The sequence below is a fragment of the Kitasatospora sp. NPDC001309 genome (assembly GCF_042896295.1).
In the GTDB taxonomy this organism is placed as follows: Bacteria; Actinomycetota; Actinomycetes; order Streptomycetales; family Streptomycetaceae; genus Kitasatospora.
The window spans coordinates 1-108,408 of the sequence record NZ_JBIAXC010000034.1 but is presented as its reverse complement, the minus strand read 5'-3'; the positions used below and the strand labels follow the sequence as shown (position 1 = coordinate 108,408).

The 108,408-nt window shown below is 73.5% G+C and carries 86 protein-coding genes, 1 tRNA gene, 2 pseudogenes and 3 riboswitches; of the genes and pseudogenes, 35 read left to right on the top strand and 54 right to left on the bottom strand.

The features are described 5' to 3' along the window. Together ACFY2K_RS29540 and ACFY2K_RS29535 are read left to right on the top strand one after the other, a co-directional pair. Window positions 1–100, top strand: a pseudogene (locus ACFY2K_RS29540) (IS481 family transposase); the annotation flags it as partial. Window positions 101–497: 397 nt separating this feature from the next. Next, window positions 498–1,067, top strand: a complete 570-nt coding sequence (locus ACFY2K_RS29535) for an ATP-binding protein (RefSeq protein WP_375895936.1) — start codon at window positions 498–500, stop codon at window positions 1,065–1,067. Between the two features lie 277 nt (window positions 1,068–1,344). On the opposite strand, the gene ACFY2K_RS29530 is transcribed toward ACFY2K_RS29535, so the two are convergent. Beyond that, entirely contained in the window at window positions 1,345–1,608 is a 264-nt protein-coding gene (locus tag ACFY2K_RS29530) for a DUF397 domain-containing protein (protein WP_375895934.1), read from the bottom strand. A gap of 558 nt (window positions 1,609–2,166) precedes the next feature. Here ACFY2K_RS29530 and ACFY2K_RS29525 point away from each other — a divergent pair. Beyond that, the gene (locus ACFY2K_RS29525; protein WP_380522640.1) at window positions 2,167–3,117 is read left to right on the top strand and encodes a hypothetical protein; all 951 of its coding nucleotides are present in this window, start codon (window positions 2,167–2,169) and stop codon (window positions 3,115–3,117) included. A gap of 477 nt (window positions 3,118–3,594) precedes the next feature. Further along, window positions 3,595–3,765: riboswitch (cyclic di-AMP (ydaO/yuaA leader) on the top strand. A gap of 7 nt (window positions 3,766–3,772) precedes the next feature. After that, the gene (locus tag ACFY2K_RS29520; protein ID WP_380522639.1) at window positions 3,773–5,065 is read left to right on the top strand and encodes a transglycosylase family protein; all 1,293 of its coding nucleotides are present in this window, start codon (window positions 3,773–3,775) and stop codon (window positions 5,063–5,065) included. Window positions 5,066–5,306: 241 nt separating this feature from the next. Here the strand turns inward: ACFY2K_RS29520 and ACFY2K_RS29515 are convergent, their stop codons facing one another. The 5 genes from ACFY2K_RS29515 to ACFY2K_RS29495 form a co-directional block, all read right to left on the bottom strand. Next, window positions 5,307–6,326 carry a LacI family DNA-binding transcriptional regulator gene (locus tag ACFY2K_RS29515; RefSeq protein WP_375895926.1) on the bottom strand — a complete coding sequence of 340 codons (1,020 nt, stop codon included), beginning with the start codon at window positions 6,324–6,326 and terminating at the stop codon, window positions 5,307–5,309. Between the two features lie 25 nt (window positions 6,327–6,351). Further along, entirely contained in the window at window positions 6,352–8,067 is a 1,716-nt protein-coding gene (locus ACFY2K_RS29510) for a glycoside hydrolase family 13 protein (RefSeq protein WP_387715468.1), read from the bottom strand. 55 nt (window positions 8,068–8,122) lie between these two features. Further along, on the bottom strand, window positions 8,123–9,028 hold the full coding sequence (locus ACFY2K_RS29505) for a sugar ABC transporter permease (protein WP_380644161.1): 906 nt from the start codon (window positions 9,026–9,028) through the stop codon (window positions 8,123–8,125). 55 nt (window positions 9,029–9,083) lie between these two features. Further along, window positions 9,084–10,085: a carbohydrate ABC transporter permease gene (locus ACFY2K_RS29500; RefSeq protein ID WP_375895918.1), complete on the bottom strand. Its 1,002-nt coding sequence runs from the start codon at window positions 10,083–10,085 to the stop codon at window positions 9,084–9,086. Window positions 10,086–10,195: 110 nt separating this feature from the next. Then, a complete protein-coding gene (locus tag ACFY2K_RS29495) occupies window positions 10,196–11,476 on the bottom strand; it encodes an extracellular solute-binding protein (protein ID WP_387715463.1) in 1,281 nt (426 codons plus the stop codon). A gap of 308 nt (window positions 11,477–11,784) precedes the next feature. Between ACFY2K_RS29495 and ACFY2K_RS29490 the strand changes: the two genes are divergently transcribed. Next, window positions 11,785–12,333 (top strand): GNAT family N-acetyltransferase, encoded by a 549-nt coding sequence (locus tag ACFY2K_RS29490; protein WP_380522636.1) that lies wholly within the window; start codon window positions 11,785–11,787, stop codon window positions 12,331–12,333. Here the strand turns inward: ACFY2K_RS29490 and ACFY2K_RS29485 are convergent. Together ACFY2K_RS29485 and ACFY2K_RS29480 are read right to left on the bottom strand one after the other, a co-directional pair. Next, the gene (locus ACFY2K_RS29485) at window positions 12,330–13,406 is read right to left on the bottom strand and encodes an aldose epimerase family protein (protein WP_380400420.1); all 1,077 of its coding nucleotides are present in this window, start codon (window positions 13,404–13,406) and stop codon (window positions 12,330–12,332) included. The two genes, ACFY2K_RS29490 and ACFY2K_RS29485, sit on opposite strands and share 4 nt — an antisense overlap. A 223-nt stretch (window positions 13,407–13,629) precedes the next feature. Beyond that, window positions 13,630–16,647 carry an ATP-binding protein gene (locus tag ACFY2K_RS29480; RefSeq protein WP_387715459.1) on the bottom strand — a complete coding sequence of 1,006 codons (3,018 nt, stop codon included), beginning with the start codon at window positions 16,645–16,647 and terminating at the stop codon, window positions 13,630–13,632. Window positions 16,648–16,977: 330 nt separating this feature from the next. Between ACFY2K_RS29480 and ACFY2K_RS29475 the strand changes: the two genes are divergently transcribed. The 3 genes from ACFY2K_RS29475 to ACFY2K_RS29465 all read left to right on the top strand — a co-directional run bounded on the left by ACFY2K_RS29475 (window position 16,978) and on the right by ACFY2K_RS29465 (window position 20,295). Further along, window positions 16,978–17,925, top strand: coding sequence for a terpene cyclase (locus ACFY2K_RS29475; protein WP_375895905.1), 948 nt, complete (start codon window positions 16,978–16,980; stop codon window positions 17,923–17,925). A 319-nt stretch (window positions 17,926–18,244) separates the two neighbouring features. Then, entirely contained in the window at window positions 18,245–19,768 is a 1,524-nt protein-coding gene (locus tag ACFY2K_RS29470; RefSeq protein ID WP_380522633.1) for an aldehyde dehydrogenase family protein, read from the top strand. A 203-nt stretch (window positions 19,769–19,971) separates the two neighbouring features. Then, entirely contained in the window at window positions 19,972–20,295 is a 324-nt protein-coding gene (locus ACFY2K_RS29465) for a nuclear transport factor 2 family protein (protein WP_375897323.1), read from the top strand. Window positions 20,296–20,308: 13 nt separating this feature from the next. On the opposite strand, the gene ACFY2K_RS29460 is transcribed toward ACFY2K_RS29465, so the two are convergent. Next, entirely contained in the window at window positions 20,309–21,529 is a 1,221-nt protein-coding gene (locus ACFY2K_RS29460; RefSeq protein ID WP_380522632.1) for a serine hydrolase domain-containing protein, read from the bottom strand. A gap of 86 nt (window positions 21,530–21,615) precedes the next feature. On the opposite strand from ACFY2K_RS29460, the gene ACFY2K_RS29455 reads away from it, so the two are divergent. The 3 genes from ACFY2K_RS29455 (at window position 21,616) to ACFY2K_RS29445 (ending at window position 25,093) form a co-directional block, all read left to right on the top strand. Beyond that, window positions 21,616–22,134: an NUDIX hydrolase gene (locus ACFY2K_RS29455; RefSeq protein WP_387715454.1), complete on the top strand. Its 519-nt coding sequence runs from the start codon at window positions 21,616–21,618 to the stop codon at window positions 22,132–22,134. 72 nt (window positions 22,135–22,206) lie between these two features. Beyond that, window positions 22,207–23,115, top strand: coding sequence for a TetR/AcrR family transcriptional regulator (locus tag ACFY2K_RS29450; protein WP_375897317.1), 909 nt, complete (start codon window positions 22,207–22,209; stop codon window positions 23,113–23,115). A gap of 139 nt (window positions 23,116–23,254) precedes the next feature. After that, window positions 23,255–25,093, top strand: coding sequence for a hypothetical protein (locus ACFY2K_RS29445; protein WP_387715451.1), 1,839 nt, complete (start codon window positions 23,255–23,257; stop codon window positions 25,091–25,093). Between the two features lie 58 nt (window positions 25,094–25,151). Here ACFY2K_RS29445 and ACFY2K_RS29440 read toward each other — a convergent pair whose 3' ends face one another. The 12 genes from ACFY2K_RS29440 to ACFY2K_RS29385 all read right to left on the bottom strand — a co-directional run bounded on the left by ACFY2K_RS29440 (window position 25,152) and on the right by ACFY2K_RS29385 (window position 37,209). Continuing rightward, window positions 25,152–26,171: a TetR/AcrR family transcriptional regulator C-terminal domain-containing protein gene (locus ACFY2K_RS29440; RefSeq protein WP_387715448.1), complete on the bottom strand. Its 1,020-nt coding sequence runs from the start codon at window positions 26,169–26,171 to the stop codon at window positions 25,152–25,154. A gap of 107 nt (window positions 26,172–26,278) precedes the next feature. Beyond that, window positions 26,279–26,989, bottom strand: a complete 711-nt coding sequence (locus tag ACFY2K_RS29435; protein WP_375885298.1) for a spermidine synthase — start codon at window positions 26,987–26,989, stop codon at window positions 26,279–26,281. 175 nt (window positions 26,990–27,164) lie between these two features. Then, on the bottom strand, window positions 27,165–28,247 hold the full coding sequence (locus ACFY2K_RS29430) for a YeiH family protein (RefSeq protein WP_387715445.1): 1,083 nt from the start codon (window positions 28,245–28,247) through the stop codon (window positions 27,165–27,167). Between the two features lie 8 nt (window positions 28,248–28,255). After that, a complete protein-coding gene (locus tag ACFY2K_RS29425; RefSeq protein WP_380522627.1) occupies window positions 28,256–28,837 on the bottom strand; it encodes a cysteine dioxygenase in 582 nt (193 codons plus the stop codon). Window positions 28,838–28,956: 119 nt separating this feature from the next. Continuing rightward, window positions 28,957–29,862, bottom strand: a complete 906-nt coding sequence (locus ACFY2K_RS29420; RefSeq protein ID WP_360238866.1) for a LysR family transcriptional regulator — start codon at window positions 29,860–29,862, stop codon at window positions 28,957–28,959. A 142-nt stretch (window positions 29,863–30,004) separates the two neighbouring features. Then, window positions 30,005–30,871, bottom strand: coding sequence for an amino acid ABC transporter permease (locus ACFY2K_RS29415; protein ID WP_375885290.1), 867 nt, complete (start codon window positions 30,869–30,871; stop codon window positions 30,005–30,007). Next, window positions 30,868–31,512: an amino acid ABC transporter permease gene (locus ACFY2K_RS29410; protein ID WP_375885288.1), complete on the bottom strand. Its 645-nt coding sequence runs from the start codon at window positions 31,510–31,512 to the stop codon at window positions 30,868–30,870. The genes ACFY2K_RS29415 and ACFY2K_RS29410 overlap by 4 nt, the downstream gene beginning before the upstream one ends. 12 nt (window positions 31,513–31,524) lie before the next feature. Continuing rightward, a complete protein-coding gene (locus ACFY2K_RS29405; protein ID WP_387715475.1) occupies window positions 31,525–32,418 on the bottom strand; it encodes a glutamate ABC transporter substrate-binding protein in 894 nt (297 codons plus the stop codon). A 40-nt stretch (window positions 32,419–32,458) separates the two neighbouring features. After that, entirely contained in the window at window positions 32,459–33,187 is a 729-nt protein-coding gene (locus ACFY2K_RS29400; RefSeq protein ID WP_375885320.1) for an amino acid ABC transporter ATP-binding protein, read from the bottom strand. A gap of 47 nt (window positions 33,188–33,234) precedes the next feature. After that, entirely contained in the window at window positions 33,235–33,480 is a 246-nt protein-coding gene (locus ACFY2K_RS29395) for a LapA family protein (RefSeq protein WP_375885285.1), read from the bottom strand. Between the two features lie 128 nt (window positions 33,481–33,608). Then, window positions 33,609–35,387, bottom strand: coding sequence for an ABC transporter ATP-binding protein (locus tag ACFY2K_RS29390; RefSeq protein WP_387715439.1), 1,779 nt, complete (start codon window positions 35,385–35,387; stop codon window positions 33,609–33,611). A gap of 43 nt (window positions 35,388–35,430) precedes the next feature. After that, the gene (locus ACFY2K_RS29385; protein WP_375885280.1) at window positions 35,431–37,209 is read right to left on the bottom strand and encodes an ABC transporter transmembrane domain-containing protein; all 1,779 of its coding nucleotides are present in this window, start codon (window positions 37,207–37,209) and stop codon (window positions 35,431–35,433) included. Between the two features lie 452 nt (window positions 37,210–37,661). Between ACFY2K_RS29385 and ACFY2K_RS29380 the strand changes: the two genes are divergently transcribed. Further along, complete coding sequence (locus ACFY2K_RS29380) at window positions 37,662–38,525, top strand: aldo/keto reductase (protein WP_380522624.1); 864 nt, start codon at window positions 37,662–37,664, stop codon at window positions 38,523–38,525. A 220-nt stretch (window positions 38,526–38,745) separates the two neighbouring features. On the opposite strand, the gene ACFY2K_RS29375 is transcribed toward ACFY2K_RS29380, so the two are convergent. Continuing rightward, window positions 38,746–39,612 (bottom strand): MarR family winged helix-turn-helix transcriptional regulator, encoded by an 867-nt coding sequence (locus ACFY2K_RS29375; RefSeq protein WP_375885276.1) that lies wholly within the window; start codon window positions 39,610–39,612, stop codon window positions 38,746–38,748. A gap of 402 nt (window positions 39,613–40,014) precedes the next feature. On the opposite strand from ACFY2K_RS29375, the gene fabG reads away from it, so the two are divergent. Together fabG and ACFY2K_RS29365 are read left to right on the top strand one after the other, a co-directional pair. Then, a complete protein-coding gene (gene fabG / locus ACFY2K_RS29370; RefSeq protein ID WP_380522623.1) occupies window positions 40,015–40,782 on the top strand; it encodes a 3-oxoacyl-ACP reductase FabG in 768 nt (255 codons plus the stop codon). Between the two features lie 231 nt (window positions 40,783–41,013). After that, window positions 41,014–41,772 (top strand): phosphatase PAP2 family protein, encoded by a 759-nt coding sequence (locus tag ACFY2K_RS29365; RefSeq protein ID WP_375885269.1) that lies wholly within the window; start codon window positions 41,014–41,016, stop codon window positions 41,770–41,772. Between the two features lie 49 nt (window positions 41,773–41,821). Here ACFY2K_RS29365 and ACFY2K_RS29360 read toward each other — a convergent pair whose 3' ends face one another. Next, on the bottom strand, window positions 41,822–42,040 hold the full coding sequence (locus tag ACFY2K_RS29360) for an I78 family peptidase inhibitor (RefSeq protein WP_375885266.1): 219 nt from the start codon (window positions 42,038–42,040) through the stop codon (window positions 41,822–41,824). Between the two features lie 77 nt (window positions 42,041–42,117). Between ACFY2K_RS29360 and ACFY2K_RS29355 the strand changes: the two genes are divergently transcribed. After that, a complete protein-coding gene (locus ACFY2K_RS29355; protein ID WP_380589595.1) occupies window positions 42,118–42,390 on the top strand; it encodes a DUF6343 family protein in 273 nt (90 codons plus the stop codon). Between the two features lie 80 nt (window positions 42,391–42,470). Here ACFY2K_RS29355 and ACFY2K_RS29350 read toward each other — a convergent pair whose 3' ends face one another. The 15 genes from ACFY2K_RS29350 to ACFY2K_RS29280 form a co-directional block, all read right to left on the bottom strand. Further along, a complete protein-coding gene (locus tag ACFY2K_RS29350) occupies window positions 42,471–43,871 on the bottom strand; it encodes an aspartate aminotransferase family protein (RefSeq protein WP_380522621.1) in 1,401 nt (466 codons plus the stop codon). Beyond that, entirely contained in the window at window positions 43,861–45,771 is a 1,911-nt protein-coding gene (gene dxs / locus ACFY2K_RS29345) for a 1-deoxy-D-xylulose-5-phosphate synthase (protein ID WP_380522620.1), read from the bottom strand. The genes ACFY2K_RS29350 and dxs overlap by 11 nt, the downstream gene beginning before the upstream one ends. A 136-nt stretch (window positions 45,772–45,907) precedes the next feature. Then, window positions 45,908–46,936 (bottom strand): adenosyl-hopene transferase HpnH, encoded by a 1,029-nt coding sequence (hpnH, locus tag ACFY2K_RS29340; protein ID WP_360238793.1) that lies wholly within the window; start codon window positions 46,934–46,936, stop codon window positions 45,908–45,910. A gap of 2 nt (window positions 46,937–46,938) precedes the next feature. Beyond that, on the bottom strand, window positions 46,939–47,619 hold the full coding sequence (locus ACFY2K_RS29335) for a 1-hydroxy-2-methyl-2-butenyl 4-diphosphate reductase (RefSeq protein WP_380400457.1): 681 nt from the start codon (window positions 47,617–47,619) through the stop codon (window positions 46,939–46,941). Beyond that, the gene (shc, locus tag ACFY2K_RS29330; protein ID WP_387715430.1) at window positions 47,616–49,697 is read right to left on the bottom strand and encodes a squalene--hopene cyclase; all 2,082 of its coding nucleotides are present in this window, start codon (window positions 49,695–49,697) and stop codon (window positions 47,616–47,618) included. Before shc ends, ACFY2K_RS29335 begins: the two co-directional genes overlap by 4 nt. 7 nt (window positions 49,698–49,704) lie before the next feature. Next, the gene (locus tag ACFY2K_RS29325; RefSeq protein ID WP_375885251.1) at window positions 49,705–50,793 is read right to left on the bottom strand and encodes a polyprenyl synthetase family protein; all 1,089 of its coding nucleotides are present in this window, start codon (window positions 50,791–50,793) and stop codon (window positions 49,705–49,707) included. 182 nt (window positions 50,794–50,975) lie between these two features. Next, window positions 50,976–52,418: a hydroxysqualene dehydroxylase HpnE gene (gene hpnE, locus ACFY2K_RS29320; RefSeq protein ID WP_380589586.1), complete on the bottom strand. Its 1,443-nt coding sequence runs from the start codon at window positions 52,416–52,418 to the stop codon at window positions 50,976–50,978. A 139-nt stretch (window positions 52,419–52,557) separates the two neighbouring features. Further along, window positions 52,558–53,415, bottom strand: a complete 858-nt coding sequence (gene hpnD, locus ACFY2K_RS29315) for a presqualene diphosphate synthase HpnD (RefSeq protein WP_375885318.1) — start codon at window positions 53,413–53,415, stop codon at window positions 52,558–52,560. A 41-nt stretch (window positions 53,416–53,456) separates the two neighbouring features. Next, window positions 53,457–54,404 (bottom strand): squalene synthase HpnC, encoded by a 948-nt coding sequence (hpnC, locus tag ACFY2K_RS29310; protein ID WP_375885247.1) that lies wholly within the window; start codon window positions 54,402–54,404, stop codon window positions 53,457–53,459. A 316-nt stretch (window positions 54,405–54,720) separates the two neighbouring features. Then, window positions 54,721–55,530, bottom strand: coding sequence for an ABC transporter ATP-binding protein (locus ACFY2K_RS29305; RefSeq protein WP_375885244.1), 810 nt, complete (start codon window positions 55,528–55,530; stop codon window positions 54,721–54,723). Further along, window positions 55,523–56,464, bottom strand: coding sequence for an ABC transporter permease (locus ACFY2K_RS29300; protein ID WP_375885242.1), 942 nt, complete (start codon window positions 56,462–56,464; stop codon window positions 55,523–55,525). The genes ACFY2K_RS29305 and ACFY2K_RS29300 overlap by 8 nt, the downstream gene beginning before the upstream one ends. Before the next feature lie 141 nt (window positions 56,465–56,605). After that, complete coding sequence (locus ACFY2K_RS29295; RefSeq protein ID WP_375885241.1) at window positions 56,606–57,514, bottom strand: glycosyltransferase family 2 protein; 909 nt, start codon at window positions 57,512–57,514, stop codon at window positions 56,606–56,608. Continuing rightward, complete coding sequence (locus ACFY2K_RS29290) at window positions 57,511–58,248, bottom strand: CDP-alcohol phosphatidyltransferase family protein (protein WP_375885317.1); 738 nt, start codon at window positions 58,246–58,248, stop codon at window positions 57,511–57,513. The genes ACFY2K_RS29295 and ACFY2K_RS29290 overlap by 4 nt, the downstream gene beginning before the upstream one ends. Before the next feature lie 91 nt (window positions 58,249–58,339). Further along, window positions 58,340–59,401, bottom strand: coding sequence for an iron-containing alcohol dehydrogenase family protein (locus ACFY2K_RS29285; RefSeq protein WP_387715424.1), 1,062 nt, complete (start codon window positions 59,399–59,401; stop codon window positions 58,340–58,342). Then, window positions 59,389–60,144: a sugar phosphate nucleotidyltransferase gene (locus tag ACFY2K_RS29280; RefSeq protein WP_375885235.1), complete on the bottom strand. Its 756-nt coding sequence runs from the start codon at window positions 60,142–60,144 to the stop codon at window positions 59,389–59,391. Before ACFY2K_RS29280 ends, ACFY2K_RS29285 begins: the two co-directional genes overlap by 13 nt. 494 nt (window positions 60,145–60,638) lie before the next feature. Between ACFY2K_RS29280 and idi the strand changes: the two genes are divergently transcribed. Then, window positions 60,639–61,286 (top strand): isopentenyl-diphosphate Delta-isomerase, encoded by a 648-nt coding sequence (gene idi, locus ACFY2K_RS29275; RefSeq protein ID WP_380522615.1) that lies wholly within the window; start codon window positions 60,639–60,641, stop codon window positions 61,284–61,286. A gap of 89 nt (window positions 61,287–61,375) precedes the next feature. Here the strand turns inward: idi and ACFY2K_RS29270 are convergent, their stop codons facing one another. Continuing rightward, on the bottom strand, window positions 61,376–61,885 hold the full coding sequence (locus ACFY2K_RS29270) for an ATP-binding protein (protein WP_375885231.1): 510 nt from the start codon (window positions 61,883–61,885) through the stop codon (window positions 61,376–61,378). A gap of 432 nt (window positions 61,886–62,317) precedes the next feature. On the opposite strand from ACFY2K_RS29270, the gene ACFY2K_RS29265 reads away from it, so the two are divergent. Next, window positions 62,318–62,402, top strand: a tRNA-Leu gene (locus tag ACFY2K_RS29265). A 296-nt stretch (window positions 62,403–62,698) separates the two neighbouring features. After that, a complete protein-coding gene (locus tag ACFY2K_RS29260) occupies window positions 62,699–64,348 on the top strand; it encodes an APC family permease (protein ID WP_380589583.1) in 1,650 nt (549 codons plus the stop codon). A 96-nt stretch (window positions 64,349–64,444) separates the two neighbouring features. On the opposite strand, the gene ACFY2K_RS29255 is transcribed toward ACFY2K_RS29260, so the two are convergent. After that, window positions 64,445–65,416, bottom strand: coding sequence for a class I SAM-dependent methyltransferase (locus ACFY2K_RS29255; protein WP_380522612.1), 972 nt, complete (start codon window positions 65,414–65,416; stop codon window positions 64,445–64,447). Window positions 65,417–65,696: 280 nt separating this feature from the next. Between ACFY2K_RS29255 and ACFY2K_RS29250 the strand changes: the two genes are divergently transcribed. Further along, window positions 65,697–67,127: an aldehyde dehydrogenase family protein gene (locus tag ACFY2K_RS29250; RefSeq protein ID WP_380522611.1), complete on the top strand. Its 1,431-nt coding sequence runs from the start codon at window positions 65,697–65,699 to the stop codon at window positions 67,125–67,127. A 140-nt stretch (window positions 67,128–67,267) separates the two neighbouring features. On the opposite strand, the gene ACFY2K_RS29245 is transcribed toward ACFY2K_RS29250, so the two are convergent. Then, window positions 67,268–68,734 carry a glycine hydroxymethyltransferase gene (locus tag ACFY2K_RS29245; protein ID WP_387715418.1) on the bottom strand — a complete coding sequence of 489 codons (1,467 nt, stop codon included), beginning with the start codon at window positions 68,732–68,734 and terminating at the stop codon, window positions 67,268–67,270. 21 nt (window positions 68,735–68,755) lie between these two features. Further along, window positions 68,756–68,850, bottom strand: a riboswitch (ZMP/ZTP riboswitch). 305 nt (window positions 68,851–69,155) lie between these two features. Here ACFY2K_RS29245 and ACFY2K_RS29240 point away from each other — a divergent pair. The 6 genes and pseudogenes from ACFY2K_RS29240 to ACFY2K_RS29215 all read left to right on the top strand — a co-directional run bounded on the left by ACFY2K_RS29240 (window position 69,156) and on the right by ACFY2K_RS29215 (window position 75,751). After that, window positions 69,156–70,163 carry an ABC transporter permease gene (locus ACFY2K_RS29240; RefSeq protein ID WP_387715415.1) on the top strand — a complete coding sequence of 336 codons (1,008 nt, stop codon included), beginning with the start codon at window positions 69,156–69,158 and terminating at the stop codon, window positions 70,161–70,163. Window positions 70,164–70,274: 111 nt separating this feature from the next. Continuing rightward, window positions 70,275–72,029: an ABC transporter substrate-binding protein gene (locus ACFY2K_RS29235; protein ID WP_387715412.1), complete on the top strand. Its 1,755-nt coding sequence runs from the start codon at window positions 70,275–70,277 to the stop codon at window positions 72,027–72,029. Between the two features lie 104 nt (window positions 72,030–72,133). After that, a complete protein-coding gene (locus ACFY2K_RS29230) occupies window positions 72,134–73,126 on the top strand; it encodes an ABC transporter permease (protein WP_380522607.1) in 993 nt (330 codons plus the stop codon). A gap of 14 nt (window positions 73,127–73,140) precedes the next feature. Then, on the top strand, window positions 73,141–74,853 hold the full coding sequence (locus tag ACFY2K_RS29225; protein ID WP_387715409.1) for a dipeptide ABC transporter ATP-binding protein: 1,713 nt from the start codon (window positions 73,141–73,143) through the stop codon (window positions 74,851–74,853). A 23-nt stretch (window positions 74,854–74,876) separates the two neighbouring features. After that, a pseudogene (locus tag ACFY2K_RS29220) lies at window positions 74,877–75,050 on the top strand (cytidine deaminase); the annotation flags it as partial. 137 nt (window positions 75,051–75,187) lie between these two features. Further along, the gene (locus ACFY2K_RS29215) at window positions 75,188–75,751 is read left to right on the top strand and encodes an EF-hand domain-containing protein (RefSeq protein WP_380522605.1); all 564 of its coding nucleotides are present in this window, start codon (window positions 75,188–75,190) and stop codon (window positions 75,749–75,751) included. Window positions 75,752–75,847: 96 nt separating this feature from the next. On the opposite strand, the gene ACFY2K_RS29210 is transcribed toward ACFY2K_RS29215, so the two are convergent. Continuing rightward, entirely contained in the window at window positions 75,848–76,849 is a 1,002-nt protein-coding gene (locus ACFY2K_RS29210; RefSeq protein ID WP_387715407.1) for an EamA family transporter, read from the bottom strand. Window positions 76,850–76,982: 133 nt separating this feature from the next. On the opposite strand from ACFY2K_RS29210, the gene ACFY2K_RS29205 reads away from it, so the two are divergent. The 6 genes from ACFY2K_RS29205 (at window position 76,983) to ACFY2K_RS29180 (ending at window position 81,598) form a co-directional block, all read left to right on the top strand. Beyond that, window positions 76,983–77,426 carry a gamma-glutamylcyclotransferase family protein gene (locus ACFY2K_RS29205; RefSeq protein ID WP_387715404.1) on the top strand — a complete coding sequence of 148 codons (444 nt, stop codon included), beginning with the start codon at window positions 76,983–76,985 and terminating at the stop codon, window positions 77,424–77,426. A gap of 178 nt (window positions 77,427–77,604) precedes the next feature. Then, the gene (gene cbiE, locus ACFY2K_RS29200; RefSeq protein ID WP_387715401.1) at window positions 77,605–78,846 is read left to right on the top strand and encodes a precorrin-6y C5,15-methyltransferase (decarboxylating) subunit CbiE; all 1,242 of its coding nucleotides are present in this window, start codon (window positions 77,605–77,607) and stop codon (window positions 78,844–78,846) included. Next, window positions 78,843–79,604: a precorrin-4 C(11)-methyltransferase gene (gene cobM, locus ACFY2K_RS29195; RefSeq protein WP_360238836.1), complete on the top strand. Its 762-nt coding sequence runs from the start codon at window positions 78,843–78,845 to the stop codon at window positions 79,602–79,604. The genes cbiE and cobM overlap by 4 nt, the downstream gene beginning before the upstream one ends. Then, window positions 79,601–80,368, top strand: a complete 768-nt coding sequence (locus tag ACFY2K_RS29190; RefSeq protein WP_387715398.1) for a cobalt-precorrin-6A reductase — start codon at window positions 79,601–79,603, stop codon at window positions 80,366–80,368. Before cobM ends, ACFY2K_RS29190 begins: the two co-directional genes overlap by 4 nt. 141 nt (window positions 80,369–80,509) lie before the next feature. Next, window positions 80,510–81,013 (top strand): DinB family protein, encoded by a 504-nt coding sequence (locus ACFY2K_RS29185; RefSeq protein ID WP_380589560.1) that lies wholly within the window; start codon window positions 80,510–80,512, stop codon window positions 81,011–81,013. Between the two features lie 78 nt (window positions 81,014–81,091). Beyond that, window positions 81,092–81,598 carry a protein phosphatase gene (locus ACFY2K_RS29180; RefSeq protein ID WP_387715395.1) on the top strand — a complete coding sequence of 169 codons (507 nt, stop codon included), beginning with the start codon at window positions 81,092–81,094 and terminating at the stop codon, window positions 81,596–81,598. Between the two features lie 25 nt (window positions 81,599–81,623). On the opposite strand, the gene ACFY2K_RS29175 is transcribed toward ACFY2K_RS29180, so the two are convergent. Together ACFY2K_RS29175 and ACFY2K_RS29170 are read right to left on the bottom strand one after the other, a co-directional pair. Then, window positions 81,624–83,153: a UDP-N-acetylglucosamine 1-carboxyvinyltransferase gene (locus tag ACFY2K_RS29175; RefSeq protein WP_375885038.1), complete on the bottom strand. Its 1,530-nt coding sequence runs from the start codon at window positions 83,151–83,153 to the stop codon at window positions 81,624–81,626. A gap of 174 nt (window positions 83,154–83,327) precedes the next feature. After that, window positions 83,328–84,509: a cobalt-precorrin-5B (C(1))-methyltransferase gene (locus ACFY2K_RS29170; protein ID WP_387715392.1), complete on the bottom strand. Its 1,182-nt coding sequence runs from the start codon at window positions 84,507–84,509 to the stop codon at window positions 83,328–83,330. 301 nt (window positions 84,510–84,810) lie between these two features. Between ACFY2K_RS29170 and ACFY2K_RS29165 the strand changes: the two genes are divergently transcribed. Continuing rightward, a complete protein-coding gene (locus tag ACFY2K_RS29165; protein ID WP_380522598.1) occupies window positions 84,811–86,550 on the top strand; it encodes a TIGR03767 family metallophosphoesterase in 1,740 nt (579 codons plus the stop codon). A gap of 93 nt (window positions 86,551–86,643) precedes the next feature. Here ACFY2K_RS29165 and ACFY2K_RS29160 read toward each other — a convergent pair whose 3' ends face one another. From ACFY2K_RS29160 to ACFY2K_RS29150, 3 genes are read right to left on the bottom strand one after another with little or no spacing between them, the layout of a single operon-like run. After that, the gene (locus ACFY2K_RS29160; RefSeq protein WP_387715389.1) at window positions 86,644–88,182 is read right to left on the bottom strand and encodes a precorrin-2 C(20)-methyltransferase; all 1,539 of its coding nucleotides are present in this window, start codon (window positions 88,180–88,182) and stop codon (window positions 86,644–86,646) included. Then, the gene (locus ACFY2K_RS29155) at window positions 88,179–88,805 is read right to left on the bottom strand and encodes a precorrin-8X methylmutase (protein WP_375885028.1); all 627 of its coding nucleotides are present in this window, start codon (window positions 88,803–88,805) and stop codon (window positions 88,179–88,181) included. Before ACFY2K_RS29155 ends, ACFY2K_RS29160 begins: the two co-directional genes overlap by 4 nt. Continuing rightward, entirely contained in the window at window positions 88,802–90,082 is a 1,281-nt protein-coding gene (locus ACFY2K_RS29150) for a hypothetical protein (RefSeq protein WP_387715386.1), read from the bottom strand. Before ACFY2K_RS29150 ends, ACFY2K_RS29155 begins: the two co-directional genes overlap by 4 nt. 271 nt (window positions 90,083–90,353) lie before the next feature. Beyond that, window positions 90,354–90,439: riboswitch (cobalamin riboswitch) on the top strand. Window positions 90,440–90,596: 157 nt separating this feature from the next. On the opposite strand from ACFY2K_RS29150, the gene cobN reads away from it, so the two are divergent. Then, complete coding sequence (gene cobN, locus ACFY2K_RS29145) at window positions 90,597–94,235, top strand: cobaltochelatase subunit CobN (protein WP_387715383.1); 3,639 nt, start codon at window positions 90,597–90,599, stop codon at window positions 94,233–94,235. Between the two features lie 187 nt (window positions 94,236–94,422). Beyond that, on the top strand, window positions 94,423–96,048 hold the full coding sequence (gene lnt, locus ACFY2K_RS29140; protein ID WP_380594352.1) for an apolipoprotein N-acyltransferase: 1,626 nt from the start codon (window positions 94,423–94,425) through the stop codon (window positions 96,046–96,048). Here lnt and ACFY2K_RS29135 read toward each other — a convergent pair. From ACFY2K_RS29135 to gdhA, 4 genes are all read right to left on the bottom strand, one after another. Then, window positions 96,006–96,785 (bottom strand): VOC family protein, encoded by a 780-nt coding sequence (locus ACFY2K_RS29135; protein ID WP_387715379.1) that lies wholly within the window; start codon window positions 96,783–96,785, stop codon window positions 96,006–96,008. The two genes, lnt and ACFY2K_RS29135, sit on opposite strands and share 43 nt — an antisense overlap. 95 nt (window positions 96,786–96,880) lie before the next feature. Beyond that, a complete protein-coding gene (locus ACFY2K_RS29130; RefSeq protein ID WP_387715376.1) occupies window positions 96,881–97,789 on the bottom strand; it encodes an NADP-dependent oxidoreductase in 909 nt (302 codons plus the stop codon). A 232-nt stretch (window positions 97,790–98,021) separates the two neighbouring features. Then, on the bottom strand, window positions 98,022–98,897 hold the full coding sequence (locus ACFY2K_RS29125; RefSeq protein ID WP_387715373.1) for a GyrI-like domain-containing protein: 876 nt from the start codon (window positions 98,895–98,897) through the stop codon (window positions 98,022–98,024). Window positions 98,898–99,006: 109 nt separating this feature from the next. Continuing rightward, window positions 99,007–100,422 (bottom strand): NADP-specific glutamate dehydrogenase, encoded by a 1,416-nt coding sequence (gene gdhA, locus ACFY2K_RS29120; protein ID WP_380641934.1) that lies wholly within the window; start codon window positions 100,420–100,422, stop codon window positions 99,007–99,009. A 300-nt stretch (window positions 100,423–100,722) separates the two neighbouring features. On the opposite strand from gdhA, the gene ribA reads away from it, so the two are divergent. After that, window positions 100,723–101,352 carry a GTP cyclohydrolase II gene (gene ribA, locus ACFY2K_RS29115; protein WP_380522589.1) on the top strand — a complete coding sequence of 210 codons (630 nt, stop codon included), beginning with the start codon at window positions 100,723–100,725 and terminating at the stop codon, window positions 101,350–101,352. A gap of 117 nt (window positions 101,353–101,469) precedes the next feature. Here the strand turns inward: ribA and ACFY2K_RS29110 are convergent, their stop codons facing one another. The 3 genes from ACFY2K_RS29110 to ACFY2K_RS29100 form a co-directional block, all read right to left on the bottom strand. After that, entirely contained in the window at window positions 101,470–104,853 is a 3,384-nt protein-coding gene (locus tag ACFY2K_RS29110; protein WP_387715369.1) for a hypothetical protein, read from the bottom strand. A 236-nt stretch (window positions 104,854–105,089) separates the two neighbouring features. Further along, on the bottom strand, window positions 105,090–107,210 hold the full coding sequence (locus ACFY2K_RS29105) for a putative bifunctional diguanylate cyclase/phosphodiesterase (RefSeq protein ID WP_375885004.1): 2,121 nt from the start codon (window positions 107,208–107,210) through the stop codon (window positions 105,090–105,092). Window positions 107,211–107,361: 151 nt separating this feature from the next. Further along, window positions 107,362–108,168 (bottom strand): SAM-dependent methyltransferase, encoded by an 807-nt coding sequence (locus ACFY2K_RS29100; protein ID WP_375885001.1) that lies wholly within the window; start codon window positions 108,166–108,168, stop codon window positions 107,362–107,364. Window positions 108,169–108,408 lie beyond the last annotated feature (240 nt).

Sequence of the window (108,408 nt, the reverse complement as noted above, 5' to 3'; positions counted from 1 at the left end):
CGACTGGCTCCACACCTACAATCACCACCGCGGACACACCGCACTCGCAGGCAAGCCACCCGCCAGCCGCGTCCCCAACCTCACAGGACAGAACACCTAGGGCAAACAGCGCACAGTCTGCCATCAGTTGAGCGCTCACGGTGCCGATACTGACGGATGTTCCTATCAGTTCCGCACTCCGCACACCAGGATGCACGTGCATCCGGCGCTTGCATATGCCAATAGTGCGACTGCACGTGAATCGACTCTTGCATCTGCAGTGAGCGCACACCACCATGGTGCACGTGCACCTGCACATCCCTGGCAATCCCGCGGGCTCCGCGTCGACCCCACGCGCGACTCCGTGCACCGGCCCGACGGCGTCCCCCGCGCCATCGGGCGTTCGAGTGCGCGCGCGCCTGGTCGAGGGGGCGGCCGAGCGGCCGAGCGAGTCGGAGGTGACCGGCATGACCCCGGCGGGTCCAGCCGTGTCCGCCCCCTTATGGGAGGAGCTCTTCATGAGCACCGGTACGGCTTTGGCAGTTGACCCCCATGTGGTCACCTGTACGCTCGCTCCTCGCTTCGAAGCCGTGAGAACCGCACGCGACTTCGCCCGGGCCTCGCTCCAGCGCTGGGGCCTGATGGAGCTGTTCGACGACGTCGCCCTGGTGGCCTCGGAACTCGTGACCAACGCGCTCCGGCATGCGATCGGCGCACGGCCCGACCCCTCGGGCGGCGCCCTGGGCGAGTACGACTTTCCCATACAGCCGACCCCGGAAGGGCGGCTGCCGATCCGAATAAGCCTGGTGCACCGCGCCCCCCAGGTGGTCTGCGCGGTGAGCGACCCGAGCAGTGCCGGCCCGGTGGCCCGGGAGGCGGACTTCGTCGCCGAATCGGGCCGCGGACTGCACCTGGTGGAGTCGTTCAGCCGCTCCTGGGGCTGGCACCCGTTGGGCAGCGGCAAGGTGGTCTGGGCCGTGTTCGAGGCGGAGACCGGCTGCGGCAACGGACTGGACGCCACCCTGCTCGACGGCACCGCGCCGGCCGGCCGGGTCGAGATCGGTGGACGGCACCGGCGCTCGGCCTAGGGCCCGCCCCGTGGCCCAGGCCGGCCGAGGAACGACCCGGGAGGACCACACCCCGGGACCTCCGGCCCGCCCGCGCGCCGGGCCGGGACGTGATCAGTGCGCCGAAGGCGGCTGCCCGCTCCCACTCCGGGCGCTCCCACACCGGACACTCCCACTCCGGGCACTCCGGCTCCGGGCACTCCGGCTCCAGGCACTCCGGCTCCGGGCCCGGACAAAGACAAAGGCCGTCGTGGTGTCAGCACCCACGACGGCCCCCCGATGGTGGAGCAGCGGCCGGTCAGACCGCGAGGTGGTCGAACTCCCCGTCCTTGGCACCCAGCAGCAGGGCCGCGATCTCGGCCCGGGTGTAGATGAGCGCCGGGCCGTCCGGGAAGCGCGAGTTGCGCATCGCCACGTCGCCGCCCGGCAGGGCCGCGAACTCGACGCAGTTTCCCTGGGAGTTGCTGTGCCGGCTCTTCTGCCAGACCACCCCCGTGAGGTCGGCGGCGGCCATCCCGTTGTGGGCGTGGTCGGAACCGTGCGTGTCCTGCGAGTCGTGCATAGAAGTCTCCCGAAGAGCTCCGGAGTTGTCGTCCAGCGCGGCGCCCCGGCACCCGCCGAACGAACGGACCGGCCCCGTACCGGCCCGGCACAACGCCTCACTTGACGTGATGATAGCCGCAGTGCACGTGCATCAGCACGGGACATTGCAGGTGCACGAGGCTTTTCGACGGTCGCCGCGAACTCTTCACGGACCCTTCTCCTGACGGTACGTAAACGGACATAGGCGACTGAATCGACGGTTCGTCCATAACCGGCCGTGAGCGGTTCCCCGCTGAATGTTGATCTTCGAATGCCGGGAGTCGCCCTCCCGTGACCCTCCGTCAGGCCGCCCGGCGGCTGTGAGACATCTCACGCGACTCCGGTGCAACGCGCCACCCCGCGGGACACGTCAGGGCAACTGAGGGACTCCGTACGGGGCTTGGGCGAGGAATGTCCGGATTGTGGGCAATCGCCCCGGACCGGGGCGGCCGGGACACGACCTCCGCACCGCGACCGCCCGAAGCCCGTACGGCAGCCGACTGCAGGCCTGACGGGCAGATGTCCTACGATCTCCGGCATGAGCACCGCAGCCATCCCGGGCGCGCCACTGCCCGTCCGCACTCCAGGTTCCCGTGCGCGGGGGCGCCACCGCCGCCCCGAGCGCCCCGAGATCCGCACCGGCTCGCCGGCCCTGGTGCTCGCCGTACCCGCGACCGCGGGGCCCGAGTCCCGTTCGGTCGTCGAGGAACTCCTCTCGATCGTCCGCAGTGAGCACACCGGCGTCCAGGCCGCGGTCGGCTACCTCCCGGCCGCCGACGCCGCGGCCGCGGACCCGCAGGAGCGCACCGTCGCGGAGCTGCTGGAGGCGGCCGCCGAGGCCGGACTGCCGACGCCCGTGGTGGTGCCGCTGGTCCCGGGCCCGCACGACTTCCTGACCGGGCTTCACGCCCTCGCCGCCCAGTACGGCGCGACCGTCACCGACGCGCTGGGCCCGCACCCGCTGCTGGCCGAGGCCGTCCACGTCCGGCTGTCCGAGGCCGGGCTGGCGCGGGCCGACCGGGCCCGGCTGTTCGCCATCGCGACCGCCGCGGACGGCGTGGTCCTGACCACCGTCGGCGGCGAGGACGCGGCCGCCGCGGCCGGGATCACCGGCGTGCTGCTGGCCGCCCGACTGGCCGTGCCGGTCGTCGCCGCCGCGCTCGACGTGCCCGGCTCCGTCGCCGCCGCCGTCGGCCACCTCCGGGAGACCGGCTCCGAGCGCCCGGCCCTGGCCCCGCTCGTCATCGGCCCGGAGGCGGACCCGGAGCTGCTCGCCACGGCCGCCGAGGAGACCGGCTGCCCGTCGGCCGCGCCGCTGGGCGCCTACCCGACGGTCGGCCAGCTGATCGCCTCCACCTACCTGGCCGCCCTGCCGGTGCCGACGGCGGAGGAGCTCGCCGAGGCCGAGGCGGAGGCCGCGGCCGCCGTCGGGGCCGGGGAGGGCTCCCGACGCGCCCACGCGGCCGCCGAAGGGCCCGTGGAGGGCTAGCACGACCCACTGAACGCCCGTCGGCCACCGCCGGCGGACCCGCACTGCCGAAAGGGCCCGGAACGACCTCGTTCCGGGCCCTTTCGGCGTGTTCCGATTCACCCCGCTGGTGCGCTAAGCGGGCAATGCGGCGCAATGTCCGTTTCCAGCTCATTTGTCAATGGACACTCGGCGAATGACGGGCGCGTTCCCCAGCGCGCGATTCACTACCGCTCCCCCGCGCCTCGGGCGCGCGCCCCTTGTGCCCCAACGCTCCGTCACCTCTTTTCTGAGGCGGAGCCAGTTATGAGAATCCGCTGCGATATTGCCGGAAAACGATCATTTACGATCATGAATTACGGCCCATTTGACGTTTTCCACTAAACCGTGATGCGCATCACAGGTATTTGCAGTTTTAACTTAAGTCTGCTTAACGTGCTCCCCGTTCGTGACCACACGGACCCAGTTCATCCGCGACGCCGAGTCCTGCCGTCGGATGTCCTGGCAGCGCGAAATCGCATCACGGCAGGAGCGGGGGAACCACAGGTAAGTCGCCCCGGACCGTTTTCCGGAACGGTCCAGGGCTAGGGGTGAAGCCGCGCCCACAGCGCGGCCGGGCAACTCCAGCCCGAATCCGACAGCTCACCTCGCAGGCGTGGGAGAGGACCGCGTCTTCATGCTGCCTTCCAACGGCAACCGCCTGTCCAGCCGCACCCGTCGCGTGATCGCCGCCCTCGGCGTCGCCGGCGTCGGCCTCACCGTCCCCTGCCTCACCACCGGCACCGCGAACGCCGCCTCCGTCGCCACCTGGGACAAGGTCGCCCAGTGCGAGAGCAGCGGCAACTGGAGCATCAACACCGGCAACGGCTTCTACGGCGGCCTCCAGTTCACCTCCAGCACCTGGGCCGCCTTCGGCGGCACCAGCTACGCCCCGCAGGCCGACCAGGCCACCAAGGACCAGCAGATCTCCGTCGCCGAGAAGGTCCTTGCCTCGCAGGGCCCCGGCGCCTGGCCGGTCTGCTCCGTCCAGGCCGGTCTGACCAAGGGCGGCGCCGCGCCCACCGTCGACACCTCGGCCGGCTCCACCGCGGCCAAGCCCGCCGCCAAGCCGGCCGCCCCGAGCAAGCCGGCCGCGAAGCCCGCCGCCCCCGCGCAGGACCAGGCCCAGGCCTCCGACGACGCCGCGGCCGCCTCCGCCCCGTCCGCCGACAGCACCTGGGCCCAGAAGCGCCAGGCGCAGGCCCAGGCCGGCGGCTACACCGTCGTCGACGGCGACTGGCTGTCCTCGATCGCCGACAAGCACAACGTCCAGGGCGGCTGGCAGCGGCTGTACGACCTCAACCGCAGCACCCTGACCGAGGGCCCGGACACCATCTACCCGGGCCAGCAGCTGACCTTCGGTGACGGCACCTCGGCCCAGGCCGACGGCTCCGCCGCCAAGTCCGGCTCGGACTTCACCTGGTTCGACCGCTCGAAGAAGGCCGGCCAGGCCTCGAACGGCGGTGCCGTGAACGCCAAGCCGACCGCCCAGAGCAAGCCGTCCGCCACCAAGCCCGCGTCGAAGCCCGCCGCCCAGGCGCAGACCCCGGCCCCGGCCCCGGCCGCCTCCGGCAGCATGGCCGCCGCGGTCTCCTTCGCCCAGTCGAAGGTCGGCCAGGCGTACGTCTACGGCGGCACCGGCAACGGCGGCTGGGACTGCTCCGGCCTGACCCAGGCCGCGCTGCGCGCCGCGGGCATCAACATCCCGCGCGTCGCCGCCGACCAGGCCGCCGCCAGCACCCACGTCTCGCTGGACAGCCTGCAGCCGGGCGACCTGCTGTTCTGGTCCAACAACGGCCAGGACTCGGGCGTCTACCACGTCGCCATCTACATCGGCAACGGCCAGTACGTCGAGGCCGCCAACCCGAGCTCGGGCGTCCGTCTCCAGACCGTCGCCAACTGGGCCCCGGACTTCGCCGGCCGGGTCTGAGCGACCAGGGACCGCGCGGCCGCCGACGGCTGACGCCGGAGCCCCGGGAGGAGCCTCCGCTCCTCCCGGGGCTCCGGCGTGCCCGTACACCCAGCCGGTCCGACCGACCGCCGGCCGACCGGACCGGCCGATCTGACAGATCCGGACCGACCGCCCCCGGGCACAGCACGCCGACGGGCCCCGGAGAGCAACCGCCCTCCGGGGCCCGTCGGTCGGCCCGGTCCGCCCGGACCACCCGTTCTCAGCGCGCGCAGGCCCCGGTGGACCCGCGCATCACCAGCTCCGGCTGGAACATGAACTCCCCGCGCTGGGCGGAGTTCCCGCCGACCTCCTCCAGCAGCGCGTCCACCGCCGCCGTCGCCATCGCCTCGACCGGCTGGCGGATGGTGGTCAACGGCGGCTCGGTGAAGGCGATCAGCGGCGAGTCGTCGAAGCCGACCACCGAGACGTCCTGCGGCACCGACAGCCCGCGCTGGCGCACCGCCCGGATCGCGCCGAGCGCCATCATGTCGCTGCCGCAGACGATCGCCGTGCAGCCCTTGTCGAGCAGGGCGCCGGCCGCCGCGTGCCCGCCCTCCACGCTGAACAGCGTGTGGTGGACGAGGTCCTCGGCCTCCTCCCGGCTGCGCCCGAGCACCTCGCGCATCGCCGCCGTGAAGCCCTCGATCTTGCGCAGCACCGGCACGTACCGCCGCTGCCCGACCGCCAGGCCGATCCGCTCGTGCCCGAGCTCGGCCAGGTGCTGGACGGCCATCCACATCGCGGAGCGGTCGTCCGGCGAGATGAACGGCGCCTCGATCTTCTCGCTGTAGCCGTTGATCAGCACGAACGGCACCCCGCGCCCGGACAGCCGGGCGTAGCGGTCGTGGTCGGCCGTGGAGTCGGCGTGCAGCCCGGAGACGAAGACAATGCCCGCCACCCCCCGGTCGACCAGCATCTCGACCAGTTCGTCCTCGGTGGACCCGCCGGGCGTCTGGGTGCACAGCACCGGGGTGAACCCGTGCCGGCTCAGCACCTGCTCGATCACCTGGGCCAGCGCGGGGAAGATCGGGTTGCTCAACTCCGGTGTGATCAGCCCGATCAGGCCCGCACTGCGCTGGCGCAGCCGGGTCGGCCGCTCGTAGCCGAGCACGTCGAGCGCCGCCAGGACGGTCTGCCTGGTGGCCGCGGAGACGTTCGCCTTGCCGTTGAGCACGCGGGAGACGGTGGCTTCGCTGACCCCCGCCTGCGCCGCGATGTCTGAGAGTCGCGCCGTAGTCACGGGCCCAGAGCCTATTGCACCCACGTCAGACCGCCCACCAGCCGGTGCTGTCCGGTGCGAGCACGGTCTCGCCGCCGTCCACCCCGAGTTCGCTCGAGGAGAGCAGCAGCCGGCCGGGGGCGGGTATCCGCACCGGCTCGCCGGTGGTGTTCACCGTGCAGACGAAGGAGCCGCGCCGGAAGGCGAGGGTGCCCTCGGGGGCGTCCAGCCACTCGACCCCGGTGCCGGCGCCGAGGTCGGGCTGCGCCCTGCGCACGGCCAGCGCGCTGCGGTAGAGCTCCAGCGTGGAGGACGGGTCGCCGGTCTGCGCCTCGACGCTGAGCCCGGCCCACTCGGCGGGCTGCGGCAGCCAGGACGGCCCGCCGGCGGCCGGTCCGAAGCCGTACGGGGCCTCGGTGCCGGACCACGGGATCGGCACCCGGCAGCCGTCGCGGTAGCCGTCCTGGCCGGCCTGGCGGAAGAAGGACGGGTCCTGGCGGACCTCGTCGGGCAGGTCGGTGACGTCCGGCAGGCCGAGCTCCTCGCCCTGGTAGACGTACGCGGAGCCGGGCAGCGCGAGCATCAGCAGGGTGGCGGCACGGGCGCGGCGCAGGCCGAGCGCGCGGTCGCCGGGGGTGCGGATCTGGGTGCCGAGGCCGGGCTCGTTGGCGAACCGGGTGGCGTGCCGGGTGACGTCGTGGTTGGACAGCACCCAGGTGGTGGGGGCGTCGACCGGGCGCATCGAGTCGAGCGAGAGGTCGATCACCTCGCGCAGCGCGGTGGCGTCCCAGCCGGTGCCCAGGTACTGGAAGTTGAAGGCCTGGTGCAGCTCGTCGGGGCGGACGTAGTTGGCGGTGCGCTGGACGGTCGGGGTCCAGGCCTCGGCGACGCCGATCCGCTGCCCCGGGTACTCGTCGAGGATCCGGCGCCAGCTGCGGTAGATCTCGTGCACGCCGTCCTGGTCGAAGAACGGCATGACGTCGTTGCCGAGCAGCTTGAGCTGGTCGGAGCCGCCGAGGTCGGGCAGGCCGGGGGCCTTGACCAGGCCGTGGGCGACGTCGATCCGGAAGCCGTCCACGCCCATGTCCAGCCAGAACCGCAGGATCGAGCGGAACTCGTCGGCGACGGCCGGGTTCTCCCAGTTGAAGTCGGGCTGCTCGGGGGCGAACAGGTGCAGGTACCAGTCGCCGGGGGTGCCGTCCGGGTCCTCGGTGCGGGTCCAGGCCGGGCCGCCGAAGATGGACTCCCAGTCGTTGGGCGGCAGTTCGCCGTTCTCCCCCTTGCCGGGGCGGAAGTGGTAGCGGTCGCGCAGCGGGGAGCCGGGGCCCTCGCGCAGGGCGCGCTGGAACCACTCGTGCTGGTCCGAGGAGTGGTTGGGGACGAGGTCGACGATGATCCGCAGGCCGAGCAGGTGGGCGTCCCGGATCAGCGCGTCGGCGTCCAGCAGGGTGCCGAACATCGGGTCCACGGCGCGGTAGTCGGCGACGTCGTAGCCGGCGTCGGCCTGCGGCGAGGCGTAGAAGGGGGAGAGCCAGACGGCGTCCACACCGAGGTCCCGCAGGTACGGCAGGCGGCTGCGGATGCCGGGCAGGTCGCCCATGCCGTCCCCGTTGGAGTCGGCGAAGCTGCGCGGGTACACCTGGTAGATGACCGCGTCCCGCCACCAGTCTCTGGACGCGCCGCCACGCACAGGAGCCGGGGCGGCCGCCTCGTGAGCGGTGTCGGCGGCAGGCCGGGAGGTGTCGGCCAGGTTCTGGGTCATGGACGGTATCCCTTGGGGATCGGAGGAGCGCTGGGAAGCAAGGGGCCTGGGAGCGTTACGACTTGGAGGCACCGGCGGTCAGGCCGGTGACCAGGTGGCGCTGCACCAGGTAGAAGAAGGCCGCGGAGGGGATCGCGATCAGCACGGCGGTGGCGGCCATCAGGTTCCACTGGGCGTCGTGCTCGCTGACGAAGCTCTGCAGGCCGACGGCCAGCGTGTACTTGTCCGAGCTGAGCATGAAGGTGGAGGCGAACGGCACCTCGGCCCAGTAGGTGAGGAAGGAGTAGAACGCGGCCACCGCCAGGCCGGGGCGGGCGAGCGGCAGCACCAGCCGCCAGAAGGTGCCGAACGGGCTGAGCCCGTCGACCCGGCCGGCCTCGTCGATCTCCACCGGGATGGTGTCGAAGTAGCCCTTCATCAGCCAGGCGCAGTACGGCACGGTGGTGGTGGAGTAGACCAGGATCAGCCCGGCGTAGCTGTCCAGCAGGTCGAGCGCGGAGAGCATGGTGTACATCGGCACGATCAGCACCGCGATCGGGAACATCTGGGTGACCAGCAGCGACCACATCAGCGGCTTGTGCCCGGGGAACTTCATCCGGGACACGGCGTACCCGGCGGTGGCGGCGAGCAGCACGCCGAACACCGTGGTCACCCCGGCGACCAGCAGGGAGTTGCCGAACCAGGTGAAGAAGTCGGTGTCGCCCAGCACCTTCTGGTAGTTCGACAGCGTGATCTTGCCGAAGATGTCACCGGGGTGGAGGTAGTCGTTCTTGTCCGGCCCGAGCGAGACGAAGAGGATCCACGCGATCGGGAACAGCGCGATCAGGCTGGCGACGATCAGGACGCCGTGGGACAGCGCCTTGGACAGCGGGCTGCTCTCGCCGCGCGGCCGGAACTTCGCCGGGCGGGCGGCCGGGGCCGCGGCCGCCGCGGGGGCGGGGCGTTCGGTGGTGGTGCTCATCGGGTTACCTGCCTTCGTGGGTCAACTGGGTCCGGGGCCTGGGGGGGACGAGCCCCTAGCCGTTGGCCTGCTCGTTGCGGGCGAGCCAGCGCCGGTAGAAGGCGGTGAAGACGATCAGGATGGACAGCAGGATCACGCCGTACGCGGCGGACCCGGCGTAGTCCCGGGGGATCTGGCCGAAGCCCAGGCGGTAGGCCCAGGTGACCAGCAGCTGGGCGTCCGGGGCGCCGTTGCCGAACAGCAGGAAGATGACGTTGAACTGGTTGAACGTCCAGATCACGCCGAGCAGCACGACGGTCGAGGACACGGAGCGCAGCCCGGGCAGGGTGATGTGGCGGAACTGCTGCCATCGGGTGGCGCCGTCCATCTCGGCGGCCTCGTACAGCTCGGCCGGGATCGACTGGAGGCCGCCGAGCAGCGAGATCATCATGAACGGCACGCCGGCCCAGGTGTTGACCAGGATCGCGGCCGCCTTCTGCGCCCACGGGTCGGTGAGCCAGCCGGGCTCGGGCAGGTGCAGCGTGGAGAGCACGGTGTTGACGACGCCGCCGTCGGAGAGCATCAGCCGCCAGGAGAAGACGGTGACGAAGGTCGGCACGGCCCACGGGAGGATCAGCAGCATCCGGTAGGCCGCGCGTCCGCGCAGCTTCTTGTTGAGCAGCACGGCCAGCCCGAGGCCGAGGGTGTAGTGCAGGCTGACGCAGACGGCCGTCCAGGCGATGGTCCACACGAAGTGGGACCAGAAGCGGTCGTACGAGCCGGGGCCCCAGAGGATGTCGGCGTAGTTGTGGAAGCCGACGTACTGGTAGCTGGCCGGGATCTCGTTGACGCCGATCTTGCGGGCGACGTTGAGGCTGTTGGCGTCCGTGAGGGTGAGCCAGACGCCTTCGACGAGCGGGTAGAACACCAGCACCGCGAGCACCAGCACCACCGGTGCGATCATCGCGTAGGCGTACCAGTGCTTGGCGTAGGAGCGCTTGAGGCGCTCCAGCGGACCCGGACGCTGATCGCGCTCCCGGCTGCCCTTGCCGGTGGCGCCCTGCACGGCGACTGACATCGTTTGCACCTTCTCGGGGGTTCTCGGGGAGGCCGGCGGCTCGGGGGAACCGACGGCCTCGGGGAGCCGACGGCCCGGCCCGCCGGGGTCGGCGGGCCGGGCTGCGGGGACTACTTGGCGAAGCCCGGCAGGAGCTTGGCGTAGTCCGTGGCCACGGTGTTCAGTGCGTCCTGGGTGCCGGTGCCCTGGACGGCCTTGCCGAGGTTGGTGCCGAGCGAGTCGAACAGCGAGCTGTACTCGGGCAGTTCGGGGCGCGGCTTGGCGCTGCCGAGGATGGCCTGGAAGCCGGCGATGCCCGGGTCGGCCTTGACGTCGGCGGTGTAGGCGTCGGCGCGGGTCGGCAGGGTGGAGTTCTTCTGCGCGATGAAGGCCTGGCTCTCGGCCGAGGTCATGAAGGCGGCGAACTTCTCCGCGGCGGCCTTGTGGGCCTTGTCGGCACCGGCGTAGACGGCGATGTTGTGGCCGCCGGTGGGGGCGCCGGCCTTGCCGCTGGAGCCGGCCGGGACGGCGGCGATGCCGAGGTTCTTCTTGTCGGCGAACGCGGAGCCCTTGTAGATGTTGGTGATCTCCCAGGGGCCCTGGATGATCGCCGCGACCTTGCCGCTGTTGAAGGCGTCCATCATGTGGGCGTAGGCGTCGGTGGTGACGTCGGCCTTGGCGGTGCCGGGCGAGGTGAACATCGACTTGTAGGTCTCGATGCCCTTGACGGCCTCGGGCGAGGTGACGGTGATCTTCTTGGCGGCGGCGTCGACGGCGTCGGTGCCCTCGCCGAACAGGAACGGCATCGCGTAGTAGCCGTCCGCGGCCTTCATCCAGAAGCCGTCGACGCCCGCCTTGTCCTTGACGGCGGCAGCGTCGGTCTTGAGCTCGTCCCAGGTCTTGGGGGCTTCGGTGATGCCGGCCTTGGCGAAGAGGTCCTTGTTGTAGAGCAGGCCGAGGGTGTCGGTGACCAGCGGGACGCCGTACAGCTTGCCCCCGTAGCTGGCCTGCTGGATCAGGCTGGGCTGGAAGGCGGAGGTGTCGGCGGCGGCCGGGGTGCCGTCCAGCGGCTCCAGGAAGCCGGCCTTGGCGAAGGCGGCGGTCCAGCCGACCTCGGAGCGGAACACGTCGGGCGCGCCCTTGGCCCCCATGGCGGTCTGCAGCTTGTTCTGCGCCTGGTCGAACGGCACGTTGACGAAGTTGACCTTGATGTTCGGGTTGGCCGCCTCGAACTTCTTGGCCAGTTCCTGGTAGTTCGGAGCCTCGTTGGTGGCGTTCGACGTGTCCCAGTAGGTGAGGGTGACCGGGCCGTCGGCCTTCCCGTCGGAGCCGGAGCCGCCACTGCTGCCACAGGCAGCCATCGAGACCGCGAGGGCCACAACGAGGGCAGAGGCCGCGATGCCACGCCGCATGAGAACTCCTAGGAGGGTGGGGGTGCCCGAGATGTTCGGAGACAGGCGCATAATGGCTGCCTCGTGCCGACCGCACCGTTGCTGCCGTCGGGCTCGGGAAGGAAGTTAACAGCGGGGCAAGATCGACGGAAAGGTCTTGCAGCAAGTTTCTGCAAGAAGCCGCGATCGTTACATCCGCGTGTCCTGGACGTGGCCGCACGGTAGTGGACGGCGCGGCGCGATGTCCGCATCCGTCCGCTTCGTCCCAGCCCGGGTGACCGGTGCAGCCACCCTCCGTGGCCGGAAACCGCTTGCAGCAGACTGGACGCATGCGCATCAGAGCCGTCGAGAAGGACGAACTGCCCCTGCTGACCGAGCTGGAGCGGGCCGCCGGAGCCCCGTTCGCGGAGATCGGGATGCCGGAGATCGCCGCGGACGAGCCCCCCGCCCCGGAGGAACTGGCCGCCTACCTGGAACACGGCACCGCCCTGGCCGCCGAGGCCCCCGACGGGACGATCGTCGGCTACCTGCTGGCCGAACCGGTGGACGGCGCGCTGCACGTCGAACAGGTCTCGGTCCACCCCGGCCACGCCCGCCGGGGCATCGGACGGGCCCTGATCGAGCACCTCGCCGAGGACACCGACGCCCCCGCGCTCACCCTGACCACCTTCGCGGACGTCCCCTGGAACGCCCCGTACTACGCCCGCTGCGGCTTCCGCCCGCTCGGCGAGGACGAGCTCACCCCGGGCCTGCGCCGGATCCGCCGACTGGAGGCCGAGCACGGCCTCGACCGCTGGCCCCGGCTCTGCATGCGCCGGGACCTCGACGGGCCCCGGCCGACCCCGGCCGACCCCGGCCCCGCCCGGGCCGTCCGCTAGTTGACCCCGAGCCGCAGCACGGTGGTCGAGCGGAACTCCTCCCCCGGCCGCAGCACGGTGCTCGGGAACGCCGGGTGGTGCGGGGAGTCCGGGAAGTGCTGGGTCTCCAGCGCGATCCCGGCGAACGGCCCGTACGGCACCCCGCGCGCGCCGGTGACCGCGCCCTGGAACTTGTTCGCGGTGTAGACCTGGACGCCCGGCTCGGTGGTGAGCACCTCCAGGGTGCGGCCGCTGACCGGGTCCTCCAGCAGCGCCGCCCGCGCCGGGCCGCCGTCCGCCGGTCGGGCGCGCAGCACCCAGTTGTGGTCGTAGCCGCCCGGACCGGCCAGCTGCGGGTGCTCGTCGTGCACCGACTTGCCGATCGGGGTGGCCACAGTGAAGTCGAAGGGCGTCCCGGCCACCGGCTCGGTCCGCCCGTACGGGATCTGCCGCTCGTCGGCCGGGGTGTACTCGTCGGCGTCCAGGGTGAGCAGGTGGCCCAGGACGTCGCCGCCGCCCTCACCCGCAAGGTTGAAGTACGCGTGGTTGGTCAGGTTGACGACCGTCGGCCTGGTGGTGACGGCGCGGTAGTCGATCACCAGCTCGCCGCCCTCGCCCGGGGTGTGCGACAGGGTGTACGTGACGGTCACGTCCAGCGCGCCCGGGAAGCCCTGGTCGCCGTCCGGGCTGTGCAGCCGCAGCCGCACCCCGCCGTCGACCGGCTCGGCCGCCCACATCCGCTGGGCGAAGCCGTCCGGCCCGCCGTGGATGGTGACCCCGCCGCCGGTCGGGGCCAGCGGGTGGTCCTCGCCGTCGACGGTGACGACGGAGCCGTCGATCCGGTTGGCGTACCGGCCCACCACCGTGCCGTAGTGGCGGGCCGGGCCGAGGATCTGCGCCAGCTCGTCGGTGGAGAGCAGCAGTTGGGCCGGGCGGCCGGCCCGGTCCGGGGCGGTGAGGGTGTGCAGGGTGGCGCCGAGGTTGAGCACGCTCGCCTCGTACGGGCCGGAGGTCAGCGTCCAGCGCTGGATCGCCGCGCCCGCGCCCGAGCGGTCGAGGGGTTCGCGGCGCACACTGGTGGCCTCGCTCGCCATGGCCTGCTCCTCACTGGCGACGGCGCTGCCGCCTCCGCCCGGTGTCCCGATCCGTCCGGGGGGCGTCGCAGCGGCCCCCCGTGGTGCCCGTCAGCCTAGCGAGGGCGGCCCCGGCGGGGGCGCTCCCACGCCACCGCGCGCCGCCCGGACGCCACCGGCCGCCGGGCACCGTACGCCGGACGCGCGCCGCCCGGACGCCCCCTGCCCCCCGCTAGCCGCCCCGCTACTCCCCCGGCTCCTGACCCGGCTCCTGGCCCGGCTCCGGCCGCAGCCCGAGCGCCGAGGCCAGCCCGTCCGGCCCGGTGCCCGCCTTGCGGTAGACCGCCGCCAGCCGCCGGTTGACCAGGCTCAGGTGCACCCCGAGCCGCTCCGCGATCCGCTGCGGCGGCACGCCCTTGACGGCCAGGTCGGCGACGTCCCGCTCCGGCCCGCTGAGCGCCTCCAGCGTCTCCTGGAAGTCGTGCACCCCCAGCCGGTTGGGCCGCAGGCCGTAGTTGGCCAGCTCCCGCCGGGCCCGGTCGACCAGCCGCTCCGCCGAGCAGTGCTGGGCCAGTTCGATGCCCTGGTACAGGTACTCCTGGGCGTCCTCCAGCCGCCCGACCCGGCGCTGCGCCGCGCCGAGCTCGACCAGCGCGACGGCGTGCTCGTACCCGGCCGGGGACTGCCCGAGGTGCTCCACGGCCTGCTCCAGCAGCTCCACCGCCTGCTGGCCGTCCGCGATCCGGGCCTGCAACCGCAGCGCGCTGCCGATCGCCGAGGCGGTGCCGAACCTGCGGGCGTCGTCGACGGCCTTCTGGGCGTACTCGCGGGCACGCTCCGGCTCGTCGGCCGAGATCGCGATGGCCAGGTGCCCGGCCCAGGGCGCCCAGACGGTGTTGCGCCAGCCGCGCACCTCCAGCTGCGACCTGGCCTCGGTGAGCGCGGCGGCCGCACCGGCGTGCCGCTTCTTGGCGACCAGCAGCTTGCCGTACAGCGAGGCCGCGTCCGGCAGCACCATGGCCGTCGCGTGGTACGGCGGGTGGAAGCCGAACTCGTTGGCCAGCTCCCAGGCCTCGTCGACCCGGCCGCGGGCGATCAGGGTGTCCACCAGCACGCCGACGGCGTCCCAGGCCAGCGGCAGCTTGGCACCGATCCGCTCGGAGATCCGGTAGGCCCGGCGCAGGAAGTCCTCGGCCTCGGCGAGCAGTCCGCGGCGGAACCGGGCCAGCCCCATCAGGAAGTACGCGAAGCCCCGGTGGGCGCCGCTCCAACCGGCCAGCTCGAACTGGATGATGGCGTCCGCGGCCAGCCGCTCGGCCTGGGCGATCCGGTCGTTGTAGATGTACGTGAGGCAGAGCATCGAGGGCAGTTCGAAGCCCCAGGTGGTGTCCGTCCAGCCGAGGCCCTTGGGCAGCCGGCCGCCGTCCAGGACCTCGTCGGCGAGCGCGAGCGCGTCGGTGGAGGGTTCGCCGCGCAGGGTGAGGTCCCAGGCGCGCATCACCAGCACGGCCCGGTCGGCGGCCTCCCGGCCGGCCAGGTTGAGGTAGAGCTGCTCCAGCCGACGGGAGCGTTCGGGCCCGTTCTCCTCGGCCTTGCGGAAGGCGTGCCACATGAACGAGGCCGCCTGGAGCCGCTGGCGCCGGACCGGGTCGGTGGTCTGCTCCGCCTCCTCCTGGCAGACCAGGGCGGCCTGGCCCAGCTCACCGCTGTGGGCGAGCACCTCGGAGAGCCGGAAGGTGGCGTCCACCCGCAGTTCGGGGCGCAGCGGCCCCTCGTCGGGGTCGAGGGCGAGCCTGAGCTGGTTGACGGTGGCGCCGGGGTCGGTGAGCAGCGCGGAGCAGCCGAGTTCGTACAGCACCTCGGCCTTGATGTCGTCGGCGGGCGGCTCGTTGAGCGCCCGGTGCAGGCAGCGCTGGGCGGCTTCGGGGGCGCCGATCAGCTGGTGCTCGACGGCGGCGCGGCGCAGCTTCTTGACGATCCGGTCGTCGCCCTCGCCGGAGTGGGTCTCGACCAGGTGGCGGGAGGCGGCGAGCAGGCCGAGTCCGGCGTTCTCGATCTCGACGGCGGCGATGCCGTGCATGCCGAGGCGGGTGGCCTCCGGCATGGTGTTGTAGATCGAGCTGGCGATCAGCGGGTGGACGAACTCGAGGTTGCCGTTGGGGGCCTGGGTGAGCACGCGCTGCTTGCGCAGTTGCTTGATGGACTCGCGGGCGCCCTCGCCGCTCTGGGTGGAGATCCGGGTGACCAGGTCGATCCGGATGTCGGTGCCGAGCATGGCGCAGGCCCAGGCGAAGCGCAGGGTGGCGGGGCCTAGCCGGTCCAGCCAGCTCTTGAGGGTCATCCCGGTGGCGTCGACGGCGAGTTCGCGCAGTTGCCGGGAGTTCTCCTCGACGGGTTCGAGCTCTTGGTCGCGGACCTGGTCGAGCAGGGCGACGGCCTCGAAGGGGTTGCCGTTGACGACGTTCCAGAACTCGTAGCAGAAGGCGTCCTCGGCCCGGTCGCCGAGTTCGGCGCGGATCATGTCGGAGACGGAGTTCAGGGTGAGCCGGCTGAGTTCGTGCTTGCGGCTCGCCAGGCCCAGGACGCCGCGGCGCAGTTCGTGGGTCTCGCCGAACCAGTCGTTCTCGTCCTCGCGGAAGGCGAACACCAGCAGGACGGGCAGTTCGCCGGAGCGGACGGCGAACTTGGCGAGCCAGGAGAGGGATTCGGCGTCCGCCCAGTGCAGGTCGTCGACGATCATCACCATCGGTGCGCGGCGCGGTGCGAGCTGGGTGAGGACGTAGTCGAGGCCGTCGCGGACGCCCTGGGGGTCGAGGCGGCGGGCGCCGGCCTTGGGCTGCTTGAGGCCCATGGCCGGTCCGACGACCTCCTCCCAGGTGCCCATGACCTGGCTGAACTCGTCGGCCTCCAGCCGGGTCAGGACGGGCTGGAGGAGCTGGCGGAGCACGTGGTAGGGCTCCTTGAACTGCCGTTCGCCGCCGCGGGCGAAGAGCACGGTGGCGCCCTCGCGCAGGCTGGCGATCCGTCGGACCTCGTGCAGCAGGCTGGTCTTGCCGATGCCGGGGCGGCCGGAGAAGGCGAGGAGTTCGCCGATCTCGGTGCCGCCGGCGGCGAACTCCCGGCAGAGCCGGTCGACGGCCGCTTCCACGGAGCGCAGTTCGGTGTCGCGGTCGCGCAGCCTGACCCGGGGCGCGGGGCCGTCCTCGTCCCGTTCGGAACCGGTTCCCGTCCGAAGTTCGTTGCCCTGATCGGTCACCGTCACGCCTCCGCCTCACCCGCTCGCGGCTCCGCCCCGCCACGCGCGGGGAGCCGGCCCGTCACTACTGTTCGTGGAGCCGAGGTTAGCGCCGTGTAGGGCTCGCTGTGCGGCATTCGCGCAGGCTGGGGCGGACGGCGAGGGTTCGGACGGCTTGCCAAGGGCAATTGCCCTATATCCCTAACGTCCGATCATTACATCAGATACCCTACGGCCCGCGAGGCGCGGATGATCTTGCGCAACCACCCTCACCCCCCGCGCCCCGCCGCGTCAACTCCCCCCACACTCAGTGCTCGAACCACAAGCGCCCCCACCCACCGCTGCACCGGGAGTCCGATGTCTGACGACACCTCACTTCAGATCCCGTTCCCGCACCGCCGCAGTCCGCACGGCCCGTACGCCACCGCGGTGCACCGCGACTGGCTGGTCCGCCACCCGCTGCTCCCCGACGCCGACCACCCGGGCTACGCCCACTGGGAGGTGGTCGACCTCGCCGCGCTCGGCTACCCGGACGCCGGACCGGAGGAACTCGCCCTGGCGGCCGACCTGATGGGGTTCTACTTCCTCTTCGACGACCAGTTCGACGGCCCGCTCGGCCGCCGGCCGGCCGAGGTCGCCCCGATCTGCGAACGGCTGATCGCCGTCCTGCACGGCGCCCGCCCCGACCAGCGCTCCCCGGTCGAGACCGCCTTCGCCGACCTGTGGAGCCGCAGCGTGCGCGGCATGCCCGCCCGCTGGCAGGCCCGCGCCGCCTACAACTGGGAGTACTACTTCGCCAGTCACCCGGCCGAGGCGGCCGGCCGGATCTCCGCGCGCCCGCCCGACCGGGACGGCTACCTCGAACTCAGACGGGGAACCGCGGCGATGGAGACCATCTTCGACATGGTCGAACGACTCGGCCAGTTCGAGGTCCCCGCCTCCGTGCTGCACCACCCGGTCCTGCGTCAACTCCGCCAGCTGGCGGCCGACATACCGTCGCTCTCCAACGACGTGCGCTCGTTCCCGCTGGAGGCCCCGCGCGGCGACGTGAACAACCTGGTCATGATCGTCCAGCGCGAGCGCCACTGCTCGGCCGAGGAGGCCTGCGCCGCGGTGATGGCGGAGGCCCAGCTGATGGTCGAGCGCTGCGCCGAGCTGCACGGCCGACTGCCGGACGTGTACCGGGAGTTGGGCCTGTCCCGGATCGAGAGCGCGATCGCCCAGCGGTACGCCGACGGGCTGCTCACCTGGCTGGCCGGCTACCTGAGCTGGGAAGCCCGCACCGGCCGGTACCACGCGGTCTGACCCACCCCGGCCCGACGCCGTCCGGCTCCGCCCGGGCCCGTCCGAGGCGCGCCCGGGACCGCGCGCCGTCGGACGCGCCCCGCGCGCCCGGCCCGGAACGTCCGGAACCCCCACCGTCCGTACGAGCCGGTCGTACGGACCGTAGCCGCGCCGCGCGCCCGGCGGTTATCGTGCTCGTCGGCGGGCGCCCCGGCGGGGCGCCGGCCCGACTGCGTGTCCGCACCCTCCGCCGGACAGCCCCCGACCGGGCGGCGGTCCGGCGTGCCGTCCCCGGCCCGCTCGGCGCCGGGGCGCCCGACGTCGCGAGGAGACACAGAGCATGACGGTCTACCAGCCCCCCGGTGCGCCCGGCAGCATCGTCGCCTACCGCTCCCGGTACGACCACTGGATCGGCGGCGGTTGGACGCCCCCGGCGCGCGGCGAGTACTTCGACAACCCGACCCCGGTCACCGGCGAGGTCTTCACCGAGGTCGCCCGCGGCACCGCGGCGGACATCGAGGCCGCCCTGGACGCGGCCCACGCCGCCGCCCCGGCCTGGGGCCGCACCTCCCCGGCCGAGCGCGCCCGGGTGCTGCTGCGGATGGCCGACCGGATGGAGGCCAACCTGGAGCAGCTGGCGGTCGCGGAGAGCTGGGAGAACGGCAAGCCGGTCCGCGAGACGCTGGCCGCCGACCTCCCGCTCGCCGTCGACCACCTGCGCTACTTCGCCGGCGCGCTGCGGGCCCAGGAGGGCAGCCTCTCCCAGCTGGACGAGGACACCGTGGCGTACCACTTCCACGAGCCGCTCGGCGTGGTCGGCCAGATCATCCCGTGGAACTTCCCGATCCTGATGGCGGTCTGGAAGTTCGCCCCGGCGCTCGCGGCCGGCAACGCCGTGGTGCTCAAGCCGGCCGAGCAGACCCCGGCCTCGGTGCTGCTGCTCGCCGAGCTGACCGCCGACCTGGTGCCGCCGGGCGTGCTCAACATCGTCACCGGCTTCGGCGAGGAGGCCGGCGCCCCGCTGGCCGCCAGCCCCCGGGTCCGCAAGCTCGCCTTCACCGGCGAGACCAGCACCGGCCGGCTGATCGCCCGCGCCGCCGCGGACAACCTGATCCCGGCGACCCTGGAGCTCGGCGGCAAGAGCCCCAACCTGTTCTTCGCGGACGTCGCCGCCGACGACGACGCGTTCTACGACAAGGCCGTCGAGGGCTTCGCGATGTTCGCCCTCAACCAGGGCGAGGTCTGCACCTGCCCCAGCCGCGCGCTGATCGAGACCCCGGTCTACGAGCGGCTGCTCGGCGACGGCCTGGCCCGGGTGCGCGCCATGCGCCAGGGCAACCCGCTCGACACCGCGACCCAGGTCGGCGCGCAGGCCAGTACCGAGCAGTTGAAGAAGATCCTCTCCTACTTCGAGATCGGCCAGGCGGAGGGCGCCAAGGTCCTGGTCGGCGGCGAACGCGCCGAGCTCGGCGGCGCGCTGGCCGGCGGGTACTACGTGACGCCGACGGTCTTCGAGGGCGTCAACAGCATGCGGGTCTTCCAGGAGGAGATCTTCGGCCCGGTGGTCTCGGTCACCCGCTTCGACGGCTTCGACCAGGGGGTCTCGCTCGCCAACGACACCCAGTACGGGCTGGGCGCGGGCGTGTGGACCCGCAACATCAACACCGCCCACCGGGCCGGGCGCGCCATCCAGGCGGGCCGGGTCTGGACGAACTGCTACCACGCCTACCCGGCCCACGCGGCCTTCGGCGGCTACAAGAACTCCGGCATCGGGCGGGAGACCCACAAGGCACTGCTGGAGCACTACCAGCAGACCAAGAACCTGCTGGTCAGCTACTCCCCCGACGCGGTCGGCTTCTTCTAGACGAGAGTGGAGCGGGAGGCCCGACCGCCGGGCCTCCCGCTCCACCGCCACTCCCCGCGGCGGACTCACCGGGCAAATCGCCTGTTTCGGGATCTAAGCACATGAATCCAGTGATTTTGCCGACGCGCCGCCGACATGCCCGGACGGCCCGCGCGAACGCCCTAAACAAGGACTCCCGTTCCTCTTCCCTTCGGGAGTCCTCGATGACGATCGCCCCCAGCAAGCTCTCCGACCCCGCCGTCCGCGCCTTCGTGACCGCGGTCAACGCCGGCGACCGCGACGCCTTCCTGGCCACGCTCACCCCCGGCGCGACCATGTCCGACGACGGCTCCGACCGCGACCTGGCCGACTGGACCGAGCGCGAGATCTTCTCCTCGCGCGGCCGGATGGACGTCCAGACCGAGTCCGGCCACGGCCACGCCCTGGTCGCCAACTTCACCAACGACACCTGGGGCGAGATGCGCACCGCCTGGCGCTTCACCGTCGACGGCGGGAAGATCAGCCGCTTCGAGACCGGCCAGGCGTAGGGATCGGCAGGGCTCAGGACAGCCCCAGGCACCCCCGCACCGCGCGGATCAGGTTGCGCGAGCGCACGTCCCCGGTGACGCCCGGCTGCATCCCGTTGGTGACGTACCCGAAGCCGAGCCCGAGCTCAGGGTCGGCGAAGCCCAGCGAGCCGCCCCGGCCCGGGTGGCCGAAGCTCGCCGGGGAGGCCATCGGCGCGGTCGGGCCGTGCCGCCAGAAGCCCAGGCCGAAGGTCGAGTTGACGATCAGCACCCGGTCCGGGCCGTTCACCACCGGCCCGACCGCACGGGCCAGCACCTCCGGGCCGAACAGCGGGGGCAGCAGCGCGCCGGAGCCGTCCGGGCGGTCGGCCGCGCCGATCAGCGCCGCGTAGAACCGGGCCACCGAACGGGCCGTGCCGATGCCGTTCGCGCCGGGGATCTCGGCGGCCTGCACCACCGGGTCGTTCATGTCCACCCCGGGCAGCACCGAGGCGAAGGCCCGGGCGGTCAGCGAGGCCGGGTCCTGGTAGGCGTCCCGGACGGACTGCTTGGGCCGCAGCCGCAGCCCGCTCGGGCCGGTCCGGGCCGCCTCCGGGGCGGGCAGGTCGACCAGCTTGCCGACCCGGGGCGCGGCACCGGCCGGCAGCCCGATCCACAGGTCCAGCCCGAACGGCCGGGCGATCTCCTCGGCGAAGTACTGGCCGACGGTCCGGCCGCCCGCCCGCCGCACCACCTCGCCGACCAGCCAGCCGAAGGTGTACGGGTGGTAGCCGTGCGCCGTCCCGGGCTCCCAGGCGGGCTCCTGCGCGGCCACCGCGTCGACGGCGCGCTCCCAGGTCAGCACGTCGTCCAGGCTCAGCGGCACGTCCAGCGCCGGCACCCCGGCCCGGTGCGACAGCAGCCAGCGCACCGGCACCGCGCCCTTGCCGGCCGCCTTGAACTCCGGCCAGTACGAGGACACCGGCGCGTCCAGGTCGAGCAGGCCCCGCTCGGCCAGCAGCAGCGCGGTGGCCGCGGTCAGCCCCTTGGTCACCGAGCGCAGCACCTGGGCGGTGTCCGCCGTCCACGGCACCGCGGGCGCGGGCCGGCCGCCGACCTCGGGCCGGGCGTCGCCGCCCCACAGGTCGACCACCTTGCGGCCGCGCAGGTACAGCGCGAAGGCCGCGCCCAGTTCGCCGCACTCGGCGAAGTTCCGCGCGAAGGCCTCCCGTACCGGCTCGAACCCCTCGGCCGTCTCGCCCCAGATCTCCACCACCGCGCGCCGTCCTCAGCCCGTTCGTCGACGTTCGAATACCTCGGTCCCGCGTTCGAAGCGGGCCCGGAAACCCTAACCTGTCGTTCATGACCAACCCTGCCGAAGAGCTGCTGGACATCGTCGACGAGAACGACCGGGTGATCGGGACGGCGCTGCGGGGGGAGGTGTACCGCCAGGGGCTGACCCACCGCTGCGTCTTCATCATGGTCCGCGACCCGGCCGGGCGGATCTTCGTCCACCGGCGTACGGACACCAAGCTGTTCTCCCCCGGCGCGTACGACATGTGGGTCGGCGGCGTGGTCGGCTCCGGCGAGAGCTACGCCGACGCGGCCGTCCGGGAGGCCGAGGAGGAGCTCGGCGTCCGGGGCATCGCCCCGCGTCCGCTCTTCAAGTTCCTGTTCCGGGAGCCCGACGGCGGCAAGCTCTCCTGGTGGTGCGACATGTACGAGGCGGAGTGGGACGGCCCGGTCGCCCCGCAGGAGTCCGAGGTCGCCTGGCACGCCTGGCTCACCCCGGCCGAGCTCGCCGAACGCCTCGCCCGCGACACCTTCGTCGTCGACGGCCTGGAGGCCTACCGCCGCTACCTGGAGCTCAAGGTCGGGTAGCCGGCCGGCCGGGCCGGCGAGCGCGGGACAGGCCGCATGGGCCCGCGGACGGCCGCCGGATAGGCTGCGCGCATGGCCTCCCGTACGCCGTCGCCGACGGCCGACCGCGCAGCACGGACCGCCGCCGCCCCCGACCGGGGGGCCGCGGGCGAGCGGCCGCGCCGGCGGCTGAGCGTGGACGAGCGGCGGGAACAGCTGATCGCCGTGGCCCTGGAGCTGTTCAGCCGGCGCCCGCCGGAGGAGGTGTCGATCGACGACATCGCCGCCGCCGCGGGCGCCTCCCGGCCGCTGGTGTACCACTACTTCCCGGGCAAGCAGGCGCTGTACGAGGCCTCGCTGCGGCGCGCCGGGCGGGAGCTCTCGGCGCGTTTCGAGGAGCCGATGGAGGGGCCGCTGTCGGAGCGGCTGTTCCGGGTGATGGGCCGCTACCTGGACTTCGTGCAGAGCCACGGGCCCGGCTTCGCCGCGCTGCTGCGCGGCGGCTCGGTGGCGGCCAGCCCCGGCACCTCGGCGGTGATCGACGAGGTCCGCCGGGCGGCGCACGACCAGATCCTCGCCCACCTGGCCGTCCCGGCGCCGAGTCCCGGGCTGCGGCTGACCGTCCGGGCCTGGATCGCCAACGCGGAGATCACCTCGCTGGAGTGGCTGGCCGAGCGGTCCGTACCGCTGGAGGAGCTGCAGCTGCACCTGGTCCAGGAGTTCGTCGCCTCGCTCACCCTCACCGCCGCCCGGGAGCCCGCGCTGGCCGCCGAGCTGGCCTCCTTCTTCGCCGACGAGCGGCCCGAGGGGCCGTCCGGGCGGCTGGTCCAGGACCTCGTCGGGCTGTTCGCCGTCCCCGGCATCCTCGACGCGCTCACCGCGCTGGCCGCTCCGACGGCCGGTTCGGCACCTGTCCCGGCGCCCGCCCCGACGGCCGCGGCGCCCGTGGACGAACCGTCCGCGCAGGCCACGGAAGGGTCCGCCGACGCCTCCCCGGCGTGATCATCGGGTGATCCTGCGGTTCGGTGCCGACGGTGGGCTCTGATAGGAATGGGCGGGGACCTGACGACCCGCCGCCCAGGCGGTTCCGGTCCCACCCGAACCACCGATCGCAGACGGAGCAGAGCGGGGGGCTCACCAGTTGACCCAGGACGTCCAGTTCAGTGCGGAGGCCAACCCCTTCGCGGCAGCCGAGCAGGTCAGCGCGACCCTCGGCACGCTCACCGACGCCCTCTTCGACGAGCACACCTCGCGCCACCCGGCCGCCGCGCTCAGCACCCCGAAGCCGGCCGAACACCCCGCCGCCGAGGCCCTGTTCGGCCTGCCGCTGGCACCCAACGGCCCGGTGCACGAGGCCCTCGACCGGCTCGGCACGGTACTCACCGCCGGAACGGCCCGGCCCGGCAGCGGCGCCCGGGTCGCTGACCGGGTGACGACCGCACTGCACCACCGCTACGGCGGCGGCGCGGTGCGCGGCGCCATCGCCGACCGGGGCACCACCTCGGCCGCGCTGTTCCAGCTGCCGGTCACCGGCGAGTTCGCCGACGCCAAGCTGCGCCCGCCGTTCGCCCCGGCCCTGGCCGCGCTGGCGGCCGGTCAGCAGACCCGGCAGCCGGTCGAACTGGCCACCGGCGCGGGCGCCGAGGTCCGACTGGTCGTCCCGCCGGGCTTCCACCCGCTGACCTCCCCCGGCGGGCCCGCCGGGGTCACCGCCCGGGCCGTGCCCGCCGCCCCGGCGGACACCGCCGACGGCACCGACGGCACCGACGGCACCGACCGGGCCACCCTCGCGGCGGCCGCCGAACTCACCGGGCACCTGGCCGAGGTCGCCGAGGAGCTGTTCAGCGCCACCGGGCCGGAGCCGCGCCGCGACTTCGCGGTGATCACCGCGACCCTGACCGACCTGCTCCACGACGCGGGCGTCCGCTACGCGGGCGTGTGCGCGCTGGAGGTGGACGGGCGCGCCTCCGAGGCCACCCTGGTCGTCTCGCTCGCCCGGCACCCGCTGCCGATCACCGAGCTCGCCACCGAACTGGCCACCGTACGGCGGCACGCCGAGGTCTGGACGGTGCTGCTGCCCGCCGGGCCGGCCGCCGTCCTGGTCGAGGGCCGGACCGTGCCGGTGCCCGGGGCGCTGGCCGCCGACGGGCAGCGCCGCTGGGTGGTCACCTCGGCCGTCCAGGCCTTCGTACCGCTGCCGGACCGCGGGACGGTGCTGTGCGCCCAGCTGTCCACGGCCCGGCCGGAGGACTGGGAGCTGTACACCGAGGCGTTCGCGGAGCTGTTGAAGAGCATCCAGTTCGGCTGGGACGGCGAGTCGCTCCGGACCCCGGCCGCGCCCGCGCCGGAGGCCCCGCCCGTCGCTCCGCCCGTCCCGGTGCCCTCGCCCGCCGCCCCGGCGGCGGACCAGGAGGAGAAGCCGGTACACCTGCGCGGCACCCCGGTGCGCATCCCGCCCGCCGACTTCAACCCCTTCGCCCCGGTCGCGGAGGAGCCCGCGGCGACCGCCCCCGCGGCGGACGCGGCGGCTCCGGCCCCGCGCAAGGGCACCCCGGTGATGATCCCGCCGCCGGACTTCGACCCCTTCGGCATCTCCGGCACCACCCCCACCACGGAAGGACCGGCCGCGCCGCCCGCCGGGGGCGCCCAGGCACCGGACCCGTTCGGCACCACGATCGCCGCCGAGCCGAAGCCCGACCCGTTCGGCACCACCGTCGCCGCCCAGGGCCCCGCCGTCCCTCCGCCGCCCTCGACCCCGCCGCTGATCCCGGCCCGGCCCGCCCCGGCGGCGACACCGACGGCGGCCCCCGCGACGGACGCCGCGGCCGCTCCGGCCCCGCGCAAGGGCACCCCGGTGATGATCCCGCCGCCGGACTTCGACCCCTTCGGCATCTCCGGCACCACCCCCACCACGGACGGACCGGAGGCCGAAGCCGACACCGCGGACGACGCCGCGCCGGAGCACCGGCCGTTCGGCTGACCGACGACGGCCGGGGGCCTTTCCGGTGCGGTTCACCGCCTCAAAAAGCCGCCGGCCGTCAGCCGCTCCCCCGCACCGCGATCAGCGCCTCCACCCCGTCCAGCATCCGCGCCAGCCCGAACTCGAACAGCGCGTCCAGGCCCATGTCGATCTCCGGCCCCCGGTTCAGCGCGTCGAACATCGGGAACCGCTCCGGGTCCGTCATCAGCAGGTCGTGGTCCCGGTCGTCCAGCCGGTCCATCCACTCGTCCGCGGACATCCCGCTGTCCTGCTCGGCCTGCGCCTCCCGCTCGAAGTGGACCGCCAGCCCGCAGGTGAAGGCCGCCAGGCTGACCGAGGCCTGGGCCATCTCCGCCAGGCTCAGCCCCGTCCCCGCCAGCGCCGCCAGCGACCGCTCGGTGTGCAGCGCCGCGTCGGGCGCCAGCACCGGGCGGGTGAAGGACATGGTGGAGGCCAGCCACGGGTGGCGCCGGTAGATCCGCCACTGCAGGCGTGCGATCTCGTCCAGGCCCGTCCGCCAGTCCGGCGCCGGTGCCCCGGGCAGCGGCTGTTCGCCGAAGGCCTTGTCCAGCATCAGCCGCAACAGCTCGTCCTTGCCGGGCACATGGCGGTAGAGCGACATGGTCGCCACGCCCAGCTCGGTCGCGATCCGACGCATCGACAGCGCCGCGAGCCCCTCGGCGTCGGCCACCTGCACCGCCACCGCGACGATCCGCTCCCGGCCGAGCTCCCGCTCGCCGCCCTTCGCCCGCCGCCGCCCGCCCGTCGGCGCCGGGGTCGCGACCGGCGCCACGGCAGGAGCGGCGGCAGGACCCGCGGCCGGAGCCGGACTCCCGGCGGGCGCAGCCGGCGGAGCCGCCGGCCGGGCCGCCACCACCGTCCCCACCCCGGGGACGGCCCGCACCAGGCCCTCCTCGCGCAGGCGGTTCAGCACCTTGGTCGCGGTGGCCATCGCCACGCCCCACTCCTGCACGATCCGCCGCGTCGAGGGCACCCGGGCGCCCGGCCGCAACTCCCCCACCGCGATCCGACGTCGGAGCTCGGCCGTGATCCGCTCCGAGGGCGACCCGCTCTCCACCACACCACCACCCGCTCGACCCGACACGCCCTCGCGTCGCGGCCGCCCACGCTAGCAGCGCCGGCCGCCGACCGTACGGTCCCGACCGGCCTGCGCGGCGCCCGGGTTCAGCCGGCCCGGCGCGCCAGGTGCACCACGTCCGGCACGCCCCGGCTCACCGGGACCTCCTCGGTCACGACGTCCGAGAACCCGGCGGCCCGCAGCGCCTCCTCGAAGTCCGTCGAGGGCTGGGCGCTCCACACCGCCAGCACCCCGCCGGGCCGCAGCCGGTGCCACAGCACCGCGAGCCCGTCCGCCCCGTAGAGCCCGGCGTTGGAGTCGGTGACGGTCCAGTCCGGCCCGTTGTCGATGTCCAGGCACAGCGCGTCGTAGCGCTCGCCGTCGGCGGCGGCCAGGTACTCCAGCAGGTCGGTGTGGATCACCGAGACCCGCGCGTCGTCCAGCGCGCCGTCGGAGAAGCCGCCGAGCGGGCCGGAGCGGTGCCAGTCGATGATCGCGCTCTCCCGCTCGACGACGGCGATCCGCCCCCAGCGCGGTTCGGCGGCCGCGTACGCGAGGGAGAAGCCGACCCCGAGTCCGCCGATCAGCACCGACGGCGCGGCCGGACCGGCGCCGGTGCGGTCCAGTTCGTCCAAGGCCGCCTGGATCAGCAGCCGTTCGGAGCGCCCGTCCGCGGTGTCCATCAGGAAGCAGCCGTTGGCGATGATCTCGTAGTGCCGGCCGCGCTGCCGCAGCACCACCTCGCCGTACGGGCCCTCCCGCCGGTCGAGCGTGACGACGGCCTCGTGGGCGTCCCGTTCGGGCAGTGCGGTGGTCATGCTTTCTCCTCGGCGGACTCGGCGGCGTGCTTCGCCCCGTGGGGGGCGATCCCCGCCCGACGATAACCGAGTCCCGCCCACCGGACCGAGTGATCGAACCGGGCCGGTGGGCGGCGGGACACGCGTACGACTGCCGCGCCCGCACCGCCCAGGTCGCCCAGGTCGCTCAGGTCGCTCAGGTCGTGAGCAGCACCCCCGCGTACGACACCCCCGCGACCACCACCCAGGACCCGAGCCCGAGCAGCGCGATCCGCCCACCGGTCTTCGCCATGGTCGGCAGGTGCACCGCACTGCCGAGCCCGAACAGCGCGGCGGCCAGCAGCAGTTCCTGCGCGTCCCCGGCCAGGGTGAGGGCCCGCTCGGGCAGCACCCCGGTGGTCCGCAGCACGATCATCGCCAGGAAGCCCGCCACAAACAGCGGCACGATCGGCGGCCGACGGCCGGCCTTCGCCGCACCGTCCGCACCGTCCGAGCCGTCCGCGCCCGCCCGGCGCGCGGCGCGCGCGTTGCGCCGTACCGTCACGGCCACGCCCGCGACCAGCGGCGCCAGCAGCACCACCCGCATCAGCTTGACCAGCACGGCCTCGCGCAGCGCGCCGGGGCCACCGGTCTGCGCGGTGGCGACCACCTGCCCGACGTCGTGCACGCTCGCCCCGACCCAGCGCCCGAACTCGATCTCGCCGAGCCCCAACGGGTGCTGCAGCAAGGGCAGTACGGCGATCGCCAGGGTTCCGCACAGGGTGACCAGCGCGACCGAGGAGGCGACGTCCTCCTCCTCGCTGCCCGCGGCCTGGCTGACCGCGCCGATCGCCGAGGCCCCGCAGATCGAGTACCCGGTGGCGACCAGCAGCGGCTGGTCGCCGGGCAGCCCGAGCCGCAGGCCCAGCCAGAGCGTGCCGGCGAAGGTGGCGGCGACCACGGTGAGCACCATCGCGACGGTGGCCCAGCCGAGGCCGAGCACGTCGTCCAGGCTGAGCTTGAGTCCGAGCAGCACGATCCCGAGCCGCATCAGCCGCTTCCCGGCCGTCGACAGCCCGGACCGGGCGACCCCGCGGACCACCGGGCGCAGCCCGGGCAGGTGGGCCGCCGCCATGCCGAGCACGACGGCGGCGGTGAGCTTGGGCACGGCGGGAACGGCCGCGTGGACGGCGATCGCGGCGGCCACCCCTACCGCCGCGAGCAGCAGACCGGGGGCGTCCCCGCCGAGCGGGGGGAGCGAGCGGGTACGGGTGGCCCGCTCGCGGAGGGTGAGTGCCACGCCGCCGCTCACCGCTCCTGGTCGGCGGGGAGCTGGTACACCCGCCGGATGCTGGTGCCGAGCCGGGAGACGTCCGCGCCGTACACGTGGATGGAGATGGCGGTGGTGCCGCAGGCGTTGCGCACCAGGTGGATGTCGCCGGGCGGGGCGAAGGCGGCGACCGTCCCGGCCGGGCCGGCCACGTGCTCGGTCTCGACCAGGCGGGAGGTGCGCCCGTCGGAGATCAGCCGGTAGCGGGTCTCGCTCTCCTGGCCCCGGTGGACGCCGGCCACGCACCAGGAGACGTGGTCGTGGATCGGGGTCTGCTGGCCGGGCAGCCAGACCAGGGCGACGACGGAGAAGCTGCCGTCGGCCTCGGCGTGCACGACGTGCTGGCGGTAGCGCTGCGGGTCGCCCTCGCACTGGGCGGGGGTGAGCAGCGCGTCGGGGCCGTCGGGGGCGGCGAGCAGGTGGGGGGCGAGGCGTTCGCCGACCAGGTACGCGGTGAGTTCGGGGGGCAGTCCGCGGTCCACGACGGCGCGGATCTCGCCGACCAGTGCGGTCATCCGCTCGGTGAGCCGGTCGCTGCCGACCGTGGCTGGGGGTGTCATGCCAGCAGGTTCGGGCCACCCGACCTATCACGTCCAACGAGGTTTTCTAAGCATCACCCCTACTCATGCTTATGGATTACCCCTGGCCCGCCGGCGCCCGCGGCGCCCGCGGCGCCCGGTCAGCAGCCGACCCGGCTCGCCGCCGCCTGCCGCAGGTGGTCCAGCACCAGTCCGGTGGCCGGGATCCGCCGGTGCTCGCGCAGCACGTACGCGCTCACCTGCCGCCGCAGGTGCGGCTCGACAGCCCGCCCGGTGACCTTGCGGTGGCACATGAAGGAGAGCACCAGCGCGGGCATCAGCGCGATCCCCACCCCGGCGGCGACCAGGCTCTGCACCGCCAGGTTGTCGTCGGTGGAGAACACGATGTCGGGCGCGAAGCCCTCCTCCGCGCAGACGTGCAGCAGGTTGGCCCGGCAGCGCGGGCAGCCGGCGATCCAGCGCTCGCCGTCGAGGTCGGCCAGCCGGACGGCGTGCCGGCGGCCGAGCGGGTGCCCGACCGGCAGCAGCACCGTGAGCAGGTCCTCCATCAGCGGGATCTCGTCCAGTCCGTCCGGCAGCTCGGTGGCCTGGCCGGGGTAGCGGAAGGCCAGCGCGATGTCGCACTCCCCGCGCAGCAGCCGCTGGACGGAGTCCGGCGGCTCGGCCTCCAGCAGCTCGACCCGGACGCCGGGGTGCTCGGCGAGCAGCCGGGCCATCGCCTCGGGTATCAGGGTGGCGTTGGCGCTGGGGAACGCGCAGACCCGGACCCGCCCGGCGCGCAGCCGGGCGAGCGCGGCGAGTTGCTGCTGGGCCGCGGAGAGGCTGCCGAGGATCAGCTCGGCGTGCCGGGAGAGCGCCTCGCCGGCCTCGGTGAGCCGCAGGCCGCGCCCGGCGCGGGTGAACAGCGGGACGCCGACGGTGCGTTCGAGCGCCTTCATCTGCTGGGTGATCGCGGGCTGGGTGTAGCCGAGTTCCCGGGCCGCGGCCGAGTAGGAACCGGCCCGGACGACTTCGTGGAACGTCCTGATGTGCCGCGAGTCGAACACCGGCTCCATGGCCCCTCCGCCCGGTCGTCTGCCGCCTGCCTCCGCAATCATAAGAGGAATTTGGAGGTCCAGGCCTCGACCCCTTCGGCACCTATGGTTCAGTCCCGAACCGCCCGTCCCACCGGCGCGGCCGCCCGGGTCCTCACCGGGCCGACGGCGGCAGCCCCATCGCCACCCCCGCCTTGGCCACCGGTGCCCCGCCCCGCACGCTCGGACTGCGCCGGCTGCGCCGCTCGACCCAGCGGGCGAGCCAGGACAGCAGCAGGCACATCCCGATGTAGATCGGCGCGATCACCATCACCACCGGGATGAACGGCAGGTCGTAGTCCAGGTTGGTGGCGATCAGCTTCCCCGCGTGCAGGAACTCCTCGTAGGTGATCAGGAAGCCGAGCGAGGTGTCCTTGAGCGCGACCACCAGCTGGCTGATGATCGCCGGCAGCATCGCCCGGTTGGCCTGCGGCACCAGCACGTACGTCATCACCTGGGTCTTGCGCATCCCCAGCGCGTACGCGGCCTCCCGCTGGCCCTTGGGCACCGCGAGCACGCCGGCCCGGAACACCTCGGCCAGCACCGAGCCGTTGTAGAGCACCAGCCCGGCCACCAGCGCCCAGAGCGGCTGCACCTTGAGGGCGACGAACACGAAGAAGATCATCACCAGCAGCGGCATGGCCCGGAAGAACTCCACCACCAGCGTGGAGAACCAGCGCACCACCCGGTGGTCGGACAGCCGCCCGGCCGCGAACAGCGCGCCGAAGGGCAGCGCGAACAGCGCCGTCCAGCCGAAGGCCTGGAGGGTGTTGCCCAGCCCGCGCAGCAGCAGGTCCTGCACGCCCCGGTACTCGAAGGGCTCCCACTTGGCGTAGGTGAACTGGTGGGTGTGGAACAGCATGTAGACGATCCAGCCGATCAGCGCCGCGATCAGCAGCAGCGCGATCCCGCCGTACAGCCGGTGCCGGGCCAGCGCCTTCGGGCCGGGGATGTCGTACAGCGCCGAGGCTCCAACGGTCATCGGGACACCGCCACTCGTCGTTCCAGCAGGTTGAAGACGGCACTGACGGCCAGGGTGATGATCAGGTAGCCGACGGCGATCCAGACGAAGGTCCAGACGATGCTGTAGCCCAGCTCGTTGATGGTCCGGTAGGTGCCCAGCAGCTCGGTCACGCTGAACGAACCGGCGATCGCCGTGTTCTTCGCCAGCGCGATCATCACGCTGCCGATCGGCGCCACCACCGAGCGGTACGCCTGCGGCAGCACCACCAGGCCCATCGTCTGCCCGAAGCTCATCCCCAGGCTGCGGGCCGCCTCGCCCTGCCCGGGCGGCACGGTGTTGATGCCCGAGCGCATCGCCTCGCAGACGAAGGCCGAGGTGTAGCAGCCGAGCGCCAGCACGGCGAAGGTGTAGAAGGGCAGCGTGATGTCGAACCGGGGCAGGCCCAGCACCACGATGAAGAACAGCAGGGTCAGCGGCGTGTTGCGCAGCAGCGTCACCCACACCGTCCCGAACACCCGCAGCGGCCGGACGGGCGAGACCCGGAAGCCCGCGATCAGCACGCCCAGCAGCAGTGACAGCACGGCGCTCACCGCGAACAGCGAGAGCGTGCCGAGGAAGCCGTCCCAGTAGGTCGACCAGTTGTCGGTCAGCGTTTTCACGGCGCGGCCCTCTCAGTACCGGTCGATCGGCGGCGGGGTGGGCGCGGCTTCCCCGGACAGCCCGAGGGTCGCGTCGAAGGCCTTCTTCCAGTCGCCGTTCTGCTCGTGGTGCGCCAACGCGTCGTCCAGCGCCCCGCGCAGCACGGTGTCGTTCTTCGGCGTGCCGATCCCGTACGGCTCGGTGGAGAACAGCGGGCCCACCACCTTGAGCTCGTCCGGGACCTTGGCCGCGTAGCCCAGCAGGATCGCGTTGTCCGTGGTGACGGCGTCGACCTGGCCGGTGATCAGGTTGTCCACGCAGGCCGAGTAGGTGTCGTAGCCGATCAGGTGCGCCTTGGGGTACTGCGACTGGATGCGCTGGTACGGCGTCGAGCCGGCCGCCGAGCAGACCTTCTTGCCGTTCAGGTCCTGCGGACCGTGGGTGCTGTTGTCGTTCTTGCGCACCAGCAGCGACTGCCCCGCGATGAAGTACGGCCCGGCGAAGCCGACCAGCTTCTTCCGGTTGTCGTTGATGGTGTAGGTGCCGACGTAGTAGTCCACCTGGCCGTTCTGCAGCGCGGTCTCGCGGTTGGCCGAGGCGATGGTCTTGAACTGGATCCGCTCCGGCGGGAAGCCGAGCGAGGCGCCGACCATCTTGGCGATCTCGATGTCGAAGCCGGAGTACACGCCGGTGGCCGGGTTCTTCTGGCCCAGGTACGGCTGGTCCTCCTTGGCGCCGACCACCAGGTGGCCCCGGCCGCGGGCGGCGTCCAGGGTCGACGAGCCGGTGATCGAGGCGGCGTCCTGCACCTGGTAGCTGGGCAGCGCGCTGGGCTGGGGGCCCTTGGGGGGCGGGGTGCCGGCCTTGCCGCAGCCGGTCGCCAGCACGGCGAGCAGCAGGGCCGCGGCGGTCAGGCGTGCGCGCATCCGCGCGGCGGGCGTCGTCCTTCGGTTCACGGCGCCGCCCTCAGTGCTTCAGGATCTTGGACAGGAAGTCCCGGGCGCGCTCGCTCTCGGGGGCGTTGAAGAAGGCCTCCGGGGCGCGGTCCTCGACGATCCGGCCGTCCGCCATGAACACCACCCGGTTCGCCGACGCCCGGGCGAAGCCCATCTCGTGGGTGACCACGACCATCGTCATGCCCTCGCTGGCGAGCTGGCGCATCACGTCCAGCACCTCGTTGATCATCTCGGGGTCGAGGGCCGAGGTGGGTTCGTCGAACAGCAGCGCCTTGGGGTCCATCGCCAGCGCCCGGGCGATCGCCACCCGCTGCTGTTGTCCGCCGGAGAGCTGGGCCGGGTACTTGTCGGCCTGCGACGCCAGCCCGACCCGCTCCAGCAGCGCCCGGGACTTGGTCTCCGCCTCGGCCTTGGCCCGGCCGCGCACCTTGATCTGGGCGAGCGAGACGTTCTGCAGCACGGTCTTGTGCGCGAACAGGTTGAAGGACTGGAACACCATGCCGACCTCGGCGCGCAGCCGGGCCAGCCCCTTGCCCTCCGCGGGCAGGGGCTGCCCGTCGATCAGGATGGTGCCGCGTTCGATCGGCTCCAGCCGGTTGATCGCCCGGCAGAGCGTGGACTTCCCGGAGCCGGACGGTCCGATCACCACGACGACCTCGCCGCGACCGACCGTCAGCTCGATGTCCTGCAGCACGTGCAGCTCGCCGAAGTGCTTGTTGACCCCGCGCAGCTCGATCAGCGGGGTGAAGGCCGGGGAACCGGTCGGGGCCGGTTCGGGGGCGGTGCTCACCGGCCGCGCCGTCCCTTCAACAGCCAGCCAAGCACCCCGCCGGCGAGCAGCGTCGCCAGCAGCGCGATCCAGAGCGGCGCGGTCACGGTGAACACCCAGAACTGGATCTTGACCTTGTCGAGGTTGGCGAACAGGAACCACACCGCGAGGATCACGATGACGCCGATCCCGATGTACCGCGTGGGGATCCCGCCGATCTCGCTGCGCTGAGGCCGGGACGAGCCGTCTGAAGTCTTGGTCACCGGAGCAGTCTGCTGTCCGGGCTGACGATTTGCCCGGTTACGCGCCCTTACCGGCGAGGGAGTAACCCGCACGGGGCAATCCGGCCCCGTACGGGTTTCGAACCCGCGTCACTCTCCCCCGCCCGCGCCTACCGCTGGCGCTCGTCCCGCCAGGAGCGCCAGAGCGCCGCGTACGGGCCGCCGGCCGCGACCAGCTCCGGGTGGCTGCCGTACTCGCTGATCCGCCCGCCCTCGACCACCGCGATCACGTCCGCGTCGTGCGCGGTGTGCAGCCGGTGGGCGATCGCGATGACCGTACGGCCCTCCAGCACCCGGGACAGCGACCGCTCCAGGTGCCGGGCGGCCCGCGGGTCCAGCAGCGAGGTGGCCTCGTCCAGCACCAGGGTGTGCGGATCCGCCAGCACCAGCCGGGCCAGGGCGAGCTGCTGCGCCTGCGGCGCGGTCAGCGCGGTGCCGCCGGAGCCGACCTCGGTGTCCAGGCCGTCCGGGAGGGCGTCCACCCAGGCCCCGGCGTCCACCGCGTCCAGCGCGGCCCGCAGTCCGGTGTCGTCCGCCTCGGGCGCGGCGAGCCGCAGGTTGTCCCGCAGGGTGCCGACGAACACGTGGTGCTCCTGGTTGACCAGGGCGACCTCCGCCCGCACCCGCTCCGCGGGCATCCGGGACAGCGCCGCCCCGCCGAGGGTGACACTGCCGCGGCCGGGCGCGTAGATCCCGGCCAGCAGCCGCCCGAGGGTGGACTTGCCCGCCCCGGACGGGCCGACCAGCGCGACCCGGCTGCCCGGGGCGACGTCCAGGCTGATCTCGTGCAGCACGTCCGCGCCCTCGCGGTAGCCGAAGCGGACGTCCCGGGCCTCGACCCGGCGGCCCTCCGGGCGGGCCGACTCGTCGCCCTGGTGCTCCGGCACCTCGTGCACGCCGACCAGCCGGGCCAACGAGGCCTGCCCGATCTGCAGTTCGTCGTACCAGCGCAGGATCAGGTCGACCGGGCCGGTGAGCATCTGCGCGTACAGCACGCCGGTGGTCAACTGGCCGACGGTGAGCCAACCCCGGAGGGTGAGCAGCCCGCCGACCACCAGGGTGGCCAGCACCGCCGAGGTGTAGACGGCGTCGATGGTCGGGAACCAGACCGAGCGCAGCCACAGGGTGTAGCGCTCCCAGGCCAGCCACTCGCGCAGCTTGCGGTCCGTCAGCCGGACCCGCTGCTCGCCCAGGCGCAGTGTCTCGACCGTCCGCCCGGCGTCCACCGTCTCGGCCAGCACGTTGCTGACCGCCGCGTACCCGGCCGCCTCGTTGCGGTAGGACTGCGGGGCGCGCCGGAAGTACCAGCGAGAGCTGGCCAGCAGCAGCGGCAGCCCGACCAGCGAGGTCAGCGCGAGCAGCGGCGAGGTGACCAGCAGGGCGCCGAGCACCAGCAGCAGGGACACCACCGCGACGGCGAGTTCGGGCACCGCCTCGCGCACCGACTTGTCCAGCCGGTCGATGTCGGTGGTGCCGCGGGAGACCAGGTCCCCGGTGCCGGCGCGTTCCAGCACGCCGGTCGGCAGCGCGACGGAGCGGACCAGGAAGTCCTCGCGCAGGTCGGCCAGCACCCGCTCGCCGAGCACCGCACCGCGCAGCCGCGACCAGCCGGTGAACGCGGACTGCACGACCAGCGCCAGCAGGTACCAGCCGACCGCCACCGCGATGGTGGCCCCGGCGGTACCGGTGGCCAGCGACTCGACCAGGTTGCCGAGCACCCAGGGCCCGACCAGCCCGGCCAGGGTGGCCACCGAGTGCAGCGACACCACCGTGGCGAACCCGCCCCGGTGCCGCCGGGCCAGCACCCCCAGGTAGCCGCGCACGGCGGCCGGGGAGCCGACCGGCAGGGTGGTGACCGGCCCCTGCTCCTGGTGGACGGGGGGCTTCATGACGTACTCCTCGCGTACGGGATGGGACGGTTGACGGCGGTGCTCATACCTGCGCGGCCTCCTCGACCTGCGCGGCCTCCTCGTCCCGGGTGACCACGGCCCGGTAGGCCGGCTCGGTGCGCATCAGTTCGCGGTGCCGCCCGGCCGCCACCACCCGCCCCTCCCGCAGCAGCACCACCCGGTCGGCCCGGTCGAGCAGCAGCGGACTGGTGGCGAACACCACGGTGGTGCGCCCGGCCCGGGTGTCCCGCAGGCCGGCGGCGATCCGGGACTCGGTGTGGGCGTCCACCGCGCTGGTGGGCTCGTCCAGCACCAGGACGGGCGGGTCGGCCAGCAGCGCGCGGGCCAGGGCGAGCCGCTGGCGCTGCCCGCCGGAGAGCGAGCGCCCGCGTTCGGTGATCCGGGCCCGCATCGGGTCGCCCGCGCAGTCCGGCGAGCCGTCCACCAGCGCCTCCAGCACGTCCTCGGAGCGGGCCGCGGCGAGCGCGTCCGCGACCGGGACCCGGCCGGAGGAGGGCACGTCCAGCAGTTCGGCCAGCGTGCCGGAGAGCAGCACCGGCTCCTTGTCGTGGACCAGCACCGCCGCCCGGGCCTCGGCCAGCGGCACGGTGTCCAGCTCGGTGCCGCCGAGCCGCACCGAGGGCAGGGCCCGCTCGCCCTCGGCCAGCGGGACGTGGCCGCCGAGCCGCTCGGCGAGCGCCCCGGCGAAGTCCGGGTCCCCGCAGACCACCGCGGTCAGCTCGCCGGCCCGGACGGTCAGCCCGGTGGTCGGGTCGTGCAGGTCGGACCGGCCCGGACCGGTCAGCACGCCGTCGGCCCCGCCACTGGTCCGGCTGAGCGAGAGCACCCGCACGGCCCGCCCGGCGGAGACCCGGGCGACGCTCCAGGCGTGCGCCGCCTCGCCCAGGATCCGCAGCGGTGCGGCCAGGAAGGCGGTCGCGCCGTACACCCCGATCAGGGTGCCCACGCCGAGCTCGCCGGAGGCCGCCAGCCGGGCGCCGTACCACGTCACCCCGACCACGAACAGCCCGGGCAGCAGCACCTGTTGGGCCTGCATCAGCGACCACAGCCGGGCCGAGCGGACGGCCGCCGCCCGGACCTTCTGGGAGGCCGCCCGGTACCGCTCCAGGAAGAGGTCCTCGCCGCCGATGCCGCGCAGCACCCGCAGCCCGGCCACCGTGTCGGCGGCCAGCTCGGTCGCCTTGCCGCCGAGCTCGCGCTGCTCGGTGTAGCGCCGCTCGAACGGCCCGATCAGCGGCCACACCGAGGCCGCCAGCACCGGGACGCCGAGCAGCACCCCGATCCCGAGCACCGGTTCGACCACCAGCACCACCGCGCTGACGGCCAGCCAGACGATCACCGCGGCCCGGACCCGGGCGACCAGTTCGACGTACCAGCCGATCCGCTCGACGTCCCCGCTGCCGACCGCGACCACCTCGCCGGTGGCGATCCGCCGGGACAGCCCGGCACCCAGGTGCGAGGCCTGCCCGGCGACCAACTGCCGCACGTGGCAGGCGGCGTGGATCCAGTTCCAGACCGCCTGCCGGTGCAGCAGCACGGTGCCGACCGAGGCGGTGGCGGCCAGCAGCAGGGCCAGCGCGCCGGCCCGCCAGATCCCGCCGGCGTCACCGTCGACGGCGGCCTGGACGCCGCGCCCGAGCGGCACCGGCAGGGCGGCCTGGGCGCCCATCTCGATCAGCGCCCAGCAGGTGGCACGGACCTGCCCGCGCCGCTGGGCGCGCTGCAGCCAGCGCAGGAAGGCCAGGGGCGAGGAGAGGTCGGGACTGCCGGGGTCGGCCAGCGGCAGTGGGGTGAGCGGCATGACACTCCGATGCGAGGGGTGCGAGGGGTGCGGATGGTGCGAGGTGTGCAAGACGTGCGCGGGGCGCGGGAGTACGGGAGGTGCGGGAGGCACGGGCGGCCCGCGGTCGCGCGGGAACGGACACCCGGAGGCGCGGCGCGACGGCGCGGCGACATCGGCGCGTCCGGCGGCGGGCTGCCGGACGGGCAGCGCATGGGTACGAAGGACCCGGATCTCAGGAGGTCATGTCCGCGAGCCTGCCAAGCCCACTGTGATCCACGCAACAGGTTTTCCGCCGCCCCCGCCGCACGCCCGCCGCACGCCCTGGCGCGCACCCCCGTGGCACGGGCCCGGCGCACGCCACGCCGTCGTAAAGCTTCCCCAAAGATTCGCCCGAACGGCGGGAACAATCGTGCCGGGGCACCGGTTGCCCCCTCTGGAAACAACGGACGACCAGGAAGGCACCCCTTCCCGTGAGCAACATCCCCAGCGTCACCCTGAACGACGGCGCTCAGATCCCCCAGCTCGGCTTCGGCGTGTGGCAGGTCGAGGACGCCCGGGCGACCCCCGCCGTGCGCGAGGCGATCGCGGCGGGCTACCGCTCGATCGACACCGCGGCGATCTACGAGAACGAGGCCGGCACCGGCGCGGCCGTCACCGAGGCACTGGCGGGCGGCCTGGCCCGCGAGGACCTCTACGTCACCACCAAGCTGTGGAACTCGGGCACCCGCGACTGGTCGGGCGAGCAGGGCCGCGACGCGGTGCTGCGCGAGTTCGACGCCTCGCTGGACAAGCTCGGGCTCGACTACCTCGACCTGTACCTGATCCACTGGCCGCGCCCGATGCACGGCACCTTCCTGAACGTCTGGAAGGCCCTGGAGCAGTTGAAGGAGGGCGGCCGGGTCAAGTCGATCGGCGTCTCCAACTTCGGCCAGGAGCAGCTGACCCGCCTGCTCGACGAGGCCTCGGTCGTCCCGGTGCTGAACCAGGTCGAGCTGCACCCGTACTTCCCGCAGGAGGAGCTGCGCGCCTTCCACGCCGAGCACGGCATCGCCACCGAGGCGTGGAGCCCGCTGGGCCAGGGCGGGGAGCTGCTGGCCGAGCCGGCGCTGGTGAAGATCGCCGGGAAGCACGGCCGCACGGTCGCCCAGGTGGTGCTCCGCTGGCACCTGCAGAGCGGCGTGATCGCCATCCCGAAGTCGGTCACCCCGTCCCGTATCCGGGAGAACCTGGACGTCGCCGGCTTCGAGCTGGACGCCGAGGACCTCGCGGCGATCGCGGGCGTGGCCACCGGCAAGCGGATCGGCCCGGATCCGCAGGGGTTCGACTGGAACTGACGGGCGCCGCGGGGGCGCCGGCCGACCAGGCCCGGCGCCCCCGACAACGACGACAGCGATCCTGACTGTCGGTCATATCGAAGTACCGCTCATTCCGGAGAGGGACGAGCGGTACTTCGGCGTGCCCGGATTCACCGACCCCGATCATCGGTCGCTACCGACGGCCGTGGGCCTCAGGAGACTTGGTGAATCGTTTTGGCTGTTGTTACCAAAGCTTGGGCTAGAGCCTGGCCGCCTTGGCGATGAGCGCGAGCGCCGTCGCGTGCTCCTCCTCCGCGAGCGAAGCGAGCAGCAAGCGCTGGACTTCGGCCACTCCGGCGGCCGAGCGGTGCAGCAGGTCCTGACCCGCCGGTGAGAGCGAGAGCAGGTTGCGCCGCCCGTCCGAGGGGTCGCGCCGGCGCTGCACCAGACCGCGGCGCACCAGCCGGCTGACCATCTCGGCCATCGTGGCCTTGTCCAGCGAGGCCAGCTCGCCGACCGTGCGCTGGTCCGCGCCCGGCTCCAGCTCCAGCGCGTCCAGCACGGCGTACTGCGGGGCCGTCAGGTCCGCGCCGACGTGCTCCGACCAGAGCTTGGTGTGCACCTGCTGGCCGACCCTGATCAGGTAGCCGATCGCCCGCTGGGCGTCCAGTATCGGCCGCGCGTCGGTGAAGACGGCCACGGCCGCGGGTTCCAGCCTGGCTATCTTGGCCATCACCCGGACGATTTCGACCTGCTCGTCCGGCGTGAGCGGCTCGAACAGCACCCGCTGGACGCGGACCACACCACCGGTGGCCTCGCGCACCGCCTGGGCACCGCTCTGCGAGAGGGCGAGCAGTTTGCGCCGGCCGTCGGCCGGGTCGCGCCGTCGCAGCACGAGGCCGCGGCGGACCAGCCGCGCGACCATCTCCGCCATCGTGGCCTTGTCCAGCGAGGCTCGCTCGCCGACGGTCCGCTGGTCCGCGCCCGGTTCGAGGGCGAGGACCAGCAGGACCGCGAACTGCGGAGCCGTGAGATCGGCTCCGACGTGCTCGGACCACAGACGGGTGTGAACCTGCTGTGCAACGCGAATGAGGTGTCCGGGCGACTGCTGCAGTCGCGCGGACACGCGGGTTGTCGGGATCTCCCCCAGCACCATGTATCCGTCCCGATGTCACACCCGGTGTGTGTGGGACACCCGGGTGGGGCAGTAACGGCGAGTGGGCGTCCAGCTATGAGGGAGGGCGCTCCAGCCGTGCAGCCGGTGGCTGCTGGCGGACACTATACAAACGGCAGGCCCTTGCTGGCAGGCAGGGGCGGATAGTAGACGCAGGTTCGGCAACATTGGCATATTTACGCGCTGCCACACCCTTGCAGTAACCCGTTCTCAGCAGAAAGCCGACCGGTCGGTCCTTACCGACCGTCACCTGCGCCTCTCCACCCTGGCCGCCTCCCCTACCCGCCGGTAGGGTATGGGCACCCTCCCCGGGGCCACTCCCCCGGAGGCACCCCGAGAGAGACGAGAGCGAGCATGACCGAGCAGAGCACCGCCACCCGGGTGGCGGTCGTCACCGGCGCCGCCCGCGGCCTCGGCGCCGCCACGGCCGTCCGACTGGCCGCCGACGGCTACGCGGTGGCCGTCCTGGACCTGGACGAGGCCGCCGGCAAGGACACCGTCGACCGGATCACCGCCGCCGGCGGGCGCGCGCTGGCCGTCGGCGCCGACGTCGCGGACGCCGAGCAGGTCCAGGCCGCCGTCGACCGCGTGGCCGCCGAGCTCGGCGCCCCCGTCGTGCTGGTCAACAACGCGGGGGTGCTCCGCGACAACCTGCTCTTCAAGATGTCCGAGTCCGACTGGGACACGGTCATGAACGTCCACCTCCGCGGCGCCTTCCTGATGACCCGCGCGGTGCAGAAGCACATGGTGGACGCCGGCTTCGGCCGCATCGTCAACCTGTCCTCCTCCTCCGCCCAGGGCAACCGCGGCCAGGCCAACTACTCGACCGCCAAGGCCGGCCTCCAGGGCTTCACCAAGACTTTGGCCATCGAGCTGGGCAAGTTCGGCATCACGGCCAACGCGGTGGCCCCCGGCTTCATCGCCACGGACATGACGGCGGCCACCGCCGCCCGGGTCGGCATGGACTTCGAGGACTTCAAGCGGGCCGCGGCCTCCCAGATCCCGGTCCAGCGCGTCGGAGAGCCCGAGGACGTCGCCAACACCATCTCCTTCCTCGCCGGCGAGGCCGCCGGCTTCGTCTCCGGCCAGGTGATCTACGTCGCGGGTGGCCCCCTCGACTGAGCACTGAACCTACACAGGGTTACCACGGAGTGGGAAGCCGGTCGAACCGGCCGCCCACTCCGTTTTCTTTACCGGGGCTTTTGCAGAATCATTCGAAGACCACACGGGCATTCGATCCAGGAATAGCGGAAATCACTCCCCGGGTCGCCCGGGGCAGCCCCAATTGTCGATTTCCCGGGAAAATGACAATTCCCTCAGGAATGGCCTCGCCCAGATGGGTATGGTCACCCCGTGCAATCCAGAAGTACCGCCGCTCGCATTCCGCGACAGGGGCCGGATCGCCGCACCGCCGACCGCCGGGAGCTCCCCCGCCCCGACCGCGGCGAGCCCGGCTGGCCACCGATGAGCCGCCGCCGGGCCGCCCTGTTCGCCGCCACCCTCGCCGCCTACCTGCTCGTCCTGGCCGGCGTCCTGCTCAACACCGACCTGGTCGACCTCGACTGGTCGGTGCGCCTGCTCCGCCCGTACGAGCGGTGGCCCAGCCTGGAGCCGCTGCTCGATACCTGGGTGATCGCCGGGCAGCGCGGACCCAGCGCCATCGCCGCGTTCGCCTGGCTGCTCTGGCGCGCCCACCGCCTCGGGCGGCTGCGCCCGCTGCTGGTGATGGGCGTCGCCCTGCTGCTCCTCAACATCACGGTCGGCGCCGTCAAGATCCTCACCGGCCGGCTCGGACCGCACTACGCCCAGTACGTCGGCTCCCCCGAGCTGTTCTCCGGCGGCACCATCTTCCCCTCCGGCCACACCGCCAACGCCGTGGTGACCTGGGGCGTGCTGGCCTACCTCGCGGTCCGCTGGCAGCGCACCGGCGCGCTGATCGCCGCCGCCACCGCCTGCTCGATCGGCCTGACCACCGTCTACCTGGGCACCCACTGGGTCTCCGACGTGCTGGCCGGCTGGGCCGCCGGGCTGCTGGTGCTGCTCTCCCTGCCCCTGCTGGAGCCGCTGCTCGCGGTGGCCGAACAACGGCTGCACCGCCGGTTCGCACGCTGAACCCTGCCGCCACCGCCACCACCGACGCCGCCGCCGCCGCGAGCGGGCGCTACCCCTCCCAGCTGCGCTCCACCACACCGTCCCGCACCGCGAGGTTCAGCCGCCCCTCCCGGTACTCCATGGTCATCAGCTGCCCCGGTTCCAGCACCCGGACCGAGGCCCAGCCGTGCCGCCGGGCCAGCTCCCGGGCCCGCTCGATCCGCAGCCCCGCGTAGCCCTCGGCGTCCTCCCCCGTCGTGCCCGCCCCCACGGCGTCCGCACCCGTCACAGCGCCTCCCCGGCTCTCCCCCTCGGACGTACGCTGGAATCGTAGCCCCCACCCGCGCGGCCCGGAGGTGAACGCGCATGCGTGCCACGACGCCGCGGCGGTGGCGCAGCGGCACCGAGCCGGCCACCGCCCGCAGCGACCTCAAGCTCCGCTACCTGCTGTCGCTGACCTTCACCCCGCTGTTCGCCCTGGGGACGGCCGGCTTCGCGTACTGGGCGGCCTCCTCCCCGGTGGACGGCGCCCCCGGCCGGGGCACCCTGACCGGCTTCGCCGTCGCCCTCGGGCTGCTCACCCTGTTCGCCGTCGTCGATCTCGTGGTGGTCATCCGGCGCCGCCGGACCGAGCTCTGACGCGGTGTCTCCCACGGAGTGGGAAGCCGGCCGGGCCGACTTCCCGCTCCGAGCCGCGGGCGGGAGCGGGAAGAGGGGCCCTACCGGTTGCCGACCGCCTGCTTCACCAGCGTCCGGCCGAAGTCCCACATCAGGCCGTTGCCCCGGTGGGCCTCGTCCATGATCTCGGTGAACGCGTCGACGAACCGGTCCACGTCCCGGTCGGTGATGATCAGCGGCGGGATCAGCTTGATCACTTCCAGGTGGTCCCCGGACACCTGGGTCAGGATCCGGTGCCGCTGCAGCAGCGGGACGACCACCATCTGCGCGAACAGCCCCTTGCGCGCGGCCTGGAGGGCCGTCCAACCGGTGCGCAGCTTCAACGACCTGGGCCGGCCGAACTCGATGCCGATCATCAGCCCGCGACCGCGCACCTCGGCGAGCAGCTCGTACCGGTCGATCAGGGCCGTCAGCCGCTCGCGGAAGCGGTCGCCGACCTGCCGGGCGTTCTCCACCACCTTCTCCTCGCGCATCACCTCCAGGGTCGCCAGCCCGGCCGCCATCGCCTGGGCGTTGGACCCGAAGCTGGCCGAGTGCACCAGCACCCGGTCCATCGAGGAGTACACCTTCTCGAAGATCCAGCTCTTGCCGAGCGTGGCCCCGACCGGCACGTACCCGCCGGAGAGCGCCTTGGCCGCGCACACCAGGTCCGGCAGCACGCCCTCCTCGTGCTGGTAGGCGAAGAACGCGCCGGTGCGGCCGATCCCGGTCTGCACCTCGTCGCAGATCAGCAGCGCCTTGTGCTCGTGCAGCAGCGCCTGGGCCGCCCGCAGCCAGCCGGGCGGCGGCGCCTGGACGCCCTTGCCCTGGATCGGCTCGACGATCAGCGCGGCGACGTCCCCGCGCTTCAACTCCTTGGCCAGCGCCCCGATGTCGCCGAGCGGGATGGCGGTGTCCGGCAGCAGCGGGTCGAAGCCCTTGCGGAAGCCGCTCTCCCCGTTGACGGACAGCGAGCCGGTGGTCAGCCCGTGGAAGGCGTGGTCGGCGTAGAGGACGCGCCGGCGGCCGGTGGCGTACCGGGCGAACTTCAACGCGGTCTCCACCGCCTCGGTGCCGCTGTTGCCGAAGAACACCCGGTCCAGTCCGGGCGCGTACGAGAGCAGCCGCTCGGCCAGCAGCCCGGGCAGCGGCGAGCAGTCGAAGCGGACCAGGTCCGGCAGGTCCAGGTCCATCACCTGCCGGACCGCCGACCGCACCACCGGGTGGTGCCGGCCGAGCGCGAAGATGCCGAAGCCGGCCAGCATGTCGAGGTACTCGTTGCCCTCGGCGTCGTAGAAGTACTGGCCCTGCGCCCGCTCGTAGTACTTGTCGAAGCCGATGGTGCGGAGCATCCGCGGCAGCTGCGGGTTGAGGTGGCGGCTGTGCAGCTCGTACCGCTCACCGCCGCGTTCGGCGAGGAGGGCGGCGAGGTCGAAGGCGGGGCGGTCGGGGTCAGCCGGCATGGCGCGGGTTCGCTCCTCGGGTCGGTAGCAGGTTCTTGGCGAAGACGGCGGTCTGGGCCGCGACCCCGGTGCCGGTCAGGCCGGTCTCCTCCAGGATCTCGCCGCGGGCGGCGTGGCCGAGGAACTCCTGCGGCAGGCCGAGCACCCGCACCGGGACGTCCACGTCGGCGTCGCGCAGCGCCTGGGCGACGGCCGAACCGACGCCGCCGGTGCGGCCGCCGTCCTCGACGGTGACCACCAGCCGGTGGGCGGCGGCGAGCCGGGCCAGGGCCGGATCGACCGGTTTGACCCAGCGCGGGTCGACCACGGTCGCGGTGAAGCCCTCGGCGAGCAGCAGCCGGGCGGCGTCCAGGCAGGCGGAGGCGGTGACCCCGACGGCCACCAGCAGGATCTCCGGCGCCGGTCCGGTGCGCAGCAGCACGTCCGTCCCGCCGATCCGTTCGACCGCCTCGACGACCGGCCCGACGTTGCCCTTGGGGAAGCGGACCACGGTCGGCGCGTCCTCGACCTCGACGGCCTCCCGCAGCTGGGCCCGCAGCTGCTCGGCGTCGCGCGGCGCGGCGAGCCGCAGCCCGGGGACGACCTGGAGCACGGACAGGTCCCACATGCCGTTGTGCGAGGCGCCGTCCGAACCGGTGACCCCGGAGCGGTCGAGCACGAAGGTGACGCCCAGCCGGTGCAGCGCGACGTCCATCAGGACCTGGTCGAAGGCCCGGTTCAGGAAGGTCGCGTAGACCGCCACCACCGGGTGCAGCCCGCCGGTGGCCAGGCCCGCCGCGCTGGTGACGGCGTGCTGCTCGGCGATCCCGACGTCGAAGGTCCGGTCCGGGTACGCCTTGGCGAACGGCGCCAGCCCGACCGGCTGGAGCATCGCCGCGGTGATCGCCACCAGGTCGGGCCGCTCGGCGCCGAGCGCGAGCAGCTCCTCCCCGAACACCGAGGTCCAGGAGACCCCGGCGCTGGGCGAGATCGGCAGGCAGGTGTACGGGTCGATCGGGTTGACGGCGTGGAAGCGGTCCGCCTCGTCCTGTTCGGCGGGCCGGTAGCCGCGCCCCTTGACGGTCAGGCAGTGCACGATCACCGGGCCGCCGAAGTTCCGGGCCTGCCGCAGCGCCTGCTCGACCGCGCCCAGGTCGTGGCCGTCGATCGGGCCCAGGTACTTGAGCCCGAGGTCCTCGAACATGCCCTGCGGGGCGAAGGCGTCCTTGAAGCCCTTCTTGGCGCCGTGCAGCGCGTCGAAGATCGGCTGGCCGACCAGCGGGGTGCGCTGCAGCGCCTCCTTGCCGAGCGCGAGGAAGCGCTCGTAGCCCTGGGTGGTGCGCAGGGTGGCCAGGTGGTGGGCCAGTCCGCCGACGGTCCTGGCGTAGGAGCGCTCGTTGTCGTTGACGACAATGACCAGCGGCCGGTCGCGGGCCTCGGCGATGTTGTTCAGCGCCTCCCAGGCGAGTCCGCCGGTGAGCGCGCCGTCGCCGATCACCGCGACGGTGTGCCGGTCGTACTGGCCGAGCAGCTGGCTGGCCTTGGCGAGCCCGTCGGCGTAGGAGAGCGCGGTGGAGGCGTGCGAGTTCTCCACCAGGTCGTGCTCGGACTCGGCCCGGGAGGGGTAGCCGGACAGGCCGCCCTTCATCCGCAGCCTGGAGAAGTCCTGGCGGCCGGTGAGCAGCTTGTGGACGTAGCTCTGGTGGCCGGTGTCGAAGACGATCCGGTCGTACGGCGAGTCGAAGACCCGGTGCAGCGCGATGGTCAGCTCCACCACGCCGAGGTTGGGCCCGAGGTGGCCGCCGGTGCGGGTGACGGCGTCGATCAGGAAGTCGCGGATCTCGTCGGCGAGCAGCGGCAGTTCGGCGGCCGGGAGCTTGCGCAGCTCGGCCGGGGACGTGACGCGGGAGAGCAGTGACATGGGTACACCTCACGACTCGGAGCGGTGCGGTGGTGCCTCCGCCCACCGGGGCGGGGCCGGCCCGGGCACGACGGCCCGGGCCGGACGGGAGCTCAGGACGCGGGACGGCTGCGGTACCGGGCGGCCCGGCCCGGGCTCAGCGCCCCCGGTTGGAGCTGACGGTCTCGGTGATGGCGCGCAGCGACTGCTGGAGCGAGCCCATGGTGGCCAGGACGGCGGTCGGCTCGTAGCCGCAGTGGGCCATGCAGTTCTCGCAGCGCGGGTCCTTGCCGCGCCCGTACTTGCTCCAGTCGGTCTTCTCGACCAGCTCGCGGTAGGTGGGCACGTAGCCGTCGGCCATCAGGTAGCAGGGCCGCTGCCAGCCGAACAGCGAGTAGTTGGGGATGCCCCAGGGGGTGCACTCGAAGTCGGCCTTGCCCTCCAGGAAGTCCAGGAAGAGCGGGCTGTGGTTGAGGCGCCACCGCTTCCGGTTGCCCCCGGCGAAGGCCTTTCGGAAGAGCTCCCGGGTCTGCTCGACGCCGAGGAAGTGCTCCTGGTCGGGGGCCTTCTCGTAGGCGTAGGCCGGGGAGATCATCATCTCGTCGACCTTGAGCTCGTCGTTCAGGAAGTCCAGGACGTCGATGACGGTCTGCGGGGTGTCGGTGTTGAAGAAGGTGCTGTTGGTGGTGACCCGGAAGCCGCGCCGCTTGGCCTCCTTGATCGCCGCCACCGCCTCGTCGAAGGTGCCCTCCTTGGCCACCGACTCGTCGTGCCGCTCGCGCAGGCCGTCGATGTGCACGGCGAAGGTGAAGTACGGCGAGGGCTTGAACTTGTCCATCTTCTTGCGCATCAGCAGCGCGTTGGTGCAGAGGAAGACGTACTTGCGGCGCTCCACCAGCTGTCGGACGATCTCGTCGATCTGCGGGTGCATCAGCGGCTCACCGCCGGCGATCGAGACCATCGGGGCACCCGACTCCAGGACCGCGCCGACCGCCTGGGCGACCGGCATCCGCTGCTTGAGCACACCCGCCGGGTGCTGGATCTTGCCGCAGCCCTCGCAGGCGAGGTTGCAGGCGAACAGCGGTTCGAGCTCGACGATCAGCGGGAACTTGTCCCGTCGCTTGAGCAGCTTCTGCTGCATCAGGTAGGTGCCGACCCGCACGGTCTGGCGCAACGGCATGGCCATGGCTAGCTCGCCTCCTGGGGGAGCGTCGAGGATGTGGGGTGGTTCAGGACTGCGGAGCGGGTGTCGAGCTCCTGCCGGTACCAGTCGACCAGGGCGGGTACCGCCGCCCGCAGGGTCCGCCAGGCGCGCACCCCGGCCGGGAGCGTGCCCGGCCGCAGCAGCTCGTGCTCGGGGGTGTCCACCACCACCCGCAGCACGGCCACCGGCAGCGCCGGGCGCACCTCCCGCAGTGCGGCCAGCACGGCGGCGGCCTCCATGTCGACGGCCAGCGCCCCCTGGAGGTGCAGGGCGCGCCGCTCGATACCGCGCACCACGTGGTCGGCGGTGTGGTGCACCCCGGTGTGCGCGGTCAGGCCGTGTTCCTTGAGCGCCCGGGCCAGCTCCGGCCCGGAGTCGACCGGGTAGAGGTGGCCCTCGGCGTCGCGCACGCCGTCCGCGGCCACCACCTCGCCCGGCGCCACTCCCGGCCCGACCGCGGCGCCGAATCCGGCCACCACGACCGCGCCGTAGCCGCCCGGGGCGGAGCCGAGCAGGCGCCGTACGGCCGTCCCGGCGCGCCGTCGGCCGACCCCGGTGCGCACCAGCACCGGGGGTCCGCCGGCCGAGCCGCGCCAGTCGCCGCCGCGCAGGGCCCACACCTCGGGGCCCAGCGCGCAGAGCACCAGCAGCGGGGCGGTGGTCACCGGTTCGCCCCGATCGACGGCGTGCCGCCCGGCCGCACCATCCCGGGGCCGCCGTTGAGGTAGCGGCCGAGCGCGGTGACCGGGAAGACCAGCCGGTACAGGTGGTAGTTGATGGAGAAGTCCCACGGGAAGCCGGTCCCGGTGAACTGCGGCTCGTCCCAGGTGCCCTCGGGCAGCTGGGTGCGCACCAGCCACTCGACCCCGCGCTCCACCGCCGGGTTGGAGCGGCCCTCCGGGCCCTCGCCCGCCGCGAGCAGCGCCATCAGCGCCCACGCGGTCTGCGAGGCGGTGGAGTCGCCGCGCCCGGCCCAGCGCGCCGGGTCGTCGTAGGAGCGCATGTCCTCGCCCCAGCCGCCGTCGGTGTTCTGCCGGTCCTCCAGCCAGCGCACCGCCCGGCGGATCGCCGGGTGCTCGTCCGGGACGCCGGCCGCGACCAGGGCGGGCAGCACCGAGCCGGTGCCGTAGATGTAGTTGGTGCCCCAGCGGCCGAACCAGGAGCCGTCCGCCTCCTGGTCGCGCAGCAGCCACTCGATGCCGCGGCGGGTGCGCGGGTCCCGGGCCCGGCCGGTCTCGGCGAGCATCTCCACCACGTGGGCGGTGACGTCCGCGGACGGCGGGTCGACCACCTCGCCGAAGTCGCAGAACGGCAGCTTGTTCGGCAGCAGGCTGGTGTTGTCGACGTCGAAGGCGCCCCAGGCGCCGTTCTTGGACTGCATGCCGAGGTTCCACAGCACGCCCCGGTCCACCGCCGCGTCGACCTTGGCCTGGTCGGGGTGGGCGACCCGGCGCAGCGCCAGCACCACCTCGGCGGTGTCGTCGATGTCGGGGTAGGTCTCGTTCTCGAACTCGAAGGCCCAGCCGCCGGCCGGCAGGGCGGGCCGCTGGACGGACCAGTCGCCGCGCTTGCGGATCTCCTCGCCGAGCATCCAGTCGACGGCGCTGACCAGGGCCGGGTGGTCGGCCGGGACGCCGGCGTCGACCAGCGCGATGGTGGCCAGGCAGGTGTCCCAGACCGGGGACTGGCAGGCCTCCATCCAGCGCATGCCGTCCTCGGTGTGCACGGTGAAGCGGTCGAAGGAGGAGAGCCCGGCCTTCATCACCGGGTGCTCCAGCTCGTAGCCCTCCAGGTGCAGGGCGATCAGCGAGTAGACGGCGGGCGGCTGGATGCCGCCCCAGCAGCCGTCGGCCTCCTGCCGTTCGACGATCCAGCGGCAGGCCTGGGCGACGGCGAGCCGGCGCAGCGGCCGGAAGGCCCGGCGGTGGTAGGCGTGCAGCAGCTTGTCGAGGCGCTCGAACAGGCCGTCCCAGCTGGTGGCGGGGGCGAGCGGCCGGTCGGGGTACGGGTGGTCCGGGTCGGTGTGCAGCTCGGTGATCGCGAAGGGGGCCGGACGGACCGGGCGGTGCGAGGAGACCACGGTCAGCGGGACGATGGTCTGCCGGGCCCAGCAGCCGAAGGCGTAGATGTTCAGCGGCAGCCACTTGGGCAGGAAGATGATCTCGGGTGGCATCTCGGGCAGGCGGTCCCAGGACCACCAGCCGAAGAGCGCGAGCCAGATCCGGGTGAACACCCGGGCGGCCGCGATGCCCCCGGCGGAGCGGACGTAGCGCGCGGCGGCCAGCATGTGCGGGGCGTCCGGGTCGTCGCCGGCGAGCTTGAGGGCGACGTAGGCCTCGACGGTGGTGGAGAGTTCGGGCGGTCCGCCGTGGAAGGTGGCCCAGGTGCCGTCCTCCCGCTGCTGGGAGCGGATCCACTCGGCGGTGGCCCGGGTCTGCTCCTCCGTCCTGATGCCCAGGAACTGGCGGAGCAGTAAGTCCTCGGCGTCCATGGTGACGTTGGTCTCCAGGTCGCCCTTCCACCAGCCCTCGGAGGACTGCAGCGAGAGCAGGTGGGTGGTGGCGCGCGCGAGGGCCTCGCGCGCGTCGGCGGGCTGCCGGTCCGCCTCACCGGCCGGCCGGGGCCGGTCGGTGTCCTCGGGCTGCCACCGCCCCGCACCCAGCAGGGTCGGGGGGCGGTCGCCCACCGCGACCGGCTCGGAATCGTACTCAGGGTCGAGCCGGCCGTCCGCGGTTGCTGTCAACGTAACGTCACCTCTCTCGTACCACCACGAATTCGGCGAGTGCGACGAAGTGCTCGCGCACCTCGTCGGACATGGGCACCTCGTCCAGGGCGGCGAGGGCAGTCGTGTGCTGGCGGCGGGCCTCCTCCTGGGTCCAGGCCCGGCCGCCGGCCTCCTCGATCAACGCGGCCCGGGCGGCGAGCTCGGGCTCGCCCTCCTCGCCCCGGCCCTTCGGGTCCGCGAGCTGCTCGGCCAGCCGGCGCGAGGCGGCGCCGCCCTCGGCGAGCGCCGCGGCGACCGGCAGGGACTTCTTGCGCTGGCGCAGGTCGCCCCAGTGCGGCTTGCCGGTGACCTCGGTCGCGCCCCAGATGCCGAGCAGGTCGTCCACCGCCTGGAAGGCCAGGCCCAGGTGGTGGCCGTAGCGCTGGAGGGCGTCCGAGACCTTGTCGTCGGCCCCGGCCAGGACGGCGCCGATCGCCGAGGCGGCGGCCAGCAGGGCCGCCGTCTTGCCGCCCTCCATCTCCAGGCACTCGGCGACGGTGACGCTGTCGCGCTGTTCGAAGGCGACGTCCATGGCCTGGCCGTCGATCAGTCTGCGGGTCGCGGTGGTGAGCAGCCGGACGGCGCGCGCGGCATCGGTGGGGCTCGCGCCGCCGGTCACCCCGGCGTCGAGCAGCACCTCCGTGCCGAGCGTCGCCAGGGCGTCGCCGACCAGGATCGCCTGGGCCGGGCCGAAGACCGTCCAGGCGGTGGCCCGGTGCCGTCGGGTCTCGTCACCGTCCATCAGATCATCATGGAGCAGGGAGAAGTTGTGCACCAGTTCAACGGCGACCCCGCCGGGCACCCCGACCTCGGGCGCCGCACCGGCCGCCTGGGCGGACAGCAGGGCCAGCGCGGGGCGCACGGCCTTGCCGCCGTCGCCCTCCACCGGGGTGCCGTCCCGGTCGATCCAGCCGAAGTGGTACGCGGCGACGGTGTCCATCGGTGCGGCCAGACGGGCGACGGTGGCCCGTAGCGGCGGGGCGCAGAGCGTCCGGCTGCGGGCCAGCAGCTCCGGCACCGAGACCGGTTCGGCGTGCGCCGTGCCTCCGACGGCGATGCCGGTGCGTGACTCCACGTGCGTTCCCTCTCCCTCGTGGTGCCGGACCGCACGGGGCGGCCGGGTACTGTCGGTGCGGCTGGTGTCGAAGCGGGCGGCGCCGAAGCGGGTGGTGCCGCGGCGCTCGGTGTCGGTACGGCCGATGGGGCCGACGGTACGCCCGTCGGCTCTGGCGGGCTCTCCGGCCGCAGGCCCCGCCGTCACCTGGGCCACCGCCCGTCGCCCCGGTCCACCGGCACCCTGGCACCGGCCGCGGCCAGCGCGGCGTCGGCGGCGGCGTGGCCGCTGCGCACCGCGCCCTCCATGGTCGCGGGCCAGCCGGTGGCGGTCCACGCGCCGGCCAGCAGCAGGCCGGGGACGCCGGTCGTGGCCCCGGGCCGCAGCGCGGCGCTGCCGGGCGCCCCGTCGAAGGTCGCGGTGCGCTCCCGGGTGACGAAGAAGTCCAGCACCTCGGCGCCGGCGGCGGCCGGCAGCAACCGGGCCAGCTCGGGCAGGTAGCGCTCGCGCAGCTCGGCGACCGGCAGGTCGATCTCGTCCTGGACGGCGGACTGGGACAGCGCCAGGTACTGGGCGCCGGGGTGGGCGCGGCCGATCGGGGTACCGGCCAGCCCGGAGTGGGTGGTGCGGTCGAAGACCCACTGGACCGGGCTGCCGAGCGCGGCGAAGAACGGCCGGCGCAGCACCTTGCGGTCGTAGACCACGTGCACGTTGAGGATCGGCGTGGTGCCGAAGTCCTCCAGCCGGTGGGGGACGGCGCCCGGCGGCAGCAGGGCGGCCGCGGTGTCCTGGGCGCCGGCCAGCACCACGGTGTCGGCGGTGAGCAGCTCGCCGGTGCCCGACTGGCCGCCCTCCAGCCGGACGGCGTGCTGGGGCGCGGCCGGCTTGAGCTCCGCGACCCGGGCGCGCAGCAGCACCCGCACGCCGGCGCGTTCCAGCTCGGCGAGCGCCCGGTCGTGGTGGATAGCGCCGAGCGGGACGGCGGCGATGCCGATGTCGGAGGCCCCCGGGTCGGAGAGCAGCCCGGTCTTGAAGACCATCGCGGCGAGCGCCAGGGACACCTGGTCGGCCCGGGCGTTCAGGGTGGCGACGCCGACCAGGTCCCAGAGCGCGGCCGTGGTGGCGGCGTTCTGCCCGTTGCGGCGCAGCCACTCGCCGAAGGAGAGCCCGTCCAGCGCCGGGTCGGCGAGGTCCAGGCCCTTGAGGGCGAGCGCGCCGCGGACCACCCGGGCGCGGTCGGCCGGGGACAGGTGCGGGTAGCGGGCGAGGCTGCCGGCCAGGTGCAGCGGGACGGGCAGGCCGGCCCGCCGCAGGCGGCCGAGGGTCCGCACCGGGGCCCCGGCGGGGCCGGTGACGGAGAGCACCGGGACGTCCAGCCGGTCCTGGAGGTGGGTCATCCGGGTGGCGCCCAGGCGCTCCAGCAGCCCGCGGTAGGCGGTGCAGCAGCGCAGGAAGACGTGCTGGCCGTTGTCGACGGTCAGGTCGCCGCGCTGGAAGGAGAAGGCCAGGCCGCCGAGCCGGGGGCGCCCCTCGGCGAGGGTGACCCGGTGGCCGGCCTCGGCCAGCCGCAGGGCGGTGGTGATCCCGGCCAGGCCGCCGCCGACCACGACGGCGGCCGGGCGCGCGGCATCGGCTCGCCCGGTCATCGGCCCTCCCCCTCGCAGTCGCCGGACCGCCCGGCGACGGTCGCTGCCGCCGGCGCGCTCACGGCCGGCGCCGCGGTCGACACGGCGCCACCCTGATGTGATTCCCCGCTGACACAGCGTGACAGAACCGTGGCGAGAATCAAGAACGCCCCCCGGCGAGCCCGGAAAGCGCCACGTACGCCTTCTCCCAGCCCGGGAGCGACACCCGGCCGCGCAGCACCGACTCCGGGTCGGCGGCGATCCGGCCGAGCAGCCGGTGGTAGATCCCGGCCATCGCGGCGGTGCAGGCGCGGCTGCGGCGGTCGAGCAGGGGCAGCAGCCGCAGGCCCTCCTCGAAGGCGGCCTGGGCACGGGCGGCCTCGAAGGCCACCAGCCCGGTGAAGTCCGCGCCGACCGGCGGCTTGGGCAGCGCGAAGCCCTGCTCGCAGCCGAACCTGGCCAGGTCCTCGGTGGGCAGGTAGGTGCGGCCGGTCAGGGCGTCCTCGCGCAGGTCGCGCAGGATGTTGGTGAGCTGCAGGGCCAGGCCCAGGGTGTCCGCGTACTGCGCCCCGCGCTCCGGGTCCTCGCAGCCGTAGACGCCCAGCGAGAGCCGGCCGATGGCACCGGCCACGCAGCGGCAGTAGACCTTGAGCTCCTCGTAGGTCTGGTACTCGGCGCCCTTGAGGTCCATCTCCACGCCGTCGATCAGCTCGTCGAAGCCGCCGAGCGGGATCGGGAAGCGCCGGGCCGCGTCGGCCAGGGCGACCTTGATCGGGTCGGTGTCGTCCTCGGCGACCGCCCCGGAGCGGACTTCGTCCACCAGCTCCCGGGTGCGCACCAGGGCCTCGGCCTTGCGGTCGGCCGGGAGGTCGCCGTCGCCGATGTCGTCCACCCGGCGGGCCAGCGCGTACAGGGCCGACATGGCCAGTCGCTTGGGCTCGGGCAGCAGGCGGATGCCGTAGCTGAAGTTGCGTGCCTGCAGTCCGGTGACTGCCTCGCAGTACCGGTACGCCGCCATGACCGGGGCCGACGCCAGTGGTGATGCCGCCACTCGGGCGTTCACCTTCCCTTCGCGAAGATGGCCGCCGCCTTCGCTGCGAGGCGGCGCTTGTCCGGCTTCGCCTGCCGGGCGAGCACGTCGTACCCGGCGTCCTCGACGGCCGCCAGGGCCGCGTAGCCGCCTGCGGTGAATCCCGCCAGGAGCAGTCGAAGCCTTCCCCGAACCGTACCTACCAATGGTGCGCCGCGGTCGAGCAGGGTGCGGGCCCGTTCGGCCTCGAAGGCGATCAGTTCCCGGACCGCACCGGTCGCGGTGGGTTCGGCGAGCTCCTCCTCGGTGACGCCGAAGCGCTCCAGGTCCTCGGCGGGGAGGTAGATCCGGCCGCGCGAGAGGTCCTCGGCCACGTCCTGGAGGTGTTCGACCAGCTGGAGGGCGGTGCAGATGGCGTCCGAGAGGGCGATCCGCTCGGGGGTGGAGACGCCGGCGATGGACAGCACCAGGCGGCCGACCGGGTCGGCGGAGAGCGTGCAGTAGCCGACCAGGTCGTCGTAGGTGGCGTAGCGGGCGGTGGTCTGGTCCACCCGGTTGGCCTCGATCAGACGGCGGAACGGCTCGGGCGTCAGGCCGTGCCGGTCGACCAGCGGGACGAGGGCGCCCAGCAGCGGGTGCCGGGGCTGCTCGGCACCGGCGGAGCGCAGCGCGGTCTCGAACACCCGGTCGAGGTCGCGCTCCAGCCCGTCGAGCAGGGCGAGCCGGAAGGAGACCTCCGCCGGGCCCGGCGGGCCGGACTGGGCCGAAGGAGTGGCGGGGGGCCGCTGCTCGATCCCCAGCAGGCCCGCGGTGGCGGCCGGATCGGCCAGGTCGCCGTCGCCGGCGTCGTCGACCAGCCGGGCGAAGCCGTAGACCGCCATCAGGTCGTCGCGCCAGGCCGCGGGCAGGAAGAAGGGGGCGACCGGGAAGTTCTCCGCGCCCGCCTTCTCCAGGGTCTGTCCCGCGGAAGGGTTCACCGGCGTATCTCTGGGCTGGGCCGAAGCCGACACTGCAGTCACTCCCCCGTTCTACACCGCTCGGTACCACCGGTCCGACTCGGACACGCGTCCGAGCGCGGGCGTCACGTACGGCACACCGCCCCCGCGCCCCCAGCCTGACACCACGCGCCGCGCCCGAGAAGAGCGCCCCGCCCGGCGCACGGTGGCGCTCACCCCCGCGGCGGCGGGCCACCCGGGGTAGCGGCGCACGCCGAAGGGCCGGCTCCGGGGTGTTCCCGGAGCCGGCCCTGGAGTGCCGGGGCCCTGCGGTGCCAGGCGCTGCGACGGCTGGGCGTTACGGGCGCTCGCCGCGCTCGTAGCGGCCGACGACCTCGTCGGTCGGGCCGTCCATGACCAGCTCGCCGGCCTCGATCCAGATGGTCCGCTCGCAGACCTCGCGGATCGAGTTGTTGTCGTGGCTGACCAGGAAGACCGTACCGGCGGAGCCGCGCAGCTCGTCGATGCGCTTCTTGCTGCGCTGCTGGAAGGCCTGGTCACCGGTGGCCAGGGCCTCGTCGATCAGCAGCACGTCGTGGGTCTTGGCGGCGGCGATGGAGAAGCGCAGCCGGGCGCCCATGCCGGAGGAGTAGGTGCGCATCGGCAGGGAGATGAAGTCCCCCTTGTCGTTGATCCCGGAGAACTCGACGATGTCCTGGTAGCGCGCCCGCACGTCGGCCGGCGACATCCCCATCGCCAGGCAGCCCAGGACGACGTTGCGCTCGCCGCTCAGCTCGTTCATCAGGGCCGCGTTGACGCCCAGCAGCGAGGGCTGGCCGTTGGTGTAGATGCCGCCCTTCTCGGTCGGCAGCAGGCCCGCGATGGCGGCCAGCATGGTCGACTTGCCGGAGCCGTTGGAGCCGATCAGACCGACCGCCTCGCCCTTGTAGGCGGTGAAGCTGATGCCCTTGACCGCGTGCACCTCGCGCACGCCGGAGGAGCGCTTGCGGCTGATGATGCGGCTCAGCGCCGAGGTGGCGCTGCCCTTGCCGGAACCGGCGCCGTGCACCCGGTAGACGATGTGCACGTCGTCGACGACGACGGTGGGCTCGCGGGCGATCTTGGTGTCGGCCACGGCGTCGCGCTTGCTCAGGTCGGTGTCAGCCACGGCCGTACTCCTCCTCGGCCTTCCAGAAGAAGACGTATCCGATGACGAAGATCCCGACCGCCCAGGCGATGCCGTAGGTCCACTGGTGCGGCGGCAGCGACTGGTGCGCGGGCAGGTGCTTGTTGTAGATCACCGGCGCGAAGGCGTGCCGGAGCAGGTCCATGTAGACCGAGGCCGGGTTGACGGCCATGATCGTCTGGAGGTAGTGCGGCCAGGTCGAGACCTTGTCCTGGATGCTGAACATCACGCCGGACAGGAACATCCAGGCCCGCATCACGAACGGGATCAGCTGGGAGATGTCGCTGGTCTTGGAACCGATCCGGGCGAAGATCAGCGAGACGCCGATGTTGAACAGGGTCTGGAGGAACAGCGCCGGGACGATCAGCAGCCAGGTCTTGCCGGGGGTGATGCCGGCGGCCAGCACGGTGATGACCAGCACCACCATCGAGATCAGCAGCTGCTGGAGCTGGATCACGGTGAAGGCGATCGGCAGGCTGGCGCGCGGGAAGTGCAGCGCGCGGATCAGGCCGAGGTTGTCGGAGATCGCCCGGGTGCCGGACTGCACCGCGTTCTGGGTGAACTGGAAGACGAAGACGCCGATGCAGAGCCAGGCGATGTAGGTGTTCGGCGGGAAGTTGTCCTTGCTCTTCAGGATCACGCCGAAGACCAGGTAGAACACGCCGCAGTTGAGCAGCGGGGTCACGACCTGCCAGAGCTGCCCGAGCTTGGCGTCGGTGTACTGGGCCACCAGGCGGGCGGTGGCGAAGGCCCAGATGAAGTGGCGCCTGGCCCAGAGCTGCTTGGTGTAGGCGAACAGACCGGGGCGGGCACCGCTCACCGACAGACCGTACTTGTCCGCAAGCTGCTTCGGGGTCAGGCCCGCGTCCGCCCCCCTCGGGGCTGAGAGGCTGACGGGTTCACTCACTGTCGACACATTCGTCCTTCGCGCGGGATCGGTCGGAGCGGCCGGTCGGCGGGGGTCCGCCGGCCTTGCGCCGATGGGGATCCTGGGGTCACGGGGGGGGTTCCGGCCGGTGTGTGGTCACCGGCCACGGCGATCGATCCTCTGATCCAATCAGATGATCGGAGGACGTCCCATCCTGGTCAGTCGCCAGACGGTACGCCATCGCATGGGCTTCCGCGGACCGCAGGGTTCGCGGAAGCCCGCCCGGAAACCGCTCAGCCAGGCCTTCAGCCCCTCCGCGGAGGGACGTCGGGCCAGGGTCAGCAGAAACCAGGTTCCCAGATAGAGAGGCACCAACGGGGCCGGAAGGTTCCGCCTCGCGAGCCAGACCCTGTTACGGGCCACGTTGTGGAAGTAGGCGGCGTGCCGGGCCGGCGAGGTGGCGGGGTGGTGCAGCACCACGTCCGCCCGGTAGTCGATGGCCCAGCCCGCGTCCAGGGCGCGCCACGCGAGGTCGGTCTCCTCGTGGGCGTAGAAGAACTCGGCCGGCAGCTGCCCGGCCTGCTCGAACACCTTGCAGCGCACGGCGCTCGCGCCGCCCAGGAAGGTGGTCACCCGGGAGGAGCGCATCGGGTCGCTGGCGCGCAGCCGGGGGACGTGCCGGCGCTGGGTGACGCCGGTGTCCGGGTCCTCGATCCGGAAGGAGACGATGCCCAGCTCCGGGTCGGCGGTGAAGGCCTCGCGCAGCAGGCGGGCGGAGTCGGTGCGCGGCAGCAGGCCGTCGTCGTCCAGGAAGAGGACGGCGTCCACCTCCCGGCCGTCCGGCCCGAACAGCTCGATGCCGACGTTGCGCCCGCCCGGGATGCCCAGGTTCTCCGGCAGCTCGACGCTGCGCACTCCGGCCGGCAGCGACGGCAGCTTCGCGCCCTGGCCGACCACGGCGAACTCGACCTCCGGGCCCTCCTGGGCGCGGACGGAGTCGATCAGGGCGTTGAGCTCGGCGGGCCGGTTGCCCATGGTGATGATGACGACGCCGAGGCGGAAGTTCTCCGCGGTGGTGGAGGACGTGGAAGTGGTCATCGGAGCCTGCTCGAAAGGACGATGCTCAGCAGGTGCAGCACGGTCTGCAGCATGGCGATGGCCGCCAGCACCACGACCGCGATCCGGGTGAAGAACAGTCCGCCGTGGACCGCGTCGGCGATCCCGGCCGCCAGGATGAACAGCGAGGCCTCGACCGCGCCGACCAGGCGGTGGAACTTGAGCAGCGAGGCGGCCCGGCGGGCCTTGGCCACCGAGGCGGACCGCGGCACCGAGGCGCTGTCCTCGACGGCCGTCAGGCCGCTGCGGGCGCGGGCCACGTCCACCAGGTCCGTCTCGGACTTGATCAGGATCGCGCCGAGCGCGGCCAGCGTGCCCAGGAAAGCCCACTCCCAGTGCGAGCCGCCGCCCTCGCGGTGCAGCAGGTCGGTGGCGCGCAGGCCGAGGCCGGTCAGCAGGGCCGCCTCGGACATGTAGTGCCCGACCCGGTCCAGGTAGACGCCGGTGAGCGAGGTCTGCCGGCGCCAGCGGGCCACCTCGCCGTCCACGCAGTCCAGCAGCAGGTAGACCTGGATCAGCAGCGCGCCCAGGACGGCGCCGGTGATGCCCGGCACGACCAGGGCGGCACCGGCCAGGATGCCGGTGAGCATCATCAGGTAGGTCAGGCCGTTGGGCGTGATCGCCGTCATGGTGGACAGCACGCGGGTGATCCGCAAGGAGATCTTCCGCATGTAGAGGCGCCCGGCCCAGTGCTCGGCGCTGCGGCGCTGGAGCATGCCCTCCGGATGGATCACCGCCCGCAGTTCCTCGATCGAGGGCCGGCGGGTCAGGTCCACCGGGGGCCGCTCGGCGCCCGCGGTGGAGGGGTCAGCTGTTGACGGCTTGGACATAGTCGGCGTACGCGTCCCTGATTGCGGAAGGGGAGAGGTCGAGGTGTTCCAGGATGGTGTAGCGGCCCGGGCGGGTGTTCGGAGCGTAGTGCACCGCCTCGGTGAACTCCGCTTCGGTGAAACCCATCTGAGCCGCGGTCACCGGCAGCCCGTGGCTCGCCAGGCGCTCCACGATCAGACCGGTCAGCTCGCGCTCGCCCCGCAGGAAGCTGGCGAACGCCGCGCCGAGGCCGACCTGTTCGCCGTGCTGGGCGGAACGCTTGGGGTACAGCACGTCCAGGGCATGCGAGATCTCGTGGCAGGCGCCCGACGAGGGCCGGGTGCTGCCCGCGATGTTCATCGCGATGCCGGACAGTACCAGGGCTTCCGCGAGGGCCGTCAGGAGGTCCTGGTCCTGAATGTTCCCTGGGTGCCGGAGCAGGTTCTCACCGGCCGAGCGGGCCATCGCGACGGCCAGCCCGTCCACCGGTTCGCCGGTGACGGTGTGCGACAACTCCCAGTCCGCGCAGGCCGAGATGTTGGAGACGACGTCCCCGATCCCGGCCGCCACGAAGCGCTGCGGGGCCTGCCGGATCACGTCCAGGTCGACGATGATGCCGATCGGGCCGGGGACCCCGTAGGAGCCCCGGCCGGCGTCGTTGTCGAGGGTGGAGACCGGGGAGCAGATGCCGTCGTGGGCGAGGTTGGTGGCCACCGCGACCACCGGCAGGCCGACCCGGGCGGCGGCGTACTTGGCGGCGTCGATGATCTTGCCGCCGCCGAGGCCGATGACCGCGTCGTAGTGCTTGCCGCGCATCTCCTCGGCGAAGCGCACCGCGCTGTCGAGGCTGCCGTCGTCCACGTTGTACCAGTCGGCGCCGGGCAGGGCCGGCTCCAGGCGCGCGCGCATCGCAGCGCCGGAGCCGTTGCTGATCGCCACCGCGATCCGGCCCGAGGCCGACAGCCTCTGGTCCGCGAGGATGCCGCCGAGCGCGTCCAGCGCGCCCGGGCGGATCTCCGCGAACAGCGGCGACGGGACCAGTCGGGTCAGTACTGGCACGCGATCTCCCGGGCCTTCGCCAGGTCGTCGTGGTTGTCGACCTCGACCCAGGAGACCTCGCCGATCGGCTGGACGTCGATCCGCAGGCCCCGGTCGACCATCTCCTGGTAGCCGTCCTCGTAGTACAGCTGGGGGTCGCGCTCGTAGGTGGCGCGCAGCGCGTCGGTCAGGTCGGCGGCGGCGGCCGGGTTGATCACCGTGACGCCGATGTACTCGCCGGTCGCCTCGGCCGGGTCCATCAGCTTGGTGATGCGGCGCATGCCGGCGGCCGGGTCGACGACGACCTTCATCTCCTCGTCGGCGAGCTTCTTCACCGTGTCGAGGGCGAGCAGGATGCCGGGGGCACGGCCCTCCTCGACGAGGCGCTGGTTGCCCTCCAGCATGGTGCGCTGGACGGAGGCCGGGTGGACGGTGTCGCCGTTGGCCAGCAGCAGGCCCTCGGCGAACAGCTCGCGGGCGCACCAGAGCGAGTAGGCGTTGTTCCACTCCTCGGCCCTGTCGTTCTCGACCAGGTGGAGCTTGACCCCGTACTTGCTCTCCAGGGCGTCCTTGCGGTCGTACACCGCCTCCTTGCGGTAGCCGACGACGATCGCCGCGTCGCGCAGTCCGACCTCGGCGAAGTTGCCCAGGGTGAGGTCCAGGACGGTCCGCTCCCCGTCGACCGGCACCAGCGCCTTGGGCAGGGTGTCGGTGTACGGGCGCAGCCGGCGGCCGGCGCCGGCTGCCAGAACGAGGCCGATCATGCGGGGTCTCCTGATCCGTGGTGCGTCGTGCGGTCCGCGCGGGGATGTGCCGACGGGCCCGGCGGCGCTGTCGCCGGTCGGCCCGGCGTACGGCCGGGCCCGGCGGCGGCGCGCCGGACCGGCACAGATCCGGGCAGCGTGTCGTAAGCGATGGTAGGCGACCCGGGCGACGCACCCGAACGCGGCCGGAGGCGCCGGGGTGACGACACGGTGGAGGTGCGGTGATCGAACAGGATGGGAACGGATACCGAACTGGCCTTCGGGACGAATGACCCTTCCGGGGCGTCCCGGACCGATTCCGGTACGGATCCGGACCGCCCCGCGTCATGATCCGCCCGGTTGTGCGTGGGACCCGTCCGGACCGCCACCCATACGGCAGACTGGAGCCCGACGACGGCGCCGGTGCCCGCGCCGCGTCCCGAGCCCCCCGACGGGTGCCCACGACGCGCTCGACGCTCCCGTTGCTCCCGCTCCCCCCTTCCGAAAGAGGCCCCATGCCCCAGAGTCCGCCGACCGACCCGACCCACTTCGCCGCCGAGATCGACAGCGGCCTGGACGTGGAGACAGACGTGACGGTCGACCCCCGGGCCACCGCCCCCGCGAGCACCGGGATCCTGCTGGAACTGGTCGACGACGAGGGCGTCACCATCGGCACCGGCGAGAAGCTCTGGGCCCACCAGCAGCCGGGCCGGCTGCACCGGGCCTTCTCGGTCTTCCTGTTCGACCGCCAGGGCCGGATGCTGCTGCAGCGCCGGGCGCTCGGCAAGTACCACTCCCCCGGCGTCTGGTCGAACACCTGCTGCGGGCACCCGTACCCGGACGAGCCGCCCTTCGTGGCCGCCGCCCGGCGCACCGCCGAGGAGCTGGGCCTCGCGCCGGCGCTGCTCTGCGAGGCCGGCACCGTCCGCTACGACCTGCCGGACGAGGCCACCGGGCTGATCGAGCGGGAGTGGAACCACCTGTTCGTCGGGCTGGTCACCGCGCCGGTGCGGCCGAACCCGGAGGAGGTCGAGGACTTCGCCTTCGTGACCGCGCAGGAGCTGCGCGAGCTGCGGGCCGAGCGGCCGTTCTCGGTCTGGTTCGAGACCGTCTTCGAGGCCGCGCTGCCGGGGATCCGGGAGATCGCCGGTCGGGACTGGTAGCGGACGGGAGTCCGTGGGGGTGGCCGTCCCCGGCCGGGGGCGGCCGCCCTCGTGCGGGGTCGCGCCGTCCCCGTGCGGGAGGGCGCCCGTCAGGACCCGGGCTCCGGGGGGACGGGCAGCGAGGCCCAGATGACCTTGCCGCCCTCCCCCGTGTGCTCGACGTCGCACACCCCGCCCGCCTGGAGGGTCACGCTCTTCACCAGCAGCAGGCCGCGCCCGCCGGTACGGCCGGTGTCGCTCTCCAGGGCCTTCGGCCGGTACGGGTCGCCGTCCTCGACCGAGACCCGCACCCAGCCCCGGCGCACCGACAGCTCGGTGGTCACCTCGGGCGACAGCTCGGCCGCGTGCTTCACCGCGTTGCCGACCAGCTCGGAGACGATCAGCAGCACGTCGTCCACCAGCTCCTGGTAGCGCACCCCGGTCATGCCCTGGGCCAGCAGGCGGTCCCGCACCGCGTGGCGGGTGCGCGGCACGGAGGCCTCGACGGCGGGCACCCGGAAGCGCCACACGCCCTCGACGGGACCGTCGGCCGTCGGTCGGCGGCCCGACCGGGCGCCGCGTCTCGGCTCGGCCTTCGCCGCCCCGCTGATCTGCTCCACGTCCAGCCGCCCTTCGTCCGCGACCCGGGAATCAGGCGATCCGCATCATGGCGCCCTCGGTCCACAGAGGCTAGGAGAGCGGTCGGTGCCTCCGTGGCAGCGTCGACAAGTTGCCCGTGTCGGATCGGTTCCGACCGGAATCGATCGCGGGCGGGGGCTTAACGGATCGTTTGCTTCGCCCTCGCCACCGCTTCGCCCGGTGTTCGAGCCCCCTCGCGAGCCCCCTCGCGAGCCGTCCCGGCCGGTCCGGACGGGCCGGGCGTCCCACGGCCCCGGCCCCTCGGACGGGGGGCGTGGCGGGGACGGTGGTGGGGGCCGAGGTGGAGGCCGCGGTGGGGCCGAGGAAACGCAGGTGAGAAGCACTCCGGAAGCCTGGTAATGTTCTCTCTGTCGCCGAGGGGGCGAGAGAAAAGCCCCCGAAGCACACACCCTGTCCGGGTGGCGGAATGGCAGACGCGCTAGCTTGAGGTGCTAGTGCCCTTTATCGGGCGTGGGGGTTCAAGTCCCCCCTCGGACACAATCGAAATTCCCCGTGGAATCCGAAAGGATCCCGCGGGGAATTTCTTTTTTCCGGCCCACGGCCGACTCCCCCTCGCGATCCACCGCCGACGGCGGTGTGGCGCCGGTCTCGTTGAGCGGTCCCGGCCGTCCGGAAACCGGACACGAGATGGCAACGATCGGGCGGTTTGAGCTTCCTCTGAGGTATTCGCCCCATTTGGAACCATAGGCTGCTGGGGTTTGTCCGGAATACCGACCCAAAACCGTAAAAGCGCCGACACCATCCGCTGAACCCCGAGCGAGAGGACCGATACGTTGAGTGAGCCCGATTCGCCCAAGGCATCACACCAGAACTACCGCCGATCGCTCGGCACGATCAGCCTGACCGCGGTCGGGCTCGGCTCGATCATCGGCTCCGGCTGGCTGTTCGGCGCCGAGCGGGCCGCCAGGCTGGCCGGCCCCGCCTCGATCCTCGCCTGGGTGATCGGCGCCGCCGTGGCGCTCACCATCGCGCTCACCTACAGCGAGCTCGGGTCGATGTTCCCCAAGGCCGGCGGCATGGTCCGGTACGGCCAGTACTCGCACGGCTCGCTGGCCGGCTACCTGGCCGCCTGGGCCAACTGGATCGCCATCGTCTCGGTCATCCCGGGTGAGGCCACCGCGTCCGTCCAGTACATGAGCTCCTGGCACTTCGACTGGGCCAAGGGCCTGTACGACGGCAAGGAACTCACGCTCAGCGGGGTGGCACTGGCCAGCGTGCTGCTGGTCGTGTACTTCGTCCTCAACTGGTTCGCGATCACGCTGTTCGCCAAGACCAACACGGCGATCACCGTGTTCAAGGTCGTCGTGCCGACGCTGACCGCCGGCGCGCTGCTCCTCGCGCACTTCGACACCTCGCACTTCACCCAGCCGGGCGGCTTCGCCCCGAACGGCTGGAGCGCGGTGTTCACCGCCGTCGCCGTCTCCGGCATCGTCTGGGCCTTCAACGGCTTCCAGTCGCCGCTCAACCTGGCCGGCGAGGCCCGCAACCCCGGCAAGTCGCTGCCCAAGGCCGTCATCGGCTCGATCCTGATCGCCCTGGTGATCTACGTCGCGCTGCAGATCGCGTTCATCGGCGCCATCCCGGCCGCCGACCTGTCGAACGGCTGGAGCAGCCTCTCCTACACCTCGCCGCTCGCGGACCTCGCGATCGCCTGGGGCATCAACTGGCTCGCGCTGCTGCTCTACGCGGACGCCTTCGTCTCGCCGTCCGGCACCGGCATGATCTACGCCGCCACCACCTCGCGCATGATCCACGGCGTGCAGGAGAACGGCCACCTGCCGAAGCTCTTCGGCAAGGTCGACGCCAAGACCGGAATCCCGCGCCCGGCGCTGCTGCTCAACCTGGTGGTCGCCTTCCTGTTCCTCGCGGTCTTCCGCGGCTGGGGCTCGCTGGCCGAGATCGTCTCCGTCGCCACCGTGATCTCGTACATCACCGGCCCGGTCGCCGTGATGGCGCTGCGCCGCCTCGCGCCGGACCTCCAGCGCCCGGTGAAGCTCAAGGCCATGCCGGTGATCGCGCCGGTCGCGATGGTCTTCGGCTCGCTGGTGCTGTACTGGGCCCGCTGGCCGCTCACCGGCAAGGTCATCCTGCTGATGGCCGCCGGTCTGCCGATCTGGGCCTGGTACGAGCTGCGCAAGCCCTTCGAGCAGTTGAAGCCGCACCTCAAGGCGGGCGCCTGGATGATCGCCTACCTGTTCGTGATGGCCGGGGTCTCCTGGGCCGGCAGCTCCGACTTCGGCGGGCACGGCTACCTGCCGGAGGGCTGGGACCTGCTGATCGTGGCCGCGATCGGCCTGGCCTTCTACTACTGGGGCGTCGCCAGCGCCTGGGCCAACCCCTCGCTGGCCGAGGTGCGCCGCGAGCTGGCGGCCGAGGCGGAGGCTGAGGCGTCCGCCGGGGCCGCGGAGCCTTCGCGGGTCTGAGCGGGTACACAGCAAGGAAGGGCCGGTCGGGTTTCCGACCGGCCCTTCGGCGTCGCCGGGGCGGGAGACCTGGGCGGGAGGCCGGGGCGGCCCGGGTCAGCCCCGGCGGGCGCGGCGGATCGCCGAGGTGAGCAGCGGGGGCAGCAGGTCCTTGGCGGCGCGCTTGGCGACGTTGACCGGGCGGCGCGCCTCGGCGGCGCGGGCGCGGCGGGCGGCGAGGTCCAGCGCGGCCTCGTCCCGGGCCGTCCGGTACGCGTCCTCGGGCGCCGACGCCCCGGCCGCCCCCGGCCGGTGCCGGGAGGGGCGGAACGGCCGGATGCCCTCCGTACTGCCGGTCATCCGCAGCACCTGCCGGTGGTTGAGGGTCTCGGCGCTGAGCTCGCAGCCGACGGCGAGGTCCACCCGGTCGAGCAGGTCGCGCTGGAACGGCTCCGGGTCGCCCCAGGTCCCGTAGAACTTGCACTCGGTGAGCACGATCGGCCTGAGGCCGTGGTTGAACACCGCCTCCCAGGTCGCCGCGGCGACGCCGGGGGTGTGCTGGGACCGGTAGTCGTCCAGGACCACGACGCCCTGCTCCTGCAGCGCGGTCCGGGCCACCTGGAGGTCGCCCACCACGTGCTCGTACAGGTGCGAGGCGTCGATGTGGACGAAGCGGTAGGCCCCCGCCGGGACCCGTCCGCCCGCGAGCGCCGAGGTCGGGGCCTGGACGATGTCCGGCAGCCGGTCGTGGAAGGACAGGTAGTTGGCCTCGAAGGCCGAGCGGGTCAGCGTCTTCCGGTAGGAGTGGTCCATCTCGCTGGAGTTCTCGTCGTCCGGCGCGTCCGAGTCGAACAGGTCACAGACGGTGAACGTCTCCCCGGGCCGGAGGTGCTCCCCGATCACGATCGCGCTGCGGCCGAGGTAGGCGCCCATCTCCATGAGGTGGCCGGTGACGCCCCGCTCCGCCTGACGCCCGAGGAACCACTCGAAGGAGTGCCGGTCGTGGTCCCAGAACCATCCCGGTACGTCCTCCAACACGGCCGGCCCGACGGGCTGCTGCGGTTCGCCCTTCAACGCGGTGTCGGTCACGGGATGCTCCTTAGCAGTGCGGATGACCTGCGGGTTCCGAGCCGCACCTCGGCGCGGTGGCGGCCTGCCCGGCCCCGGACACGAACCGGATCACCGCTCGTGCACGAGGCGCCCCCCATCGACAGTAGGCCCCCGCCGCGGAGTCCGCCGCCCACCGCGACGGGTGCCCTGTCCGGCCGAGGCGGGATCGGCTCTTGTGCGCGGCCGTCCGGCCGCCTTGACTGACCTTCCGACTCGCCCTGTCGGCCGAACGGCGGCTGACCAGTGGAAAGGACGATCCGTGGAGCAGGAGTACGCGGAGTACGGCGACCAGTACATCGACGGCGCCTGGCGGCCCTCCCGGGACTCCGGCACGATCGCCGTGCTCAACCCCGCCACCGAGCGGGTGCTCGCCACCGTACCGGCCGGTGCGGCGGCCGACGTCGACGCCGCGGTCGCGGCGGCCCGCCGGGCGGCCCGGGGCTGGGCCGCCGCCACCCGCGAGGAGCGGCTGGCGCCGCTCACCCGGCTGCGGGACGGACTGGCCGACGCCCAGGCCGAGATCACCTCGACCGTGGTCGCCGAGCTGGGCGCCCCGGTCGGCTTCGCCGGGGCCGTGCACGCCGGGCTGCCGCTGACCGTGGCGACCTCGTACCTGAGCCTGCTGGCCGGCTACCCCTTCGAGGAGCGGATCGGCAACTCGGTGGTGTTCGCCGAACCGGCCGGGGTGGTCGCGGCGATCACGCCGTGGAACTACCCGCTGCACCAGATCGTGGCCAAGGTCGTCCCGGCGCTGGCGGCCGGCTGCCCGGTGGTCCTCAAGCCGGCCGAGGACACCCCGCTGGTGGCCCGGCTGTTCGCCCGGCTGGTGGACGAAGCCGGCTTCCCGGCCGGGGTGTTCAACCTGGTGACCGGCACCGGGGCGGTCGCGGGCGCGGCGCTCGCCGCCCATCCGGAGGTGGACGTGGTGTCCTTCACCGGCTCCACCGCCGTCGGCCGGCAGGTCGCCGAGGCGGCCGGGCGCGGGCTCAAGCGGGTCGCCCTGGAGCTGGGCGGAAAGTCCGCCAACGTGGTGCTGCCGGGCGCCGACCTGGCCCGCGCGGTGAACGTGAACGTCGCCAACGTCTTCGCCAACTCCGGCCAGACGTGCAGCGCCTGGACCCGGCTGCTGGTGCACGCGGACCAGTACGAGGAGGCGGTCGCGCTCGCCGCCAAGGCCGCCGAGAAGTACGTCCCGGGCGACCCGGCCGACCCGCGGACCCGGATCGGCCCGCTGGTCAACGCCCGGCAGCTGGAGCGGGTGCGCGGCTACCTGGCGGACGCGCTCGCCCAGGGCGCCCGGCTGGTGGCCGGCGGTCCGGAGCCACTGGCCGAACTCCCCACCGGCCACTACGTCCGGCCGACCGTCCTCGCCGACGTCACCCCGGAGATGACGGTGGCCCAGGAGGAGGTGTTCGGCCCCGTCCTGGTGGTCCTGCGCTACGACGACGAGGACCACGCCGTCGAGATCGCCAACGGCACCGCCTACGGGCTGGCCGGCGGCGTCTGGGCGGCGACCACCGACACCGCCGCCGCCTTCGCCCGCCGGCTGGACACCGGACAGGTGGACCTCAACGGCGGCCGGTTCAACCCGCTGGCCCCGTTCGGCGGTTACAAGGACTCCGGGCTCGGCCGCGAGCTGGGGCGGCACGGACTGGAGGAGTTCCTGCAGTACAAGTCGCTCCAGTACTAGGAGACTTGACGGCCGGGGCGGGGCGCCCGACCACCGGGCCGCCGAACGGAAGGTTCGGCGGCCCGGTGTCACGGCGGGCTCCTCCGGCCCGGTCGGAGCAGGGGCCGGCCGGAGCAGGGACCGGTCGGGCCAGGGGCCGGTCAGGCCAGGTCGACGCCCGGGTAGAGCGGGAACGGTGCCAGCAGGTCGGCGGCGCGCTTGGCGATGCCGTCGCGGAGAGCCTCGTCGAGGGCGTAGTTCGCCTTGGAGGGAGCGCCGTTGGCCGTGGTGGTGGGGGTGGTGCCGCGCAGGACGGTGTCGATCAGGGCGGCGATCTCGTCCATCTCGGCGGTGCCCAGGCCGCGGGTGGTGAGCGCCGGGGTGCCGAGCCGCACGCCCGAGGTGTACCAGGCGCCGTTCGGGTCCTGCGGGACGGAGTTGCGGTTGGTGACGATGCCCGAGTCCAGCAGCGCCGCCTCGGCCTGACGGCCCGTCAGACCGTAGCCGGAGACGTCGGCGAGCACCAGGTGGTTGTCGGTGCCGCCGGTGACCAGCTTGCCGCCGCGGCGCAGCAGGCCCTCGGCGAGCGCCCGGGCGTTGTCGACCACGGCGCGGGCGTAGGTGCGGAACTCGGGACGGCGGGCCTCGGCGAGGGCGACGGCCTTGGCGGCCATCACGTGCGAGAGCGGGCCGCCGAGCACCAACGGGCAGCCGCGGTCCACGTGTTCGGCCAGGGCGGCGGTGCTGAGCACCATGCCGCCGCGCGGGCCGCGCAGGGACTTGTGGGTGGTCGTGGTGACGATGTGGGCGAACGGCACCGGGTCGTGGTCGCCGGTCAGCACCTTGCCCGCGACCAGGCCGGCGAAGTGCGCCATGTCGACCATGAGGGTCGCGCCGACCTCGTCCGCGATCTCGCGCATCCTGCGGAAGTCCACCAGCCGCGGGTAGGCGGAGTAGCCCGCCACCAGGATCAGCGGGCGGAACTCGCGGGCGGTCTCGCGCAGCGCGTCGTAGTCGATCAGGCCGGTGACCGGGTCGGTGCCGTAGCTGCGCTGCTCGAACATCTTGCCCGAGATGTTGGGCCGGAAGCCGTGGGTGAGGTGGCCGCCGGTGTCCAGCGACATGCCGAGCATCCGCTGGTTGCCGAGTTCCTGGCGCAGCTCGGCCCAGTCCTGCTCGGTGAGGTCGTTGACGTTGCGCACCTTGGCCCGCTCCAGGGCCGGGCTCTCGACCCGCTGGGAGAGCACCGCCCAGAAGGCGGTGAGGTTGGCGTCGATGCCCGAGTGCGGCTGGACGTAGGCGTGTTCGGCGCCGAACAGCTCGCGGGCGTGCTCGGCGGCGATCGCCTCGACGGTGTCGACGTTGCGGCAGCCCGCGTAGAAGCGGCGGCCGACGGTGCCCTCGGCGTACTTGTCGCTGAGCCAGTTGCCCATGGTGAGCAGGACGGCCGGGGAGGCGTAGTTCTCGCTGGCGATCAGCTTGAGCGAGGCGCGCTGGTCCTCCAGCTCCCGGCCGATGGCGGCGGCGATCCGGGGCTCCACGCCGGCCACCACGTCCAGGGCGCTGCGGAAGGAGGTGTCGGCGGCGGGGCTCGCGGTGGTGTGGGGCGTCTGCTCGGACTGGGCCATGGCGGTCTCCTGGTGGGGATGCGGGGCGGCCCAGGCGCTCGGCAACGACGTGAGGATCCACGGGACCGCTTCCCGATGGTCGATTCCATCCCTACGCGCCAGTCGCGGTCCTCCGGGATCGTACCAATACCCCGGGGACTGTGGCGGAGGTCTCAGAATGCGGAACGGGCCGTCCGCTTCGGTGCGGTATGTCCGTTCTCCTGCAACGGCCGTGTTGCGGGGAAATGAAGCCGCCACAATTCCCGAAACAGTCCGGAAGGAATTCCCGAAGGGCGCCTTCCAGTGATTTGCGGAAGGCCGGACGCATCCGATCTGATGGCGCTCGAACGGCCGCCGGGAAACCCCCGGGAGCCGGTTCGGAAATGCCCACCAGCGCACCCTCACCCATGGGGCGGCGGAGAATTCGGGGAGTACGCCTCTCATGGCAGCGGTCGACACAGTCGCAGTTACCGGCCCGGCCCCCGGGCCGACCCCGGGACCGGCCCCCGGACCGACCCCCGGACCGGCCGCACCGAGCCTGCTGCGCCGGGTGCTGCGCGACCGGGTCGGCGCCGCCGCCTCCGCCGTCGTCCTGCTGTTCCTGCTGCTCGCCCTGGCCGCGCCGCTGGTCGCCGCCCTGTACGGGAAGAACCCGGTCGAGCACTACGGCCAGAACACTCCCGGCCTGCTCAGCGACGGCGGCCTGCCGATGCTGCCGAACGGCGGGATCTCCGGCGAGTTCTGGTTCGGCCTGGAGCCCGGCCTCGGCCGGGACGTGCTGACCCAGCTGCTGTACGGCATCCGCACCTCGCTGCTGATCGCCTTCGCCGCGGCCGCCGTGACCACCACGCTCGGCGTGCTGGCCGGGGTCGCGGTCGGCTACCTCGGCGGGATCGCGGACCGGCTGTTCGGGTTCCTCGCCAATGTGCTGCTGGCCTTTCCGACCCTGCTCCTGCTGCTCGCGCTCAGCCCGGTGATCCAGTCCCGACTGGTCGATCCGGGCGCCGCGGAACCGGAGTGGATGCAGTTCCTGGTGCTGATCCTGGTCTTCTCCGCGTTCGGCTGGATTCCGCTCGCGCTTTCCCTCCGGGCCACCGTCCGCTCACTCCGGGAAAGGGATTTCGTGCAGTCCGCCCGGGCGCAGGGGGCGAGCCGCCTCCACATCGTCGTCCACGAACTGCTGCCGAACGTCCGCTCCCAGCTGATCGTGCACGCCACCATGGCCGTACCGACCTTCGTCGCCTCCGAGGCCGCGCTGTCCTTCCTCGGCGTCGGCATCACCGAGCCCGTCCCCGACTGGGGGCGGATGATCTCGCGCGGCTCGGAGGTCTTCCAGGCCGACCCGACCTACCTGGTCTTCCCGGGCGTGGCCCTGCTGGTGTTCGTGCTCGCCTTCAACCTGCTCGGCGACGCCCTCCGGGACGCGCTGGACCCGCGCCGCGCCCGCTGAGCCCCCCTTCCGCTTCCCCGCCCCGTCCGCTTCCGCTTCCCGTTCCGCTTCCCCTGATCAACCATCCGAGCCCGCCCCGACCGGACGTGTCGGGGCAAGGAGGGATTCGCCATGCGCTGGACCAAACCGTCGCTCGCCGTCATCGCCACCGCCCTGCTGGCGACCTCCTGCTCGGCAGGCGCCGGCAGCACCGGCCCCGCCGCCGGCGGGGCCCCGGCCAAGGAGACCTCGCCGCTGACCGCGGCGCTCGGCACCGAGAAGGACAGCGCGGGCCCCGCCCCGGCCGTCCCCGGCGCCCGCCCGGGCGGCACGGTCAACGTGTACAACAGCGTCGAGTTCCGCCACCTGGACCCGCAGAAGGTCTACGCGGGCGCCTCGTACAACGCCTCGCTGCTCTGGGGCCGCCAGCTGACCCAGTACCAGGTCGTCGACGGCAAGGCCAAGCTGGTCGGCGACCTGGCCACCGACACCGGCACCCCGACCGACGGCGGGCGCACCTGGACGTACCGGCTCAAGGAGGGCGTGGCCTGGGAGGACGGCAAGCCGATCACCGCCCAGGACGTCAAGTACGGCATCGAGCGCACCTTCGGCAAGGGCTACGAGGTCGGCCCGCCGTACTGGCCGCAGTGGCTCACCGGCGAGGCCAGCTACGAGGCCGCGCGCGCCAAGTACGCCGGACCGCAGGCCGGTGACCTGGACGCGATCGGGACCCCGGACGAGCGCACCCTGGTCTTCCACTTCCCGCAGCCGCAGGCCGACGTGCCGTACATGGCCGCGCAGTCCTCCTCCTCGCCGGTGCGCCGGGACAAGGACACCGGGACGGACTACGACCGGCTGCCGTTCGCCAGCGGCCCGTACCGGATCGTCGAGCACGTCCAGAACACCCGCATGGTGCTGGAGCGCAACCCGGCCTGGAAGGCGGAGACCGACCCGATCCGCAACCAGTACCCGGACAAGTTCGTGTTCACGTACGGCAAGGAGGCGCTCAACGGCAACCAGGAGATCCTCTCCGGGCGGGACGGCGGCGCCAACGCCACCACCGCCTCCGACGAGCTCTCCCCCGAGCTGTACCAGTCCGCCGACACCGACCCCAAGGCCAAGGACCTGGTCGTCTCCGGCCGCCGGGGCGCCTTCGTCACCCAGCTGGTGATCAACAACGAGCGGGTGCCGGACGTCGAGGTGCGCAGGGCCCTCAACCTCGCCTACCCGCGCCAGCAGGCCCGGCAGGTCCAGGGCGGCTCCCGGACCGGCGAGCTCGCCACCACGCTCAGCTCGCCCGCGCTGATCGACTGGCAGAAGTACGACCTCGACCCGGCCAGGCCCGAGGGCGACCCGGAGGCCGCCAAGGCCGCGCTCGCCAAGGCCAAGCAGGCGCCGGCCAGCCTGACGTACGCGTACAAGAACACCCCGGACGGGCAGCGCGTCGCCCAGGTGCTGGTGGACGGCTTCGGCAAGGCGGGCATCACCGTGGTGCCCAAGCCGATCGACCCCAAGGCCTTCCTGGACGAGGTGCACCGGGCGGACTCGCCGTACGACCTGTTCGAGGAGACCAGCTCCGTCGACTGGCCGACCCCGTCCACGCTGATCCCGTTCTCCTTCGACGGCCGGGCCGGCAGCGACATCAACTCCGCGCGCTACCGCAACCCCGCGGTCGACAAGGAGATCGACCGGATCAACCAGATCGGCGAACCGCGCGCCAAGGCCAAGGAGCTGTACGCGCTGGAGCAGACCGTGATGAAGGACCTGCCGGTGCTGCCGCTCACCTACCCGACGGTCAACCAGCTGCGCGGCAGCAACGTCGGCGGGGCGTTCATCCACCCGATCTACGGGGCGGTCGGGCTGACCTGGCTGTACCTGAAGTCGTGACGGCTCGGGGGCCTCTGAGGCTGACACTCCGAGGCCCCCGGCTCCCGGCCCGTCCCCGTTTCCGTTTCCGTTTCCGTTTCCGTCCCGTCGACCCCGGACCGGCCATGCTCTCCTTCGCCCTGCGGCGGACCCTCCAGGCGCTCGGCGTCCTGCTCGCGGTCTCCGCCGCCGCCTTCGCCCTCTTCTACGCCGCGCCCGCCGACCCCGCCCGCGCCGCCTGCGGCCCGCGCTGCGACAGCGGACAGATCGCGGCGGTGCGCCAGAGCATGGGCCTGGACCAACCACTGCTCGCCCAGTACACCGACTACCTGGTCGGCGTGGCCGCCGGGCGGGACATCAACGACGTGGACGGCTCGGTCATCCACTGCGCGGCCCCCTGCCTCGGCTACTCCTACCGACTGCACCAGCCCGTCACCGAGGCGCTGGCCGAGCACCTGCCCGTCACCTTCTCGCTGACCGCCGGGGCGCTCGCCGTCCTGCTGGTCCTCGGCCTCGGCACCGGGTTCGTCTCCGCGCTGCGGCACGGCCGCCGCACCGACCGGCTGCTGTCCGCCTTCACCCTGGTCGGCGCGAGCGTGCAGATCTACTTCCTCGGCTACCTCGCGCAGTGGGCGCTGGTGTACTCCACGGGCCTGCTGCCGCTGCCCTCCTACACCCCGCCCGGCGAGGACCCGGCGGCCTGGGCGGGCGGGATGCTGCTCCCCTGGCTCGTCCTCGGCTTCGTCAACTCGGCCGTGTTCGCCCGGCTCTCGCGCTCCCAGCTGCTGGAGACCATGAACGAGGAGTACGTCCGCACCGCCCGCGGCAAGGGGCTGGGCCGGCTGCGCGCCCACCTCAAGTACACCTCGCGCGGGGCCGCCGGGCCGCTGGTGCAGCTGCTCGGGCTGGAGGCCGGGGTGCTGCTCGGCGGGGCGGTGATCACCGAGACGGTGTTCGGGCTGAACGGGGTCGGGCGGTTCGCCGCCCAGGCGGTGTCCGGGCAGGACCTGCCGGCCGTGGTCGGCGCGGTGCTGCTGGCCGCCTGCTTCGTGGTGCTGTTCGTCGCGCTGGCGGACCTGGCGGTGGCCTGGCTCGACCCGCGCATCCGACTGGGCTGAGAGGAGCCGCAACGATGAAGTCTCCCGAATCCCAAGGTGGTCGTACGGTGGATGCCGAACCGGTGCTCAGCGTCAGGGACTTGACGGTCCAGTTCGCCGATCCGCGCGGCGGCGCCCCGGTGACCGCCGTCCGGGGCCTGTCCTTCGACCTCGCGGCGGGTGAAGTCCTCGGCCTGGTCGGCGAGTCGGGCTCCGGGAAGTCCACCGTCGGACTGGCCCTGCTCGGCCTGCACGACCCGCGGACCACCACCGTCACCGGCTCGGTCCGGCTGGACGGAACGGAGTTGGTGGGCGCCCGGGAGTCCGTGCTGCGCGGAGTGCGGGGCGCCCGGGCCGCACTGGTCTTCCAGGACGCGCTCACCTCGCTCAGCCCCTTCCACGGCGTCGGCGCCCAACTCGCCGAGATGTACCGGCTGCACCACCCGGCGGCCGGGCGGGCCGAGGCCCGCCGACGGGCGGCCGCGATGCTCGACCGGGTCGGCATCCCCGCCGCCCGGCTGCGCGACTACCCGCACCAGTTCTCCGGCGGGATGCGGCAGCGGGTGATGATCGCGATGGCGCTGATGAACGACCCGAAGCTGCTGGTCGCGGACGAGCCGACCACCGCGCTGGACGCCCGGGTCCAGCGCCAGGTCCTCGACCTGCTGGGCGAGTTGCAGCGCGAGCACGGCACAGCGGTGCTGCTGGTCAGCCACGACCTCGGCGTGGTCGCCGGGACGACGGACCGCACCCTGGTGCTGCGCGACGGCGCCGAGGTCGAGTCCGCGCCGACCGACGAACTGCTCGCCGCGCCGCGCCGCCCGTACACCCGCGCCCTGGTGGGCGCGGCGCTGCGGCTGGACTCGGTACCGGGCAGCGCACTTCCGACGGTCGACGATCCGTCGCCCACCAGGACGTTCACGCCCAGGCCGACGGCGGCCGGGCGCCCCGAGCGCCCCGAGCGCCCCGAGCGGTGGCTGGTGGAGGTGGAGGCGCTCTCCGTGCACTTCCCCGGGCGACGGCGCCTGCCCTCGCTCCGGGCCGAACCGGTCCGGGCCGTGGAGGGGGTGAGCCTGCGGATCGCCCCGGGCGAGACGCTCGGGCTGGTCGGCGAGTCCGGCTCCGGCAAGTCCACCACCTCCCGGGTGCTGGCCGGGCTGCAACGCCCCACCGGCGGACGCGTCCGCTACGACGGCCAGGACGTCACCCGGCCGGACCGGGAGCTGCGCCGCCGGCTCAGCCGGGAGATCCAGCTGGTCTTCCAGGACCCGTACGCCTCGCTCAACCCGCGCCGCACCGTCGCCCAGACCCTCGACACCCCGCTGCGGCTGCACACCCCGCTGGACGCGGCGCAGCGGCGCGAGCGCGCGGCCGAACTGCTGGAGCAGGTCGGGCTGCCCGCCGGGCACCTGGACCGCTACCCGCACGAGTTCTCCGGCGGGCAGCGGCAGCGGATCGGCATCGCCCGGGCCCTGGCGCCCGAACCGCGGCTGATCATCGCGGACGAGCCGGTCTCGGCGCTCGACGTGTCGGTGCAGGCGCAGGTGCTCAACCTGCTGATGGAGCTGCGCGAACGGCTCGGCGTCGCCTTCCTGTTCGTCTCGCACGACCTCGCGGTGGTGCGGCACTTCTGCGACCGGGTCGCGGTGATGCACCGGGGGCGGCTGGTGGAGTCGGCCGACCGGGAGCGGCTGTTCGAGGCACCGCACACCGAGTACACCCGGGAGCTGCTGGCGGCGGCGCACTGAGCGGCGGTCGGAGCGGCGCGGGGGTGGGTTGGCGCGACCGGGGGGTGATCCCGCCCTGCGGGCGCTGCCGCCAGGTGCTGCTGGACTACTTCCCGCAGGTGCGGATCATCGTCGGACGGGGTTCCGGGCTGCGCACCGTGCCGGTGCCGGAGCTGTTGCCGGAGTCGTACGTCTGGGCCGACCACCAGGAGGGCTGAGCGGGCGGCCGGGCACCGCCGTTCGGCTTTCGTTCTGCTGCGCGAGCACGGCTCCAGGCGTTAGCGTGCTGGCGACGTGACGTCGCTCACCGCGCCGCGGACGTGGAGCCGCAGCGCCGGCCACCGAAGGGGGCACATTGTCGGACGACCTGCTCATCGCGAAGATCAATCACGGTTTCGACCACCTCGACGCCGACGGGGACGGTCTGCTCACCGAGCGGGACCATGTGCTGATGGGCCACTCGGTGGCCCGCTCGCTCGGCCACCAGGAGGGTTCGGAGGCGGAGGCCGTGATCGTCCGCGCCTATCTGACGGTCTGGCACGACCTGCACCTCGCCGGAAGGCCCGCCGGAACGGAGGCCATCACCCGCGAGCAGTTCGTCGCCTCGACCGGCGCGCTCGCCGACGACCCGGAGGCCGCCCGGGAGATCCTCGGCGCCCTGGCCGAGGCCTTCCTCACCGTCGCCGACGCCGACCGCAGCGGCACCGTGGACGCCGGAGAGTTCTTCGTGTTCCAGCGCGGCCACTTCGCGGGGCTCTGCCGCGACGACGCGGACGAGGCCTTCCGCCGGCTCGACCTCGACGGGGACGGGACGCTGTCGGCCGCCGAGTTCACCAGCGCGATCGTCGAGTACTGGACCAGCCGCGACCCGGAGGCGCCGGGCAACTGGTGGACGGGGAAGCCGCCCGCCTCGCTCTGACCGCGCGGACGCGGGCGTGGGCGCGGACGCGGGCGTAAACGCGGGCGGATCGTCCCGGTCGGTCGGCCGGGACGATCCGCCCGATCGCGGTGCCGATCAGCGCCGACCCGCCCTCGAGGGACGCCGACTGACGCTCACCACCAGACAGACCCCGGCCACCACGATCGCCCCGCCCGCCAGGGTCGGGCCGGTCAACGGCTCGGCCAGGATCAGCCAGCCCAGCAGCACCGCGACCACCGGGTTCACGTACGCGTAGGTCGCCACCAGGGTGAGCGGGGCCGAGCGCAGCAGCCAGGCGTACGCGGTGAAGGCGAGCAGCGAGCCGAACACCACCAGGTAGGCGAGGGCCAGCCAGGACCGGCCGGAGACGGCCGCCGGGTCGAACCCGTGCTGCTCACCGCGGGCCAGCCCGACCAGCAGGTCGCACAGGCCGCCGGCCAGCATCTGGTACGCGCTCGCCGCGAGCACGTTGCCCGGCATCGGGATCTTCTTGCTCGCGAAGGAGCCGGCCGCCCAGCAGAGCGTGGCGCTGATGATCAGGACCACGCCCAGCGGCTCGATCGACCCGCCGATCGCGGGGGCGGACAGCACGCCGAGGCCCACCAGGCCGAGCAGCACCCCGGCCAGCTCGGCGCGCTTCGGGCGCTCCCCGCCGCCGAAGGCCGTCAGCAGCACCATCCAGAGCGGCACCGCCGCCACCAACAGGGCGGCCAGCCCGGAGGGGACGGAGGTCTCGCCCAGCACCACCAGGCCGTTGCCGCCGGTCAGCAGCAGCAGGCCGACCAGTGCCGAGGAGGCCAGCTGGCGACCGCTCACCCGCAGGGCCGCCGGGCCCTGGCGGACCAGCAGGAAGCCGACCAGCAGCAGACCGGCGGTGAGGAAGCGGGCGGAGGCGGAGAAGAAGGAGGGCATCGTCTCGACGACGATCCGGATCCCGAGGTAGGTCGAACCCCAGACCGCGTAGACCACGGCGAGGGCCGCCCAGACCGCGCCGGAGAGCCGGGCGGGGGCGGGGGCCGCGGCGGGGACTACGTCGGTGGGACCGGACTGGGTGCTGCCGGGGGTCGCCGCCGGTGGCGGGGAGGCGGGCGATGTCATGTGTGTCCCCCTCGGACGGTGCTGGCTGAACATTCGATATGACAGCGCATCGGCGGCCCGGAGCGCCAGTGGGTTCCACGGATCGGTTGGCGGCACGTACCGTGGGCGCTCCCCCATCGAGGAGGTCGAACCCGTGTCCGCGCCCGAGCAGGCCCCACCGGCGGAAGCGGCGCTGCCGTTCTTCGTGTACGGCACCCTGCGCAGCGGCGGCCGCAACCACGCCGTCCACCTGGCCGGACGCTGCGCCGCGATCCGCCCGGCGGTGCTGGAGGGCGCCGCCCTGCACGAGGGGCCGGGGTTCCCGTACGCGGTGCCGGACCCGACGCCCGGCCGCCGGGTCGTCGGCGAACTGGTCACCGTACGCCCCGGCGCATACCCCGGAGCGCTCGCGGCGCTGGACCGGCTGGAGGAGTGCCGGGCGGACGGCACGGGGCTGTACGTACGGCGCCGGCTGGTGGTCCGGACCGCGGCGGGCGAGCCGTGCGAGGCCTGGGTGTACCTCGCCGGGCCGGCGGCCGAGGCACGGCTGCGCGCCCGGCCCGCGCTGATCGCCTCGGGGGACTGGGCCGACCGGTAGGGCCGACGGCCGGCGGGCGACAGATGACAGATGACAGAGTTCAACTTTCAGATTTCAGATTTCAACATCTGAAAGTTGAAAGCTGAAAGTTGAACCCTGTCAGCCCACCGGGCTGCCGCCCGCGGACCGCCAGGTAGGCTGCCCCGGCCAGCAGGAACGAACCACGAGGAGCCACCCGGTGCCCGAGCTGCCCCCTCCGATCACCGTCGTCGGGATCGGGGCCGACGGCTGGCCCGGCCTCGCCGCCGGATCCCGGGCCGCGCTGCAAGCCGCCGAGGTGGTCATCGGCGGCCCCCGACAGCTGGAACTGCTCCCCCGCGACACCGTCCCCGCCGAGCGCCTCGCCTGGCCGTCCCCGCTGCGCCCGGCCGTCCCGGGGCTGCTCGCCGAGCACGCCGGGCGCCGCATCGCCGTCCTGGCCAGCGGCGACCCGATGTTCTTCGGCATCGGCCGCACCCTCGCCGAGACCGTCGGCGCCGAGCGGTTGCGCGTCCTGCCGCACCCCTCCTCCGTCTCCTACGCCTGCGCCCGGCTCGGCTGGCCGCTGGAGGCGACCGAGGTAATCAGTCTGGTCGGCCGACCGCCGGCCACGCTCGCCCTCGCCCTCCACCCCGGCCGCCGGCTGCTGGTGCTCAGCGCCGACGCCGGCACCCCCGCCACCGTCGCCGCCCTGCTCACCGAGCACGGCTTCGGCACCGCCCGGCTGCGCGTGCTGGAGCAGCTCGGCGACAACACCCGCGAACGGGAGCTCGACGGCCGCGCCGACGACTGGCCGCACCCGCCCGGCGACCCGCTGAACCTGATCGCCGTCGAACTCGGCGACGGCCCGCGCGGCTCGCTCGTCCCCGGTCTGCCGGACGAGGCGTACGAGAGCGACGGCCAGCTCACCAAGCGGCACGTCCGCGCCGCCACCCTGGCCACCCTCGCCCCCGCCCCCGGCGAACTGCTCTGGGACGTCGGCGGCGGCTCCGGCTCGATCGCCGTCGAGTGGCTGCGCGCCCACCGGGACTGCCGGGCCGTCAGCGTCGAGCGCGACCCGGTGCGGGCCGACCGGATCGCCCGCAACGCCGCCGCGCTGGGCGTGCCCCGACTCCGGGTGGTGACCGGCCGCGCCCCCGAGGCGCTCGCCGAACTCCCCACCCCCGACGCCGTGTTCATCGGCGGCGGCCTCACCGCCCCCGGCCTGCTGGAGGGTTGCTGGGCCGCGCTGCGCCCCGGCGGACGGCTGGTCGCCAACACCGTGACGCTGGAGTCCGAGGCGCTGCTCACCGAGTGGTACCGGCGCCACGGCGGGGAGTTGGTCAAACTGGCCGTCGCCCACGCCGTCCCGGTCGGCGGTTTCACCGGGTGGCGGCAGGCCATGCCGGTCACCCAGTGGTCCGCCGTCAAGCCCAACACCCCCCAGGAGGACGCCTCGTGACCGTCTACTTCATCGGAGCCGGCCCGGGCGCCGCCGACCTGATCACCCTGCGCGGCCAGCGCCTCCTGGCCCGCGCCGAGGTCTGCCTCTACGCCGGCAGCCTCGTCCCGCGCGAGCTGCTGGACGAGTGCCCGCCCGGCGCCCGGCTGGTCGACACCGCCCAGCTCAACCTGGACCAGATCGTCGCCGAGCTGGTCGCCGCGCACGAGGCCGGCCGGGACGTGGCCCGGCTGCACTCCGGCGACCCCTCCGTCTTCTCCGCCGTCGCCGAGCAGATGCGCCGGCTGGACGCGGCCGGGGTGCCGTACGAGGTGGTCCCCGGCGTTCCCGCCTTCGCCGCCGCCGCGGCCGCGTTGAAGCGGGAGTTGACGGTACCGACCGTCGGCCAGACCGTCATCCTCACCCGGATCGCCAAGCGCGCCACCCCAATGCCCGAGGGCGAGGACCTCGCCACCCTCGGCCGCAGCGGCGCCCTGCTGGTGCTGCACCTGGCGGCCGGCTACGTGGACGACGTGGTCGAGCAGCTGCTCCCGCACTACGGCGCCGACTGCCCGGCCGCCGTGGTCGCGATGGCCAGCCGCCCCGACGAGCTGGTGCTGCGCGGCACGCTGGCCGACATCGCCGGGCAGGTCAAGGCGGCGGGCGTGGTGCGCACCGCCGTCATCCTGGTCGGCCGCACCCTCGCCGCAGAGCAGTTCCGCGACAGCCACCTCTACTCGGCGGACCGCGAGCGGCCGCACGAGCCCTGCGGCGCATGAGTCCCGACGACCGTACTCGCACCCCCGCCCACGTACTGGTCCTCGGCGGGACGACCGAGGGGCGGGCGCTGGCCGCCGCACTGGACGGCCGGCCGGGCCTGCGGGTCACCAGCTCGCTGGCCGGGCGGGTCGCCCAACCCCGGCTGCCCGTCGGCGAGGTGCGGATCGGCGGCTTCGGCGGCCCGGACGGGCTGGCCGACTGGCTGCGGGCCGAGGCGGTGGACGCCGTGGTCGACGCCACCCACCCGTTCGCCGCCGGGATGTCGCACAACGCCGCCCTCGCGGCCGCCGCCACCGGCGTGCCGCTGCTGGTGCTGCGCCGCCCCGGTTTCGCACCCGTCGCCGGGGACCGCTGGCACCTCGCCCCCTCCCTGACGGCCGCCGCCGCGCTGCTGCCCGGTCTCGGCCGCCGGGTCTTCCTCAGCTCCGGCCGCCAGGGCATCGCCGCCTTCGCCCACCTGGACGGGCTGCACTTCCTGGCCCGCTCGGTGGACCGGCCGGAGCCGCCGCTGCCGCTCTCGCTCGAAGTCCTGCTGGACCGCGGCCCGTTCACCCTCGACGGCGAGCGGGCACTGCTGCGCGAGCACCGGATCGACGTGGTCGTCACCAAGGACAGCGGCGGCGCGGCGACCGCGCCCAAGCTGACCGCCGCCCGTGAACTCGGGCTGCCCGTGGTCGTGGTGGAACGCCCACCGGTGCCGGCCGGCCTGCCGGTGTCACCGGACGTGGCGGGCGCGGTGCGCTGGCTGGAGCAGCGGGCCTGAGTCCGGGCCTGAGTCCGGGCCTGAGTCCGGGCCTGAGTCCGGGCCTTGTTCCGGGCGGGAAGCCGGTCGGGCGTCCGGGTACGTGTCCGGTCAGTGGAATATGGCGCGCGGGCACGCCGGTGGGACTGCCAGAGTGGCCGGATGACCGATGATCAGCGCACCATCACCCTGCAGACCGCCGACGAGCGGGCCACTCTGACCAGCTTCCTCGACCACCAGCGCGACACCCTGGCGATGAAGTGCGTCGGCCTCAGCACCGAACAGCTCCGCACCCGCGTGCTGGAGCCCTCCGCACTCTCCCTGCTCGGGCTGGTCCGCCACCTCGCCGAGGTGGAACGCGGCTGGTTCCGCAACGTCCTCAACGGCGAGGACAGGCGCGGCTTCTGGAAGCACCCCAACGACACCTCCGCCGAGTGGGACGTCGAGACCGCCGACCCGGAGGAGGCCTTCGCGGTCTGGCGCCGCGAGTGCGACCACGCACGGGAACTCGTCGCCGCCGCAGAGTCGTTGGACGTCCTGGGCCACTACGGCGAGGAGGCGTTCTCGCTGCGCTGGATCCTCACTCACATGATCGAGGAGTACGCCCGCCACAACGGCCACGCCGACCTCCTGCGCGAGCACCTCGACGGCAGCACGGGCGAGTAGCCCCGGCAGCGAGTCCCGGGGAGAGCGGCCGCACGGGCGCGCAGGCACGCGGGGGCCGGCGGGCCGGAAGGAGCAGGAATGCGGACCCGCCAGAAGGACCGCGACGTCCACGGGCCGCAGCAGCCCTGGAACGAGATCGTCCCCGGGCTCTGGATGGGCGGGCACTACTGCACCCCGCCCGGCGGTGAGCTCCAACCCGTCGTCGCCGGGCGGCAGTTCGACCTGGTCGTCAGCCTCTTCACGCTCCCCGGCCACGGCCCGGCCCCGGGGGTCGAGCACGTCGTCCGGGAGGTGCCCGACGAGCCGCTCTCCCCCGGTCAGCTGCTCGCCGTCCAGGAGGCCGCGGAACTCACCGCCGCCGCCGTGCGCCGGGGCCGCCGGACGCTGGTGCGCTGCCACTCGGGCTACAACCGCTCGGGCCTGGTGGTCGCCCAGGCGCTGGTCGCCCTCGGGCACGAGCCGGACGGGGCGGTCCGGCTGATCCGGGAGCGGCGGTCGCCCTGGGCGCTGAACAACCCGGTGTTCGTGGACTACCTGAACACCGGGTTGGACGTGGCGATCCTGCTGACCGGCCTCAGCGGTTGAGGCAAGCGCGGAAGGTGACGGACCGTCAGATGTCGCGGAAGGTCTCGATCTGGGCGCCGATGGAGTTGAGGCGCTCGGCAAGGTCCTCGTAACCGCGGTTGATGACGTAGACGTTGCGCAGCACCGAGGTGCCCTGGGCGGCGAGCATCGCGAGCAGGATGACCACGGCCGGACGCAGGGCCGGCGGGCACATCATCTCGGCGGCGCGCCAGCGGGTCGGGCCCTGGACCAGGACGCGGTGCGGGTCGAGCAGCTTGACGTCCGCGCCGAGCCGGGTCAGCTCGGTGAGGTAGATCGCGCGGTTGTCGTAGACCCAGTCGTGGATCATCGTGGTGCCGTGCGCGGCCGCGGCGATGGCGGCGAAGAACGGCACGTTGTCGATGTTGATGCCGGGGAACGGCATCGGGTGGATGGTGTCGATCGGCGCGGTCAGCTTGGAGGGGCGCACGGTGAGGTCGACCAGCCGGGTGTGGCCGTTGTGGGCCCGGTACTCCGGGGTCCGGTCGTAGTCGAGGCCCATGCCCTCCAGCACCGCGAGCTCGATCTCCAGGAACTCGATCGGCACCCGGCGGATCGTCAGCTCGGAGGAGGTGACGACGGCGGCGGCGAGCAGGCTCATCGCCTCCACCGGGTCCTCGGCCGGGGTGTAGTCGACGTCGCAGCTGATCTCCGGGACGCCGTGGACGGTGAGGGTCGTGGTGCCGATGCCCTCGATCTTCACGCCCAGCTTCTCCAGGAAGAAGCAGAGGTCCTGGACCATGTAGTTGGGCGAGGCGTTGCGGATGACGCTCACGCCGTCGTGCCGCGCGGCGGCCAGCAGGGCGTTCTCGGTGACGGTGTCCCCGCGCTCGGTCAACACGATCGGGCGGTCCAGCGGGGTGCCCGGCTCGACCGAGGCGTGGTAGGCGCCGCCGGTGGTGGCGACCTCCAGGCCGAAGCGCCGCAGCGCCGTCAGGTGCGGCTGGACGGTACGGGTGCCGAGGTCGCAGCCGCCCGCGTACGGGATCGCGAAGTGCTGGGCGCGGTGCATCAGCGGGCCGAGGAACATCAGCACGCTGCGGGTGCGGCGGGCGGCCTCGACGTCCATCGCGGCGAGGTCGAGCTCGGCCGGCGGGGTGAGTTCGAGGTCGCGGCCCTCGTTCAGCCAGCGGCTCTTGACGCCGATGCTGGTGAGCACCTCGAGGATGCGGTAGACCTCCTCGATCCGGGCGACGCTGCGGATCGTGGTGCGGCCGGTGGTCAGCAGCGAGGCGCAGAGGATCGCGACGCAGGCGTTCTTGCTGCTGCGGACCTCGATCGCGCCGGAGAGGCGGGTGCCGCCGGTGACCCGGAGGTGCATCGGGCCGGAGTAGCCGAGGGAGACGATCTCGCTGTTGAGGGCATCGCCGATGCGCGCGATCATCTCAAGGCTGACGTTCTGCTTGCCCTGTTCGATGCGGTTGACGGCGCTCTGGCTGGTGCCGAGCGCCTCGCCGAGCTGCGCCTGGGACCAGCCGCGATGCTGACGCGCGGTACGGATGAGGGTGCCGATACGGGTGAGGTAGTCGCCTGTCACTCGGCAGACCATATCTCATGGTTGAGATGGCACCAGAATCAAGAGCGGACGTGGCGCCACTTTTGCCCGTTTCTCACCCCGTATGAGCCCTGGATCTTCACATCACCGCACGACAGTTCTGAGGTTCCGCTGCACGGGTGAGTCGGCCGACCCCGGGCACCGACTGGGCGCCGCTCAGGGGCCGAGCGGCTCCGCCCGACCGACGACGGCGCCCGTGCGGTCGATGCAGATGACGTCCACCGCGACCGGTGAACCGCGCAGCACCCCGAGCGCCGTCGCCCGGGCCGCCTCGGCGACCAGGTCCCCCAGCGGCACCCCGGCCGCCCGACACAACTGCACTGCCTCCAGGCCGGTGTTGGCCGCCGCCACCGCCGCGGCCAGCTCCTCGTCCGCCCCGCCCTGCCGGGCCAGTTCGGCCAGGTAGCCCTTGTCCACCTGGGAGCGCGCCGAGTGCAGGTCGAGGTGCCCGTGGGCGAGCTTGGACAGCTTGGCGAAGCCGCCCGCGATGGTCAGTCGCGGCACCGGGTGGCGCTTGAGGTACTTGAGGACGGCCCCGGCGAAGTCGCCCATGTCCAGCAGGGCGTCCTCGGGCAGTCCGTGCACCGCGACCGCGACCTTCTCCGAGGTCGAACCGGTGCAGCCCGCGACGTGGGTGCGCCCGGCCGCCCGGGCCACGTCCACCCCGCGACGGATCGAGTCGATCCAGGCCGAACAGGAATAGGGGACGACGATCCCGGTGGTGCCGAGGATCGACAGCCCGCCGAGGATGCCGAGCCGGGGGTTCCAGGTCGAGCGGGCGATCTCCTCACCGTGGTCGACGGAGACCTCCACCACCACGTCCCCGCCACCACCGTGTGCCGCCGCCACCTCGGCCACCGCGTCGCGGATCATCTGCCGGGGCACCGGGTTGATCGCGGGCTCACCGACCGCCAGCGGCAGGCCGGCCTTGGTGACGGTGCCGACCCCGGGACCGGCCCGGAACACCACGCCGGTGCCGGGCTCGCCGAGCCGTACGGTCGCGCGGATCAGGGCGCCGTGGGTCACGTCGGGGTCGTCGCCGGCGTCCTTGACCACTCCGGCCGTGGCGGCGACCGGCCGCTGGGCGGCGGCGCGCGAGCCGTCGGCGGCGGCCGGCTCGGCGGCGAGGACCAGCTCCTCGACCGCGAGGGCGAAGGCGGGCTGCTGGCCCTTGGGGAGGGTGATGGTCACCGGGTCCGGGAACTCGCCGGTGAGCAGCGCCGTGTACGCGGCCTTGGTGGCGGCGGTGGCGCAGGCGCCCGTCGTCCAGCCGTGCCGCAGACCGCTGCTCTTCAGCTGACCGGCCCGGCCTCCCGCCCCGCCTCCCGCTGCGGCCACCTGCGCCTCGCTTCCGCAATCCGATCACGCCCGCCCCGACCACCGCGGTCGCGCCCGCCGATTCTCCCCCATCCACCCCGCCGCACGGCGCCCGGGGACGTGCGCGCGGCCGAGGCCGGTACCCGGGCAGCGGCCAGCGAGGAGAGCCCCCGCCGTTCTCGAACTGTTCTCCGCACGGGTCTCGCTCCGTGCGACTACCAGCGAGTAATCTGTCGCTCCGTTATTTAGCGGGTTCATGACGTGGTCCGGCGACCGGGGCACCCGGCCGGGCCGCCAGTATGTGGGGGTTTCTGTGGCAGGCATGAGACGTCGTACGTTCCTGACCGGCACCTCGGTGGCCGCCGCCTGGTCGGCCCTGTCCCTGGGCGGCGCCCAGCTCGCCTCGGCCGCGGGCCGGGACCGGGCGCTGGCGACCACGGCCGCGCGGGCCGTCAACGTCACCGGGACCACCCTGGAGCAGGTGGCCACGCCGACCGGGGCCGGCCCCTACAAGCGGCTGGCGGCCGGGCCGGGTTGGCCGCTGGTGGTGCGCGGGGAGCTCGCGGCCCCCGGCAGCGGGCGGGACGACCGCCGCACCGGGCTGGCCAGCTTCGTCCAGTTCAGCGACCTGCACCTGGTGGACACCGAGTCCCCGGTGCGCTTCGAGTTCCTGGCCAAGTTCAACGACAGCGCCTACCGGCCGCAGGAGGCCCTGAACGCCCGTGGCGTCTCGGCCCTGGTCGAGCGGGTCAACTCGCTCGCCGGCGGCCCCTACACCGGCATGCCGTTCAGCCTGGTGATGGCCACCGGTGACAACACCGACAACCACGAGCTGGCCGAGCTGGACTGGTACCTCACCGTCATGGGCGGTGGGCGGATGGCCCAGAACACCGGCGACCCGACCCGCTACGAGGGCGTGCAGAACTCCGGCAACTCGGCCTTCTGGAACCCCGAACTCGCCTACGCCGACGTCTACAAGGCGAAGGGCTTCCCGCAGGTGCCCGGCTTCCTGTCCGCGGCCGGCCGCCCCTTCGACGCACCGGGCCTCACGACCCCCTGGTACACCACCGTCGGCAACCACGACGACAGCATCGAGGGCTCGCTGCCCGACTTCGGACTGCTGAACGACCTCTACACGGGCGGGCTCAAGCTGGAGGGCTGCGACGACGCGACCGCCGCCCAGCTGATGGACTCGCTGCGGCGCGACCCGGCGGGCGCCGTCCTGCTGCTGGGCAAGCTGCTCGCGAACGGCGAGGCGGTGCGCCGGGTCACCCCGGACGAGCGCCGCCACCCGTTCACCCTCAAGCAGTTCGCCAAGGCCCACCTCGACCCGGCCGTCACCGGCGCCGGCCCCTACGGGCACGGCTTCACCTCGGACATGGTGAGCAGCGGCAAGCTCTACTACACCTTCCGGATCTCGGAGAAGGTCCTCGGCATCAGCCTGGACACCACCAACCAGGCCGGTTTCGCCGACGGTTCGCTCGGCACCGCTCAACTGCGCTGGCTTGAGCAGCAGTTGAAGAACCACAGCGGGCACTGGTACGACACCAACGGGAACCGGGTGAACGGTGGCAGCACCGACGACGTGATCATGGTGTTCAGCCACCACACCAGCGGCTCGATGGGCAACCTGCTGCCCGACCCGCGCAACATCTTCGAGAAGCGGCACGACGGCAACGAGTTGACCGCCCTGCTGCAGCGCTACCCGAACGTGGTCGCCTGGGTGAACGGGCACACCCACATGAACAAGATCACCGCGCACGGCCACGCGGTGCCGGAGCGGGCGTTCTGGGAGATCAACACCGCTTCGCACATCGACTACCCGCAGCACGGGCGGATCATCGAGGTCGCGGACAACGGCGACGGCACCCTGTCGCTGTTCACCACGCTGATCGAGTCCTCCGCACCGTACGCGACGGACTTCGGCAGCACCTCGGACACCAACCTGGCGGCGCTGTACCGCGAGCTCTCGTACAACGACCCCAACGGCCGGGTCTCCGCCCTGCTCGGCGCCGGGGAGGACCACAACACCGAGCTGCTGATCACCAAGCCGACCCGGTGACGGCCGCCGGCTGACAGCTGACAGCTGACAGCTGACAGAGAACAGAAAACAGCTGACAGATTTCATCATCTGTCAGCTGTTCTCCGTCATCCGTTACACGTCCTCCGGGTACCGCCGGGGCGTCCAGACGACCTCGACCCCGCCGCCCCGCTCGACCGCCCGGGTCTGCGAGGAGCCGATCAGCAGGATGGTCCGCATGTCGACCAGCGCCGGGTCCAGCTCGCCCAGCCGGACGATCCGGACCCGCTCGGTCGGCCCGCCGACGTCGCGGGCCATCACCACCGGGGTCTCCGGCGCGCGGTACTCCAGCAGCAGGTCCCTGGTCAGGCCGACCTGGGTGGTGCGGGACTTCGAGCCCGGGTTGTACAGCGCCAGCACCAGGTCCGCCTCGGCGGCGGCGCGCAGCCGCTTGGCCACCACGTCCCAGGGCTTGAGCCGGTCCGAGAGCGACACCACCGCGTAGTCGTGCCCGAGCGGGGCGCCCGCCCGGGAGGCGGCCGCGTGGGCGGCGGTCATCCCGGGGACGATCCGCACCGGCACGTCCCGGTAGTGCGGCTCGCAGGCGACCTCCAGCACGGCGGTGGCCATCGCGAACACCCCCGGGTCGCCCGAGGAGACCACGCAGACCCGGTGCCCGCGCCGGGCGAGGTCCAGGGCGAACTCGGCGCGCTCCGACTCGACCTTGTTGTCCGAACCGTGCCGCCGCTGCCCCGGCCGCTCGGGCACCCGGTCCAGGTAGGTGGTGTAGCCGACCAGGTCGGTGGCCTCGGTCAGCGCACCGCGCGCCTCGGCGGTGAGCCAGAGCGGCCCGGCCGGCCCGGTGCCGACCACGGTCACGCTGCCGACGCCGTCCGCGAGCCGGACGGCCGGCTCCAGCGGTGCGACCTTGCTCGGCAGCACGGCCACCGAGAAGTAGGGGACGCTCTCCCCCTCGACCTCGGCGAGCGGCGCGATCCGCTCCCCGTCCATGAAGGCCCGCTCCACGTACTGGGCGTCCTCCAGCCGGCCGGCCCGCTCCAGCGCCCGCCGGACGGTCGGGAAGGTGCGGCCCAGCTTCATGATCACCGCGGAGTCGGCGGCAGCGATCCGCGCCGTGAGCTCCTCCTCGGGCAGCGTGCCGGGGATGACGGTGAGGGTTTCCTCGGCCTCGGTCAGCGGCTGCCCGAGTCGGGCGGCGGCCGCGCTGACCGAGGTCACGCCGGGCACCACCTCGGTCGGGTAGCGGTGCGCGAGGCGCTTGTGCATGTGCTGGTAGGAGCCGTAGAACAGCGGGTCGCCCTCGGCGAGGACGACGACGTCGCGGCCGGCGTCCAGGTGGGCGGCCAGCCGGGCGGCGGCCTCCTCGTAGAACTCGTCCAACGCGCCACGGTAGCCGCCGGGGTGGTCGGTGGTCTCCACGGTGAGCGGGTAGACCAGCTTCTCCTCGATCTGACCACCCGTCAGGTAGCGTTCGGCGATCGAGCGCGCGATGGAGCGGCCGTGCCGAGCGCTGTGGTAGGCCACCACGTCGGCCTTGCCGATGAGTTCGGCCGCGCGGACGGTCACCAGCGAGGGGTCGCCCGGGCCGAGCCCGACGCCGTACAGTCGGCCGGTCCCCTCGGGTCCGGCGGAAGCGATCTGACGGTCCGTCACTCTTCTTCGCTCGCAATCGCGTTGATGGCAGCGGCGGCCATCGCGCTGCCGCCGCGCCGGCCGCGCACCACCAAGTGCTCCAGGCCGGAGGGGTGTTCGGCCAGCGCCTGCTTGGACTCGGCGGCGCCGATGAAGCCGACCGGCACGCCGATCACCGCGGCCGGGCGGGGAGCGCCCGCCTCGATCATCTCCAGCAGCCGGAACAGCGAGGTCGGGGCGTTGCCGACGGCCACCACCGCGCCCTCCAGTCGGGGCAGCCACAGCTCCATGGCCGCCGCACTGCGGGTGTTGCCCATCGCGCGGGCCAGCTCGGGCACCGAGGGGTCGGTGAGGGTGCAGACCACCTCGTTGTCGGCGGGCAGCCGCTTGCGGGTCACCCCGCTCGCCACCATGTTGACGTCGCACAGGATCGGCGCACCGGCGTGCAGCGCCGCGCGCGCCGAGGCGACCACGCCGGGCGAGTACACCAGGTCCTCGACCAGGTCGGTCATCCCGCAGGCGTGGATCATCCGCACCGCGACCTGGGAGACGTCCGCCGGGAGAGCGGCCAGATCGGCCTCCGCACGGATGGTGGCAAAGGACTGGCGGTAGATGGACGCGCCGTCCTTCTCGTACTCGATCACTTCGTGGTCCTCCTGGCCTCGGCGACCGCCTCGGCCATCTCCTCGTTCGTCACGTCCACCGGAACGTCCGCGGGGGTTCCCGCGGTCGTGGCCGGCCCGTTCACCGTCACCCGGTAGCCGTGCCCCGTGGCGAGCACGTCCACCCACTGCCCGGCCGGGTGGCCGCAGCGCCGCTCGCAGCCCGACCAGTGGACGGGCAGTCCGCCGCCCCCGGCCGTCGGCGCCCCGCGCTCCAACGCCCGGGCCGCGTCGGCCCGTACGTCGGCCAGCGACTTGGCGCAGCCCGGCAGCCCGGTGCAGGCGGTGGCCCGCTCCCAGGCCGAGCCGGGCTCGGTCCGCAACCCCGCGGCCGCCAGCGCGGGCAGCCGGTCGGCGGGGGCGCCGGGCAGCACCGCGCCCCGCCAGGGGGTCAGCCGCAGTTCGCCGGTCGAGGCGGCGACCAGCGCGCGCCACTGGCCGGCGTCGGCCCGCCCGAAGCGCATGCCGACCGAGAGCCCGCCGGGCAGCGCGCCGATCCCGGGCCGCGCACCGGCCCCGGCGGCACCGGCCCCGGCGAAGGCGGGCAGCGGCACCGTGCCGGCCGGCAGCAGTTCGGGCACCTCGCGCAGGTGCCAGGCCTTGCGGCCGACGCCGCGCAGCGCGTCCAGGAAGGCGCGGGCCGCGTCCAGCACGGCCGTCACCTCCCGTCCGGCCTCGACCGGCTGCCCGTGGGCGGCCCGTCCGAGCCGCAGCAGCGCTGGGCCGTCCGAGGCTGCGATCAATGTCACATCGGCGTCGAGCGCGGCGACGTCGCCCCGCCCGTCGTCCAGCGCGAACAGGAACTTGCCGGAGAGTCCGGCCGCCCAGTCGCTCGCGCACAGCCGCGCGTCCAGTTCGCGCACCCAGGCCTGCACGTCGGCGTGCCCGGCCGCGTCCAGCCCGGCCAGCGGCGAGGCGACGATGTTGCGCACCCGCTCGTGGGTGTCCGAGGGCAGCAGTCCGACGGCGCGCAGCCGGTCGGCGAGTTCGGCCCCGCAGTCCGCGGCCAGGCCGCGGAGTTGGACGTTGCCGCGCGAGGTGGTCTCCAACTCCCCGTCGCCCAGGGCCTCTGCGGCCTCGATCAGGGCCATTGCCTGACGGTCCGTCAGCAGTCCGCCGGGCAGTCGGACCCGGGCGAGGCCGCCGTCGTCGGCGGCGTGCAGGCGGAGCGCCCCGGGGCAGGCGTCGGCGCGCCCCCGGTCGGGCACGGCGGCGCCCGGCGCGGTGGCGTCGGGTGTCGGTGGCATGGCGGCGAGCATACAGATGATCCGATCGCTTGCCTCCGTCCGCTGCATCACACCGGCGGCACGCCGGGCAGCACGGCGGAGCACGCCGAACCGGCCGCCCGGCGCCGGTGAGCGCCGTACGCCGGGCGCCGTACGCCGGACAGTGCGCCCGCCCGTGCGCCGGGCGGCGGCCCGCCCGTGCCCCGGGCCCGGCGAAGCCGCCCCTCCCCCAGGTCAGCCGTACCCCGTACGATGCTGGCGGGCGGTCCCCAGCGGGCCGCCCGACGCCAGCGACGGCGCAGGGGAGGAAACCGGTGCAAGCCCGGTGCGGTCCCGCCACTGTGACCGCGGTTCACCGGGAGACCGGTCGGCCGCGGGAGCCAGGAACTCCCGCCGTCCTCCACCGGCCCGGGGCGCGGACCCCGAGGAAGGCAGAAATGCACCAGCGCTGTCGCATGCCCGCGCCCGTTCCACCGGCCACCACCGCGGCCGACCCGGCCACCACCGCGGCCATCCTGGCCACCGAAGAGGCCGGGAGGTCCTTCGCATGATCCTGCTGCTGTCCACGTCCGACACCGACCTGCTCAGCGCCCGAGCCGCCACCGGACCGGTCCCGTACCGGCTCGGCAACCCGGCCCGGCTGACCCCCGAGGACCTGCCCGCGCTGCTGGAGGGCACCGACCTGGTCGTGGTCCGCCTGCTCGGCGGTCGCCGCGCCTGGCAGGAGGGCCTGGACGCGCTGCTGGCCGGCCCCCGCCCGGTGGTCGTGCTGACCGGTGAGCAGGCCCCCGACGCCCAGCTGATGGAGCTCTCCACCGTCCCGGCCGGCATCGCCGCCGAGGCGCACGCCTACCTGGCCCACGGCGGCGCGGCCAACCTGGCCGAGCTCGGCGCCTTCCTCTCCGACACCGTGCTGCTCACCGGCCACGGCTTCGCCCCGCCCGCCTCCGCCCCGGCCTGGGGCCCGCTGGAGCGCGAAGCCCGTACGGAGAGCGGCCCGACCATCGCGGTGCTCTACTACCGCGCCCACCACATGAGCGGCAACACCGCCTTCGTGGAGACCCTCTGCCGGGCGATCGAGGACCAGGGCGCCCGGGCCAGGGCCTACTACTGCGCCTCGCTGCGCGGCGCCGAGCCCGAGCTGCTGGCCGCGCTCGGCGAGGCCGACGCGATCGTCACCACCGTGCTCGCCGCCGGCGGCACCCGCCCGGCCGACGCCCAGGCCGGCGGGGACGAGGAGGCCTGGGACGCCGGAGCGCTCGCCGCCCTCGACCGCCCGATCCTCCAGGCGCTCTGCCTCACCTGGTCGCGCGCCCAGTGGGAGGCCAGCGACGACGGCCTGTCCCCGCTGGACACCGCCACACAGATCGCCGTGCCCGAGTTCGACGGCCGGCTGATCAGCGTCCCGTTCTCCTTCAAGGAGCTGGACGAGGACGGCCTGACCGTCTACGCCGCCGACCCGGAGCGCGCCGCCCGCGTCGCCGGCACGGCCGTCAAGCACGCCCGGCTGCGGCACGTCCCGGCCGCCGAGCGCCGCCTCGCGCTGGTGCTGTCCGCCTACCCGACCAAGCACTCCCGGGTCGGCAACGCCGTCGGCCTGGACACCCCGGCCAGCGCGATGCGCCTGCTGGAGCGGCTGCGCGCGGACGGCATGGACCTCGGCTCCGACCTGCCCGGCTTCAACGCCCCCGCCGACGGCGGCGAGGACGCCTCCCACGAGGGCGACGCCCTGATCCACGCCCTGATCGCGGCCGGCGGCTACGACCAGGACTGGCTCACCGAGGACCAGCTGGCCCGCAACCCGGTCCGCATCCCCGCCGCCGACTACCGCCGCTGGTACGCCACCCTCCCCCAGGGCCTGCGCGAGCAGGTCGAGCAGCACTGGGGACCGGCCCCCGGCGAGCTGTACGTGGACCGCTCGCAGAACCCGGACGGCGACATCGTGCTCGCCGCGATCCGCTCCGGGAACCTGCTGGTGCTCATCCAGCCGCCGCGCGGCTTCGGCGAGAACCCGGTCGCGATCTACCACGACCCGGACCTCCCGCCGAGCCACCACTACCTGGCCGCCTACCGCTGGATCCAGGCCGCCCAGGAGGACGGCGGCTTCGGCGCCGACGCCGTCATCCACCTCGGCAAGCACGGCAACCTGGAGTGGCTGCCCGGCAAGACCGCCGCGCTGTCCGCCGAGTGCGGCCCGGACGCCGTCCTCGGCGACCTCCCGCTGATCTACCCCTTCCTGGTCAACGACCCGGGCGAGGGCACCCAGGCCAAGCGCCGCGCCCACGCCACCCTGGTCGACCACCTCGTCCCGCCGATGGCCCGCGCCGACTCCTACGGCGACATCGCGCGGCTGGAGCAGCTGCTCGACGAGCACTCCAACATCGCCGCGATGGACCCGGCCAAGCTGCCCGCGATCCGCGCCCAGATCTGGACCCTGATCCAGGCCGCCAAGCTGGACCACGACCTCGGCCTGGACGAGCGCCCCGAGGACGACGGCTTCGACGACTTCCTGCTGCACGTCGACGGCTGGCTGTGCGAGGTCAAGGACGCCCAGATCCGCGACGGCCTGCACGTCCTCGGCCAGGCCCCGGCCGGCACCGACCGGGTCAACATCGTGCTCGCCATCCTGCGCGCCCGGCAGATCTGGGGCGGCGTCAGCGCGCTGCCCGGCCTGCGCGAGGCACTCGGCCTGGACGAGGCGGCCCTCACCCTCGGCGCCACCGACGCGGCCGAGGCGCAGGCCCGCGCCCTGGTCGAGGCGATGGAGGCCCAGGACTGGGCGCCCGAGGCGGTGGAGAAGGTCGCCGCCGAACTGCCCGAGGGCGTCCGCGGGGCCGTCGGCGAGGTGCTGACCTTCGCCGCCACCCAGGTGGTGCCGCGACTGGCCGCCACCACCGACGAGCTGGACGCCGTGCTGCACGCGCTCCACGGCGGCTTCGTCCCGGCCGGCCCGTCCGGCTCGCCGCTGCGCGGCCTGGTCAACGTGCTGCCGACCGGCCGCAACTTCTACTCCGTCGACCCGAAGGCCGTCCCCAGCAAGCTCGCCTGGGAGACCGGCCAGGCGCTCGCCTCCTCCCTGGTCGAGCGGTACACCGCCGACAACGACGGCGCCTACCCGCCCTCGGTCGGACTCTCGCTCTGGGGCACCAGCGCGATGCGCACCGCCGGCGACGACATCGCCGAGGCCTTCGCCCTGCTCGGCGTCCGCCCGGTCTGGGACGACGCCTCGCGCCGGGTCACCGGCCTGGAGCCGATCCCGCTCGACGAGCTCGGCCGCCCGCGCATCGACGTCACGCTGCGCATCTCCGGCTTCTTCCGGGACGCCTTCCCGCACGTGGTCGCCCTGCTGGACGACGCGGTGCGCCTGGCCGCCGCCCAGGAGGAGCCCGAGGCCGACAACTTCGTGCGCGCCCACGTCCAGGCCGACCTCGCCGTGCACGGCGACGAGCGCAAGGCCACCGTCCGCGTCTTCGGCTCCCGCCCGGGCACCTACGGCGCGGGCCTGCTCCAGCTGATCGACAGCCGGGACTGGCGCACCGACGCCGACCTCGCCGAGGTCTACACCGTCTGGGGCGGCTACGCGTACGGCCGCGGCCTGGACGGGCGCCCGGCGCGCGAGGAGATGGAGACCGCGTACAAGCGGATCACCGTCGCCGCGAAGAACACCGACACCCGCGAGCACGACATCGCCGACTCGGACGACTACTTCCAGTACCACGGCGGCATGGTGGCCACCGTGCGCGCCCTCACCGGCAAGGCCCCGACCGCCTACATCGGCGACTCGACCCGCCCGGAGACGGTCCGCACCCGCACCCTGACCGAGGAGGCCGCCCGCGTCTTCCGCGCCCGGGTGGTCAACCCGCGCTGGATCGAGGCGATGCGGCGCCACGGCTACAAGGGCGCCTTCGAGATGGCCGCGACGGTCGACTACCTGTTCGGCTACGACGCCACCACGGGCGTGGTCGCGGACTGGATGTACGAGAAGCTCACCCAGGAGTACGTCCTCGACCCGGTCAACCGCGAGTTCCTGGCGGGCGCCAACCCGTGGGCGCTGCACGGCATCAGCGAGCGCCTGCTGGAGGCGGCGAGCCGCGGCCTGTGGGAGCAGCCGGACCCGCAGCTGATCGAGCAGCTGCAGGCCGCGTTCCTGGAGACCGAGGGCGACCTGGAGGGCGACGAGGGCTGACGCCCTCCGACCGTACGGCGGCCGGCCGCGCTCCCTCGGGGAGGGCGGCCGGCCGCGGTTCGGTCACGGGAATCCGTCCGCTTGTTCCAACGGCTCGTTCCAACGACCTGCACCGTTCCGAGGACCGGCGTCAACCACGCGTACCGCCATCTGGCACCGGCCGTCACCCGAGCGGACAATACGGGGCATGTCGCGCCGCACCGGCACCGCCGGCCCAGTCCCGAGCACGGCCCCGACCGACGCCCGGGAGCCGCACGCACCGCACCGCCACCGCTACCGGGCGCGGCTCGCCGCACTGGCGGCCGGAGCCGTACCGGTGGTCGCGTTCCCGACCCCCGGCCAGGCCTGGCTCGCCTGGGTCGCGCTCGTCCCCGGGCTGCTGCTCGCCCAACGGGCACCGTCGGGGCGGGAGGCGGCGGTGCGCGGGTGGTGGTTCGGGGCGGGCTTCATCCTCACCGCGATGTACTGGCTGGTCCCCTCCGTCGGACCGGCGCTGCCCGTACTCGCCGTGCTGTTCGGGGCCCTGCAGGCGCCGGTCGGGTACGCGGTGCACCGCCTGCTGCGCCCGCCGACGACCACCCGCCGGGCACTGCTCGCCCTGCTGGTCGTCCCCGCGGTCTGGGTGGGCACCGAGTACGCGCGGTCCTGGCACGCGCTCGGCGGACCGTGGGCACTGCTCGGCGCCACCCAGTGGCAGCACCCGGCGGTCCTCGGACTCGCCTCGGCGGGCGGGATCTGGCTGGTCAGCGCCGCGGTGGCGGCCGTCAACACCGGAGTACTGATCATCCTGACGGCGGTGCCCCGGCGGCCCCGGGCGGTCGCGGCGCTGGTCACCGTCCTGGTGCTGGCCGCCGGACCACTGCTGTTCGCGCTGCGCCCGGCACCGGTCGGGGCCGGGGCGGTCACCGTGGCGCTCGTCCAGCCCGGCGTCGTCGAGGACCCGCAGGCCCGCTTCGACGCGAGCGTCCGGGCCACCGCCGACCTGGTCGGGCGGCCGGTCGACCTGGTGGTGTGGGGCGAGAGCAGCACCACCGCCGACCTCGACCGCGACCCGGCCGCCCTGGACGCGCTGCGCCGGCTCGCCGCCACCACCGGCGCCGAGGTGATGGCCGGGGAGGACGCCCGCAAGGCGGACGGGCGGATCTCCAAGGACGCGGTGCTGGTCTCCCCCGCGGGGGTGGTCGACCGCTACCGGAAGATCCGGCTGGTGCCCTTCGGCGAGTACATCCCGCTGCGGCCCGTCCTCGGCTGGATCGCCGGGGTCAGCCGGGCCGCGGGCGAGAACCGGGCCCCCGGCACGGCCTTCCACGTACTGCCCGCCACCGACCGGGCGGGCCGGCCGCTGCCGGTCGGCGCGCTGATCTGCTTCGAGTCGGCCTTCCCGGACATGGCGCGCACCGCCGCCCGGGACGGCGCCCGGGTGCTGGTCTACCAGTCCTCCACCTCGACCTTCCAGCACACCTGGGCACCCGAACAGCACGTCTCGCTGGCCGCGATCCGGGCCGCCGAGACCGGGCGGCCCGCCGTCCAGGCCTCGCTGACCGGTGTCTCGGCCGCCTTCGACGCCCAGGGCCGGCAGCTCGCCCGGCTCGGCACCGACTCCACCGGCGCGCTGACCGTACGGCTGCCGCTCACCGCGCCCGGGACGCTGACCTGGTACGACCGGATCGGCGACGTGGTGCCGCTGGGCGCGCTGCTCGTCACGGCGGGCGCGGGAGCGGCCGACCTGCGTTCGCGCTCCGCCCGTCGGCGGACGGGAGGACCGGCCGTTCAGGGCCCCCCGCCGCCGTCCCCGGCCTCGCCGTCGGTGTAGACGCCGAACGGGGCGCCCTGGGCGTCGCGCAGGACGGCGATCCGCCGTCCCGGCATGGAATAGGCGGGCATCAGCACGTCCGCGCCCATCGCGACCGCCCGGCCGACGGTGTTGTCCACGTCGGCGACCGAGAAGTACGGCAGCCAGTGCGGCGCCACCTGCGGCGGGAAGCCGTCGTCCATCACCACCATGCCGCCGAAGTCCTGACCGTCCAGGCCCCACTGGGTGTAGTGCTCGGACGGCGCGACGGACCAGCCGAAGACCTCCGGGTAGAAGGCCCGCGCCCCGGCCGCGTCCCGGGTCGCCAGTTCCACCCAGCCCAGCGAGCCCGGCTCGTTGAACACCCCGGCGCCCGCGAAGGCCCGGGCCTGCCAGAGGATGAGGACGGCGCCGGACGGGTCGGCGACCACCGAGAAGCGGCCCAGGTCCGTCACGTCGGTGGGCTCCTTGCGGACCTTGCCGCCGGCCGCCTCGGCCCTCGCCGCGGTGGCGTCGGCGTCGGCGACCGCGATGGCGACCGTCCAGGCCACCGGCTGCTGCGGGGCGTAGCGCGGGGTGACGGCGGCGGCCGCGGCCTCGCCCAGGAACATCTGGGTGTAGCCGTCGTCCTCGGGGCGGACACCGCTCTCGGGGCGCCAGCCGAACAGTTCGGCGTAGAAGACCCGGGCGGCGGCCGGGTCGTCGGTGCCCAGCTCGACCCAGCAGGGGGCATCGGTGGTGACGGAGGTCTGCTTCATGGCTCTCGGCCCTTGACTCTCGGTTCTCGGCTCTCGGGGACGCTCGGGCTGTGTTGCGGCGCCTTGACCTGACTGGCCATCAAAGCTCTGCTCTCTCAGGAGACTTCGAGCACCACCTTGCCGCGCGTGTGCCCGGACTCGACCTCGGCGAGCGCCTCGCCGGCGCGGCCGAACGGGTAGCGGCCGGTGACCTGGGGGTCGAGGTCGCCGGCGGCGACCAGGGCGGCGAGGGCGGCCAGGGTTTCGGAGCTGGTCGAGCGGGTGACGTAAGCGCCGCCGAGCTCGGCGGCGGTGGCCGGGTCGGCGGTGCTGACCAGCTCGGTCCGGTCGGTCCGGACTCCGGCCACCGCCCGTAGGGCGTCGCCGCCGACCAGGTCGAGGATGCCGTCGACACCGTCGGGGGCGGCCTCGGCGATCCGCTCGGCGACGCCGTCGCCGTAGCGGATCTGCGTCGCGCCGAGGGACTCCACGTACGACCGGTTGGCATCGCTCGCGGTGCCGAGCACGACCAGGCCCCGACTGCGGGCGATCTGGGCAGCGGCACTGCCGACGCCGCCGGCGATCCCGAGGATCAGCAGCGTACGCCCGGCGCCGAGGGCGAGTTGGCGCAGCGCGTCATCGGCGGTGGCGACCGAGACGCCGAGCGTGGCGGCCAGGTCGAAGCCGACGCCCTCGGGCTTGAGGGCGCTCAACTCGGCCCGCAGCAGGGTCTGTTCGGCGAAGGCGCCGGCGGCGACGAGGCCGAACACCTCGTCGCCGGGGGTGAAGCCGGTGACCCCGGGACCGATCCGCTGCACCACTCCGGAGGCCTCCTGGCCCATCACGGCGGGGAGTTGGCGCTCGCGGCCGAGGAAGCCCCGGCGGATCTTCCAGTCCACGGGGTTGACCCCGGCGGCCCGAACGGTGACCGCCAGTTGCCCCGGGCCGGGGTCGAGCACCGGGCGGTCGAGGAACTCCTGCGTCTCCGGTCCGCCGTAGTCGATGAAGCCGAACGCCTTGGCCATCGGTGATCCCACTCCTCGGGTAGCGCCCTGCGGCACCTGCTCCCCCGCCCCAGCATGGGGGGCGCAGCGGGGCGGGGGCGGGCGCTGGTGGGCCGAACGGGGGCGGACGAACAAAAGACAGCTGACGGATGACAGATTTCAACATCTGTTATCCGTCAGCTGTCATCTGTTTTCTGTCATCTGTTAGCTGTCGGCTGTCGGCCGTTACCCGTCAGCCGCCACCTGCCGACCGTCAGCCCCGCACCGCCCGCATCACCGGGAGCCAGAGCTCCGCCTCCGCGTCGCCCGTCCCCGGGACGAAGCTGGTCCGGAGGATCTCCGGACCCGGCCGGGTCTCGTACGGGTTGGAGGGGAACCACTGGCTGTAGGTGTCCCCCCACATCTCCTGGAGGGCCTGCGGGAACGGCCCGCGGTTGGTGAACACCGCCCAGGTCCCGGCCGGGACGTGCAGGACGTCCAGGTCGTCCGGGACGACGGCGTCCTCACGCGCCACCACCGCGTGCCAGTAGTCGAGTTCGGAGCCCTCCTCCCGGTTGGGCGAGAAGTCGTCCGTCACCGACACGATGCCGAGCGGGTTCTTCGCCGTCAGGGCGGTGATCCGCTCGACGGTCTCCGCGCCCAACCCCCGGATGAACTCGGCGATGTGCGGGTTGACCCCCAGGTAGATCAGGGGGACCCGGGCCTTCTTCCCGACGATCCGGAAGTCCGGCTTCTCGACGATCCGGTACTCCATGCTGCTGCTTCCCTCCACGATGAGTCGGAAGGACATCCGGGGTTGGGAGATGAGCGCCGCACCCTCGCGCCGGGCCTCTCCGGGCCCGACCCCGTGCATCGCCCGGAACGCCCGGGCGAACGCCTCCCCCGAGGTGTAGCCGTAGCTGACCGCGATGTCGAGCAGCGTCCGCCCGCCGTCGAGGACCTCCGCCCCGGCGACGGTCAGCCGCCGGCGCCGTACGTATTCCGACAGCGGCATCCCGGCGAGCATCGAGAACAGCCGCCGGAAGTGGTACTCCGACGTCATCGCGATCCGCGCCAGTTCGGCCACGTCGATCTCCTGGTCCAGGCGCCGTTCGATGTGCTCCATCGCCCGGTTCAGGTGCTCCAGCACTGCCGCCCCGTCCTTCCCTTGCCGATCACCACCGTAGGAAGGACCCACCTTGCCGTACCCGACGATCGGTGCCCGCTCCGGTCGGGCACCGATCGCCGGGTGACCGGCCTCAGACCAGGCCCTGGGCCAGCATCGCGTCCGCGACCAGTTCGAAGCCCGCGATGTTCGCGCCCACCACGTAGTCGCCCGGGTGCCCGTAGCGCTCGGCGGTGGTGTGGCAGGAGTCGTGGATGTGCTTCATGATCCCGGCGAGCCGCTGCTCGGTGTGCTCGAAGGTCCAGGAGTCGCGGGAGGCGTTCTGCTGCATCTCCAGCGCGCTGGTCGCGACGCCGCCCGCGTTGGCCGCCTTGCCCGGCCCGAAGGCCACCCCGGCCTCCTGGAAGACCCGCACCGCCTCGGGGGTGGTGGGCATGTTGGCGCCCTCGGCGACGGCCAGCACCCCGTTGCGGACCAGGGCGAGCGCGTCGGCCTCGGTCAGCTCGTTCTGGGTGGCGCAGGGCAGCGCCACGTCGGCGGGCACGCTCCACACGCCCGGGCCCTCGACGAACCGCACGTGGCTGCCGCGCAGTTCGGCGTACTCGGAGATCCGTCCGCGCCGGACCTCCTTGACCTCCTTGAGCAGGTCGAGGTCGATGCCCTTCTCGTCCACCACGTAGCCGGAGGAGTCGGAGCAGGTCAGCACCGTCGCGCCGAGCTGCTGGGCCTTCTCGATCGCGTACACGGCCACGTTGCCGGAGCCGGAGACGAGCACCCGGCGCCCGTCCAGGCCGTCGCCGCGGCTGGCCAGCATCTCGGCGGTGAACAGGACGCAGCCGTAGCCGGTGGCCTCGGTGCGGACCTGCGCGCCGCCCCAGCCGAGGCCCTTGCCGGTCAGCACGCCGGCCTCGTAGCGGTTGGTGATCCGCTTGTACTGGCCGAACAGGTAGCCGATCTCCCGGCCGCCGACGCCGATGTCACCGGCCGGCACGTCGGTGTGCTCGCCGAGGTGCCGGTGCAGCTCGGTCATGAAGGACTGGCAGAACCGCATGATCTCGGCGTCCGAACGGCCCTTGGGGTCGAAGTCGGAGCCGCCCTTGCCGCCGCCGATCGCCAGCCCGGTGAGCGCGTTCTTGAAGATCTGCTCGAAGCCGAGGAACTTGACGATCCCGAGGTTCACCGAGGGGTGGAACCGCAGGCCGCCCTTGTACGGGCCGAGGGCGCTGCTGAACTCGACCCGGAAGCCGCGGTTGACGTGGATGTCGCCGGAGTCGTCCGTCCACGGCACCCGGAACATCAGCTGGCGCTCGGGTTCGCAGATCCGCTCGATGATCCGGGCGTCGAGGAGCTCGGGGCGGTGGGCGAGCACCGGGGCGAGGGTCTCCAGCACCTCGTGGACGGCCTGGTGGAACTCGGTCTCGCCCTTGTTGCGGCGGACCACGTCCGCGTAGAGCGATTCGATCGCGCGCTGCTCGGCGTCGAGGCGGGGCCGGTCGGCGGCGGGAGCGGCGGAGGCGGCGGAGGGAGTGGTGGCGCGGCTCGTGGGCATCTGATCAGGACCTTCCGTGGTCGTCGGTGGTCGTGCGCGAGGCGTTCCCGTGCCCAGGAAACGGGACGAAGTGTCGCAGTGTCCATGCCTCGGGTCCCGTCCCTTCCACATGCTGGACCGCCGTACGGGAACAGCGGGGGCGGGCGGGGTGTTGTTCGCCTCCGTAGTCGCCGCGGTCACCGGCAGTAAGCAGTTGTTCAAATTGGAACGACCGAGTACGGTCGACATCCGACCCGCCCTGATCCGTCCGGATCCGGAGCGGTTCACCCCGGTCCACCCCCGATCGACGGAGGCCCCACCATGCCTCAGCCCGGCTCCGCCACGGTGCGCTCGCACGTGCGCATCCCGCTGACCTTCCCGGACGGCTACCGCGCCGATGCGGAGGTCTCCACCTTCCACGGCCTCGCCGACGGCGCCGAACACCTCGCGCTCGCCCTCGGCACCGTCCCGGCCGGCGGAACCCCCCTGGTGCGGCTGCACTCCGAGTGCCTGACCGGCGACGTCTTCGGCTCGGACCGCTGCGACTGCGGCCCGCAGCTGCGCGAATCGGTGGAGCGGATCAGCGAGGCCGGCGGCTACCTGCTCTACCTCCGCCAGGAGGGCCGGGGCATCGGCCTCTACAACAAGCTGGACGCCTACGCCCTCCAGGACTCCGGCCTGGACACCTACGACGCCAACACCGCGCTGGGCCTGCCCGAGGACGGCCGGGACTACACCGCGGCCGCCCAGATGCTCACCGCGCTCGGCGTCGACGACGTCGACCTGCTGAGCAACAACCCGGACAAGGCCGCCCAGTTGGCCGGGCTCGGGATCACCGTCCGCCGTCGGGTGCCGACCGGCGTCCACCTGTCCGCGAGCAACGTCCGCTACCTGACCGCGAAGGTGGAGCGGACCGGGCACTCGATCGAGCTCTCCCGACTGGTCGGCTGACCACCGCGATCGGCGCGGGCGGGTCGGCACGGCCCGGACAGCCCGGACGGCGCGGTCGGGACGCTGCGAACCGGGCGGGGCAAACCGGACGGCGCGCCCCCGGGCCGGACGGGGCCGTCAGCCGACGCCGCCCCGCCCCCGGGCCCGCGCCGCCCGCAGCACCCCGTACGCCGCCAGCGGCAGCGCCACCAGTAGCGCGGCCCAGAAGGCGCCGTGCCCCCACCAGCCCGCGACCGCGCCGAACAGCCCCTCGAACACCGGGATCCGCAGCGCCTCCACCGGCCCCAGCGCCCCGGGCCACGCGCCCAGGAACAGGGTGCCGAGGATCCAACCGACCAGCAGCACCCGGGCGGTGACCAGCGTGCCCAGGGTGCTCAGCAACGACACCGCGGCCAGCAGGACGACGAACCCCGCCTGGTAGGCCGCACCGGTCTGCCCCGTGCCCCAGGACTCCGGCGTGCGGTGCGGGCCGGTGGCCGCGAGCCGCACCTCGACCGCCGCCCACAGCAGCAGGACCAGCACCCCGGTACCGGTGAGCGCGAACCGCAGCCGGTCCCAGGTGCCGGCCCGGCCCGGCCGCCACGCCCCGGCGGCCTCCGTCCCCGCCCTCGCGCCCGCTCCCGTCCCGGAACCCGTCCCGGAACCCGCCACCCGGGCGGCCCGCGCGGCCCGCCGGTCGAGGTCCCGCCAGGCCTCCCGCACCTGCCGCCGGGCCCGCTGGGCGGGCCTCAGCAGCCGGTTGGCCCCCCGTTCGATCAGCACCACGGCCACCACGACCGCCACCACCGCCGCGATCCCGGCCCAACTCCCCATCCCGCCCTCGAACATGACCACCCGCTCGGCCACCGGCCGCGGCGCCTCCACCGCCGTCATCGGCGGTCCGAGCCGCAGGTAGCCGATCGCGAGCGCGCCCACCCCGGCCAGCAGCGCCGTACCGAGGCCGACCGGGGCCGGGAAGAAGGCGAGCACGGCGGCCGCCACGAAGGCCGCCCCCAGCTTCCCGACCACCTGCTCGGCCGCCTGCCGCCCGGCGAGGTGCAGCGGCCCGCCGAACAGGTCCGGCGAGAGGTCGAGCCCGTGACCGGCCTCGACCGGGTAGCGCAGCACCGCTCCCGCCCACAGCAGCAGCCCGAGGCCCACCACCAGCAGGGCCACCGCCGCCACCCGGCGCGGCAGCATGGTGCGGGCGTACGGCCACCAGAGCCGCAGCCGGGCCGCCCGGTCCACCGGCGGCCGCCGGCGCCGCTCCCCCCACAGCCGCTCCGCCCAGAGCCGGGCCGCCCGCCCGGGCCGCGCACCGCCCTCCCGCAGCGCCCCCGGTTCCGGTTCGGGCCGCTCCGCCCGGCCCCGGCCGCGCCGCCGCACCGCCTCCGCGGCCACCAGCGCCGCCCGCCCCGCGACCTGGTCCGGGTCGGCGCCCACCGCCCGCCGCCGCAGCGCCGACCAGCGCCGCCGCACCACGTCCCGCGGGGTGGCCGCCGCCGGGTCGGGCGCCGGCCGCCGGGCCGCCGAGCGCGCCGCCGTACGGGCCCCGGCGCCGACCGTCAGCGCCCCGTCCACCACCGCCGACGCGACCAGCGCGGCCAGCTCCGACACCCGTACCGGCAGCGGCAACCGGTGCAGCGCGGCGGGCAGCGGGGACAGCCGGCCGAGCAGCCGGTACCGCTCCTCCGGACGGATGCTCAGCCAGACCGCCAGCCGGTGCGCCTCCTCCCGCTCCTCGGGGCTGAGGCCGCCGTCACCGCGCCGGCCGCCGCCGACCGTCCGGGCCGTGCGCTCCACCTCGGCGAGCACGTCCGGGAGCGCGGCGAGGGCGAGCAGCCGGGAGCAGTGCTCGCCGGAGCACTCGGGGTGGAAGCAGTGGTAGCGCGCGGCGACGGCCGGGGCACCGCCGCGGACCAGTTCGTCGATGAACGCGGCGCCGTCCGGCTCGGTGGCGACGCGTTCCAGCCCGGCCGGGTCGACCGGCCGGTCACGGTAGTGCGGGACGGCTCCCGGTGCGAAGGCGGCGCCGAGGGCGAGCACCGCGACGCCGGCCACCGCCTCGCGCCGGAAGCCGGGGGCGCGGACCACGTCGGTGAGGTAGTGGAGGTCGAACACGGAGTCCTTGACCTCGTCGCGCAGCCAGTCGCGCAGCCGCTCCGCCCCGACCGCCGCGAGCCAGCGCGCCGCCGCACCGGAGTTGCGCAGCAGCACCTCGGTGAGCCGGACCGGGTCGGTGAACGGGTCGCCCAGGAAGGTGATCGGCCGCAGGGCCTGCGGACGGCGCCGGATCACCGCCGGGCTGCCGCCGGCCAACCAGCTGCGGACCTCCGCAGCAGTCCAGCGGTCCTCCGGCTTCTTGGTGAACAGGCCCTGGAGTAGGAGCAGTTGACGCCGGTCGGAGACGGCGGAGAGGTCCACCTCCTCGCCCATGACGAGTTCCAGCTCCAGGTCGTGGTCGGCCGCCCGCTCGCCGTCCGCCCCGACGAACCGGGGCCGGCCGACGAACAGTTCGTACAGCACGTTGCCGAGCCCCCACCAGGGCCCGGCCTCGTGGTTCTTGCCGGCCAGCTGCTCGGGGGCCATGTAGGCGACGGTGACCATCATCGTGGAGGTGAACCGGCGGCTGTCGGTGAGCCGGTCGACGCCGCCGAAGTCGGCGATCACGAACTCCCCGGGGCCGCGGCCGGGGCGCACCAGGATGTTGACCGGCTTGAAGTCCAGCGGGTTGCGCTGGATCCGCCGCTGCCAGAACTCCAGCAGCGAGACCAGCTCGTAGACGATCTGCTCGGTGGTCCGCGGGTCGGCGTGGGCACCGCCGCGGCGCAGCGCGGCGACGTGCGCGGAGAGGGTGACGGGCAGGTACTCCATCGCCACCCAGTCGACCGGCACGCCGTGGTGGCGGACCCGCCCGTAGTCGATCAGGTGCGGGACGTGCCGGCGGAAGCCGTCGTTGCGCAGGTGGGCGAGCAGGTCGTGGTCCATCCGCTGGCCGCCGACGGCCACCTTGACCGCGGCGTCGGCGCCGCCGTCGGTGCGCCGGACGTACCAGACGGTGCCCTCCGCGCCGGCGCCCGCCCTGCCCAGCGGGGTGAAGCGGTCCAGCAAGGCCTCGGGGAAGTCGTCCTCGAAGGGGCCGCCCGTGGGCGCGGGCCCGGCCGCGGGTGCGGGTGCGGGTCCGCCGCCCGGCGCGGGCCCCGGGCCGATGTTGTCCTGCCAGGACGGGCCGCCGGCCGCGGAGCGCGGTCGGCGCACCTCGGTGGCGGCCTCCGGGTCGTGGCGGGGCCCGGGCGTCCGCCGGGTGGCGGCCTCCGGATCGTGGCGGACCTCCTCCGCGGCCCGGTCCCGGGCTCCGCCCCGCCCGCGCCGCGGGTCCCACGACCCCCGGAACCGGGTGCCCCGCTCCCGGGAGCCCCAGTCGACCCTGGTCCGCGGCGACTCCTCCGGCCGCCCCCGGCGCCCGTCCCCCTCGCCCGGACCGCCCGGACCGTCCGGACCGGAGCCCTCCGTTGCGCCCATCACGGCGTACCCCTCCCCCGATCCCCGGGGCCGGTGCGGAGGCGTTGACCACGGGCGCACCGGTGCCGGGTGGTGATTTTGACGCGCCATCATCCCGCATACCGGGCAGGGCCGCAGGGCGCTTTCCGGATCGGTTCCGAGACGGTTCCGGAACCCGTGCGCGCGGAGGTGGGAGCCGAGCCGGGAGCTGCCGGGCCCACCCCTCCCCGGGCGGGTTCACCCCTCCCCGGGCGGGTTCACCCCTCCTCTACCGGGCGCCCCTCCGGCTCCTCGACGATCCGGCGGGCGATCTCCTCGGGCCGCACCGGGCGGCCGAAGTGCCAGCCCTGCGCCCAGTCGCAGCCCATCCCGCGCAGCCGCTCGGCGTCCTTGCGGGTCTCCACGCCCTCGGCGGTGACGTTCAGGCCGAGTGTGTGCGCCATCGACACCAGGCCGCTGACGATGCGCCACCCGGTGGCGCCGTCCTTCGCCGGGTCGTGCAGGTCGCCGACGAAGGACCCGGCGATCTTGAGCCCGGAGACCGGCAGGTCGCGCAGGTAGGAGAGGTTGGACCAGCCGGTGCCGAAGTCGTCCACCGCCAGCGACACCCCGAGATCGACCAGCCCGTGCAGGGTACGCAGCGCCTCGTCCTCGGGGCCGACCACCGTCGACTCGGTGATCTCCAGCTGCAGCCGGGCCGGGTCGAGTCCGGTGCCGTCCAGGATCCGGCCGAGGTCGGTGACCAGCGCGGCGCTGCGCGCCTGCCGCACCGCCAAGTTGACGTTCAGCTGCGGCGCGGCGTCGCCGTAGTGCTTGATCCAGTCCGCGGCCTGGCCGCAGGCCTGCTCCAGCACCCAGCGGCCGAGCGGCATGATCAGCCCGGTCTCCTCGGCGGTGGTGACGAACTCGTCCGGGCCGAGCACCCCGAGCTGCGGGTGGCGCCAGCGCACCAGCGCCTCCACGGCGGCCATCCGGCCGTCGGCGAGGCGGTAGAGCGGCTGGTAGTCGATGAAGAACTCGCCGCGGTCGAGGGCGGCCGGCATCCGCACCGAGACCGCGTAGCGGCTGACCGCGCGGGCGTTCTCCTTGGGGTCGAACAGCGTCCAGCGGCCGCGGCCGGCCTCCTTGGCGCGGTACAGCGTCAGGTCGGCGGCCCGGACGGCGGCGCCGGGGGTGGTGGTGGAGACCCTCCGCTCCAGCACGCCGACGCTGGCGCCGACGGCGAGCTTGTGGTCACCGATGAGCACCGGCCCGGCCAGGGCCTTGAGCACGGTCTTGGCGGCGGCCACCGCCTCCTGCTCGCCGCGGCAGTTCTCCAGCAGCACCACGAACTCGTCGCCGCCGAGCCGGGCGACCAGGTGGCCGAGCGGGGTGAGGGCGGCCTTGAGGCGGGCGGCGACGGCGGACAGCAGCTGGTCGCCCATGTCGTGGCCGAGGCTGTCGTTGACCACCTTGAAGCCGTCGAGGTCGACGTAGCAGAGGCCGAAGCGGGCGCCCGGCTCCGGCTCGTCGAAGACCTTCTCCAACCGCTCGAAGAAGGCGGCGCGGTTGGGCAGGCCGGTGAGCGGGTCGTGGGTGGCCTGGTGGCGCAGCCGCTCCTGGAGCCGGTAGCGGTCGGTGACGTCCTCCAGCATCGCGACCTGGTACTGCGGGACCCCGTCGTCGTCACGGATCAGCGAGACCGTCAGGTGGGTCCAGACCACCTCGCCGTCCTGCCGGTAGTACGGCTTGTCGAACTGGAAGTACTCCCGCTTGCCGCTGATCAGCTCCTCGTACGCCTCCCAGACGCCCGGGGTGTCCTCGGGGTGGACGAGGTCGTCGACCCGGCGCCCGACCATGTCCCCCGGCCCGGCGCCGAACAGCTCCTGCACGGCCTTGTTGACCGCGAGGATGGTGCCGTCGGTGTCACCGATCGCGATGCCGATCGCGGCGCTCTCGAACAGGGCGCGGAAGCGGGCCTCGGAGGCGCGCAGCGCGCGTTCGGCCTCCTTGCGGGCGGCGTCGGCGGCGGTGCGGATGGCCTCCTGCTCGCGCAGCGTGCGCTCGCGCAGGGCGTTCGCCCAGCCCGCCGCGAAGGCGCCGGTGAGGGCGGGGCCGCGGCCGTCGTGGAGCGGCTGGGCCTGGAGCAGTTCGACGGCGCGGGCGAGCAGCACCGGGTCGGTGAAGTGCCCGTCGACCAGTTCGGCACCGGCCCGGGAGGCCAGCCGGGGCTCGAAGGGGTCGTTCTGCTGGGCCCGGTGCAGCAGCGCGGCGGTGCGCGCGACCAGCCGGCCGAGCAGGCCGGGGTGGACGGCGATGCCGTGGTCGGCGGAGAGCAGCCGGGACCAGTCCTCGTGGAACCGCTCCGCGTCGCCGCCCGGCGGGGTCGCGCCGCTCACCGGAGCGTCCCGACGGCGCTGCCCGTCGCGGCGGAGGCCGGGGCGTCGGGGGTCACAGCGGCGGGGCTCACGGCGGCGCTGGGCAGGGCCGGGCGTCCGGCGGCCGCCGCACGGGGCGTGCGGGCGTCGGCTGCTCTCCCGGCGCGACCGCTCAAGGGCGGAACCCCACGCCCGCCACCCCGGCGATCCGCTCGGGGTGCTCGCCGACCGTGCCCGGCTGGTCGGGGCGCCACTGCGGCAGGTGCACCACGCCCGGTTCGACCAGCTCGAAGCCGTCGAACATCGCGGTGACCTGGTCGCGGGTGCGCATGGTCAGCGGGGTCGGGGTCATCCGGTAGAGCTTCTGGTGGTCCTCGGCCTGGTCCGGGCGGGCCTCCAGGGAGGCGTGCGAGAGGACCAGCGCGCTGCCGGCGGGGAGGCGGTCGCGGACCGCGGCGATCAGCTTCCAGGGGTCCTCGTCGTCGCTGACGAAGTGGGCGACGGCCACCAGCAGGACGGCCACCGGCTCGTCGCCGGCCAGCAGGGCGGACACCTCGGGGCGGTCCAGCAGGTCCTCGATGTCGCGCAGGTCGGCCTGGACGACGGCGCTGTGCGGGTCCTCCTCCAGCAGCAGGCGGCTGTGGGCGACGGCGACCGGGTCGCGGTCGACGTAGACCACCTCGGCCCCCGGGCGGATCGCCCGGGCGATCTCGTGCACGGCGCCGAAGGTCGGGATGCCGGAGCCGATGTCCAGGAAGCGGCTGATGCCCTGCTCGGCGAGGAAGGCCACGGCGCGGCGCAGGAAGGCCCGGTTGGAGCGCATGATCTGGGGCAGTTCGGGCCACAGGGCCATCGCCCGGCGGGCCATCTCCCGGTCGACCTCGAAGTTGTGGGAGCCCCCGAGGTAGTAGTCGTAGACCCGCGCGGCGTTCGGTTTGTCCAGGTCCATACCTTCCGGTACCCAGCTCGGTCGCCGCATGCCTGTGACTCCTTCACTCCGGATCCGGGGGCGCAGCGCCGGGAGGTGCTGCCGTGACTGATGAGACTACAAGCACACAAGATCCTCCCTTGCACCCCGAACGGGTGCAAGCGGACTGCACCCTTCCTCGCGGACGGCGCTCTCCCTAGTGTCCTGAGTCCTTGATCCGTCGGATGTATCCAGCGAGGGATTCGAGGATCTGGTCAGCGGTTTTGGTCCAGACGTAGGGCCGGGGGTCGG

What these genes read in the sequence shown, in the direction of transcription:
- ACFY2K_RS29535 (WP_375895936.1), top strand. Translation starts at nt 498, where the DNA reads ATGAGCACCGGTACGGCTTTGGCAGTTGACCCCCATGTGGTCACCTGT.
- ACFY2K_RS29530 (WP_375895934.1), bottom strand. Translation starts at nt 1,608, where the DNA reads ATGCACGACTCGCAGGACACGCACGGTTCCGACCACGCCCACAACGGG.
- ACFY2K_RS29525 (WP_380522640.1), top strand. Translation starts at nt 2,167, where the DNA reads ATGAGCACCGCAGCCATCCCGGGCGCGCCACTGCCCGTCCGCACTCCA.
- ACFY2K_RS29520 (WP_380522639.1), top strand. Translation starts at nt 3,773, where the DNA reads ATGCTGCCTTCCAACGGCAACCGCCTGTCCAGCCGCACCCGTCGCGTG.
- ACFY2K_RS29510 (WP_387715468.1), bottom strand. Translation starts at nt 8,067, where the DNA reads ATGACCCAGAACCTGGCCGACACCTCCCGGCCTGCCGCCGACACCGCT.
- ACFY2K_RS29505 (WP_380644161.1), bottom strand. Translation starts at nt 9,028, where the DNA reads ATGAGCACCACCACCGAACGCCCCGCCCCCGCGGCGGCCGCGGCCCCG.
- ACFY2K_RS29500 (WP_375895918.1), bottom strand. Translation starts at nt 10,085, where the DNA reads ATGTCAGTCGCCGTGCAGGGCGCCACCGGCAAGGGCAGCCGGGAGCGC.
- ACFY2K_RS29495 (WP_387715463.1), bottom strand. Translation starts at nt 11,476, where the DNA reads ATGCGGCGTGGCATCGCGGCCTCTGCCCTCGTTGTGGCCCTCGCGGTC.
- ACFY2K_RS29490 (WP_380522636.1), top strand. Translation starts at nt 11,785, where the DNA reads ATGCGCATCAGAGCCGTCGAGAAGGACGAACTGCCCCTGCTGACCGAG.
- ACFY2K_RS29485 (WP_380400420.1), bottom strand. Translation starts at nt 13,406, where the DNA reads ATGGCGAGCGAGGCCACCAGTGTGCGCCGCGAACCCCTCGACCGCTCG.
- ACFY2K_RS29475 (WP_375895905.1), top strand. Translation starts at nt 16,978, where the DNA reads ATGTCTGACGACACCTCACTTCAGATCCCGTTCCCGCACCGCCGCAGT.
- ACFY2K_RS29470 (WP_380522633.1), top strand. Translation starts at nt 18,245, where the DNA reads ATGACGGTCTACCAGCCCCCCGGTGCGCCCGGCAGCATCGTCGCCTAC.
- ACFY2K_RS29465 (WP_375897323.1), top strand. Translation starts at nt 19,972, where the DNA reads ATGACGATCGCCCCCAGCAAGCTCTCCGACCCCGCCGTCCGCGCCTTC.
- ACFY2K_RS29455 (WP_387715454.1), top strand. Translation starts at nt 21,616, where the DNA reads ATGACCAACCCTGCCGAAGAGCTGCTGGACATCGTCGACGAGAACGAC.
- ACFY2K_RS29450 (WP_375897317.1), top strand. Translation starts at nt 22,207, where the DNA reads ATGGCCTCCCGTACGCCGTCGCCGACGGCCGACCGCGCAGCACGGACC.
- ACFY2K_RS29435 (WP_375885298.1), bottom strand. Translation starts at nt 26,989, where the DNA reads ATGACCACCGCACTGCCCGAACGGGACGCCCACGAGGCCGTCGTCACG.
- ACFY2K_RS29425 (WP_380522627.1), bottom strand. Translation starts at nt 28,837, where the DNA reads ATGACACCCCCAGCCACGGTCGGCAGCGACCGGCTCACCGAGCGGATG.
- ACFY2K_RS29415 (WP_375885290.1), bottom strand. Translation starts at nt 30,871, where the DNA reads ATGACCGTTGGAGCCTCGGCGCTGTACGACATCCCCGGCCCGAAGGCG.
- ACFY2K_RS29405 (WP_387715475.1), bottom strand. Translation starts at nt 32,418, where the DNA reads ATGCGCGCACGCCTGACCGCCGCGGCCCTGCTGCTCGCCGTGCTGGCG.
- ACFY2K_RS29390 (WP_387715439.1), bottom strand. Translation starts at nt 35,387, where the DNA reads ATGAAGCCCCCCGTCCACCAGGAGCAGGGGCCGGTCACCACCCTGCCG.
- ACFY2K_RS29385 (WP_375885280.1), bottom strand. Translation starts at nt 37,209, where the DNA reads ATGCCGCTCACCCCACTGCCGCTGGCCGACCCCGGCAGTCCCGACCTC.
- fabG (WP_380522623.1), top strand. Translation starts at nt 40,015, where the DNA reads ATGACCGAGCAGAGCACCGCCACCCGGGTGGCGGTCGTCACCGGCGCC.
- ACFY2K_RS29355 (WP_380589595.1), top strand. Translation starts at nt 42,118, where the DNA reads ATGCGTGCCACGACGCCGCGGCGGTGGCGCAGCGGCACCGAGCCGGCC.
- ACFY2K_RS29350 (WP_380522621.1), bottom strand. Translation starts at nt 43,871, where the DNA reads ATGCCGGCTGACCCCGACCGCCCCGCCTTCGACCTCGCCGCCCTCCTC.
- dxs (WP_380522620.1), bottom strand. Translation starts at nt 45,771, where the DNA reads ATGTCACTGCTCTCCCGCGTCACGTCCCCGGCCGAGCTGCGCAAGCTC.
- hpnH (WP_360238793.1), bottom strand. Translation starts at nt 46,936, where the DNA reads ATGGCCATGCCGTTGCGCCAGACCGTGCGGGTCGGCACCTACCTGATG.
- hpnE (WP_380589586.1), bottom strand. Translation starts at nt 52,418, where the DNA reads ATGACCGGGCGAGCCGATGCCGCGCGCCCGGCCGCCGTCGTGGTCGGC.
- hpnD (WP_375885318.1), bottom strand. Translation starts at nt 53,415, where the DNA reads ATGGCGGCGTACCGGTACTGCGAGGCAGTCACCGGACTGCAGGCACGC.
- ACFY2K_RS29295 (WP_375885241.1), bottom strand. Translation starts at nt 57,514, where the DNA reads ATGACCACTTCCACGTCCTCCACCACCGCGGAGAACTTCCGCCTCGGC.
- ACFY2K_RS29290 (WP_375885317.1), bottom strand. Translation starts at nt 58,248, where the DNA reads ATGCTCCAGCGCCGCAGCGCCGAGCACTGGGCCGGGCGCCTCTACATG.
- ACFY2K_RS29280 (WP_375885235.1), bottom strand. Translation starts at nt 60,144, where the DNA reads ATGATCGGCCTCGTTCTGGCAGCCGGCGCCGGCCGCCGGCTGCGCCCG.
- idi (WP_380522615.1), top strand. Translation starts at nt 60,639, where the DNA reads ATGCCCCAGAGTCCGCCGACCGACCCGACCCACTTCGCCGCCGAGATC.
- ACFY2K_RS29245 (WP_387715418.1), bottom strand. Translation starts at nt 68,734, where the DNA reads ATGGCCCAGTCCGAGCAGACGCCCCACACCACCGCGAGCCCCGCCGCC.
- ACFY2K_RS29240 (WP_387715415.1), top strand. Translation starts at nt 69,156, where the DNA reads ATGGCAGCGGTCGACACAGTCGCAGTTACCGGCCCGGCCCCCGGGCCG.
- ACFY2K_RS29235 (WP_387715412.1), top strand. Translation starts at nt 70,275, where the DNA reads ATGCGCTGGACCAAACCGTCGCTCGCCGTCATCGCCACCGCCCTGCTG.
- ACFY2K_RS29230 (WP_380522607.1), top strand. Translation starts at nt 72,134, where the DNA reads ATGCTCTCCTTCGCCCTGCGGCGGACCCTCCAGGCGCTCGGCGTCCTG.
- ACFY2K_RS29225 (WP_387715409.1), top strand. Translation starts at nt 73,141, where the DNA reads ATGAAGTCTCCCGAATCCCAAGGTGGTCGTACGGTGGATGCCGAACCG.
- ACFY2K_RS29210 (WP_387715407.1), bottom strand. Translation starts at nt 76,849, where the DNA reads ATGACATCGCCCGCCTCCCCGCCACCGGCGGCGACCCCCGGCAGCACC.
- ACFY2K_RS29190 (WP_387715398.1), top strand. Translation starts at nt 79,601, where the DNA reads ATGAGTCCCGACGACCGTACTCGCACCCCCGCCCACGTACTGGTCCTC.
- ACFY2K_RS29185 (WP_380589560.1), top strand. Translation starts at nt 80,510, where the DNA reads ATGACCGATGATCAGCGCACCATCACCCTGCAGACCGCCGACGAGCGG.
- ACFY2K_RS29180 (WP_387715395.1), top strand. Translation starts at nt 81,092, where the DNA reads ATGCGGACCCGCCAGAAGGACCGCGACGTCCACGGGCCGCAGCAGCCC.
- ACFY2K_RS29165 (WP_380522598.1), top strand. Translation starts at nt 84,811, where the DNA reads ATGAGACGTCGTACGTTCCTGACCGGCACCTCGGTGGCCGCCGCCTGG.
- ACFY2K_RS29150 (WP_387715386.1), bottom strand. Translation starts at nt 90,082, where the DNA reads ATGCTCGCCGCCATGCCACCGACACCCGACGCCACCGCGCCGGGCGCC.
- cobN (WP_387715383.1), top strand. Translation starts at nt 90,597, where the DNA reads ATGATCCTGCTGCTGTCCACGTCCGACACCGACCTGCTCAGCGCCCGA.
- lnt (WP_380594352.1), top strand. Translation starts at nt 94,423, where the DNA reads ATGTCGCGCCGCACCGGCACCGCCGGCCCAGTCCCGAGCACGGCCCCG.
- ACFY2K_RS29135 (WP_387715379.1), bottom strand. Translation starts at nt 96,785, where the DNA reads ATGAAGCAGACCTCCGTCACCACCGATGCCCCCTGCTGGGTCGAGCTG.
- ACFY2K_RS29130 (WP_387715376.1), bottom strand. Translation starts at nt 97,789, where the DNA reads ATGGCCAAGGCGTTCGGCTTCATCGACTACGGCGGACCGGAGACGCAG.
- gdhA (WP_380641934.1), bottom strand. Translation starts at nt 100,422, where the DNA reads ATGCCCACGAGCCGCGCCACCACTCCCTCCGCCGCCTCCGCCGCTCCC.
- ribA (WP_380522589.1), top strand. Translation starts at nt 100,723, where the DNA reads ATGCCTCAGCCCGGCTCCGCCACGGTGCGCTCGCACGTGCGCATCCCG.
- ACFY2K_RS29110 (WP_387715369.1), bottom strand. Translation starts at nt 104,853, where the DNA reads ATGGGCGCAACGGAGGGCTCCGGTCCGGACGGTCCGGGCGGTCCGGGC.
- ACFY2K_RS29100 (WP_375885001.1), bottom strand. Translation starts at nt 108,168, where the DNA reads ATGCGGCGACCGAGCTGGGTACCGGAAGGTATGGACCTGGACAAACCG.